Consider the following 115,343-nt stretch of genomic DNA (forward strand, 5'->3'; position numbering starts at 1 on the left):
CTTAATACAGCTTTTACGATAGTATCAGAAATTATACTTGCAGGACTTATTCCTTTATCTTTTGAATAAAGATGTATCAAAGCATTTCCAATTGTTGTTGCTTTTTCTTTATACGCTCCAGTTGATGAAGAATCTATTAAATGATTACCAGCTATTATACCCCAATCAGTTTTAATAGCTCCAGGTTCAATTATTATAACATCAATATTAAAATCTTTAACTTCTATTCTTAAGCAATCACTAAATCCTTCAACAGCAAATTTTGCTGCATGATACCAAGCTCCAAATGGAGTATGAGTTTTCCCAGCTATTGAGGATATATTAATAATTTTACCTTTATTTTTCTCTCTCATATGGGGTAGTACTAATTGAACCATTCTAGCTAAACCAAATAAATTAACTTCTAATTGATTTTTTGCTTCGCTTATTTGTACATCTTCAACTGCACCATAAGAGCCATAGCCTGCATTATTAACTAATATATCAACCCCACCAGATTCCTTATTAATTGAATCAACACAATTTACCATACTCTCTTCATTTGTAACATCAAGAGGTAGTATTTTAATTCCATACTCTTCTAAAGGTTTCAATTTATCTTCTCTTCTAGCTGCACCATAGACTATATAACCTTTATTTTTTAAATCAATTGCAGTTTGAAATCCAATACCACTACTAGCACCTGTAACTAAGACAACTTGATCACTCATATGATACTCCAATAAAAATTAATTTTCTTTACAATTATATAACAAGTATACTCAAAAAAATATAAATTTATTTATAGCTAATATGTTTTTGTTAAATAAATAACGATAATTTGAAATAAAAAAAGAACTCCTTGATATTTTATCTTTGAGGAGAGAGAGAGATAAGTATCTCTAGATTATATCAAGGAGAATAATATGTATTATTTAATAATATAATTATTTTATTACTTTTAAACTTTCATGGTCTATAGTTAATGCAACAACAATTAAGAAGATTATTCCTTTAACTAATTGTTGTGTTGCAGATACACTAAATACCATAGGTAAACTTTTTTCTAAAACGCTATAAGTTAATGTACCAATTACAATATTAGAAAATCTTGCTTTAGAACCACCATTAATTGGCATTCCGCCTAAAACAAGTGCTATTAGTATTTGAATTTCAAGCATACTACCAGCAGTTCCTGTAATTGATCCAACTTTTATAACATTTATAAAAGAAGCAAACCCTGTAATTGCACCAGCGATACAAAACACTGAAAACTTAATTAGGTTTGGCTTACAACCCGAAAAACGCGCTGCAATTTCACCTGCACCAATAGCTTTCAAATCATAACCAAATCTTGTAAATCTAATAAAGAAATAAGCTATGATAAGTACAATCAAAGTCATCAACACTTTAAACCAAGTTTCATTAAATGCCAAGACCTCAATTGAAGCTGGGATTGGGCCATTTGTTGTAATAAACTTACACAATCCTCTAAACAAGTACATTGTACAAATTGTTACAATAAATGATGCTATTTTAAATCTTACATGGAATAATCCATTAACAGCACCCATTAAAGCTCCAGCAATTATTGCCAATACAATTCCAAGAAAGATATTATATTTAGAAAATTCACAAAATACAATAGAGGAAAGACCTAAAATTGCACCTTGAGAGAAATCTAATCCACCAACTGTCATTATCATCCAAACACCAGTAGAAGCCAACATAAGTACATATACTTGGCTCAACATTAACTTCATGTTTCTTGGATTAATAATTCTTCCACCTGTCAAAATAGAGAAAATTGCAACTAATACAAAGAAACCAATTAATGGCATCAACGTTCTTAGGTGAACTTTTTGATTTTTTATTTCTGTCTTTTTAGTCATAATTTCTCCTTAAATCATCTTTTCAATTATGTCTTCTTCTGTTAATTTCTCATTTCTCAAGAAACTACCAGATAGTTCACCATTTTTCATAATTATTATTCGATCACTCATACCAATTAATTCAGGAAGTTCTTCAGATATCATAATTATTGATTTACCTGCTTGCTTTAAGTCATACATTAAATTATAGATATTAGCTTTAACTTTAACATCAATACCACGAGTAGGACTGTCTAATATTAAAATATCAGAATCTTTACCTAGCCATCTAGCTAAAACAACTTTCTGTTTATTTCCTCCAGATAATTCAGCAACGTCTTGATCAATACTTACCATTTTTACACTCATCAAATCAGCATATTTTTGAGCAAATTCATTAAGTTTTTTATCATTCAATATGCCATTATTAGCTAATGTATTTATAGATGGTAAAACAATATTAGATTTGATTGTATCTGCAACTACTACAGATTCATTATCTCTATCTTTAGAGCTATATGCTATATTTTTCTTAATTGCTTGACTTATACTCTTAATCTGAGTTCCATCACTTAAATATACATGCCCTTTTCTAGAATAAGATGCACCAAAGATTGCTTTTCCTAATTCATGCATACCACATTCAGATAAGCCACCGATACCTAAGATTTCACCTTTATGTAATTGAAGATTAATATTATTAATCTCCCCTTTTACACTTACATTTTCAACAGTTAATACAACTTCATCTGAAAGTTTATTATCATAATCAGTTCTATAATATTTTCCAGATAAGTCTCTACCAACCATCATTCTCTTCAAATCATCAGCATCAACTTCAGAACTTTTTACGGTCCCAACTAATTGACCATCTCTTAAACAAGAAACTCTATCACAATGATCTATTACTTCAACTAAGTCATGAGAAATAAAGATAACCGTAGTACCTTTCTTTTTCAAATCTTTCATTATTTTAAATAAATCATCTCTTCCAGATTGGCTAAGTGCTGTTGTTGTTTCATCAACAATTAGAATTTTTGGAGTAAAATATACAGCTTTAATAATCTCTACAATTTTTCTATCTTCAAAACTATAATGATCAATCATTGTAGAAGCTTTTATATTTTTATAACCATAAGAATTAAGTAGTTTTTGCGCAGCTTGATTCATTTTTTTAGTATTCTTAATAGGACCTTTCATGAATTTGTCTTCTTCACCTAAAAACAGGTTTTCAGCTACAGTTAACCCTGGTAAAGTTCCAATTTCTTGAACTATTATTGAAATACCTAAATTATTTGCATCAACTAAACATTTAACATTTATCTCATTATCTTCTAAGAAAAAAGCTCCACTAGTAATTGGATAAATACCACTGAGCATCGAACAGAAAGTCGATTTACCCGATCCATTTTCACCAATTAAACCATGAATTTCACCTTTTTCGAAGGAAAGAGAAACATCATTAACAGCATGTGTAATACCAAAAAATTTGTTAAGATTTACAGATTTTAATACAATTTCATTCATTATTATCTCCTACTTTACAACGCTGCCAATTCGGCCTCTATTAGTCAAAGTAACAATAATCAATAATACTGCACCTGTAATAAAGTCATTAATTGTAGTTGGTATATTCATAGCAACTAAACCATTAAAAATTAACTGAATAATAAATTCCCCAACTACTATTGCAGTAACAGGACAACCATATTTTTTAAAGGCTATCCCAAAAAATGTTCCCATCAATGGGGGAAAGTTTCTATCCATAGAAGACATTCCAGTAACAGCTAACATTCCTCGTCCATAAGTAACAGTTAATAAAGCCATAATACCAACAAAGAAATGCAATAACACAAAACCAATAAATTTATATCTTGATACGTTAATACCCATATTCTTAGCTACAAATTCATTGCTTCCTATTGCATTACAATAAGTTCCAATTCTTGTAAATCTTAAAATAAAAGCTAATAAGAAAAATGAACCAAAGGCTATAATATAATTAAAAGGAGCTTGCCCTATTGCTAATACTCTACTATCTGTTAATTTCCCTGGGAAACCAGAAGTATCGAGACCAACAACATAGTTTGCAACACTCTCCAAAATTAGCATTAAACCTACGGTAACAATAATTGAAGGAATTTTTAATTTTGAATATAAAACGCCATTGAAAACACCAACTAAAGCACCACATAATAGACAGCCTATAATTAGTCCCCAATAACCCATATATCTTGAAAGTAAAACACCTACTAAAGAAGATAAAACAACATTTGCCCCAATGCTCATGTCAAACATGCCCATTACAACAATGAAGTAAAATCCACATCCACCTACAGCATATTGGATACTTGTTTGTAAATAATCACCTAATAATTTTTTAGTTCCAAAATTATGTGGTGATAAAATTTTAAACACGCTCCAAAAAAATAAAACTAGAATTAATAGAACCAAAATTCCATAAAATCTGTTTCTTTTTAATTTGGCCAAAAATCCATCCATATAAACCTCAAATAGTAATTCTTAGATCCAAATATTTATGTAAAATCATATAAATATTCTTAAATAGAATGATTATGTGGGCTTAGCCCACATAATCAACATTGCTTAACGACGTGATTTTACATCTTCAATTGACAACTTAGAAGCTGTATCCATTAATTCTTGTAAACTCATATCTGCCATTGCTCTAATTTCCTCATCATTGTATGGGAGTTGGTCTACAAAGTATGTTGCATAGTCTTGATAATCTTCAGGAGATGCTACATACAAATAAGGGAATTTAATATCAGCAAATGAATTTGTAGGTGGAGTATATTTACCAGTGATAGTGTTATAAACTAACATGAAAGCAAATAATGGGTCACAATAGTGTCCACCAGATTCTGCTGCCATACCACCAGTTTGCAATTGTGTATCTAAATCAGCTAGGAAGTCTGTTGATACAACATCAATTTTACCTTTTAGACCTAAGGATTCAACTGCTGCTAAAGCACCGACTAATGTATCACCACCGCCACCAGCAACAATTAAGGCATCAATATCATTATTAGCATTAATAATAGCTTCAGCTGTAGCTCTACCAGTATCGCTAGTAGTTCCGCCATATTGAGGTTCTAATAAAACAACTTTATCATTTGGATGTTTGGCGTTCCATTCCTTTACACCAGCTTTATAACCTTCCCATCTTAATAGGAATGTTGCATCCCCAGCTTCCCAGCCTTCTAATGCTATTTTTCTATTACCTTTTTCACATAAGATTTTTACTAAATTTGCACCGTTTGCAACTTCATCTTCATGAACAGCACCTAAGAAATATTTTGATTGATTAGCTAAGGCATATTCATTTGGATTTGCTACAGGATCGATTACTCTAAAGAATTGAGCACAATAAACACCATTATCATCACAGGTGTTAATTACTGATGTCATTTCTGCAGAAGCTGAGTTACATATAATCATACCATCAACACCAGCTGCACATAGAGTTTCAGCAGAAGCTGTTACTTGTTCTGAGATATGACCTTGGTCAATATACTTAACTTGAACATCTAAAGCATCAGCTGCTTTATCTAAGATTCTTTTACATTGGCTACCTAAAGTATCAGTTGAACTCCAGATTGAAACACCAATTGTGATCTGATCATCACCACTTTCGCCTTGTCCATTAGCGAAAACAAACGAGTTTATTAATAATAGTGACATTAATAAAATTAAAACTTTTTTCATAGTTCCTCCTTTTTAATTTAAAGTGTGTTAACGTACACACACACCCCGTATTGACAATCTATACCAAGAAAAATTATTTGTCAAATTTTTTTTATCAAAAAAAAGTACTAATTTTTGTGAAAAAAAACATACCTCAAAGTTGCCTATTAATTTCAATTTATGTCAAAATATAAAAAAAAGTATAACACTTATTGGTATTATACTTTTCTTACAATAAATAATTTCAAAATAAAATATTTTATATTAGGACAATATATTTTTTCGTTAGTTACACTGTATAAATTTGTGCTATTACACAAATGTATAGAATTTATTTGCTATATGAAACTAATTGATATACTCCTAACATTTTAGCTTAAAAACTTATGTCATATCTATGGGTTTATATTAATAATAATTGTTTTTTTTATTCATTTTTATTACGAAATTGTCTTCTCATATAAGGCTAAAACATTTTCATAACAGATTTTTTTGACAATATCTTTTGTATATCTTTTTTCAAAAGCCTTAACAATTGATTGCATGTTACTAGAATCTTTTATCTCTAAGAGGGAATCAATGCCATCAAAATCTGAACCAAAACCTATTGAATTTTCCCCTCCAAGATCTAAAATATGATCTACGTGCTTAATTAAATCTTCTATGGTTGACTCTTTTGCACTAGCATTTATAAATTCTGTACAAAAATTCATTCCCATTACACATTCTTTTTCTATTAATTTTAGTATCAATTCATCATTAAGATTTCTGCCAACTGGTGTTATATTATATGAATTTGAGTGACTTGCAACAAAAGGTTTACTACATACATCTAATAAATCAGTTACTAGTTTATTTGAGCCATGAGAGACATCTACTATTATATTCAATTCTTCCATTTTCTTAACATATTCTATACCGTGTTTTGTTAAGCCATTATCATTATCAACTCTAAATAAATCTTCAATTGAGTTTAAATTATAACCATCTAAATTAGGAAATCCTACTTCATTTGGATAGTTCCAAACTAAAGTTATCATTCTAACTCCAAGATTATAAAATTCTTCTAACTGATTAAATGGGACGATAGTGCTATCTTCAATTGTTAACATAGTATTTATTTTATCAAAATCTATATCTGAATACTTATATACCCTATTTATATTATTATTTTCTGTTTCACTATTATATCTTTCTATAACTTTTTTTGCTACATCACTTGGATTTTTTTCTCTAGTACAATCTAAGAAGATAGCCATATTTTGTAATAAGTAATCAGCTCTTTTCATTTTCTCAACATCGATATGTAATTTGTTTTTAGCTAATGAAAAATCATTATTATATATCTCAACAATAGTGTCGCAATGCATATCTGCTATTTTCATAATTTAAGTCCTATTTATTTTGAATTTTATAAGTAGCAGGAGTTTGCCCATATAATCTTTTAAATTCCCTAGAAAATTGAGATACACTCTCATACCCAACATTTAGAGCAACCTCGCATGCTTTATAATTGTTATATTCTAGCATATCTTTAGCTTTTTTTAATCTGATTTTCTTTAAATATTGAATAGGAGTTTCCCCCGTAACTGATTTAAAAGCTTTATAAAAATTTGAGGGACTCATATAACATTCATTTGCTAAACTTTCCACACTTAGATGATTTTTAAAATCAGTGTGGATAATCTTTAGGGCTCTAGCTAATCTATCATAATCACTACCATTTAAACAAAGCGAATATAAGATACCTAAATTTTCTCCTTGAAGTACATAATAAAAGATTTCTTTAATAATTGAAGGACCAAGAATATATGCATCTGTTTCATTTTTTAAGGCTTCTAAAAGTCTTAAAGCTGCATTTTCAATTCTATCATCAATTTTTATTGGATTTGCTTTAAAAGTATTTACATTTACTATTGGAGATTTAATATTCATTTTTAAAATTATGTTTTGAAGCATTTCAATATCTAATTCAAGATGAAGTCCAAATACAGGATTTTCTTTAGTCGCCTCAGCTTCACATTCAAATTGTAAATGAGTTGGTAAAACTAAATAATAATTCTTACTATATTCAAAACGAGTATTTTTAATATATCCATGCTTTATTCCATTTAAAACAATTAAAATACCAGGATTATAATCTAATAATTGTCTATTAAGTGAATAATCATTTTTGAAAATTCTAACTCCATCTAGGATGGTATCATTAAAGCCCTCTTTTAAATGACTTTCCTTAATATAATTAATTGCATAGCTACGTTCCATAAATAAATCTCCTTACTCTCAATAATATAGGATAAAACAAGAAAAACAATCTTTTTTATTATATTTTCTTTCAGATTTAGAGGATTAGGCAATAAAATTTATTTTTTTAGGCATTCATAACTAAGTTAAAGAGCAGTAAATTATATACATAACAAATCTTTATAAACAAAGGAGTTATTATGAATAATTTTATTTATGATATTGGGACAAAAGTTTACTTTGGAAAAGATCAATTAGAACACTTAGGTCCTGAAATAAAAAAATACGGTAAGAGAGTATTATTAACTTATGGTGGAGGAAGTATAAAAAAAGTAGGTCTATATCAAAGAGTAGTTGAAGAATTAACTAAAGCTGGTCTTGAAATATTTGAACTAGCTAATATTGAACCTAATCCACGTGTAACTTCAGTAAATAAAGGTGCTGATATCTGTAAAAAAGAAGATATTGATGTTTTATTAGCTGTTGGTGGTGGCTCAGTAATTGACTGTACTAAAGTAATTGCAGCAGCAACTTATTATGATGGAGATGCTTGGGATATTATGTTAAATAAAGTTGATGTAAAAAAAGCACTCCCTATTTTTACAATATTAACTTTATCAGCAACTGGCTCAGAGATGAATCCAAACGAGGTAATTACAAACTTAGAAACTAACGATAAGATTGGTTTAGCATTCCCTCCTTTACGTCCAAAAGTATCTTTCTTAGATCCAACTTTAACCTATACAGTAAGTAAATATCAAACAGCCTGTGGTTCAGCAGATATATTAAACCATATATTAGAAGTATATTTTAATATGGATAATGATTTATATATGCTAGATACAGTAATGGAAGGATTAATGAAAACTGTAATTAAATATGCTCCTATTGCTTATCATAGTCCAGATAATTATGAAGCAAGAGCTAATTTAATGTGGGCTTCATCCTGGGCAATTAATGGCTTTGTAAGTGGTGGTAAAACTCATGATTGGACCTGTCACCCAATAGAACATGAATTATCAGCATATTATGATATCACTCATGGACTTGGTTTAGCTATTATAACTCCAAAATGGCTAGAATATGCACTAAATGAAACCACAGCTTCTAAATTTAAACAATTTGGTGTTAATGTATTTAACATTGATGAAAAATTAGATGCTATGGAAGTTGCTAAATTATCAATTGCAAAACTAAAACAATTCTTATACGAAGATCTACATCTTGATGATTCATTATCAAAATTAAATATTGGTGATGAAAAATTCGAAATCATGGCAAAGAAAGCTTGCCAATATGACTCAATCAAAGGATTTGTTACCCTATATCCTAAAGACGTAGAAAAGATTCTAGAGATGTGTAAATAACTTAACTATTTTGCAATTAAAATTCTGTTGTGTAATTTTTTGTTACACAGCAGTTTTTTTTATTAATTTCCATTATACTTTTTTTTACAGAATGAGAATCAATAAAAACTATTGATTAGAAAAAAAATATATTATATAAATGAAAATAAGTAAGAGGTCTTACCTCTTACCATACAGGAGTAAATTTTGAAAAAAGAACTTAAATTTAACAAAATTGGGAGCACTAAACTAACTAGCGAATTAAAAAATTCATTAGTACAGTATATTGCAGAATCTTCTAAAATTGGAGAATTAAAGTTGCCTAGTGAAGTAACTATTGCTAATGAACTTGGAGTTAGTAGAATAGCCTTAAGAGAAGTTTTAAAAGAACTTAGAAACGATGGAATTATATATTCAATCCATGGTAAAGGCACATACATTAATAAGAATTTTACAAATCTAAAATTTAGATTCACTCCTGCAAGAGAATTCTTAAAATCAATCCAAGCTTGTGGCTTTAAAGCTTCTGTAGAATTAATTGATTATCAAATAATTGATGCCGATAAATACAGTATAGAAAATCTAAATCTTGAAGATAATGATAAACTTCTAAGAATCCATAAAGTCTTTTATGCAGACGATAAACCTGTAATATTTTGTATAGACACAGTTCCATATAAATATTTTTCTGATATAAAAATAAGTGAAAGTGATGTTACTCAATCAACTTTTGACTTTTTAAAAGACAAAGCATTTATTGTAGTTGAAAATGACATTGTTGAAATAACAGCTACTCTTTCTTCTGCTATACCAACAAATTTTGAGAAATATAAAAAAGCCCTTGAACATAAACCTTTAATTCAAATGGCTTCTATTTATTACACACTAACCCAAGAGCCAATTATGAGCGTAAAAGCTTTCTTTGATACAGAACATATAAAATTAAGTCAACTTAGAAAGCAAAATGTATATGACGATTATTTATAGAAACTAAAAAAAGGATATATATATGCAAAAAATCAAAATTTCATTTTTCCTAAATGGAGATTTAATAGAAAAGAAATTAGACCCTGAATCTAGAGTCTTAGATCTTTTGAGAGAAAATCTTTGGATGACGGGAACAAAAGAAGGTTGTGGAGATGGAGATTGTGGAGCTTGTACCATTACCCTAGCTTATAGGGAAAACAATACTATAAAATATAAAGCAGTTAACTCTTGTCTAATGCCAGTTGGTAAAATACAAGGTACTCATATTATTACAATTGAAGGAATTGAAATGGAGAATGAAGATTTAAATCTCATTCAAACTGCAATGATTGAAAAACACGGCCTTCAATGTGGATTTTGCTCTCCTGGAATAAGTATGTCTATGTTTGCTCTTTTAGCAAATAGAGAAATTCCATCCTACAATGATTTGATTAATGCATTAAATGGAAATATCTGCAGATGTACAGGATATGAAGGTATTAGAGAAGCAGCAAAACAAGTACTCTCTTATTTAAATGAAAATCCTAATTACGATATTGTACCAAAAAAAATCCGATCTTGTGAGAAACAACTATTAGAAATGGATGCAAGTATAAGTGCTGGAGATTATTTATTACCTACAGATATTAAACAATTAGAAACTTTTATCAAAGAAAAACCTGAATCTATGATCATCTGTGGTTGTAGTGATATCTCAGCAAAACGTCATTTAACAAGAGAAAAACTATTTAATGTTATTGATGTTTCAAGAGTAAGAGAAATGACAAATATTGAATTAACTGAAGAAGGTTTAATTATTGGTGGGGCAACCTCATTAACTTCTATTATTAATTCAACAATAGTTCAAGAGAAAGCAAAAGTCTTTGCTGAAGGCTTAAAAGAAATTGCTGCAGTTCAGGTAAGAAATTTAGCAACCCTAGCAGGGAACATTGCTAATGCTTCTCCAATTGCTGATGGAGTTGTTTTATTAATGGCATACGAAGCAAAACTAATAATCCTAAATAGGAATGAAGAAAGAGAAGAATCAATAAGTAATTTCTATACAGGCTACAAACAAACAAAATTAAAGAGTGGAGATGTTATTACTAAAATAGTAATTCCAACCTCTTCATTTAAGAAAGAATATCATATGGAGAAAACAGCAAAAAGAAATGCTGTTGATATAGCAAGTGTAAATTCTTGTGCAAGCTATATAAAAGAAAATAATCAAATTCTAGATTTTAAAATTGCATTTGGTGGAATTGCTGAATATGTAGTTTTAGAAGATTTAGGAACATTAGAAACAAAAGAAAGCATTGAAATATTAGCAAGGGATATTTCATTAAAATATAGGCCATTGAGTGATGTTAGAGGATCTAAAGAGTATAGAGTAAAACTAATACAGAATCATATAATTAAGCATTTTGCTTTTATCAATGGGGAGATTTAGGGTATGAATAAAAGAGAAGAAAATTTAAAAGATTTAATAAAAGGAACTATGCCCTTTAACGGTGAATCTGATTGCTATATAAATTATCAATACATTTACCCTATTGTATCCCCTGAGCCTAAAGGCAAAATCTTAAAAATTGATTTTTCACCTTGCAAAGAACTTGACGGATATATCAGAGGCATTATAGCCTCTGATATACCTGGCAAAAATGCTCAAGGTGCAGTAAGAAGAGAAGAAGAACCATTATTAGCTGAAGATTATGTAAATTATTTAGGACAACCTGTTGGTTTTGTAATTGCAGAGTCTCAAAATGCAGCAATTGATGCCGCTAGAAAAGTAATTGTTGAAATTGAAGTTGATGATGATTATATAGTTGATTTAGATAAAGCAATTGAAGCAAACAACTTCTATGAAAAACCTATGGTTGTAGCTTGTGGAAACAGTCAAGAAGCACTTAAAACATCAAAATATGTAATTGAAGGTGAATTCTCTTCCGGGGGACAAGAACACGCATACCTTGAAACACAAAGAGCATATGCATCCTATGATACATTTAGACAAAATATAAAGATACAATGTGGGACTCAAGCTGTAAGTGATGTTCAACAAGTTGCTGCTTTAGTTTTAGGCAAAAAAGAAAGTCAAATTGAAGTTGATGTTTACAGAGTTGGTGGAGCCTTTGGTGGAAAAGAAAGAGGTGGTACTAGCTGGGCGGCAATGGCTGCACTAGGGCTTTATCTAACAAATAAACCTTGTGCTCTAGTATTAGATAGATCTGATGATTTAAAGATTACAGGCAAGCGTCACCCATACAAAACTTTTTATAAAGTTGGCTTTGATGATAATGGTGTTATAACTTCCTTTAATGTTGATTTATATGCAAACGGTGGATACTTTGAAGATTTCACAGTAGCAATTGTGGAAAGAGCAGTCTTAGGAATTTGTAATAGCTATTACTTTGAAAATGCTTGGATTAGAGGTTGTAGTTGTAAAACAAATTTACCACCTAATACTGCATTTAGAGGTTTTGGTGCACCTCAAGCTACCCTAGTAATGGAAGAAATTATTTATCAAATAGCATATAAACTTGGAAAAACAACTTTAGAAATACAAAAAATAAACTTCCTAAAAGACGGACAAAAAGCTCCATATGATATGATTATGGAAGAAGTTCGAGTCCCTCAAATCTTAGATCAATTATTAATTGATTGTAATTATGAAAAACTTTTAAAAGAAAAAGAAGTTTATAATAAATCTCATAAATATAGTAAAAAAGGGATAGGTATTGTTCCAATAAAATATGGAATAGGATTTACTGCAACCTTCTTAAATCAAGGAAATGCTTTAATTAATATATTTAGTGATGGATCTGTTTCAATATCACATGGTGGTATCGAAATGGGACAAGGGTTATTTACTAAAGTAGAATTAATAGTTGCAAAAACCTTAGGTGTTAAAGCTGATAGAGTTAAATGTGAATCAACTAATTCCCATAGAATTGGAACTGTAGCCTCAACTGCTGCATCAACAGGTACTGATATAAACGGAGCTGCAGCAAGACTAGCTGCCTTAGAAATTTTGGATAATTTAAAGATAGCAGCAAGCAATCTTTTTAAAGCAAAACTAGATTTAGCCCCTGCTCCAAATTATATAAGAATCGAAGAAGATCAAGTATATGACATTAGAAGTCAGCATGAAAAAATAAGCTTTGAAGAATTAGTTACTTTTTGCTATTTCAATAGAGTTAAATTAGGAGCTCAAGCTCATTATGCTACCCCAGGACTACAATACAATATGCAAACTGGTAAAGGAACTCCTTTTGCATATTTTACTAACGGAGTAGCTTTAGCCACAGTAACAATCGATACATTAACAGGTATATACAAAATAGATAAAGTCCATATTCGCCATGAAGGTGGAAATATCCTCAATTACGAAATTGATAGAGGTCAAGTTTTAGGCGGTTTTGTACAAGGAATGGGATATGTAACAATGGAAGAATTACCTCATGGTAAAAAAGGTGAACAACTCGCCTCTTCTTTTGCAACATATAAAGTTCCACTTATAGAAGACTTACCTGAAGATTTGACAATAGATTTAGTAAAAACTGATGACGAAATTTGCGGAGTATTGGGAAATAAAGGTGTTGGAGAGCCTCCTTTATTATATGGAATCTCAGTATTTAATGCTATTCGTGATGCTATAGCGAGTGCTACAAGTAAAAGAATTTATTTAAAACACCCAGCCACAGCAGAAACAGTTTTAATGACTTTAGATAATTAAGAAATTGTTTTATCCGGATTTATTCGGAAAGGAGAAAAATATGAAAAAAAGTGTTGTATTATTTTTAACTCTTATCTTAATGGGATCTTCAATGCTATTTGCAGCTGGACAAAAAGAAGCTGCTTCTAGTGAAGATAATGGTAAATTAAAAGTTGCCCTTTTATTACCTGGTAAAAAAGACGACGTTTCCTTTAACCAAGCTATGTATGAGAGTATGAAAGAAGTTGAGAGTGAATATGCAGATCAAATTGAAGTAACTTATGTAGAAGATGTTTATGAAGTTGCTGATATTGAACCAGCATTAATGGATTTTGCTTCTCGCGGTTATGACTTAATCTTTGGTCATGGTTTCCAATACATGGAACCAATCATTAAAGTTGCTGAATTATTCCCAGATACTATGTTCGCATTAGGTACAGGTTATAAAACAGCTCCTAACACTTGTGTTTATGATGTTCATTTAGCACAAGGTGGTTATTTAATGGGTTATTTAGCATCAATGATTTCTGAAACTGGTAAAGTTGGTGTTATCGGTGGTGCTGATGCTTCTGAAATTTACAGAGGTCATGAAGGATTTAAAATGGGAGCAAAAGCTGCAAACCCAAATGTAGAAATTCAAGAATTCTACACAGGGGACTGGAGAGATGCAGCTAAAGCTAAAGAAGGCGCTCTTGGTATGTACGACAGTGGCGTTGATGTAATCTGGCATAGTGGTGACGGTATTGGTCTTGGTGTTGTAAATGCAGCATTAGAAGCAAACAAATACTGTTTATCAAATATCACAAGCCAATATGTATTAGCAGAAAACAACGTTGTTAGTGGTATTAACTATAAATGGGATTTAGTAATTCGCCAAATTCTAGACGATGTATTAGCTGACAATTTCATGGGTCAAGAAAAATTCTATTGGATCAATGTTGAAAATGGTGGTTTATCAGTAGCTGATTATCATCAATTCAAAGATCAATTCGATCCAGAAGTATTTGCAAAAATGGATAAAGCAATTAGCGATATAAAAAGCGGTGCTATAGTTATCCCTGACTTTGAAAAATAATTATAAATCTTTTCAGGGAAGAATATTTCTTCCCTGAAATATCATTTACCCAATTAAAAAGCAATTACAGCTTAATTCTCTAGGAGAATACAGATAATAAAATGAATGCAATAGAAATGAAAGCCATCACAAAAAGATTTGGTTCATTAGTTGCAAACAATAAAATTGATTTTACTTTAAAAAAAGGCAGTATTCATGCATTACTTGGTGAAAACGGTGCAGGTAAAACTACATTGATGAACCAACTATTTGGTCTAAGTGTCGCCGATGAAGGCTCAATTTTAGTTGACAATGAACCCTTAAATCTAGAACACTCACCTCAAGAATCAATGAAAAGAGGAATATCTATGGTTCATCAACATTTTATGTTGATAAAAAATATGAGTGTTTGCGAAAATGTTATGTTAGCAAACGAGGATGAAAACTTTCCTCTTTTAAATCCAAAATCAACAAATGATAAAATTAAAGCATTATCTGATAAATATCATCTAGGAGTTAATCCAACATCTGTAATTGAAAATTTATCCGTTGGACAACAACAAAGAGTAGAAATACTTTCAGCTTTATATAAAAAAACAAATACTCTTATATTAGATGAACCCACAGCAGTTTTAACACCTGAAGAAGTTGAAGATTTATTTGTAATATTGAGAGAATTAAAAAAGAATGGTAAGTCCATAATAATTATTACCCATCATTTAAATGAAATTATGGATATTGCTGATGAAGTTACTGTACTAAGAAACGGAGATTTAATTGGATGTTATCCAATTAATGAAAATACTAGTACTCAAGAATTATCAAGATTAATGGTTGGTAGAGATGTTTCTTTTGATTTTGAAAAAGAAACTATAAAAGCCACTGAAAAAATAATCGAGGTAAAAAATTTATCTTATTCAAAAGATAATATTAAATATGTAGATGACATTAGTTTTGACATCAAAAAAGGTGAGATTTTTGCAATCGCTGGAGTTGATGGTAATGGTCAAAAAGAATTATGTGAAACACTTGTTGGTTTAAATAAAATGGATAGTGGATCAATAATTTTAAAAGATAAAGAAATAAGCAAAACTAATGTAAATTATAGAATCAAAAATGGAATTTCATACATCCCACAAGACAGACAAAAAAGTGGATTAGTAATGGATTGGTCCATAAGTGATAACTTAATTTTAAAAACTTATGAAAGAGAACCTATAGCCAATAAAATATTTGTTTCTAAAAAAGTTGCTAAAATTCAAGCTGATAGAATGATTAAAAAGTACAATATCAAAAGCCAAGATAATGAAGATAAGGCAAACCAATTATCTGGGGGTAATCAGCAAAAAGTTATTTTAGCAAGAGAAATGGATAGAGGTCCTGCCCTATTAATTGCATCCCATCCTACAAGAGGTTTAGATGTTGGTGCAATGGAATATGTAAGAAATCAAATGCTTGAATTAAGAAATACAGGGGGATCTGTATTGTTAATTTCAGCAGATTTAGAAGAAATATTTCAAATAGCAGACAGAATAGCTGTTATTTTCAAAGGTAAGTTTATGGGAATTTTAAAACCAGATTGCGGAATTGCAAAAATCGGTAGAATGATGGCTGGCCTAAATGAGGAGAAAAAAAGTGAATAAAATAAAAAACTTTTTACCTGCATTATTATCTATAATTTTTGCTTTTGCAGTAGGTGCTTTAATACTATTACTAAGTCATTTTAATCCAATTGAATCATATATCTCATTATTTAATGGAGCCTTTGGTTCAGCTTATGGAATCTCAGAAACTCTTGTTAAAATGATTCCAATATTAACAATTGCATTAGGTACTTCTGTTGCTTTTAGGGCACAACTTTGGAATATTGGTGGAAATGGGCAATATACTTTAGGTTGTATTGCTACAGTTGTAGTTTGTGTATATATGCCAGGTCCAACATGGTTAAAATTAGTTATGGCTTTTATACTTTCAATAATAGTTGGTATGATTTTTGGTGGCCTTTTAGGGCTTGCCAAAGCAAAACTAAATGCGAATGAAGTAATTACAACTTTGATGTTTGATTACATTATTGCATTGTTTTTAAGCTATCTAGTATATGGACCTTTAATGGATCCTGATGGACATAATTTCCCACAATCAAAATTAATAGCAAAAGATGTACTTTTTACAAAATTAATGAGAGGAACTAGAATACATACAGGTTTATTTTTAGCCTTAATTTTAGTAGTTCTCCTTTATTTCTTTTGGAAATCAAAAGAAGGTTTTAGAATTAAAATGATTGGAGCAAATCCAAATGTTGCTAAACTTAGTGGAATTTCAGTTAACCTACAAATAATGTTAACCATGGGAATCTCTTGTGCATTTGCTGCAATTGCAGGTTATATAGATGTATTAGGTATTCATGGTAGATTGCAAGATAATATTGCCGGATCCTTAGGTTCAGTTGCTATTGTTGTAGCACTTTTAGGAGATTTAAATCCTATTGGAATAGTATTTTCAGCATTCTTTTTCTCAGCATTAACTGTAGGAGGACAATGTATGCAAAGATATATTGGAGTTCCATATTCCTTAGTTACTATTATCCAAGCACTTGTAATTGTATTTGTAGTAGCTTCTAAAATAATCGTTGAAAACAGGAGGGAAAAATAATGAATAGCAGTTTTATAATAAGTCTTTTTGTTGGAACCTTAAGAACTAGTATCCCTATTATTTTAGCGGCTTTAGGTCAAGTATATGTACAAAAATCAGGAACCTTAGATTTATCTGTTGAAGGAACTATGATATTTTCTTGTTTAATGAGTTTTGTTGCAGCAGCATTAACAAAGAGTTTAACCTTTGCCTTAATTATTGGCGGAGTCTCAGGTATTTGTTATTCATTTTTAATGGCTGTTTTAACTGTTAGATTAAAATCAAATCAAGTAATTTCTGGTACAGCATTAACAATGTTAGCAACTGGACTTAGTTCATATTTATATAGAGTTGTTTTTGGTATTAGAGAATTACCACCTGTAATTGAAAACTTTAAGCCTATTAATTTTGGATTTTTAACTAAAATTCCATTTATAGGACCTATTCTTTTCAACCATAACTTTACTTTCTACTTTATGCTTCTTTTAGTTGCAATAACTTGGTTTGTTATGAATAAAACCTCTTATGGACTAAAAATAAAAGCTGTTGGAGAGTTCCCAAGAGCTGCAGACTCAAAAGGAATTCAAGTAAATAGAATCAGATTCCAAAGTATATTAATTGGAGGCTTATATTCAGGTTTTGCTGGAGCTTCTATGTCACTTGGATATATGAATACATATACTGACCAAATGATTGCTGGTAGAGGTTTTATAGCAATAGCTGTAGTAGTATTTGCAAGATGGTTACCTATTAGAGTTCTTTTTGCAGCACTACTCTTTGGATTTGCTAATACACTTCAAATGAGACTCCAATCTATTGGAGTTGCAGTTCCAATTCAATTATTACAAGCTCTTCCATACATACTAACGGTAGTAGTTTTATTGGGAGTTTCAAAATACGTAAAATTCCCATCATATTTTACTCAACCATATAGTAGAGAAAAAAAATAAGGAAAAACATATGAAAAGAACAACGAAATACATCTTTATATTAAGTATCTTTATACTTCTCTCAAGTTGTACAACCACACAAGTTTCATCAGCTAATTCTTATTGGGATAATTGTACATTTACTCGAGCTAGTAATAGATCTCAAAAATTTGTGGAGGCAATTAATGATCAAAACCCATTAATAATCTATTCCCTTTTTACTGAGGACTATAAAAATAAAATTAGCAAAGAAGAATTTGTTAGAAGATATAATGATGATTTAACATATCCATATATTTCACCACTTTACTGTTATATTAAATCAATTAATATACACTATTATGATGATAATGGATTAGTATCTTGCTCAGTAGCATCAAGATTGATTGGGGATTCTTTTACCTTTGATATTATATATGAAAATGGTGATTATTATTTTAAAGCCTTTGAGGATATAATTGATAATAGTTATAAAGAAAAATTCGCTAATAAAGTTGTTAAGTGGATTTAAAACATCTAACCAAAAGAAAAATATTCTTTATTAATCTTTTGGTTTTTTTATGCCCTTTAATTAACTAATTTTTCTATTTTATCACCATCAAGTTTATAAATTTTCTCTCTACTTATTTCTTTTGCTCCAATTAGATCAAAGAAATTAATACAATCTTCATCACCAGCAAAACAGGTCCATTCTATTGTATCAACATTATTTCTTAAGGCAATTTGGCATAATTTTTTAAACATTATCTTATCATAATCTTTATGCTTATATTCATCAGTTATATATATATCCTCTAAAAAGATTCCACTCTTTCCTTTATAAAGAGAGAAGTTAAAAAAATATATTGCAAAACCAATTTCTTTATTATTAATAGTTAAGAAAAAAACATTAACTAAATTTCTATCAAAAAGCCAATATTTTAATGTTTGTCGATCAATATCTAAGATATCTAGTTTATTTTTATCTTTTGCTAATTTAGATATAAAATCTATAATTAAATCTAAATCAGAATTAGTGGCAAATCTAAAACTATAATTTTCATCTACTTTAATGTCCAATATCAACTCCTTGAAATTTATTATTTTTATCATTTATTAATAAATATAAATACATAATAGCACAAGTTATTATAAAACAATACATTTCTTATAATTAAACAAAAAATGGAACTACCACTAATAAAAGCAATAGTTCCAAAAAAATTATTGTTAATCAATTTATAATTTTTAATTTTTATTCAAATGATTCACCTGATAAATAACGATAGAAAGCATTATTTACATAGAATTTTTGTAAATCAATTGTAGCATCAGTGAAAGTTCTCATTTCTGTTTTTAGTGCATCTTTATTTTCTTCTAAACAGAAAGGATGAATTGAATAACCACCTTCTTGTGCTACACAGTCATAAATTGCTTTATAAGCTGTATCATCATGCATATCTACTGTGCTATAAAGTGGTTGCCACCATGCACCTGAGATTAATTTAACATCACTACCATCTGCTTGGTTTTCACTATTCTTCTTAGAATATTGTTCAATAATACTATTAAACTTTAATAAATCTGCTTCATTATCAAATTCAAATTTTGCATCATATTCTAAAGCGTGAACTAAGTATAAATCATCACTATATTTTTCAATATAATAAGAATATGTTGGTTCAGGAATTGGACCCCATTCTAGTAAATATTGATAAATAGATACTTTTGGTTCAATTTGTAATTTTGCATCAATGCCTTCACTATTTAATAAAGCAACTAATTGTTTTAAATGTTTTTCTTCACTATGACCATATTTAATAGTTAAAGCAGGTAAGAAATTAGCATCTTCACCATCTTTCTTTAAATTATAACCAGTAGAAGCTTTTTCTCTAACTAATTCTTTACCAACGATATCTAAATTATCATCAGTATAGATATAATAAGAATCAAAAGCTGTAGCAATTCTATTCATAATATCTTCATCAGATACTTTTCCAATGTAATGTCTTGCAACACCATTTACTTGAGCAATATTCATTAATAAAGTTGCTGCAGTTTCATTAGATAATGCATTACCGCTTACAACATCTTTTAACAAAGATACATCAATTAAATGAGCATCTAATGCACAAGCAACATATTTTGCATCTAAGTCTCCAATACTTTTTAAACCATAAGCATCTAATCTAGATTGAGCTTTTTCATCAGAATAAGTTAAAGCTAATTCTTCGAAATCAGAAGCTTTTACTAATGCTGTAATAACATCACTTACTCCTGATAAATCTTTAGAACTAATAGCTTGTGCTTCTTTTACAAAATCGGCATTTGCAAATTGAGCAGCATCAAAAGATAAATCGTACTTAGTTGCTAAAAATAGTTGATCATCTTTTACTTCACTTTGAACAACTGTATTTGTCGTTGTACAAGAACTAAGGCCAATAGCAATTAAAAAAATTGCTAAAACGTAATTAATTTTTTTCATACTCATCTCCTACAGAATATTATTCTGCATCTCCTCTATAATATTTTTAATCAATTAAGATCTTAAAAATGCTTATTATCTCTTTCCCTTATCGTATACTTCTCCTAAAGCTCTTGGTGCCTTATTAGATTTTGAGAAGAATAATAATAACAATAAAGTTAATATGTATGGGAAGGTTAAAACCAAGTCACTATAACTGCTTGGGAACCCTAGCTTTTGTACAAAGAAATATCCAATACTTCTAGCAAAACCAAATATTAGACAGGCTAATAAAGTATTTGGGATTTTCCAGTTACCAAAAATATATGCTGCAATTGCTAAGTATCCATAACCTACATAAATACTTGGTGAGAAATTTGTTGAAATTGAATATGCAAAACACATACCACCAAGGCCTGACATGGCTCCACTTATTAAAATTGCAATAAATCTAATTTTAATAACACTTTTCCCAGCAGCGGCTACAGCCTGAGGATTATCTCCACAAGCCCTTAATCTCATACCAAATGGAGTTTTATATAGTAAATAAGCCATGAATAAAGCAATTACTACTATAATAAATTCAAAGACATATACATTGGTAAAAAAGGCTCCAAGTATTGGTATTTGACTTAAATAAGGAACAGTAACCCTAGGGAAAACAAATAACATAAATTTATTTGAAGATTGTCCAAAAATTGAAATATTTAATTGATTCGTTAAAAAAGCAGTTAAGGCAACTGATAGCATGTTTATTACAACACCACTTATAACTTGATTAGCTTGTAATTTTAAAACTATTAAAGCATAAAGCATTGCAAATAAAGCACCACCAACCATTGCTGCAAACAAAGATAAATATACTAATGAACTTTGTGAATTAACAAATGCATTGGTAAGTAAGGCAACAATAAAGCCTCCAAAGAAAGCTCCCATTCCAAGTAAACCTTCTAGAGCTAAGTTAATTACCCCGCTACCTTCACAAAAGATACCACCAATTGAAATTATGAACAGAGGCAATGTAAATGCCATACTCTCTATTATAATATTATTCATTTTTGCCTCCTTCTTTTAACAATTCAATTTTTATAGAATTAGCTTTGATTCTAAAATATCCACTACAAGCACTAAACAATAATAAGATACTTGTAATTAAAGCTGCAATTTCTCTTAATACACCTAATCTTGAAGAAAGATATGCAGTACCACAATCAAAAATCATTACTAAAATTGATGCAAAGAAACATCCAACAGGAGCCATATTACCTAACAAGGCTACAGCTATTGCATCAAAACCTAATTGAGGAACAACTCTAGGTTGAATGGAAGCATAACTACCTAAGTAGTAGGAAACCCCAGCTAAACCTGCCAAAGCTCCTGAAATTACCATGGTCTTTACAATTGTACTTCCAACTTTCATTCCACAATATCTAGAAGCCCTTTGATTTACACCAACAGCTTTTAATTCAAAACCAAATTTAGTTTTTTCTAGTAAAAATTTAATTACAAAAACAACTATAATTGCAAAAAGGAATATCGTGGTAATATTCATTCTCAGTCCAAAGCCTTCAACATCCATCAGTGTTAATCTAGCACTTTGATTAATTTCAACACTTTGTCTTGTAATAGGATCAACAAACTTTGTTTGAATAAAGAAACTTACAATATAGCTAACAATATAGTTAAACATAATCGCTACAACTACTTCATTCATATTAAATTTATATTTTAAGAACCCTATCAAGGCTCCCATTGCAGCTCCAACTCCGATACCAATTAAAACAACTAAGATCTTAGCTACTATTGAAGTAATATCACTGTATCCAACTAAAACTGTTGCAACAAATCCTGATAAAATCATCATTCCTGAAACACAGATATTAAATAATCCACACTTTAGAGCAATTGCAACTGATAGAGATGCAAAAATCATTGGAGCGGTATAATTCAACAAATTTAGTAAATCAGTAATTTGATTTTTTCTACCTGGATATTTTGCTTTTGGTAATAAGCCAGAACCTTGTAACAAACTTTGATATGCAACAAGAGGATTCTTATTTAATAGCAATAATAAAATGGCACCACCTAGTAAGCTTAATAGTAAACAAAAAAGAGAAATACGTAATACTTGATATTTTCCAGGTCCACAAATAGTGGCAAAACTTCTCTTAAAAATATTTTTATTATTTAACATTATTGTGAACCCCCATCATGTATTCGCCAACTTTTGATTTTGTCAATTTTTTAGCATCTTCAATTGTTTGGACTTCACCGTTATATATAACTAAAATAGTATCTGCAAGAGACATAATTTCATCTAATTCTAGTGAAATTAATAATATTGCTTTACCTCTATTTCTTAAATCAGCAATTCGAGAATGTATGATTTCAATTGCTCCAACATCAAGGCCTCTAGTAGGTTGAACAAATATAACTAAATCTCCATCACTATGGATTTCTCTAGCTACAATTGCTTTTTGTTGGTTACCTCCACTCATACTTCTTACGATTGTATTGTGTCCATCTTTACCACATCTAATATCAAAATTTTCTATTAATTCATCACTGATTTTATTAAATTCATCAAAATTTAAAACACCATTTTTTGAACAAAAGGGTTCTTTATAATACTGCTTTAAACAAAGGTTTTCTGATAGATTAAAATCTAACATTAACCCTACATTATGACGATCTTCAGGAATGTAAGAAATCCCAGATTCATTTCTTTCTCTAATTGATAAAGAATTAATTTCTTCATCTTTTAAGTAAATGCTACCACTTGAGATATCAATTAAACCTGCTATTGCATCAGCAATTTCAACTTGACCATTACCGGAGACCCCAGCAACTGCTAATATCTCTCCACTTCTAACATTAAAGGAAATATTTTTTAAAACTTGAATTCCATCATTATTAAAAGCATTTATATTATCTACTTTTAAAACATTTCTACCAAAAGGTTTTTCTTGTTTATTTATTTCCAAAGAAATATCATGACCGACCATTAATGCTGCCATTTCTTTAGTAGTTGTTGTAGCAACATCTAAAACATCTATTAATTTTCCTTTTCTTAAAATTACACATCTATCAGCAATTTTCTTAATCTCATCAAGTTTGTGGGTTATTATAATTATTGTTTTTCCACTATCTCTAAGTGATTTTATAATTTCTAATAAAGCTTCAATTTCTTGAGGAGTTAATACTGCTGTAGGTTCATCGAAAATTAATAACTCAGCGTTTCGATATAACATTTTTAGTATTTCTACTCTCTGTCTAGTAGAAACAGCTACATCTTGAATTAAGTCGGTAGGATTTACTTCTAGATGATATTTCTTTGATAATAAAGCAACTTCTTCATTTGCTTTTTTTAGATCAATTTTTGGAAAGATTCCAAATTTCTTTTTTAACGGTTCAATTCCTAAAATAATATTTTCCGCAATAGTTTGGTTATCAACTAATTTAAAATGTTGGTGAACCATCCCTATATGTAGTCTATTGGCATCTAAAGGTGATTCAATTTTTGCTTCTTCACCATTTATATAAATACTTCCTGAAGTCGGTTCATATAATCCAAAAAGAACACTCATTAATGTTGATTTTCCAGCCCCATTTTCACCCAATATTGCATAAATTTCTCCTTTTCTCACCTCAAGAGAAACATCATCATTTGCAACAATATTCGGGAAGGCTTTTGTGATATGTTTTAATTCAACAAAATTATTATTCATAAAGGTACCTCAAAAGGCTCATTACTCAAAAAGAGTAATGAACCATTTATTCAGATTAATTTACTTGAAATTCTTCAGGGGTAAATCCACCAAAGTTAGAAGCAGGAACAATTGTTCCATTTTTAACTAATGCATAAGCTTCATCTAATTTAGCAATAGTGTCAGCCTTTAATTGTTGACGACCATCAGCCTTTACGAAACCTGTTGAATCAGTATCAGCTTTTAATACTTCGTTTTTACCTACAAAAGTACCATCTTTAATTTTTTGTAAAGTTCTATCTACGTTAATACCCATAACTTTTAGAACACTAGTTAAAATGATATTGTCATCACCAACAACACCATCATCCCATTGGTCTACATCACAGCCAATAACTTTAACAGCGCCGTTTGATTCTTTAGCAGCAGTAAATACACCATTACCAGAACCACCAGCAGCTACGAATAAAATATCACAATCTTCATTAATTAATTGATTAGCTACAATCTTACCAGTTGCTTCATCAGCGAAAGAACCAACATAGTTACCACCAACATTAGCACCAGTTACATCAGTACCTGCTTGAGAAGCTAATTCAACACATTCAGCAGTTGTACCATATTTAGCATTAGCATATTTTACACCACATTCAAAACCATATTGATAGTTTACGTTTGAAGGATATGCAACACCATTGATTACAGCTACTTTATTTGTTTTTGTTTCTAAAGCTGCAGCCATACCTGCAAAGAAACCTGATTCTTGTTCAGCAAATTGCATTGCATAAACATTGTCTAAAACAACACTACCAGCTGGATTACTAGGATCTGTTGGGAAAGTATCAACTAAGATGAATTTAGTATCAGGGTTATCAATTGCTAATTCAGAAATACCTGCAAATTGGAAACCAGTACAAACTTCAACATCATATTCTGCAACAACATCTGCTGCAACTTTTAATGCTTTAGCTACATCACCACTTGGTTCTCTTAAAGGTTTTACAGTTGAACCTGGGTTCTTTTCAATAAAAGAAAGAATACCATTGTAGTTTTCTTCATTAAAAGATCCATCATCAACACCAGATGGAGTTGTAATAATGGCTACATTTAAACCATCATTTTGACTTGGTTTTTCTTCTGCACTACCATTAGCGAAAAGAAGAGATGAAACACTCATCACACAAATTGAGATTAACAACAATTTTTTCATAATTTTTCTCCTTAAATTATTTTAATTCCATTTATCAATTATATTTTTTAACAATTTAATAAATTGTGGTTTTACTTTCTCTCCAGCATCAATAACTTCTTGTTCATTAAGTATTGTTTCACTAATACCTGTAGCCATATTTGTTAAACAACTAATACCTAATAATTCCATTTGAAAATAACTAGCTACTATTGCTTCAAAAACTGTAGACATTCCAACTGCATCAGCGCCTAACAGCTTTGCAAGTTTTACTTCTGCAGAGGTCTCAAAACTTGGACCACTAGAAAAACTATAAACACCGCTTTTTATTGGGAGATTTATTTCTTTAGCACAGTCTTTAGCTATTTGTATCATTTTTGGGGAATAGGTTTTTGACATATCAAAGAATCTAGGGCCTAAAGAATCATAATTCTTTCCCCTTAGAGGATTTTCAGCTACAATTTTGATATGGTCTTCAATAATCATTAAATCACCTACATTCCATTCTTTATTTAAGCATCCACTAGCATTAGTCAAAATTAATTTTTTAATATTTAATTGATTAAATACGAAAATTGGATAACAAACCGTCTTTGAATCATATCCTTCATAATAATGAAATCTGCCTTGCATGCATACTACATTCCTATCACTAATTTTACCAATTACTAATCTACCATGATGTCCAGGCGCTGTAGATTTAGGAAAATGAGGAATATCTTTATAATCAATTATTATTGGATCTTCAATTTCACTAGCTAAGACACCTAGCCCACTACCTAATACTAAAGCAATTTCAATATCAAAATTAATTCTTTTTTTTATGTATGAAACACTTTCATTTATCTTCTCTAAGAAATCCTTTTCCATTATCTACCTCATATCCTCAATTTCTTTGCATTGTGTTTCATTTAATTCTTTTGGATTTAATCCATAAGATTCTAATTGTTTAGCAATAACAGTCATTTGAGCAGCTCTTTCTAATAAATCCATTTTATCAAAACCACCTAATAGATCTTTAGCCATTACTATAGCACCATGATTTTGCATAAGCATTACATCATAATCTTTACCATATTTAGCAACTTCTTTTGCTAATTGAGGGGTGCCCATAAGTTGATATGGTACGTTTATTATATTTCCCATAAAGTAATATGCTTCAGCTGTTAGTTTTGCTAATATTTTGCATTCTTCACTATCAATTGTACTAAAAGTAGAAGCATAAATTGGATGAGAATGTACAACAGCATTTATATCAGATCTATTAATCAATAAAGATCTATGAATTTCCATTTCTATACTTAATTTTAAATCAGGAGTATAGTTTGTACCATCAAAACCTACTATTGCTATTTTATCAGCTGTTAAACTACTTTTATCTAAAGCTGAAGGAGTTATACAAAATAATTCATCATTAATTCTACAACTTACGTTGCCACCAGAGACAGTAGTTAAACCTCTAGCAAACAATTTATTCATTGTTTGAGCTACTGCTGCCCTTTCTTCTAAATACATATCTTTTATATCTTTTTTACTCATAGTACTTCCTTAATTCATCAGGACTAAATTGCCCTTTATCTGTAATTACACCAGCACATAAACTAGGAGGAGTAATATCAAAAGCAGGATAATAACCTTTAACGCCTTCATAAGTAAATTTCTTATCTAGAGCATGTAAAACTAATTCAGGATCTCTTTCTTCTATTACTATAGAAGCTCTATCAGGATGAGCTAGATTTGGTTTTCCTGTTACATAGTATGGAATGTCAAAATAATTACATGCTAAAGCTATTTGGAAAGTACCAACTTTATTTACAATATGACCATCCATACAAATTACATCAGCAGCTGAGGTAAATACATCAATTTTTTTCTTTTCTAGAACATAGCCTGGCATATTATCTGTAATTACTGTTACATCAAATCCCATATCCTTTATACAACTTGCGGTTAATCTTCCACCTTGTAAGTATGGTCTAGTCTCTGGGCAATAGAATTTAATATCTTTGTTTTGTTCTCTAATAGATTTCAACATCATGCCAACAACAGTCTCTGCCCAACATTGAGTCATTACAGAACCTTTTTGAGGAAAATTATTTACCAAATATTTTCCCATAATTTGGCAAGAGGTATATATTTCATCATAATATTCAACAGTTGTATTAAATGCTGCTTCTACAGCAGATTTACCATGTAATTTAGCAACAATTGCTGCATCTTCACATTTCTCAACTATTTCTTTCATAAAAGCTGATGTTGTAGGTCTTGCTGTATATAAAGCAATACCAGCATCATGCATAAATTGAGTAAAATCAGTTTCAGTTAAATCTTTTGCTTGGTGTGCTGCTAAAGCCATTCCCATACCCGCAGCAAAATAAGGTCCCCAACTTTGAGTAACCATATCTGTTATAGCTTGAGCAACTTCAGAGTATGTTGTGCATTCAACAAATTTAACTTCCATAGGATAAATTCTCCTATCTAATATCCTTACTTTCCCATTCTCATACCAAGCAATATTCTTATATTTAAGAATAAAAGCCATCCCATCGTCCAATCTTTTCATAACACACCTTTTTTATTTTGTTTTTTATTGTTTTATTATATATAAACACGAATAAAACCAAAAGTCAATTATTATTTAATTATATTATTTCTTAATATTTCTTTACATTACAAGATATTAATGTTATTCTAGCAACAAAACTATAGATTTTGTTTTAAGGAATAATTATGCTTGCAAAAGAACGAAGGGATCAAATCAAAAGTATTTTAGATTCAGAAAAGACAGTTACAGTAAAAAAATTAGCTCAAGATTTAAATGTCACTATGGAAACTATCAGAAGTGATTTAGAATATTTGTCCAAGAAAAACGTTGGTATAATAAAAGTTCATGGAGGAGCTTATAAAATTGATACTTTTGATAAGACAATTCCTATAAAATTACGTGAACAAGTAATGGTCAAAGAGAAGCAATATCTTGGAAAAATGGCTAGCAGTTTCATTCAAGATGGAGATATATTAATGCTCGATTCTAGTTCTACTAGTTTCTGTATAGCAAAAGAATTAAATGCAAACAAAATCAAAGCTACAGTAATAACAAACTCTTTATCTATAATTAATATTTTATCAAATAGCCATCTAATAAAATTAATCTGTTTAGGTGGAAATCTCATAGATAAATCTAATGCTTTTTGTGGCACAATTACTATTAATAATTTAAAAAAGCTACATGCTGATAAGGCTTTTTTAAGTCCAACTTCTATATCAAAAAAATTTGGATTAAGCCACGATGATGAATTTGCTGCTCAAATTAGTAAAAAAATGATCGATAATAGTGACAATGTTTTCTTAGTTGTTGATCATACTAAATTTGGCAAATCTAGCCTAACTAAAATAGAAGATTTTGAAAAAATAAATTGTGTTATATCTAACAAAAAACCAGATAAAAGCTGGATTGATTTTTTCAAAGAAAACAAAATTATTTTAAAAACTTATAACTAAACTGAAATTTTCACATATTTACTAAAAAAATCGGAACTTAAATTATGAACATATACCTGTTCAGTTTTTGAGTTCTTTTTTTTATTAAAAGTTATTTTTCAACATATACATATAATCACAAACTTCTAACATAGAATATGCAAACTTACTACTTAAGAGTTTACTATCTTTCTAAAAATCAAACAAAAACAGCTACATATTTACTAAGTTTCCATAAAATTAATTAAAAAAAATAAATATTTTTTCTCTTTTTTATGATTTTTTTCATAAATTTATTGATTTAATTACTTATATTAAAAAGAATTATCTATAAAACTTATTACCATTTGTGCTTTTTAAGGAAATTGTTGACATAAGTTATAACTTACAGTATATTTAAAACATAAAGAAAACAAAATTTTTACTTAAGGAAAACAAGATCATGAAAAAACTATTAACAATTTTAACAATTAGCCTAATCGCAACTGCAGCGTTATTTGCAAAAACAGCTCAAGTTCAATTAGTTACAAGTGTTGCTGAAACACCAGTTACATATATACTAGCTTATGATGGTACAACAATTAATGATGGTGCTGATTATTCAATTACAGTAAAACCATTAACTGAAAATGACCAAACAAAAGACTTCACAGTTACTGCATCAAGCAATAAAAATAATGATTTAGCAATCAAAGTTACTGTTACACCTGAAACATTTAAAACAAAATTAAATGGAAATACAGTCTACGATTCAAAAATTCAACCAAAAGTTAATAAAATTGTTGAAGTTGACACTTTAACTGCTGGAAAACATACTAACTATTTAGTAAATAAATTCAATTTAAGTTGGACTGGAAATGCAAATCTTCCTGCTGGTGATTACACTAGTAATGTTAAAATTGAATATTCAATCAACTAATAAATTTTTCATAAAAATAGATATAAGAAAAGCAACTGAAACAACAGTTGCTTTTTTAATACTTAAAATTTTAAGTAGATATTATAATTCAATTTGAGTTTTAAAAGCCACTACAGCTTTACCGATTATTTGAGTTAAAACAGGTTTATGATTGTCTATTTTAACTTTAACCTGCATTTCCCCATCTCTCTTTATAGCTTCTCCTTGTAATATAGAGAAAGATAATTCGTTTTCTTTTTCGAGATTTTTAGTAATACCAAAATGTACAAGATAAATACCTAAAGGACCATTTGCATTACCTGTAACTGGATCTTCATTTATACCAATTGCTGGAGCAAACATTCTACCGTGTACTAAAACTTCTTCATCTGGATTTAATGTAAAAACATAAAAACCATTACAATTAACCTCTTTACTGATTTTAGATAACTCATCCATCAAAGGAGAAAGATCATGTAATTGTTGATTTGATTTAATACCAACCATTACCTTTGAATGTCCAGCGGAAGCTATTGCAATTGGACAATCAGCTCTTAAATCAGATTCTTTAATTCCAAGTGCAAAAGCTATTCTTTTTACTATATCGCTACTAAGGGGCTCTTTAACTTCTGGAGTTCCTTGAGTCATTACTATAGAGTAATCATTCTCTTCATTGATTATATCAACAGGCAATATTCCAGCTTTAGTTTTTTGTAAAATTCTTTTTGATGGGAGACTTTCTTCCACTGCTCTTACATAATGAGCTGCGATTGTAGCATGGCCACAAATAGGAACTTCAGTTGTTGGAGTAAAAAATCTAACTTCTACATCATAATCTTTAGACTTTGATTGAAATATAAAAGCTGTTTCTGAATTATTTAATTCTCTAGCTATTCTCTGCATTTGTTCTTCACTTAGTCCATCAGCATTAGGAACAACACCAGCAGGATTACCATGAAATTTTTCTCTTGTAAATGAATCTACTTGATACAATCTATATGTTTTCATAATGACTTTTACTCCTTATTATTTATTTATACATAATCAACAATAAATTAATAGCCATATTCATTAATAATATATTTAAATAAAGCAAAAAAATAAATCACAATTTAAAACATAATATATTATAGTTTTGCTTGACATAATATACTATTTGTACTATTTATATTAATATAGTTCATTTTTAGGAGTATTATTATGAATTTACAAGCTATCCAACAATTGCACAGAAACACTAATTTTGGAATGAGTGAATGTAAAAATGCATTAGTTTCTGCTAATGGAAATTATGAGAAAGCTTTATTAATTCTAAAAGAAAAAGGAAGAATTTCAGCTAAACAAAGAGTTTATCGATTAACCAGAAATGGCATTATAAGTCATTATGTTCATGATAATCTACAACTAGCTGTTTTAGTTGAAATACAATGTGAAACAGAAGTTGCTGCTTCAACTAAAGTCTTTAAAGACTTTGCTAAAGAGATAGCTATGCATATAGCAGCAGCACAACCAAAAGATATTACAACCCTTTTAAATCAACCATACTATAAAGAAGAAAATATATCTGTTGAAGAATTCATTTTTGAGTTTATAGCATTGCTTAGAGAGAATATAATTATAAAAAGATTTGTATGTTTTGAAATAGGAAAAAATTATGAATAAAAAAGCTGAAAAAATATTAAACACAACTATAATTCTATTCTTAAATAATGGAATAAAAAAAATAACAATGGATGAGATTGCAGAAAAGGCAAAAGTCTCAAAAGTTACTGTCTATAAATACTTTTCAGATAAAGATACTTTGTACTATGAAGTCGGCAAATATCTTTTAGCAAAACATATTGCTAAACTAAAAAATATTACTGAAACAAAAAATTCTCTTATAGAACAATTCTATAGTTTCATAGACGTATTAACCGCTTTTACAAATATGGGATATTTTAAGTTATGCAAAGAACTAACAACTTATAATATAAAGCTTTTAGAAGAATACAATGATTATCTATATTTTTATAAAGAAATTCTGTTGAAACTAATTGATATGGGAATTGAGCAAAAACTTATAAAACCAAATTTAGATAAACTTTTAATTTTCTATTACCTAGATATGGGAATTTCCTATTATCAAGAAAATTCTGATTATAGAAAAAATATGAATGAAAACAAAAATATTCAAAATGAATTAATGAGATTCCATGTTTCAAATATCTTCCTTGATGCTGATAAAATCCTAAATAAAAACTAAAATAAAGGAAACATTTCATGAATCAAAAAAACAATACTAACGATTTCAAAAAAATATCAGATTATTATAACAATTTAGCTATAGAAGGAACAAAAGAATCTGTTAAAAAAATAATGGAAAATATAAATTTAGAAATGGGTATAATAGAATCAAAAATTATTGATTATGCATTAGGTCTTATTAATAATACTGAAGGTATTAACACCTTAGAAAAATATTTATTTGAAGGGACTCAAATTCAAAGAAACTACTGCACATTATATTTTAACAGAAAAGAAGAATTCAAACTTGTTAGATTAGCTTATGATCAAGGCTTGATTGATGAAAGACAAGCTTTTTCTAGATAATGATAATTATTATTATTTATAACGAATAAAAAAAGCATTCTCATTTTGAGAATGCTTAATCACAAATAGAAAAAACTCTAACTTAATATTTCTTCTATAGTTATATATTCACCTACATGTCCAGCCATTTTTTCTGCATCTGTATTAACAGGAAGAGTTTTTTTACCTGGTCTCCAACCTGCAGGACATACTTCTCCAGTTTTTGTTGCATATTGCCAAGCTTTAACTTGTCTCAAAAATTCATTTACATTTCTTCCAACGGAGTCAGCTTGAACTTCTTGAGCAACACAAACACCTTCCGGAGTAAATAAGAATCGACCTCTTAAGGCAACACCTTCCTCTTCTATCAATACACCAAAAGCACGACTGACTTCTTGATTTGCATCAGCACCCATCATTAATTTTAAACCTTTTAGAATTGGTTCTGTTTCTGCAAATCTTTTATGAGAAAATTTTGAATCAACTGATACAGCAAGTATTTCCGTATTTAATTCTTTAAACTCATCATATTTAGAATTCATAGCTGCAATTTCTGTGGGACAAACAAATGTAAAATCAGCAGGATAAAAACAAATTACAGTCCACTTCCCCTTATAATCTTCACTTGAAACTGTAGTAAAGTGGCCAGTTTTTGCATCATAAGCATCCATCTTAAATTCAGGCATTTCTTGTCTTACCATTGTTGAACTCATAGCTTTTTTCTCCTCTATTACTTCTACTTTCGAGTCTTCTTTTTTCACTTTTTTAATAGGCTTTAAACCTGTATCACAACCCATAGAATCCTCCACGATTTAGAATTATAATTTATTAATTTCTTCTTCTACTTCTTGAGCTCCTTCAGCATAAAATTTTGCTTCATTTGGATCCAATTCATGTAAAAGTCTTAAAAATTCACCTGCGTGAACTCTTTCTTCATCAGCAATATCTTTTAAAACATCTATTGCAAGTTGATTATCTGTAGATTCTGCTAATTGCATATATAACTGAATTGCTTCATATTCAGCTGCAATCATAAATCTTATAGACCTTACTAATTCTTCATGTGTTAACTTTTTTTTCTCAGCTAATCCGGCAAACGGTGTACTAAAATCTGGCATATGATTTTCCTCCTTATATAACCATAATATCAACATTTTTGTTTCCTAATGAAACAAAGTTAATGACATAAGCCATTTATTATTAAAAAACACAATGAACCAAAAGTCAATGAAGAAAATTTAAAAGCCAGATTATTTTCCCAAATTTATAAATTATTTTTATTACTTAGTGTCATAAAAACTTAGGCAATTTATGTATATTATTAGAAATATAACTCTTATAATCTTTTTATATCGTAACTAAAACTATAATTCACATCTTGTAAATTAATATCTATTTTATTACATTCTAATCATAAAAAGTTTTATTCTTCTAGTAAAATCAATTATACACAAAAAAACCTCCAATCAAAAACAGAAAGGAGGCTTATTAAAATATATATAAATTCTGAAGATTGTATTCTTTGTAAATGGCACAATAGAAATGTAACTTTTTACTTTTTTAGTAATAGAAAGCTACATAGACTCTTTAGTATCACAAATGCGGTCAAATTCTTATTTTCAAAATTATCTTAAATATATTTATATTTCTAGTAAAAATATATCATTCTTTATTAATTTCTCTCCTTTAATTTAAGTCTAAAATATAAAAGATTTTTGTACAATTATGAATTTTATATTATTTTGTTAAAAGTTATGCAAAAAATTTTTGGAGCATATTGAGGATACTCATCTATTATAATATTAATAATTTCTTTTTTCAGACTATCTTCTCTTTGATATTTATTCAATGAAGGATATTTATTTTTGTAAAGTATTTCTAAATCATGTCCTTGATGTCTATTGAATTCGTCTGTAGTGAATAATTCCCAATCATTGAAAGTATTATAGCTTTTTTTATTTTCAGAGTTTAAATTTAATTCATATAAAATCTTATCAATTATTTTTTGAGCTTCAGCTTTAGTTAATTTTTTTAATTCTATATATGAAGATATATTACTAATTCCAAAAGCACTTATTGGACAAAAATGTTCTCTTATTAGAAGTAATCCTATTAACAACGGATCTAATAAATAATTTTCCATAGAATATCTATCATTTTCACCATTAACAATAATTTTACCTTCTGATTTATTTTTTAAATCCCAATCAATAATTCCATATATTTGATCATTTCCTGAATTAGACAGGCTTTTAACTATACTTTTTACTTCCGCACAATTTGAACTAGAGTTAATTTTAGCGGGAATAAAATGCGGCTCAGAAGGAAATTTTACTCCTTTTCTGATAAAAATATTTCTCAATAATTCATAATAATTAACATCATATTTACTTTCAACAAATACTTGCCTTCTTTTTTCTGTTGAAATTTTTAAATATGGAATATCTGATGTTAAAATTTCAATACCTTGTTGAATATTAATTTTTTTAGGAATACTTGCTTCTCTATTAATTTGAAATAAAGAAATACCTTCTGTTACAACAACTGTTGTAGGAGAATGTGTTGATATTATTACTGGTATTTCATTTTGTTCTATTACATTCTCTTGTAAAATTTTCATCATAATTTTTGACATCGATGGATGCAATGCTGCATCAGGCTCATCAATAAGCAATAGTTCAGGTTTACCAATTGCTTCAGTAGTATTATAAATTGCTAAAGCTAGTGACATTAGTACTTTCTCCCCGGTTGATAAATCCTGTGAACTAATTTTAAATCCTTGTTGTTTATCTTTTAAATAAAATTGAAAATTAGTATCCGTTCTTTCACCTTCGGGATTATTTACTTCATAAGGGATATTAGTTTTTTCTAAAATTTTATTAACAAAAATCCAGGGCGGTTCTCCATATTTATTAATAAACTCTTCTTCAGTTAAAAAGCTTCTTGCTTCTCCTCTGCCATTTGAAGTGCAATATTCATTGTAACGATTTTTTTCTAAATTGTTATAATAGTTTTTAAAAATTAACGCAAATTGTGCTGTAAAAAAATCTGAATTTTCTAAATCAGATGGACTAAACGCGTCAAAAAAATCTTCTTCTGTAATTTCAGTTAATAATTTATTAGTAGTTAAAACTTTTTTGACAAAAGATTGTTGTTTGTTTGAAAAATTTCTTATGATAGTTTCTTTATTCAATCTATTTGTATTTTTATATCTGTTTACAAAATTTAAATAATTTTGCCAAATTGGTTTAACAAAATTTGAAATTTCACTTGGATTACAAGTTTCGTTTATATTAGGATTAAGTCCATTAAATTTTATATATTTAATATTTGTTAACTGTTTCCTATTTACTAGTACTTGGCTAATTTCATTTTTTGAAATAGCTTCAAGTAAATGTGTTTTTCCAGAACCATTTTTTCCTGTAAAAACAGAGAAGAATGGCAATTCAAATTCACAAGGAGGTGTTATTGATTTATATTTGTTTAATATTTTGATATTTATTTTATTCATCTGTTCTTCCTTCCCAAAAATTAAAAAATCTTTTACCTATTATATCATAACAATTATTAGGATACTAGTAACAATTCTAGCCATTAAATTCATCAATTAACTGTTTTAAATCTTCAATTACTGTTATTATCTTTTGAAGTCTATTATTGGGACCTTTTGAGAATTTAGACATTGGTTAGATTTCTAGAATAAAAAAACAGTATAAATATTTTTCTACTGTGATAATTAATATTAAATTTAATTCGTTTTTTGTTATTTAACAAATTTACATTTATTAAAATCATCATAATTTTTATTAAAAAGAACATAACAATATTCTTTACCATCACCCTTTACACTTGGGTATCTTATACCATCGATATTTTCTTATTGTGACTTTTTATATAATATAAACACTATAAAATAAAATTAGAAATCAAATATGCATGGGATGAAATAGTAAATTCAGAACTAGGAAATAAACAATAAGCAAAAGTTGCGCCCATATCTTTATCTAAATTTATTAAATTAAAACTATCATTATTTTTTATTTGAATTATTTTTTTATTTTTTACTTTCCCCTTAGTATAACCAATTTCAGCTTTTGCAATTTTACTTGAACTAGTAATTAGATATAAATGACTTAGAACATTATTACTAAATCTATTTTCATTAGTATTATTAAAAGGAGGATTAAACATCTCTTGAGGAAATAATTTATAACAAGATTTTTCTACAGTTCTACACCTATAAAATCTTGTATCTGAAAGATTAGGTCATGAAAGAATAGGAACTACACTTTAAACATATTCACATCTATATCCAAATAAGCAAGAACAAGCTGCTAAAATAATACAAGAGAATCGCATGAAGTGTTATAGAAGTTGTACACTTTTAGTACTTTATACAAAAAAACTAATATGCAACTCTTTGTAATAAAAAGAGTTGCATACATTCAAGATTTTATTCCCACTCAATTGTTCCTGGTGGTTTACTGGTTATATCATAGAGTACTCTATTAACTCCAGCTACTTCATTACAAATTCTTGATGCTGCATTTTGTAATACTTCTGGTGGCATTCTATACCAGTCAGCAGTCATTGCATCTTCACTTGTTACTGCACGTAAGGAGCAAACTTCTCTATAAGTTCTCTCATCCCCTTGTACACCAACACTTTTTACAGGAAGTAAACAAGCTAAAGCTTGCCAAATATCATTATATAAACCGGCTTTGGTTATTTCTTCAATAAAGATTGCATCGACATCTCTTAAAGTGTCTAAGCGTTCTTTAGTAACTTCTCCAACACATCTAACTCCTAATCCAGGACCTGGGAATGGATGGCGATTTACCATATTTTCAGGAAGACCTAATTCTCTACCTAATTCCCTAACTTCATCTTTAAATAAACTTCTAAGAGGTTCTAATAAATCCCATTTTAAATCTTCAGGTAATCCACCAACGTTATGATGAGATTTAATTGTTGAGGAAGGACCACCAAAAGCACTTTGAGATTCAACTACATCAGGATATAAAGTACCTTGTGCTAAGAAAGAAATATCTCCAGCATGACGTGCTTCATTGTAGAAAGTATCAACAAATAGTTTACCAATTATCTTTCTCTTTGCTTCAGGTTCACTAACACCTTTTAATGCATCTAAGAAAGCTTTTTCAGCATCAGCATATTGTAGTCTTATTGAATAATTGTCTCTAAAGATTTTCTGAACATTTTCAGCTTCACCTTTTCTAAGTAATCCATTATTAACAAAAACACAAACTAATTGATCACCAATTGCTTTATGAATTAATACTGCAGCTACAGATGAATCAACACCGCCAGAAAGACCACAAAGAACTTGCTTATCTCCAACTTTTTCTCTGATATCTACAATTGCTTGTTCAACAAAAGAAGACATGCTCCAAGTCTTTTCACATTCACATACATCAATAACGAAATTTTCTATTAACTTTGTTCCTTCTACAGAATGAACTACTTCAGGATGGAATTGAACTCCATAAAATTTCTTTTCTTTATTTTCAACAGCAGTAATTGGACAGTTACTAGTAGAAGCTACTACTTCAAAGCCATTAGCTAATTTTGAAACTGAATCACCATGACTCATCCAAACTTGTGATTTATTACTTATATTATTTAATAAAACAGAATCTTTAATAATATCTATATTAGCAAGACCATATTCTTTTTTCTCTGGGCAAGTAACATCTCCACCATTTTGCTTCATCATTACTTGTAGACCATAGCAGATTCCCAAGATAGGTATATTCAAGCCAAAGATTCTACTATCAACTCTAGGGGAGCCTTCTGTAGATACAGAAGCTGGACCTCCTGAAAAAATAATTCCTTTAGGATTCAACTCTAAAATATCATCTATTTTACAGTTAAATGGTAAAATTTGAGAATAAACTCCAACTTCCCTAACTCTTCGCGCAATTAATTGACTATATTGTGCTCCAAAATCTAGCACAACAATAACATCAGATTTTTCCTGCTGCATCTCAACTCCTATACTTACACTTTTTAATATTTGTATTCTTATATTTTTTCATGATTTTTTCAACAAACATTAAAGAAATAAACACAAAAAATATAAAAAATGCGTCAGAAATTATCTAACGCACAAATCTATTTATCTTTAATAACTTAATAAGCCTTGAACTGGGGGATAAGCTTTTACTACAGCCCTCGAGAGAGCATAACCAGCTACTACTCCAATTCCAGATTGTACTATGTTTCCTGGGATTCCTGCTGCTGCAGCGGCAAATCCTAAACTCATAAATATTGCAGATAATAAGAAGTAACCTCCAGCAACAATTACAACACAAACAATCATAGCTAAAATAACTTTTAGTGCTGAAACTTTTACTCCATCACTAATTTCTTGAGCACTTCTTTTTACAATTAAAGCTACAAGTAAACCTTCAACGCCATGAACAACAAAAGAAATTGGAGCCCATTGAGGATATCCTGAAATAATATCGGCAATACAAGTTCCTAAGCCTCCTGCTATAAAAGCAGTAAGTGGACTAAATGTGAAAGCAATAAAACAAATTGCTAAATCACATAAATTTAGATAACCTTTTGTAGGAGTTGGCACCTTAACTATAATAGTAAAAACAACTACTACAGCAGTTAGAACAGCAATTAAAGAAGTTCTAAGGGCAGAATTTGACTTTTTTTTCTCCATATAAAATAACCTCAAAAATTTTTAAATTTGAGTAACAATAACACATAGATACTTAATATAGCAACTGTTTGGATAAAGAAATATCTATTATTTGTTAACTCATGATAATTTGTTCTCTTTGTCTTTAAACCATAGCCTCTAGCCTCTAAAGACATAGCTAAAGATGGGATTGTTTTTAAAGAAACAACTAAAGCACTAGTTAATGTTGGAAATAAATTCTTTAATTTTCTTTTTTTATTATCTGAAGATCTTCTCAAACTATGAGAGTCTGAAATTTGATTAAATGCATCAAAAATTGTAGGAATAGTTCTAAATACTAAAGATATAGTCAAACAACTTTTATAAGGAATAAAAAAGGCTTGTAGAGCTAAGATGAAATCATTCATTTTTGTAGTTAGAAATAACAGTGAACAAGCAAAAGTAATTGAAAAAAATCTTAGTGTTAAACTTAAACTTCTAAATAAGCCTTCATAAGTTAAAAAAGGAGATCCTTTAAAATATAATAAGGGTGTTCCTTCCCTTTCATATAAGGGTGCAAAAACGATTACTAAAATAATCATTGGTAATATAGCTTTAATAACTGAATTTGTATTTTTTAAACCAACTGAATAAAATGATAAAACTACTAATAGAATTGAAAAAGTTACTAAGCCGGAAAAGAATATTGGTAGAAAAACAAAGACACAAGCAATAATAGTAGCTATTACTTTTGCTCTTGGATCTACTTTATATAAAAAACCTCTTCCTTCACTATAAATAGTTGCACTACTCATAAACTTCCTCTACTAATCCATTTTTTGTTATATAAGTTCTATCTGAAATACTTTTTGCAAACTCATCATCGTGAGTTATGATAATTAATGCAGCACCTTTTTCACTTAGCTTATCAATAATATAATATGCATTATCGTAGCTCATAGCACCATCAATTTCATCCAATATAACAAAAGGTCTCTCCAATAAATAATATACAGCAGCTTGTAAGAACTTTCTTAATGCAAAACTCATAGTAGATGGAGTTTCCTCTTCATCTAAATTAAATAATTTTGCACATTTACTAACTTTATCTTTTATTTCTTTAGCACTTAATTTACCAGCATTTTCTAAACCATAAGCTAATTCACCATATACGGTTGGTAAAAAGATTTGTAAATCTGGGTTTTGAAATAAATAAGCTATCTTTGTTTGTAAAACAAATTGATTAGCATTTTCTGCATTTAAGAAGACACTACCATCAACAGGTTTATCAAGGCCGCAGAGGATTCTACTTAATGTTGATTTTCCGCTCCCATTTTCACCAACTAATCTTACTATTTCACCAGTTTTTATAGAGAAATTATCACAATGAAGCTTAAAACTAATACTTCTAGCACTTTCTCTAATTCTTTCAATATCTAAATTTTTAACAACTAATTCTTCTCTTTGAATATCCAAATGATTATCTCGATATTCATTTGATTCAATTAATCTTGAATTTTTAAGATATTTATCTATTTCTTGATGAGTAAAATGTTCTTTAAAATTTTCATCTTCAAATATTTGACCATTTTCTAGAACATAAATTTTATCGAATTTATTTTCAAATTGATTTAAATATCTAGCACTTAAAACTATAATAGTATTTTTATTTTCTTTTATTAAATTGGCTAAAAGTTCTCTATAATTTTTATCTAAATCATCAAAGGCTTCATCAAAAATAATTATTTTTGGATTAATAGCAAAAGTAATAGCTAAAAGTAATCTTTTTCTTTCCCCTCCTGATAATTCAGCAGGAGATACTTCTCTATATCTTTCAAGGCCCCAATCAGATATAGCTTTATTTACTTTTTCGATTATTATATTTCTATCAATTCCTAAAGTTTCAAATGGAAAAGCTATTTCATTTTCTACTGTAGTAGTTATAAACATTTCCATAGGATTTTGAGAGACATAACAAATCTTATCGACTAATTCATAAGGTTCATAATCAAATAAATTTTCACCAAAAAGTTTAATTTCACCTGATACATCACTTGGAATGAATTTCATCAATAAATTTGAAACTAATCTAGAAAAAGTAGTTTTACCTTCATCACTATTTGCTAAAATAAGAGTTTTTTCATTTTCTTCAATTGATAAATTTAAATCTGAAAAAACATTTTCAGATTTTTTATTTGTCCAACTCTTATATTTAAAACTTAATGATTTTATTTCTATTGCACTCATCTCTATTTCTTTAAAAGAGGCATTTTTTCATAAGCTAATCTTATTTCTTCTGAAATTTTATCAGGTAATTCTTTTTGTTCTTCTTTTGTTAAACCTTTTGCACTAAATGGAGGTAATACTTCTATTTGAACTTTATATCTATGGAAGCCTTTTTTATCTTCAAAACCAGCTCTAACACCTTGGACTACCAAAGGAACAATAGTACTTTGAGCTCTAATTGCCATTTTATAACTACCAGCTTTAAAAGTACCTAACTTTCCAGTTTTACTTCTTGTACCTTCTGGGAATATTATAACAGATTTTCCTTCTTTAAGCTCATTGGTACCATCTAAGATAGCTTTAATTGAAGATTTTGGACTTTTTCTATCTAATAAAATTGTACCAATACCTTTTGCTAAAGAACCTACGTAAGGAATTTTCAAAACTTCAATTTTTGCTATTGGAACAGATTTAATTTTTAATCTACCAACATATAAACAAATATCTAACAAACTTTGATGGTTTGAAATATAGCAAATATTTCCTTGGTTTTTAGGTAAGTTTTCTATGCCTTTAATTTCAACTTTATAATTCAATAGCCAAACAGCTAAACTAGCAATTTTTGGAGCCCAAGCCCAATATATTTTTCTTGATAATTTTTTATTTCCAAATAATCTAACTAGGTTAGCAGGAATTACACAAAATACAGTTGAAACAACAACTCCAACTGCAAACAATAAACCTGCAAATAAATAATGTATAAATTTCATATCTTAATCCATTCTTTTCCACTTAAAAATTAATAAACACATTATAAAAAATAATCCATATACGAGTTGAGAACAAGACTATTTATTTATAAATTTTGAAAAAAGCGTTTTTAAAAAACCTTTTTTCTCTTGATTAATAGTTTTATCAAGATCTTTTTTAACGCTAGGAGAATTACTCTTTTTAGGAACATTTTCCAATTTTGAAGGTCTTTGACCTTTTTGCATTGGTGCATTTGCAGCTTTTTTAACATTTGGTTTGCTTTGTAATTCTTCACTGCCATAGACATTTTTATAATATTCTAATCTTTCTTCTAATGATAAATGTCTTATTTCGTTATACTGCTTTTGATTTTTAACTTTTTTATAAGTTTTATCAGTTTTAACATTTTTGACATTTTTGTTTTTATTATAATTTGAAGTTTTCTTATTTTGAGGATTAGATTGAGTTCTATTAGATTTATAATTTTTAGAATTATTGTTTCTATTTTGAGAAGATCCTCTTACATTTCTTGATTTATTATTAGGTCTTCTAGAAGCATATTCTTTTTCACTTACTAAATCCCTAAAATTTAAATTTTTACTTTTATCTTCAATTTTTTCTAAATCGGATTCTTCAACCCATTTTACTGGAATTTTCATCTCGATATAATTTTCAATTGGTTCAAGACCATAAATATATTCTTCACAAGCTAAAGTAATTGCTTTACCAGATTTACCAGCTCTAGCTGTTCTTCCTATTCTATGAACATAACTTTCAAAATCCTCAGGGATATCATAGTTAATAACCAAAGCTAAATCATCAATTTGAAGGCCTCTAGCAGCAACATCGGTTGCAACTAGGAATTTAATATTTCCTTCTTTCATTCTTTTAATTGTATTTAATCTCTTTGATTGACTCATATCTCCCATAAGATATTTTGTATTATATCCATTGATTGTTAAACGCTTTGCAAGTTCTACAGCTTTTGCTTTTGTGTTAGTAAAAATTAAAGCATTATCGCTATTTTCTCTTTGCATTAAATAAAGAAATAATGAGAATTTCTCATCTTTTGATACGTGATATAATTCTTGATCAATTTTATCAACACAAATTTCTTCTGGTTCTACTTCAATTTCTACAGGATTATTCATATATTCCCAAGCTAAATTTCGAACTCTTAAACTTAATGTTGCAGAGAAAAGCATTGTCTGTCTCTTAGTTTTTTCTTTTAAGAGAGAGAACATCTTTTTAACATCAGGATAAAATCCCATATCAAACATTCTATCTGCTTCATCTAGAACAAAAATATCAAATTGCTTAAAATTAAGTTTCTTGCTTTTTTGAAAATCTAATAATCTACCAGGAGTCCCTACAAAAATATCAGAATCTTTTAATGCAGCTTCTTGCTTCTCATAGCCTACACCACCATAAAATACACCTATCTTTAAATTCAAACCTGAACATAAAACTATAGCATCCTGCTTTATTTGTACTGCTAACTCTCTTGTTGGAGCAACAATTAATGCTTTTTTTATTGGGGAATCTGTATTTCTTGATTGAGCAATTCTCTCTAATATTGTTAATAAATATACAGCAGTCTTTCCTGACCCTGTTTTAGATTGTACCATTAAATCTTTATTTTCTAAGCTTATTGGTAATACTTTTTCTTGTACTTTTGTGCATTCTTTAAATCCAGCACTCTCTATACCTTTTAAAACTTCTTTGTGAAAAGGTAATTGTGTAAATTCCATCTATATTTCACCTTAATTAGGATTTTTTTTCTTTAATCAAACAAAGGATAATATATATTAATTATTATTACAAGAATGCTGGATTTTATAATAAACTATCTATCGTGTTTCTCTTTTTCTCTAATTATTTCCATTAGCTTTAAAGTTCTCTTAAAATCTGAATCAAAACTAACTTCATCAAGGGTTTTTATTGGCATAGCAGCCATCGAAGTTGAAGAAATAAATACTTCATCAAATTGAGATTGTCTTATTTCTTTAAGCATTGGAGCTCTCATTACAACTTCAATTCCTAAATCTTCAGCTGCTTCTAAAATTCTAGTTCTAGTAATTCCTTCTAAAACTCTATCATTTTCAGCAGTATATAATTTATTATGTTTAAAACCATAAAAATTAGATCTAGTTCCTTCTAATAAATATCCTTGAGAATCAACTAAAATAGCTTCAAAAGCACCTTTGCTTCTAGCATCTTCTAAGGCTATATAGCTCAATAATAAATTGCTAGTTTTAAATTTAGGGAATAATCTTTCTCCTACATAAGTAGTTACACTAACACCTTCTGAGTAATAAGAGGTTGGATATTTTAATTTATCAGTATATGTAATAAATAATTGAGGATTATTTCCACCAATAATTAATATTCTCATGGTAGCTTCTTTAATATCATCAATTTTTATTAATTCAATTATACTTTTCTTTATTTCACTTCTTCTAAAAGGATGTCTTAATTTTATTCCAACACAAGATTTAAATAATCTAGTAATATGATCTTCTAAAAAAATAGCTCTACTATTAACAACTGATATTGATTCATATACTGAGAAACTAAATTGAACTTCCCTATATGTGACATTTACTAATGCATCTTCAACTTTTACTATTTCACCATTTTTAATAGCATGTTCTTTGAACATTATTATTACCTTCTTTACTATTGATATCTTAATAACTCTCTAGGTTTACTTCCATTTTGAGGGCCAAGGATTCCTTGTTCTTCCATTTCTTCAATAATCCTTGCAGCTCTGTTATACCCAATTTTAAGCCTTCTTTGCAAGAAGGAAGCGGAAGCTCCATTTCTTTCATAGGCAATTTGTAGGGCAGCATCCCATAATTCTTCATCATCATTTGAATTAACACTCTCAGATGGTTCATCATCATATGGATCTTCAAAATATGATTCATCAATATAATCAGGTTCTTCTTGTTGCTTAGCAAATTCTACAACTTTTTCTACTTCTTCATCAGATAAGAAAACACCTTGCATTCTCGTTACCGCTTTACCATTTGCACTAAATAGCATATCACCTTTTCCAAGTAAATCTTCAGCTCCAGAGTTACCAATTATGGTTCTAGAATCCTGAGTAGAAGTTACTGCAAAAGCAACTCTAGTTGGTAAGTTATTTTTTATAACACCAGTTATTACATCAACAGAAGGTCTTTGAGTTGCAAAAACCAAATGAATACCTACAGCTCTACTCATAGCTGTTAATCTAGCAACTTTTTCATCTAAATCTTTACCCGCTGTACTCATTAAGGATGCAAATTCATCTATTATTACTACAATGTATGGCATTTTTTCTTTTGCAATATTAGAATCTTTAATTTTCTTATTATAACTCTTAATATTTCTAACATTCATTTTTGCAAGCATTTTATTACGTCTATCCATTTCATCAATACAGAAATCTAAAGCTTTTAATGCTCTCTTTGGCTCTGTTATAACAGGAGTCAATAAATGAGGAATTCCATTATAAATTGTTAACTCAACTACCTTTGGATCAACCATAATTAATCTAACATCTCTAGGAGTTCTTGAATATAGGATTGAACAAATAAGAGAGTTTACACAAACACTCTTACCAGAGCCGGTAGATCCAGCAATTAACATATGAGGAGCAGTTGCAACATCAAAGGATTTACACTGTCCATATAAAGTTCTTCCCATAGCCATTGGAATTGCATAACTTGAATTATTATCACTTGTTAGTACTTCTTTAAAGCCGACTTTCTCTCTAACTGTATTAGGAATTTCAACACCAACTGCATTTTGTCCTGGAATAGGTGCTAAAATTCTAACCTTTTTAGCTGCTAAGTTCATAGCAATATTATCTCTTAAATTAGTTATTGCATTAACTTTAATCCCAGGAGCTGGAACTATTTCAAACATAGTTACAGAAGGCCCTTTTATAATATTTCTAAGTTCAACGTCATATTTAAATTGTGCTAAAGTTTCAATTAATAATCTTGCTTTATTTTTTGTATCATCGTCAATAATTTGTGCTGATTGAGGATATTCATAAAGAAGTGATAATGGCGGGAATTTATATGAAAATTTATTAGGATCTAAGAAAGAAGAGCAGGATAACCCTGCAATTGCAGATTCTAAATCTTCATCATCTTCATCAATATTTTTTACAGTTTCTTCTTTTTCATCAACTAATTTAGCATCACCTACAGGTTTTGCACTACTATAATAATTATTTACAGCAACTTGATTATCCTTAAGGCTTTGATATTTTGTAGGACTAGCATTATTCGAATTTAAATCAGAAGATTTTACTTGAATAGGTTTTTCCTCTTTTACTTGAGGAATTGTGACTTCTACTTCTTCTCCAAAATCAATATCTGAAAAATCATCTTCTTCATCATGCTTTGGTGTTATTGCACTTTTATTTATCTCATCAATAATGGATGCAGTAGTCTGTTTTTCTTCTACTTGCTCAACTATTTTATCAATATTATTATTTAAAGAATGTTGTTCTGTTGCTTTTATTAAATGACCACCTCTCATAATATTTTTTAATGGATCATTTAAATAATCATCATTCTTCTTTTTCTGGACAGCAGAATTATTTCTAATTTTACTGTTATAAATGCTAGAAACTTTTTCTTGAGCTTCTTTTATTTCTCTTTCTCTATATTCTTTAACTATTGGGCTTTCTTTTCTATCTTGTACATCTAAATTGCTTATAACAGGTTCACTACTATTATCTTGAACCCTTTGCTGTAATATAGATTGGAAAGATAAATTTTCTTTACTAGAAGAACTCTTTGATGGAGCTTTCTTAATTGGTTGAGGTTGATTTAATTTACTCATCTTCTCTTCAACATTACGTTTTGCTATCTTTAGAGTTTCTAAAGAAATTGTATGTCTTGGATCGATTTGTGAATCTAAATCATCTTCAATTTTATTCTTTGATTTATCAGTATTTCTTTGATATTTCTCAACATTAGTTGGCGTATTAATTTCACCAATATCATTATTTATTTCACTAGAATCTAGAAATGACAAATTTGGAACATCAATTGGTTTTGGAAATTCTACACCTAACTTACTCTCTTTTACATTAACTTCAGGCTTAACTTCTTCTTTTACTTCTTTTTGTTTTAATTTATCTTCTACAATATCTTTTACTTTCTTTAATTGCTTTTTTTCTCTTCTATTATTTAAAAAATTGCAGATTGGATTAGCAATTATTAATAAGATTAATTCAAAAATCAATGATATAAATATTCTAAAGGCAATCTCAGAAGATCCTAAATCATTGCTTAAAACTCTAGCTAAATATTTTGGCATTGGCAATTTATTAAAATGTAAACAAATTAAATAAACACTATAAGTAAAAAAGCCAAAAATTATAATTTTAAAATATGAATATGGTTTATTACGTCTATATATAAAGATCATAATTGATAAAACCATTAAGGCTATAGCTGGAGGTAAAACATATAAAAGATTTGATTTAATAAAGCTTAAATTATTTTTTGCAAAATCTGATATTATAGTAGCATAACCAACTAATTTAGGTGGCATTTGAATCAAAGAAATTACTGTGGAACCAATTAAAACTATTGATGCAACTAATAAAAGTATTGCTAAAAATAAGGAAAATTTCCCACCCTTTCTTCTACTACTTTGTTTTTTTCTCTCTCGTTTTGTTTTTTTATTTATATTATCTTTACTTTTCTTCTCTTTCACTTTTAAGTCCATTCTGTATAAAACTTGTAATCTATCATATCATATTTAAACAAAGACTTCGACAAAAAATTACATTTTAAGAAGAAATGTAACAAAAAAAAATATATGGCAAAAAAAAAGACCATATAATTATGGCCTTATTTATGATAAAACTATTTCTTAGTTAAAAGACATAGCATTCTTGGAGCATCAATAAATGGAATATCTAAATCAACAAATTTATAATGCCATTTACTATTACAGTCTTTTTCAAGAATTGTAATTTCAGCATCCAATGTATCTCTCTTTGCTTTATAAGCACAAATTGTTGAAGTAGGTTTTGTTATTTTATCTATATCATCAACAATATCAAAGAGCGGATGAAAAGCTCTAAAAGTAACTAAATCAAATTTTTTATCTACTTCTTTTAAATCTTTTGCAACAATCTCTACTCTATCATTTATCTTAAGAGCTATTACAGCATTCTTTAAAAAACTAACACGTCTACTCATTCTTTCAATTAAAGAAAATTTATTATTTTCAAAATAGATTGATAGTGGAATTCCAGGTAACCCTGCCCCAGAACCAACATCACAAATTATAGAATCATTATCTATTAGTTTTTCTATTTCTTTAACTGCAGATAAACTATCCATAATATGTTTTGTTATAATATCTTCCCCTTGAGCACCAACAAGTTTATAAGCTTTATTAAACAACTCAATTTCAGAAACATATCTAAGCATTTTATCAATCTGATTTTGACTCATTTCAATGTTTAATTGATCTAGGCAAGATTTCAATAGATTTTCATATTTCACTATTTATTACTTCTCCATTTTTTTACGTGTACCATCAAAACTGCAACATCAGTTGTTCTAAGTCCACTTATTCTACTTGCTTGTCCAATACTTCTTGGTCTAATTTGCTTACATTTTTCAATACCTTCAGCACTCATACCACTTACACTATCATAATCAAAATCATCAGCAATTCTAATAGATTCTAAAGAAGCAAATCTTTTTACTTCTTTTTCTTGTTTCTTAACATAACCTTCATACTTTACATCAAGTTGAGTTTGATATCTAATAGGTTCACTATAATTAGCTAATTCAGGGATTGCTTCTATCATAGAATCTATTTCAATCTCTGGCATCTTTAAAGCCTGTAAAGCATTCTTCTTATTATAAGAATGAGATTTTAATAAGTCTTTTACACTGTCTATTTGTTGAAGTTTTTCTTTTAATCTTTCAAGTTTTTCTTCACTTTGGAGTCCAACATTATAACCGAATTCAGTTAATCTTTGATCGCAAGAATCATGTCTCATATTAAGTCTATATTCTGCACGGGAGGTGAACATTCTATATGGTTCTTTAGTTCCTTTTGTAACTAAATCATCAATTAATACACCAGTATAACTTTCTGCTCTAGATAATACTAAGGAATCCTCACCTTTAAGCTTTTGTGCAGCATTAATACCAGCCATTAAGCCCTGACAAGCAGCTTCTTCATAACCACTTGTACCGTTGGTTTGACCTGCAACAAATAAACCACTAACTTTAATTGTTTCAAGAGAAGGAAGTAATTGTAATGGATCCATATAATCATACTCAACAGCATAAGCGGGTCTCATCACCTCTACATTTTCTAAACCTTTTAAAGTCCTCATAAATTCATTTTGAACAAATTCAGGAAGTGAAGAAGATAATCCATTTAAATACATCTCCTCACTTTCCGCACCTTCTGGTTCAATAAATATTTGATGTCTTTCTCTATCAGGGAATCTAACAACCTTATCTTCAATTGATGGACAATATCTAGGACCTTTTCCTACAATTTTTCCTCCATAAAGTGGAGAGAGATGCATATATTTTCTAATAATTGCATGAGTTTTTTCATTTGTCCAAGTTATATAACAAGGAATAGAAGGTCTTTCAATAGTATCATAATCGAAAGAGAATGGCATCATTGGATCATCACCTGGTTGAAGTTCAAGTTGAGAAAAGTCAATAGATGATCTTCTAACTCTAGCTGGAGTTCCAGTTTTCATTCTGCCTAAAGTAAAACCATGTTTTCTAAGAGCTGTTCCAAGTCCAATTGCTGCAACCTCACCAAGTCTACCACAAGGAGCATCATATTGACCTATAAAGATTTTACCTTCCATAAAGGTTCCTGTAGTTAATACTACAGTTTTAGAAGAAATTTTATGACCTCTTTCTGTAATTACACCATTGATTTCATTTTTATCATGATCAATCATTAGATCTACTACAGTATCCATAAAGATTTCTAAATTACTTTGCAATTCAAGAGTGTGCTTTGCTCTCATATGATAAGCAAATTTATCAGCTTGTGCTCTTGGAGATTGAACAGCTGGTCCACGTCTTCTATTAAGTATTCTATATTGAATCATAGTGCTATCGATTAAGTGAGCCATTTCCCCACCTAAAGCATCTACTTCTCTAACTATATTTCCTTTTGCTAATCCACCAATTGCTGGATTACAAGAAAGACGACCAATTGCGTCTATATTTTGAGTCACTAAAAGTGTTTTAAATCCTATTCTGCTAGTAGCAAGACAAGCTTCAATTCCTGCATGTCCACCACCAATTACTATTACATCATAATCCATAATATTCCCTTACTTTCCTACGCAAAATCCACCAAAAATCTTATCAAGTACATCATCGCTTGTGATTTCCCCTGTTAAACTACCTAATGCAGTTATTGCAGAATTCAATTCAAGAGCAATAATATCTAATCCCATATCAATGTCATTTAATTCAATAACTTTCTCGAGATCTTCTCTTGCTTCTTCTAAAAGACTATGTTGTCTACTAGATTCAATTACTAATGTAGAATCGTCAGAAATAGAAATTCCTGATGCTGTTTTTTCAATAATTGCATCAAATAAAGTATCTAAGCCCTCTCCTGTGATTGTACTAATCGATATTGCTTCAGCTCTGTGTTTTATATCTCTTTTTGTGAATGCTAAAATAGTTTTTGGATTATCAATAATACTTCTATCGATTATAGTATCTTCATCAACACCATCAACCAAATAAATTATAACATCACAGATATCAATCAATTCTTTTGTTCTTTTGATTCCTTCATTTTCAATTTCATCAGAACTATCTCTAAGTCCTGCTGTATCAAACAATCTAACAGGAATACCTCTTATAGCAGTTTGAGCTTCAATGTAATCTCTTGTTGTACCTTTAATATCAGATACAATTGCTCTTTTTTGTTTTAATAACAAATTAAAGAGAGAACTTTTACCTGCATTTGTACTACCTGCTAAAACAATTTTTACACCTTGAGAATATAATCTTCCGGTTTCATAAGTGTTAGATAATGAAATAATTGCATTTTTTGTTTGAGTAATTAAGTCGATAGGAAAATCAAAATCGTCAACTTCATCTTCAGCATAATCAAGTTGAACTTCTATAGTTGCCATAGCTTCTAATAGGTTTTGTTTTAATTGTTCTATTTTTTTATATAATGCACCCTCAAGTCTACCAAGAGCTAAGCCTCTTTCCATTTGACTTTGAGAAGTTACTAATTCATGAACTGCTTCTGCTTGAGTTAAATCCATTGCACCATTTAAGAAAGCTCTTAGAGTAAATTCTCCACCTTTTGCTTGTCTCATACCAATTCTACTTAACTCTTGCATGATTGCTGTAATTACAGCTAAAGAACCGTGAGTAGTAATCTCAACGGCTTCTTCTTTTGTATAACCGTGTCCTTCTAAATTTATAGAAAGAACAACTTCATCTATTTTATGATTATCTTCCCCAATGATATAGCCATGGAGTAAAGTAGCATTTTTACTATTTAACAAGCTTTTTGGTCTAGAAAAACAGGAAGATAGGGTTTTGATACAACCTTTTCCACTTATTCTAATTATAGCTAATGCACTTTGATTCCACCCTGTAGCTAGGGCATAGATAATGTCATCTGTATTATAAGTTTCCATAGCTCGGATTATATGATAGAGCGGTATAAAAAGACAAGATAACGAACTGTATTTCTCATCTATTTATACCGCCTTTGAAAATAAATTTATTATATTTAATTAATTAAAGTATTTTTTTACGTTATTGAAAGATATATCTTGAACAACTTTCTTTAAGAATTCGCTATCATTATAGATTTCGCCTTCTTCAACCCAGTTACCAATTATATTACACATAATTCTTCTAAAGTATTCGTGTCTTGGATAAGATAAGAAAGATCTACTATCTGTCAACATACCAACAAAGTTTGGAAGCATTGATAAATTAGCTAAAGTTTTCATTTGTTGTTCCATACCATCTTTATGATCAATAAACCACCAGCCTGATCCTAATTGTACTTTAGATCTAACTCCATCACCTTGAAAACAACCTAATAAAGTACCAAGAGCATAGAAATCTTTAGGATTTAAAGAATAAAGGATAGTCTTTGGAAGTTGGTTTGTTTTTTCAAGTTCATTTAAGAATTTTGAAGTAACATAAGCAACATTATTATCATGAGAAGAATCAAAACCTGTATCAGGTCCTAATTTATTAAACATTCTAGTATTGTTATCTCTAAGTGCAGATATATGAAGTTGCATTACAATATTTCTTTTGTGATAAGCTCTACCTAAATTTAATAAAACATAAGCACTGTAAGCTTCAGCTTCATAATCACTAATTTCTTCATTATTCATTCTCTTAACAAAAATGTTATTAACTTCTTCTTCACTTAAGAATACTGCAGGAGTATTTTCAAGACCATGGTCAGTAGCTTTACAACCATTTTCAATAAAGTAATCTAATCTCTTAATTAAAGCTTTAACTACATCTTGAACACTATTAATTTCAATTTCAGAAACAGCTGCTAATTTATTAATATAATCAACAAAAGTATCTTTTTTAATAATTATAGCTTTATCAGGTCTAAAAGAAGGAAGTACATTAGTATTTAAGTCCCCTCTATCATTAATCTTTTTATGATATTCTAATGAATCAATTGGATCATCTGTTGTTCCAACTGTATCAACATTAAATTTCTTCATAATACCATAAACATCTAAATCTTTATCACTTTTTAGTTTTTCATTAGTGATATCGTAAATTGTTTTTGCGTTTTTAGTATTTAATGGAAGCTTAATATCAAAATATCTTTGAAGTTCTAAGTGAGTCCAATGGTATAGTGGATTTCCAATTAAATTTTCCATTGTTTGAGCCCAAGCATAAAACTTATCATAAGGATCAGCATCTCCAGTTATTAATTTTTCATCAAAACCGAAGGTTCTCATTTGTCTCCATTTATAATGGTCTCCACCTAGCCAAACATCAACTATTGAATCAAATCTTTTATTTTCTTCAATTTCTTTTGGAATTAAATGACAATGATAGTCAAAAATTGGCATATCTTTAGCAGCTTCAAATAAGTCTTTTGCTGTCTTAGTTTGTAGTAAGAAATCACTACCCATAAATTCTTTCATAATTCTAATCTCCAACTTCTGAATTCTAATATTTTTTAGAAGAAAAAACTATCTCAAGTGAATTTTGTCTTGATTTTAATATATGTTCTTTCATTCTATTAGCAGCTAATTTATAATCTTCATCTAATAAAGCTTTTATTATTTGAATATGTTCATCATAAGTAATAGGAACTCTAAATACTTTTATACCTGAATAAACTCTAATTCTTTGATTTTGTACAGTGGTATTTTCTAAAGTTTTAATTAAATAAGGATTTTTACTAAAATGATATAGAAAACTATGGAAATCATCATCAATTTTAAATTCTACATTTGTTTTTCTATATTCACCTTCATATAAGGCTTTGAATTCTTTTAATTTATCCTTATCGATATACATACCATAATTTTCAATAATATATGGTTCTAATAGTAATCTGGTTTCAAAAATAGATGTAATTATATCTGGAGTTAAAGGACAAACAACAATACCTTTCTTTGGCATAATGCTAATTAATTGTTCTTGCTCTAATTTCATTAATGCTTCTCTAATAGGAGTTCTACTAACACTTAACTCTTGTGCAATCATCTCTTCATTTAAAAAAGCATTAGGAGCATATTCACAATTAATAATTTTTCTTTTTATATGATCATATGCTATTTCTTTTAAGGTTTGTTTTTTCTTTGCCATTCAATATTCCTTAGAAATAATATTAATTTTGAGTATAGTTTATTATTGACAAAAAAGCAATATCATATACAATGATGTATACAACAATGTATATTATGAGGGTAAGAAATGAAAACTATTAATGAAGTGACTAATACTGTTAAAAGAAAGGAATCTATTCTTCAATTTGGTGAAGGTAATTTTCTAAGAGCTTTTGTTGATTGGCAAATCGACAATGCAAATGAAAAAACTGACTTTAATTCTAATGTTGTAATTGTACAACCATTAGCAAAAGGTTTATCAGATATGATAAATGATCAAGAAGGTTTATATACAACAATTACTAGAGGAATCAGAAATGATGAAATTGTTGAAGATTACAGAAAAATAACAAGTGTTAGTAGATGTATTAATGTTTATGATGAATTTGATAAATATATTGAAATGAGCAAAAGTGAAGATTTAAGATTTGTAATTTCTAACACTACCGAAGCAGGTATCTCTTATAGTGAAAATTGCTCACTAAGTGATCAACCAGCAGCTTCTTTCCCTGCTAAAGTAACACAATTACTTTACTCAAGATTTAACCATTTCAACAAAGAAGGACATGGTTTAATTTTTATTCCTTGTGAATTAATTGAAAAGAATGGTGATAACTTAAAAGCTATTATTATTAGATATGCTAATGAATGGAAATTAGGTGATGATTTTATCTCTTGGGTTAATAGTGAATGTATTTTTGCAAACTCATTAGTTGATAGAATTGTAACAGGATATCCAAGAAATGAAGCAGATGCTATTTGTGAAAAAATTGGTTATAAAGATAATTTATTAGATACAGCAGAATTATTCCATCTTTGGGTAATTGAAGCTAAAAAAGAAAATCTAGAACAACTTAGAAAAGAATTCCCATTAGATAAAGCTGGCTTAAATGTAATCTTTACCGATGATATGTCTTTCTATAGAACTAGAAAAGTAAGAATCTTAAATGGAACTCACACACTAATGGTTCTAGCAGCTCACTTGTATGGTATTACAACTGTAGATGAAGCATTAAATGATGAAGTAGTATTCAAATTTATCAAAGAAGGTTTATTTGATGAAATCATTGAATCAATGGATGGAGATAAAGATATGCTTCTTGATTATGCAAAGGATGTATTAAATAGATTCAGAAATCCTTTCTTAAATCACCAAGTATTAGCTATATCCCTAAACTCTACTTCAAAATTCAAAACTAGAGATTTACCTTCACTATTATCATATGTAGAAAAATATAATAAAGCACCTCAAGCTTTAAGCTTCTCAATTGCTTCTTTAATTAGATTCTACAAAGGTCAAGGCATTGAAAACAGAAGTATGAAAGGCCTCTATAATGGTAAAGAATACTTAATTAAAGATGATGAATCAGTTTTAAGTTTCTTTGAAGATTTATATAAAACTTATGATGAAAGTAAAAAAGAAGATAGAAAAGTTATTGTAAATAAAGTTCTAAGCCAAACTTCATGGTGGGGCCTTGATTTAACTACCCTTCAAGATTTAGAAGCAAGTGTTTTAAAATATTATGATGAAATCTGTACTAAAGAAATGAAACAAGCTCTAACTGATTTTGTTAATAGGAATAACTAATGGATAAAAATTATATTCAAATTAGAGAAGAAGATAATGTTATAATTGCTCTCTCCCCTTTAAAAAAAGGAGAGACCATTAATATAAACAATGATGAATTTACCCTACTTGAAGATATTAATTTAGGTCATAAAATTGCAATTAAAGATATCAAAGCTGGTAGCAATATCATAAAATATGGTTACCCAATTGGAAAAGCAAAGGTAGATATAAAAAAAGCAACTCATGTTCATACTCAAAATGTTGTTACAAACTTAAGTGAACAAATTGAATATTCTTATGATAAAGAAAAAGCAATTAAGCTAAAAGAAGTTTGGGAAAATGAAAACAAAGTTGATGATGATATCTTTATAAATGCTTATGTAAGAGAAAATGGTGATATTGCAATCAGAAATGATATTTGGATTGTTCCAACTGTTGGTTGTGTAAACAAAATTGCATCAACATTAGAAGTATGGGCACAAGAAAAAATTAAAGATACAAACATTGATAAAGTATTAGCCCTTACCCATCCATATGGCTGCTCTCAAATGGGAGACGATCATGAAAATACTAAAAAGATTTTAGCTGATTTGGTTAAACATCCTCATGCAGGTGGTGTTTTAGTTATTGGTTTAGGTTGTGAAAATAATACTATAGATAAATTTAAAGAAGAAATCGGCACATATAATAGCGATAGAGTAAAATTCTTAATAGCTCAAGAAAGTGACGATGAAATTAGAGATGCTCAAAATCTTTTACTTCAATTAATTGATTATGCTAAAACTTCAAAAAGAGAAAAAGTAAGCATTAGTAAATTAAAAATTGGTATGAAATGTGGTGGCTCTGATGGATTGTCAGGAATTAGTGCAAATCCTCTTGTTGGTTTAGTTTGTGATAAATTAGCAGCTTATAAATCTAGTGTTATATTAACTGAAGTTCCAGAAATGTTTGGAGCAGAACAAATACTAATGGATAGATGTGTTAATGAAAAAGTTTTTGAAGATTGTGTTAATTTAATCAATAACTTTAAACAATATTATATTGATAATAATCAAGTAGTTTATGAAAACCCTTCTCCAGGTAATAAAGAAGGCGGTATTACAACTCTAGAAGATAAGTCCTTAGGCTGTGTTCAAAAAGGTGGTAAAGCTCCAATTGAAGGTGTATTAAACTATGGAGATTTAATTGATCAATCTGGCCTTCTATTATTAAACGGTCCAGGAAATGATATTGTTTCAACAACTAATATGAGTGCTAGTGGTGTAAATTTAATTCTATTTACTACCGGTAGAGGAACTCCTCTTGGATCTGTTGTTCCAACAGTAAAAATAGCTACTAACCATCAATTAGCCGAAAATAAAAAGAATTGGATTGATTTTGATGCTTCACAAATCTTAAATGAAGATAAAAACATAGTTAGAGATAGATTAATTGATTATATTATTACTTTAGCTAATGGAGATATCAAAACTAAAAATGAAACAAATAATTATAATGAAATTGCCATTTTCAAAAATGGAGTTACTTTATAATAAATAATACTTGTTACTCTTTTAAAATTTACTTGCCTTTTTCTAAGGCAAGTTTTTTTATATCTTGAAAAGCATTATAGATAACTATAATATCTATATGTTATGAAAAATATTGATAAAATAAAAGCAATAAAAAATAGAAGTATATTATATTCAAATATTAGAAGATTCTTTGATGATAAAGGATATTTAGAGGTTGAAACACCTTCTCTTTCTTCAACACTAATTCCTGAACCAACAATTGAGAACTTCTCAACTCAATTTACATCAGATTTTTTTACAAATAAAGAATTATATTTGATTCCTTCCCCAGAGATTTTCATGAAACGATTATTAAGTGAAGATTTTCCATCTATATATCAAATTTCTAAATGTTTTAGGAATAGTGAACAAATAGGAAGACAACATAATATTGAATTCTCTATGTTAGAATATTATTCAAAAGATATGAATGAACAAGATTCTATTGAATTAACTGATGAATTACTAAGAAAAACACATATAAAAGACACTCCTGACTGGGCACTACCACCATTTAGAAAAATGAGTGTAAATGAAGCTATGAAAAAATATTGTAATGTTGATTTAGATAAATGCCAAAAACAATCTGAGCTATATCAAAAAGCAATAGATTTAAATCTTAATTCAACTCAAAGAAATGAAAGTTGGGAATCAACTTTTAATAGGATATTTTTAACCTTCGTTGAACCCAATCTACCAAAAGATAAACCTTTGATTTTATATGATTATCCAAAACAAATTGATTGCTTAGCAACTGATTATAAAACTTCCCCTTATAAAAAAAGATGGGAAATGTATATCGGTGGTTTAGAAGTTGCAAATTGTTACGATGAATTAAGAGATTCAGAAAAAATCAAAGAGTACTATAGAAAAGAGTATGCAACAATAATAAAAGAAAGATCTAATACTAATAGAGTTATTGCTGATATTGATGATGATTATCACACCCTATTTGAAGATTTTCCTCAAACAAGTGGTGTTGCAATAGGATTAGATAGACTTTTAATGAGTCAAATGAATATTGATAATATCGAGGGGGTGATTCTTTTCCCCTTTTCTGATATGATACGATAGCTATTAAATTTAATTTCATAATACAGAGGTAAATAAGTATGATAAAAGCAGGTCAAATTGAAAGAGGTACCGCATTATTAATCAAAGGCCAACCTTTTGTTTGTATTGACAGAGAATTCGTTAATCCAGGTAAAGGTTCTGCATTTGTACGTTTAAAATTAAAAAATCCTGGAACAGGCCAAATTCTTTCAGAAACAATGAAATCACAAGATAACGCTGAAGAAATCGTTGTAGAAGATAGAGATTGCCAATATCTTTATAATGACGGTGAATCATTCCACTTAATGTTAACTGATACATATGATCAAATTGAAGTTCCTATGGCTAATTTCCCTGACTACGATGTTTTAATGAAAGATGGTGACACATACCGTTGTACATTCTGGGAAGACCAATTATTAGACATTCAAATCCCAAGTAAAGTTGTTTATGTTGTTGCTGAAGCTGAAGAAGCTATTAAAGGTGATACAGTTCAAGGTGCTACAAAATATGTTACAACTGAAACTGGCTTAAAAGTTAAATGCCCTATTTTCATTAAACAAGGTGAAAAAATTAGAGTTAACACTGAAACAAAAGAATACTTAGAAAGAGTAAACAGCTAATTTAATTTTTCTACTTAATTTAGAATACCTTAAAAGTAAATAATTGCTTAATAATTTACTTTCGAGGTATTTTTTTTACTAAAAAAACTAGGCTCCTTCATTTTTCAGAAATTGCCTAGCTAATAATAATAATTATAATTATTTTTTATTTTGAAATCTCAACAGGATCATCTTCTGGTTCACCTCTATGGACACCTTTCATTAAGAAGAAAGCAATACCCATATTTATTGCAGCGAATACAAACAAGCTTTGATGACCAAATAAATCTATACAAAAACCTGTTATTGGAGGCGAAATAATTGAAGCTAATTGGCTAAAGAAATAATATAGACCTGTATAAATTCCCATAGTCTTATAATCAGCCATTTGCCATAACATAGGGAAACTATTTGTAACAACAGTAACCCAGAAAATTCCAAATAAGAATAATAAAGCCCAGAACGTATATTGTCTAAAAGATTGAGAAGAATTGACTGTTAATTTATTATGTGCAAAAACACTTAATAAAATAATAACTAACATAAACAAAGCTCCACGAATTGTCTTTTTTCTACCATGCTTGTGAGCAAATTTACCAGAAGGAATTGCAAAAATAGCATAAGCAATACCAACCATACCAGCAGCTAAAGAAGCTGTACCTTGGCTAGTTTTTAAAACTTCAACACTATACAAACCTACAAAAGGTAAAACACCTTGATAAGCTATGAACCAGAACAATAGGGATAATAATATAAATAAAGCACTCTTATCTTTTTCTGAGAAAATAACTTTCAAGCTTTTCTTTATTGGTACTTTTTCATCATCACTATCTTCTTTATAATTTCCATTCTTTTCTTTAACGAATACAAATAATAAAATAACAGCAACAATAACTAAAATACTAGCTACTGGGAATGCCAAAATATTATCATAAGATTTATTATTAATAGTAAGAGGAATATCCATTAATCTAGCAAGACCAACAGTTCCAACAATGGTTGCAATACCACCCATAGTATTAATTACACCATTAGCCTCAGATCTAACTTCACCAGGAACCATATCAGGCATTAATGCAACAACAGGACCTCTTACAGCTTGTTTAAATAAGTTAAGTAGGAATACTGCTAAAATTAATAACCATAAAGCATACAATGCAGAGAATGGGATTAATCCAAAAGTTACAGCGCTTAATGGTAAAAGAACTATGATAAATGGCATTCTTCTTCCAATTGGAGTTCTTGTTCTATCGCTTAATGCACTAAAGATTGGAATCAAAAATATTGCTAAAATATTATCAAAAGTCATTATTGATCCAATAACGCCTTTAGATGCTATATATTTTGATAAAAATATTGGTACATATGTATCATATAAAGGATCCATCAACCCCATTGTAAAAAAACCTAATCCAATTAAAAAAGTCGTTAAATAATATCCCGACAAACCTTTTTTCTTTTCAACAGCCATAAATAACTCACCTCATTAAAAAGCATTGATTTATTTTAACATATATTTATTAGTTTAAGGTAAAGAATTTGTAAAATAACAAAAATCTAATATTCCTAATACACTTGTTTAAAATAAAAAATTATTATAAACCATAAATTATGGAAATTGAAGTTCAAAGTTTTGAAGACTTAAAGAAAAAATATAAATTAAGTAAAAATGAAGAAGCCTTTAAAGGAAATCAATATACCCTACCGGTTTCTATTACAAAACATTTTTTATCATTAATAAATCTAGAAGATGAGAAAGACCCATTACGTATACAAGTTTTCCCTAATGCATTAGAAGAGAATGAAGAAAACTTAGAAAATATAGATCCTTTAGAAGAAGTAAATAATACAAAGAGTTCAAGATTAATTCATAGATATGAAAGCAGGGTTGCTCTTTTAACAACAGATATTTGTCCAATGTATTGTAGACATTGCTTTAGAAGAAGATTTACTGGAAAGCTAGTTGGTCCAATTAGTAATGAAGAAATACAAGATGCAGCAGACTATATTCAAAAACATCCAAAAATTACTGAAATATTACTAACAGGCGGAGACTTATTAACCCTTTCTGATAAAAAGTTGGACTACCTTATTAAAACATTAAGAAATAAAAATCCAAAACTGATTATGAGGATTTGTACTAGAATGGTAATAACAGCTCCAAGCAGAGTAACTGATAATCTAATTTCAATATTTAAAAAATATGATAGTGCTCCTTTTTATCTATTAACTCAGGTAAATCATCCAAGAGAATTGGATGCAAAAGCAATTTCTGCTATTAACAAATTTGTTAATGCAGGGATCCCTGCTCTAAATCAAACAGTAATGTTAAAAGGAGTTAATGACGATTTTGATACAATGGAAGAATTATGCAATAAGTTATTATTTAATAGAGTAAAACCATATTATGTATTTCAGGGAGATTTAGTATCAGGTACAGCTCATTTAAGAGTAAATGCTAATAGAACAATTGAAATTGAAAGAGAAATGAGAAAAAGACTTTCTGGACTTGCAATGCCTTCCTTTATGATTGATTTACCTAAAGGTGGTGGAAAAGTTCCATTATCTGCTTGTTATTTAAAAGATTTTTCAAATAACACATATACATTTGAAACGGTAGATGGAGAAGAAAGGAAATATCCACATATAATAAATTGAGGTTGCATTTTAGCAACCTCATTTATTTTTAATATTTTTTACTATTCACTAAGTTTATTCAAAGCATCTTGAATTGCTTGCTCTCTAATAGCATCTCTCAACTTTGCATAATCTTCAGCAGTCAATACTTGTGTTTGACTAGAATCAAAATTAGGTATTGAGATTTCACTATCTGTTGCATCTGAAGAAGTTGAATCAACAATAGTCTCTTGTTCTGGAACTTGAGCTACTACATTAATGCTTTCAGTGTCACTCTTAGTTGTTGTATCTTCAACAATAGGAGTCTCTGTAGTATCAACAGTCGTTGTAGGTGTTGCTACCAAAGCCTTAACTTCTGGAGCCTTTGGTGCTGTTGGAGTAGTATCTACTATATTTGTTACAGCAGGTTCTTCTACAGGAGAAACAGGTTCTTCTACAGGAGCAGCAGGTTCCTCTATAGTAGCAACAGGTTCAACATTTGAGCTAGTATCTTCAAATGTATCTGAATTTTCTATAACAGTTGGAACTGGTTCATCATCAACAACAGGACTTTCCATAGTTCTAGAAAAAGGAGCTACAGTTGCTTCTACAGCTGGCTGTGAAGTACTTGATAAAGAAGAATCAACATTATTTGCAACTATAGTTGCTTCAATGTTATCTAAAATTATTGGAACTAAATCATTTATGATTTGAGTTCTATAATCATTGTATAATTGTTCAGCAGTAGTATCTGTTAATTGAGGGCTTTGAACTGTAACTGTTTGAACAAAATCTTCTTTATTAGCTTCTATTTCACTATAAATATCATTAACAACAATTGGAGTTAATGCATCTACTAATTGAGGTAGATAAGTATTAATATCAATATTATTTAAATTAGTTTGAATTTTATCATCAACCATTGTGGTTAAATCAGCTTTTAATCTAGCAGTTAAAGAATCTGATAAATCCTTAATTAATGAAGAAATTTTATCTTCAAGAGTTGGAACTAATTTTTCATCTGTATAATTTTGTACAGCAGTTGCAATTTCATTTTTATTTGATGCAACAATAGAACTTACAAAACTTTCATCATTCATTAAAGAAGTTTTAATTTGAGGAGAAACTTTTTCAGCTAAAACATCATAATTAATTTCTGGAGGAGGTAATCTAGTCGCAGGATCTTCAACTTCTAGAAGGGGCACGCCCTGACGTTGTTTTGCTTCTTCAATAATATAACTCGGTGTACTGGGCCTAGTATACCACAAAGCTCCAAAAGCAAAAATTGCAGCACAAATTGTAAACACCAATAAAGAAATGCGTGTCGATTTTTTCATAAAATATAGTCTCGAATCAAGTAAAAAACTTAAATCGAATGCCTCCTATCAAATTCCCTTAAAAAGGTATATATACTAATATTACTAATGAAATTATAGCAATATATGTCACATCAAACAAGTTTATAATAAACAAATTAGTTATTTGAAACATTAATATTCCAAATTTTTTAATTTTTTTATCTACTTTCCTTCTATAAATATATCACAATAGTTGTCTATTTGTCGATAAATTTCCTTAATTGAAGTTTGATTGTTCACAATAAAGACATTTTTAATTTCTTTCTTTAAGCATCGAACACTAATATTTTTTTGAGAAATTTCTCTCTCAATAAACCAAAGCAAACTTCTTTTATCACGTTTTTTTGAACGTTTATATCTTACAAACACTGAAGCTTTTACAAAAATCACTTGTTCACAAAGTTCTACTAAATCACCTTTCTGCAAAAGAGCTGCATTTATAATTATATTTTTATTACTTTTTGCAATCTCTTTTTTACAATATTCTTTTACATATGGATGTACTATATTTTCTAATAAACGCATTTTAGCTTTAGAAGAAAATACTATATTACCAAGTGCTCTTCTATCAACTTTATCATTAGATATAACACTATCACCAAAGGTTTCTTTAATTTTATCTTTATTGTTTTCTAGAGCATCATGACCTATTAAATCAGCATCAATTACATAAAAACCTTTTTCTTCTAAAGCTTTTGCAACTTGATTTTTACCTGCACAAGCTTTACCGGTAAGTCCAATTACTTTCATTAATGCATTTCTCCCCAACTATTTCCTATTTCAATACTAACTCTTAAAGGAATAGAAAGTTTATATGCATTTTCTAGAGTATTCTTTAATAATGACTGAACTACTTCAATTTCTTCTTTATAAACCTCTAGAATAACTTCATCATGAACTTGTAATAAAACCTTAGATTTTAAATTATTTTCTCTCAATGCTTTATCTACACCAATCATACCAATTTTCATAATTTCGGCTGCAGAACCTTGAATTATAGAATTAACAGCAACTCTTTCACTTGCAGCTTTTTCTAATCTATTTTTACTATTAATTTTTGGAATATTTCTTATATGTCCCATTAGTGTAGTTATTTTTTGAGTTTTACGAACTTGGGAGATTGTTTGATCAATGAACTTAGCAACATTAGAATATCTTGCAAAATAAGCTTTAATAAAGGAACTAGCTTCACTTCTACTTATTGATAGTTCTTTAGCTAATCTAAACGCACTCATTCCATACATAACGCCAAAATTAATTGTTTTAGCAACACGTCTTTCATCACTAGTTATTTCTTCAAGTTTCTTATCAAAAATTAATGATGCAGTAAATTTATGAACATCTTCACCACTAATAAAAGCATTTTGAAGAGATTTATCATTTGCTACATGAGCTAATACTACTAACTCAATTTGAGCATAGTCAGCACTCATCAATACACAACCGTCTTTAGGAACAAAAGCTTCTCGAATTTTTCTACCTTCATCACTTCTAATTGGTATGTTTTGCAAATTTGGATTAATGGAACTTAATCTACCTGTAGCAGTCCCAAATTGCAAAAATGAGGTATGAATCCTATGTGTTTCTTCATTTACTAAAGATGGGAATGTATCAACATATGTAGATTTTAATTTATTAATTGATCTATAATCCAATATTTTTTTAATAATAGGATCTTCATCAATTAAACTTTCTAAAACATCTGTTGCTGTTGAATAGCCTGTTTTAGTTTTCTTTTTTGCAGGCAGCCCTTTTTCTTTAAATAAAACTTCTTGAAGTTGTTTTGTTGAATTTAAGTTAAATTCATGTCCACTAGATTTATAGACTTCTTCTAAATTAGATTGAATCCTTTCTCCAAATATTTTCGATAAATTATTTAATTTTTCAATTGATACTTTTATTCCTTCTAATTCCATATTTGCTAATATTGTAATTAAAGGCAATTCAATATCATAAAGAACTTTTTTCAAAGAATCATTTAATGCTTTATTAAAGAATTTATACAATCTAAATGTAATATCACTGTCTTCAGCTGCATAAGCTACAGCAATAGATTTTTCTACATCACTAAATAATTTTCCCTTTTCAACAACATCTTTAAAAGATACACAAAGGTAATTTAAATATTTAAGAGCTAAACTATCCATTTTAAATGATGGAGAGTTACTTTCATATAACCAAGCAGCAATCATTGTATCAAAGACGATGTTTTTTAATTCAACACCAAATCTTTTCATTACTTTATAATCATATTTAATATTATGCCCTATAATTGCTATAGGCTTTTCTTCTAAATATTTTTTTAATATTGGTAAAATATCCTTTTCTTCGTGGATTCTTTTCCCTCCACAAACAACAGGGAAATAATAAGCTTCTTTGATTTTGCTGGAAAATGAGAACCCAACTAAATCAGCTTTTATTGGATCTTCGCTAGTTGTTTCAGTATCAAAAGCCATTAAATTAGTACTTTCACTAATTTCTTTAAGCTTTGATTCTAAATCACTTAAAGTATCTATAGGTTTTAATGTTGATGCGCCTAATAATTCATCATCAGCTAATACTTCAACTTCTTCATCAAAACTTTCATTATTAACTTCATGATTCTCAATTTCTTTAATTGTAGTTTTATCTGCAATTTTTTTAACTTGAGCGATTAAAGATTTTGATCTTATTTTTTCAAAATAGGGAACGATATTCTCTAGATTCATATTATTTAAATTAAAGTCTTCAACATCGAAAGAATCAAATAATGTATCATCAATTTTTAACTTAACTAAAGTTTTAGATAATTTAGCCAGGTCTTTTGATTCTAATAATTTAGATTTTATACCTTTACTTAAATGATCTATATTATCATAAATATTTTCTATCGTTTTATATTCATTTAATAACTTGACTGCACCTTTTGCCCCAATACCTTTAACACCAGGTACATTATCACTTTTATCCCCTAATAAAGTTAAGTAATCTACTATTTGTTCAGGTCGAACAGAAAATTCATTTTCAACTTCACTTGGACCAAATAATCGATATTCTTTTTGGCCTTTTTTTGGTGGACGTAAAGAATACACGTGATTATTAACTAATTGTAATAAATCTTTATCTGCTGTAAACATAATTGCATTAAGTTTATTAGAAACAGCTTTATCACACAAATATGCAATAATATCATCTGCTTCTAAACCAGGTTTTGCTATAGTTGGAATATTTATTTTTTCTAATAAATCAATAATCACTGGTATTTGATCTTTTAAATCCTGTGGAGCATCATCTCTGTTTGCCTTATATTCTTCATACAATTCATGTCTAAAAGTTGGTCCTTTTGAATCTAAAGCAACAACTAAATATGATGGATTATATTCTCTAATAACCATAAATAAAGTATTAAAAAAACCATATATTGCAGATATATTATTCCCATCCTTATCAAATAAAGGATTAGTTATAAAACCATAATAAGATCTAAATATTAATCCAAAGCCATCAATTATGTAAAATTCATTTCTTTCTTCTTCATCAACATCTAAGATATTTACGGCATTTTCTATTTCAATTTTATTATTTTCTTTTTTTTCTTCACCGAACGCTAAATCAATTGTTGTCATTTCATTTTTTTCTTGAAGGATTTTCCCTTCTTCAAAATCTTTATCACTAAATAAACTATCCATTATTCCTCCAATTCAATTGATAAAGTATCATAGGAAAGAGCCATATTATCATCTAAGATTTTACTATCCCTATCATGCTTTATTCCATGGGCAATATGAGTAAAGAGAGTTTTTTTGGCACCAATTTTTCTTGCCTCTTCAATAGCCTGTTCTAATGTAAAATGTGTTTTATGTGGCCAATGCTGTAAAGCATCTAAAACCAATAAATCTAAATTTTTCAAATATTTATAGCTTTCTTTATTTAGACTATTACAATCAGTTAAATAAGCCATATTAAATATTTTATATCCAAATATTTCTAATTTTCCATGATTTACTATTAAAGGAGTTATTTCAAATCCTGCAATATTATATTTTTCAAAAGGATTTAAAACATTAGCTGACAAATTAGGAATAATTGTATTATTGATTGTCCCTTTAAATATATAAGAAAAACGGAAAGTAATTTCTTCGATTGTTTTTTTATCGCCATATAAAGGTAAAGGGGTTTCTCTATTTGTAAAAGATCTTAAATCATCAATCCCATTTAAATGATCTGCATGAGTGTGAGTATATAATACTGCATCAAGATGACTTAAATCAGCTCTTAAAGCTTGAATCCTTAATTCTGGGCCTGTATCAATAATAATTTTTTTATCATTTCTTTCTAATAAAATACTACTTCTTAATCTATTATCTTTTGGATCTTTAGACAAACAAGTCTCACACTTGCAACCAATTGATGGCACACCATGACTTGTTCCAGTTCCTAAAAATATTATTTTATAAGACACAAAAATTTACTCTCCAAAAGTATTAACCAAATTACTTAAATCGTCAGTATTAATTTGGTCCTTAATATCATCTAATGATTGACCAGTTTTATCCATTATGTCCTTAGACAAAGATTCAACTTTCTCCAAACTATCTGAAGATGTTGAGAATCCGACATTCAAATATTCAGTACTAAAACTTGGAAAGAAAAAGAAAATTATAAAAAAAGTAACCACTGATAATAATATCGGTTTAATAAAAAAATCTTTAAATCCAAATCTTTTCATAATAATCTCTCCTAACTTCCTATTATATTACCATAGTTTTAAAGTAATAGAAATATAAAAAAACATAAACAGAATTATAGAAAAAAATAAAAAAACCACAAAATTTATAAATTTAAATACCATAAATTTGATAAATAAAAAAAATACACTTTCTATTTGCTAAAAAACAAAACAAAAAGTGTACTAATAAAGCAATTCGTCAAATCTAAAATAAAGTATTATTTTGAATTCTTTCCATTAAGTCAAAAATATTTTGTTCAATAGTAGAAATAATTTTTTTGAACTCATAATCACTTTTACCTGTTGGATCATCCAATCCCCAATCTTCTCTATGTTTTGAAGGAAGATATGGACAATTAACATTACAACCCATTGTAATAACTACATCAATTGGAGGCAAAGTTTCTATCAACTTAGATTTTTGAGTTTCTTCCATATCAATATTATAAATATCTTTAATCAGTCTAACCGCATCTTGGTTTATTTTATCTTTAACTTCTGTACCTGCAGAATAACTTTCAAAAACTTCACTACCATACTTTTTACCTAATGCTTCAGCAATCTGACTTCTACAAGAATTATGTACACATATAAAAGCTACTTTCAATTTATTCACTTACAAACCATCCTTTAGTATTATTTGCTATTTTTACAAGTGTTAGCATCACTGGTACTTCAACTAAAACTCCAACAATTGTTGCTAGAGCTACCGGACTTTTAGCACTAAATAATGCTATTGCTACAGCTACAGCTAATTCAAAGAAATTTGAGGCACCAATCATTGCGGCTGGAGCTGCTATATTATGAGGCAATTTCAAAGCTTTACTTGCAAAATATGCAATAAAAAATATTAAAAAAGTTTGAATAATTAATGGAACAGCAATCAAAATTATATGGAAAGGATTATTAATAATAACATCTCCTTGGAAAGAGAAAATTATAACTAATGTTAATAATAATCCAATTATTGTTACATTATTAAATTTTGGGATAAATACTTCATTAAAGAATTTTAAACCATGTTTTTTGGTTACATAAATTCTAGTTAATATACCCAAAGTTAAAGGGATAACAACGAATAACACAACTGATAAAATTAAAGTTCCCCAAGGTATTACTACCCCGCTAACACCTAGCAAAAAGGCTACTATAGGAGTAAAAGCAATTAATATAATAATATCATTTGTTGCAACTTGCACTACAGTATAAGCTGGATTTCCTTTTGTTAAATGGCTCCAAACAAAAACCATAGCTGTACAAGGAGCTGCTCCTAATAATACAGCACCAGATAAATAATCTGTAGCTAATTCATTTGGAATAAAATTCTTAAATATTACAAAAAAGAATAACCAAGCAATCCCAAACATAGTAAAGGGCTTTATAAGCCAATTAACTATCCAAGTTACATATAATCCTTTTGGATTTTTTCCAATATTTACAACACTCTTAAAATCTATTTTTAACATCATTGGATAAATCATTAACCAAATTAAAATAGAAATTGGAAGGGAGACATTGTAATATTCAAATTTATTTAAAAAGGTCGGTACCTGAGGAAGAAATTCTCCAATAAAAACTCCTAACACCATACATAAAACGACCCATATGCTTAAATATTTTTCAAAAAAACTTATTTCTTTCTTTCCCATTTTTTGCCTTCATTTTAAAATTATTTTACAAGACATTTACTTGTACATCGATGAATAGCTTTATTTTTATCTTCAACATTTGTTATCTCTCTTAGAATCTCAATTGCTTTATCACTTCCATCTTGAGATATTTTATAATAAATCCATTTGCCATCATGAGTGCTTTCAACAATACCCGATTCAACTAATATCTTCATATGATAAGAGAGAGAGGATTGCACAATATCAACATTCTCTTGTAGCTCACAAGCACATTTTTCACCTTCTCTTAACAACTCTAATATTTTTAACCTATTTACATCACAAAGAGCCTTAAACACTTTTGCATCATTACTAAACTTATCCATCATTTTCTCACATCGAAATATTTCGATATAACAATAGCAATATATATTTGAGAAATCAAGATAAAAAAAATTACATTAGAAAAAATTAACATTTTTCTAACATAATAAAAGACAAAAAAAGAGGGGATATACCCCTCTTCCTCTTAATTATATTAATTATACTAGATTAAAGAAATTAAAACTGAAATTCCAAATCTTCCATTTTCGAAATCTTGTGGAGCTAAGTCATTAACATCAAAACCATTTTCAACAATGTTATCAATGTTGAAACCTACTGAAGGAACAGTATAATTAGCTGAAAGTGTTAAACCACCTAATAAAATATCAGCATTTACTTTATATGTACAATTTGATTTCATAAATACATCAGCAAAATCAAAAGGTTCTAATCCAGCTTCATCAGCTGTTACATTACCAGAGTCATCAATAAACATAGTAAATTCAGGTCCTAAACCAACACCTAATCTAACTAAGTTCATTAAATCTAAACTTAAACCAGCTGTCATTAAATTTGAAACTTCAACACCATTTGATGTAGGTCCAATAAGAGCTGTATCAGCTGCTTCAATTAATAAGAACTTAACTCTTGCTTCAGCACCAAAACGATAATTATCAATATCCAATAAATCCTCTGTTGAAGATCCACCTACATTATCTGCAGTCATTTTATATTGTGCTGTAGCGCCAATGCTAAAATCTAATACTTCTGCACTTAAACTTACTGGTACAATTAAGCATAATGCTAAAATTAAACCCCAAACTTTTTTATTCATAATATAAACTCCTATAATAATAATTTCACTAAATAGTTATATACTCTTTGTTGTTTCACATAACATATAACTATAACATAGACTATATTGTTACAAAAAAGTTGCAAAAAAGCAAATAAAATTATTTTTAGTATAAATTATTTAATTTTGAATATAAGTAATAATAACTGATACTCTACAAGTGTTTAGTATCTTCAAGGAACGAAATGTTAACTGCATCGCTCGGCATTCTCCAATCTCCTCTTGGACTTAGCGTAACACTACCCACCTTTGGACCATCTGGTAATGTGGATCTTTTAAATTGTTGAGCAAAAAATCTCTTAACAAATACGTCTAACCATTTATCAATTATTTCTGTAGAAAAATCTTCTTTAAATGCCAAAATTGCTAATCTTCTAATTTTTGAAATTGAGAAAGAACATCTAACAAAATAATATAAGAAGAAATCATGTAAAATATATGGGCCAACAAATTCCTCTGTTTTTTGAGCTATTGTACCATCTCCACTTGGTGGTAACAATTCAGGACTAACAGGGGTATCAATTATGTCTAATAATACCTTTGAGGTATTTTCTTCTAATATACTTGCACTATAATTTACTAAATGTCTTACTAAGGTTTTAGGAACTGAAGAATTAACCCCATACATTGACATATGGTCTCCATTATATGTTGCCCAACCTAAAGCTAATTCAGATAAATCTCCAGTTCCAATAACTAAAGCATTATTTTTATTAGCATAGTCCATTAAAATCTGAGTTCTCTCTCTAGCTTGAGAATTTTCATAAACAACATTCTGTATAGTTTCATCATGTTCAAGATCTTTGAAATGTTGTTTTACTGCTTTTGTAATGTTTATTTCTTTAAAACTAACACCCATTGCATTAGCTAATTTTTCTGAATTTGATTTAGTTCTTTTTGTTGTACCAAAACAAGGCATTGAAATAGCTAAAATATTACTTAAATCAATATTGGCTTTTTTAAAAGCCCTTATTGTAACTAATAGTGCTAATGTAGAATCTAAGCCTCCAGAAAGGCCTAATACAGCATGTTCACAATGTGCAGCTTGTAATCTTCTAACTAAACCTAAAGCTTGAAGTGTTAAAATCTTTTCACATCTTTGTTTCATTAATGCATCACTTGCAGGAATGAATGGAGTTTTTGAAATTTTATACTCTGATAAATCGGTAACTTCCTGATTCAAATTAAAATTAATTGTTTTATAACCTTCAACATCTTTATAGAAAGTATTCATTTTTCTTCTATCTAAAGATAAATGTTGAACATCAACAATTGCTGTGTTTATCTCTCCACTCTTCTCTTCTTCATCTATCAAAACTTTTCCGTTAGAACAAATAAGATTATGAGCATTAAATACCAAATCAGTTGTAGATTCCCCACAACCTGCACCAGCATATAAATAAGCACAAATACACTTTGCACTTTGAATGGCAACTAAATCACGTCGATAATCACTTTTTGAAACGATATCATCAGTAGCTGAAGGATTTGCTATTATTGTAGCACCAGCTACACTATGAATAAGACTAGGACTATTAGGAACCCAAAGATCTTCACAAATTTCAACAGCAATTACTAAATTTTCAATATTTTCACAATTAAATAATAATCTAGTACCAAAATATGTTTTTTGATTAAATAATGTTATTTCAACATTTTCATCTTTAGGAGTTACAAACCATCTCTTTTCATAAAATTCTTGATAGTTTGGGATATTTACTTTAGGTACGATACCTAAGATTTTTCCGTTATTTATAACAGCTGCGCAATTATATAATTTATTATTATGAACATATAAAGTTCCAACAATTGCAACTATTTGAGAAACACGTTTTGTAGCAAGAGTAATTTCCTCAAGCATTTTCATAGATTTCTCTACAACCATTTGATTTAAAAACAAATCACCTACTGTATAAGATGTAATACTTAATTCAGGAAAAGTAATAACTTTTACACCCATCTCGGCTGCTTTTTTTATTCCTTCAATTATATTGTTCTTATTGTTTTCTAAATCAAGTGTATAATTGATTGGAGAATATGTTGCTACTTTTATTAATCCATCTCTCATAAATGCCTCTCAAAAATTTTTTCTAATTAGATATGCAACTCTATAATACCGCTTTTAAATTAATTCAAACAAGGTGGTATTATAACATATTTTAATTTTTGATATTAGGAATTTATTTAATTATCTAATTTTAAAAATTACCTTGAATCTTTTTAGGATCAACATACATTTCTACTTTTCCACATTTTGGACAAACAGCAATGCTTATTGTATTCAAAGTTATTCCGCAAATTCCTTCTTTTTGGATATATAAATCACTTTTTGTACCTTTCAATTGATAATCTTCTAACATTTCAACATCACATGTACTACATTTTTTCATAATATCTACCTCACACTTATAATTTAATAAATATTAATTATTATTTAAGCAACTTAATCACAGAAGTCATAATTTTTATTTTATTAATGGATAAAATTTATAAACAAAATAAACATTAAATTGATTTTTTAAAATATCATATGCTCCAGATAAAGAATATTTATCATTGAAGTTATATCCCAAATTAACTTCTAATTGCTTACTTGAATTTATAGTTTCATTATAAATTGGATAATCAAAATTAACTAAGAAATACATATTGGGTAAATAAAAACAAAAGAGACTTTTAATCCTTAATGTAAGCATTAAATCGCTAATATTTGTTTCTACTGTTGGAATTACTGAAAAAACACTATTTAGTGTTCCAAAAGATAAACCTAATCCACCATTAATATCTATTGATGAATTATTTTCATTGTATTTAATAATTAGATACTTCGAAGGTTTATAAGTTGAGTAATTGATTTTTGGATATTTAGATTTTTCTAATAAGGTCAATTTTTTAAGCTTTAGTCCATTATTAAAATTAAATAAAGTATCAAACAATTTAAAATCATATAATTCTATAGCACTCTGTCTCTGCTCATAAAGTTGATTATCAAACAAAGAAAAACCAAATGAAAAATTATAATTATCCATACCTAAATATAATTTAGAAACATTTTCACTAAAGATAGTATTTGATTCAAAATTATCAAAACTCACATTAAATTTTTCAAATCCATCATCTACTGTTGTTTCTCTATTATGAGTATTAAAGTAATCATATCTATCAATAATATCTTCTTTATCCATGTCTATATTATTATAAAGAATTTTTACTAATGGAGGACTTATTATTTTACTATCTACTATCAAACCTTGCTCTTTAAATAAATATATTAATCGGGCTGGCATAATAAGATTTGGAAAATAATAATCTTTATCAGCAGTATCTAATATTGTTGAAAAAATATCTCCTAAAAAAGAAGAACAATTATATGTGAAAAATTGATATCTTAAATCTTTATTTTTATTTTCATAAACCTTATCTAAAAAAATTGGAATATAAGATTTATCAATATTCGTTTTATATACAAATAAGCTACGGTTCTGCCCTATTGTATATCTTTCAGTAATTTCATGAAATTCTCTAATATCAACATAGCCAGTTAAACCTTTTGTTGCGCCTTTTATACTTTTAGCAAAATTTGAAAGCCTTTCATGATATGCATAATAATTAATTGCAAAAGAATCCGAAAAATCTTCACCATGTGCTAAAACAATAAAAGCATGAGCTCCTAAAGAGCCTAAATTATCGCTAGTGGGACTTGCAGCTACTAAATAAATTGTATCAAAATTTTTTTCTAAAATATAATCTTTTGAATAATTATATTCTTTATAATGAACATAATCTTTTTCCTCTACCGCAAATAACAAAGTATTAATAGATAAAAATAATATGAATAGTAATGCCCTTTTGTTTCTTGTTTTCAAATTAAAATTCCTATTATATTTTCTTTACATTATTTCTGCCACTATTCTTTGCTAAATACAAAGCCTTATCTGCTATATCAATTAAATAATTAGTTCCAATGTTTTCAGTAGGAAGAGAGAATGTATAACCTAAACTAATTGTAACAATTTTTTCTTTTGACTCTTTAAATTCAATACTTAATTTTCTAACTTCGTCTAAAATAAAATTAGCAATATCATTTAACTTATCTTCATCATGACCATAATAGAATGCAATAAATTCTTCACCACCATATCTAAAGATCTCAATATCTTTTTCTACTGAAATTTTTTCATACAATTTTGATAAAGATTTTAGACAAAGGTCTCCTTTTAGGTGTCCTTTGCTATCGTTATATAATTTAAAATGATCTATATCCATCATCATAACACCAGTAATTGGTAATGGATTATTCTTTTTTTCACTATTAGAGATCTTAATATACATTAATCTTCTATTTGGTAATCCAGTTAAAAAATCAATATGTTCATTTTCTTTAGATTCTCTTTGAATATCAAAACTCATTAATTTAATATGACGATAATTATTTCCTAATAAAAACCCTATTAAAGTAAAGCAAGTGGAATTTATTACATCCTCAATTGCAATATCAAAAGGTTTAATAACAAGACATACAACCACATAAGATAAATAAAATACTAATAATGTCCCATTAACTCTTATAAAACTATCGGGTATTAACAAGGGTAATAATGCGAGTAATACAACTATACTAGTTCCAGTTGAAGTTGGTCGCATAATAGCCCCAATGTATATAAAAAAGCAAAATACAAAAACAGCTACTAAATAATAAGTTAATAAATGTAAGTTAAAACTATTTGATTTTAAGATTGTGACGTAACAAACCAAACTTAATATTGCCCCAACTCCATATAAAACAGTTACTGACAAATCAGGTTTTGTATATTGAGAAATAATAACAAGAGATAAGAAAAGAATTATACAAGCTGGTAAGATAATCTTTAACAGCCTATCTAAGTCTTCTTTTACAGATTCTTGATTATTCTTCAACAATCTTTTTTCTAATTGAATATAATGAACTAATGATTTAAAAAGTTTAATAAGTATCCCCCTGACAATTAAACAAAAAGCTCATATAGAAGTATAACATTAATTAAATGCAAATTGTCTTAATCGTTATCTATATCGTTTTTAATTTTTATAAAATCCCTAATTTGAGAATACTCATTTTTTATGATTATGTCTATAATTTTATTTATGCAATGAATGTTTTATATCAAATATAAAACATTCTAATGCAATAATCATTATATTAAAGGCTTCTCGACTTTCCTAATTTGTTCAAATAATGAAGCAAATTTACCAGCTTTTTTATAAAAAACTGCTGGAGTTAAATATGGTGTTTCAACCTCATATTCACCACCTTTAAAGGCTTTACCACTAAAGATATGAATCCAATCATCCTCTGGTAAAATAACCTTTCTTGAGAAAGTCTCTTCTTTTATTTGTGGAGCAACAATTAATTCATCACCAAGCATATATTGGTCTTTAATATTATAATATTTTTCATCATCATAATGGAAAAATATTGGTCTTTGAACTGCAATACCACTTTCATGATTTATAATGTTTAAATTAGCTAAATAATCAAATAACATATTATGAATTTTTACTAAATAAGCAAAAGCTTTTATAGAAATCTCATCATCCATTAATTGGTGATTAACTTCAGGTCTGTTTCCTTCATGAGTTCTCATAAATAAGGTAAAAGTTGCCATTTCAGCCCATCTAATTAATAATTCTTTTGTTCTTTTTAAATTGAATAATGTGGTGTATCCACCTATATCACTATGATGTAATCCCATAGCACACATTGAAAGAGATAAGGCCGATGTAATTACACTAGGAAGTCCATCATCCTCACTAAAGTCTACATTCTGATCTCCAGCCCAAATTATTTTACAATATTTTTGGCTCATAGCATTACCTGCTCTCATAAAGAATACTATATCATCTCTATCTAGTTCATGACATGCTTGCCAATTTAATTTGGCCCAAAGACCGGGCCATCTATTATGCTCTACTAAAGCATCTCCATTTCTTAAATAACAATCAGTTGGTAAATATTCACCAAAGTCTGCCATCCAACCAGAGAGACCAAATTTAATTAAATTTTCTTTTATTACTTCTTTATACCAATCAAAGGCTTCAGGTATTGTAAAATCAATTATTCCACAATTAAATTCACCAAAATCAACAAAATAGTTTTCACCATTTTTATCTTTGGCTAAATAATCTTTTTTAATTGCTATTTCACAAAGAGAACCATCATGCACAACATATGGATTAATATATCCCATAACTTTTATATTATCTTTCTTTAAATCATCAATAATATTAGGTAAGTTTGGATACAATTTTTCATCCCATTTCCAGTCCCATCTTAATCGTTTACCAAATGAGGTTATATTAATGCCTTCCCAATCTTGAATCCAAATACTATTAAGATCTAAGTTCAAAGATTTAGCTTTATTTATACAACTAAGGGCATAATCACTACCCCCTTGAATTCCTAAAGATAAACCTTTCATTGCCCAAGTTGGGAATAAATCTTGATGTCCTAAATAATTTGATAGTTTTTTTACTACTTCTAAAATATTAGCTGCACTTCCAATAACAATTTCTTTAGGAGCTTGCCAAAAGGTTATCTCATGATAATCTTCATTTTCAAAATTAAAGTTACAATAAGCATAGGTATCACAATGCATAAAATATTTTCTACTAGATACATAAGTAGGTTGAGGATAAAATGTAGTATAATAATCCCCACCTCCTCTCATAGCTTGATCAGCTAATTTTGTTATCTCAGTATTCTTGTTTCTTCCCACTCCTTGTTCACTAGTAAAAATTGGATAGCTTTTACCTCGTAAATTGAAATATGAGAATTGTTCTCCAAGACCAAATACTGCTTCATTTTTTTCTGCTTTTACTTTAATTGTGATTCTATTATAGTTATCAGGAATAGAAATAAACTTAATTTTAATTAAACCATCTTTTTCTTCAAATTGAATTTTTGCATCTTCATTATCTTTACTATTGAAGCTTAAAACAACTTGGTTATTTTCAATTTTAGTATTAGTAATAGCAAAATCTTGTGATTTTTCGACCTTATCTTCAATAAAGAAATTTCCCAAATACATATCTATATCTGCATTTGCTTTTTGTAAACTTAGAAAATTATTATCTTCTATAAAAACCACATCTTCATTACAAACTCTAATTTTATTGTTAATATTTTTTACAGCAATCATATAATTTATCCTTTTACAGCTCCATTTGTCATTCCACCAATAATCTGATCATGCATAAAAATATAGACAATTATTGTAGGTAACATAGTAATTACTATTGCAGCTAACATACTAGTATAATCAACAACAAACTGTGATTTAAAATATCTTATTCCTAATTGTAATGTTCTAGCTCTTGCACTATTTGTTAATAACATTGCATAAGTAAATTCATTCCAACAATAAATAAACATTAAAACACCTGCTGTAGCTAAACCAGCTTTTGATAAAGGAAAAATTACTTTTGTAAATCTTTGTGCAAAAGTACATCCATCAATTACTGCAGCTTCTTCTAATTCTTTTGGAATAGTAGACATAAAGCCATGAATTAAATAAACGGATATTGGTAAATTAATTGCAGCATAAACAATAATCAAACCACCTAAATTATCAATCAAATGAATTTTATTGATTAATCTAAAATATGGAACCATTAAAGCAATTATTGGAATTAAAACTCCAGACATAATTACTGTTAATAACAAATTATTAAATTTAAATTTCTCTCTTGAAATTGCAAAAGCACCCATTGATGAAACAATCAAGTTTAATGCAGTTGCAAATACAGCAACAACTATTGAATTTAAAAATAGTCTTGGTAATCCACTCATTGATATAGCATTTAAATAGTTACCAAATTGCCATTTTGCGGGGAGTGAAAAAGCTGATGCAGTTTCAAATTCTAAATTAGTTTTAAAAGATGTTATGAACAACCAAATTAAAGGTAAAACAGTTATACATAAAAAGAATATTAAATAAAACCATTTTAGAAATGTACCAATAAATCCAAATTTTGTTTTTTCTCTTACTACTTTACTAGCCATTTACTTGCCCCCTAATTATCACTATTTTTTGTTAAGAAATGCCTAATAAGACCGATTGTTGCGCCTCCAAATATTACGAGAGTTGCACCAATAGCATTACCTTCACCATAACGAAGTGCTTGCATATCTGTATAAAGCATAATTCCCATAACAGATGTTACATGAGCAGGACCGCCTCCAGTCATTAAGAAGGTTGATTCAAAGTGTCTCATACCATAAGCAAGTGCTAATGTGATTGTAGTAATTAAAATAGGTTTTAACATTGGCAAGGTGATATGAAGCTCTTGTTGCAAAACACTAGCCCCATCCAATTCAGCAGCTTCATAATAAGATTCAGGTACACTTAGTCTAGAAGCTAGAATAACAATCATGAAGTACCCAATATAAAACACTTGTTGAAATATTACTGCAGCAAAAGCAGTATCCATATTTCCTAACCAGTTATTTGTTAAATGGCCTAGTCCCACAAATGTCAATAATGCATTTAAAACACCATTTTTTGCATTATAAATTGCAGTCCACATCATTGCTAAAGCTACCTGAGATATAACATTAGGTAGAAAATATACTGTTCTTAAAACTTTCCAGCCTTTAGGTCTTCTTGCTAGAATCATAGCCATAATACAAGCCATTGGAACTTGAATAAAACCTAAAACTATAGCCCAAACTATATTGTTTCTTAAAGATAATCTAAAATACTCATCACCAAATAAGTACTTATAGTTTCCAAATTTTATAAATTCAGGTGTAGTAAATCCATTCCACTTAGTTAAACTAGTTACAATTACATAGGTAAGTGGATATATAAAAAATGCGGTGAATAAAATTAATACTGGCAATAAAAATAGGAAAATCATTTTTCCGTTCTTATTATGCATATGTCCTCCAAATTAAATCACGGGCCTAGAAAAATCTAGGCCCAAACAAAATTTCAATTAACGAATTTTTGCTGCTATTTGAGCTACGAATTCTTCAGGAGTTGCATTACCAGAAGCCATCTTAGCTAAAGCTTGTCCAAATTCAGCCATTACATCAGTTGCAAAATTGAATTGGAAGTGAGTTTGTATAAATGAGGCATTATTTACTTGTTCATTAAATTGAGTTTGTAATCTATTACCTGTTACACCAGGAGTCTTAACTGCTAACATAGCGCCAGAAGCTTGAGAAACGCGTGCTGCATTTTCTGGAGTTGTTAACCATTTTAAGAATTTGATTACAGCTGCTTTTTTAGTAGCATCTTTTGTATTTGCAGCTACTAAGTTTGATTGTGGAAAACCAACTTGACCATTTGAATATTCAGATCCTGGGCCAGGACCAATTTCTGTTGCAGCAAATACTTCTGGAGCTTCAGATTGAACACGACCGATATACCACGGACCATTGATAAACATAGCTGTATTTCCAGCTAAATAATGACCACCTGCAACACCTGCATCGCCACCAATTGCATCAACAGTTGTATTTCCATCTTGATACATTCTATTTAAAATAGCTGCTGCTTCAACGAATACTGGATCTGTTGCAAAATCTTTTTCCCAAACATTTGGGCCACCAAATGCGTTTAGAATATGACAATACCATAACATAGAAGTCCATGCATTAGTTCCACCTGTCATTTGAGAAGTAGGAACATATCCTGCTGCTTTAATTTTATCACATGCATCCCAGAATTCATCGAAAGTCTTTGGAATTTCTGTTACACCTGCTTTTTTAAAGATATCCATATTATACCAAATAGGAGTATATCCCATTTCATAAGGTAAGGATTTAGTTTGTCCATTAATTGTAGCTGTTTCAATTGAACCTTCTACAAAGCTATTTTTCCAATCTCCTTTTAATTCATCACTGAAATCCATTAATACATCACTGTTATAGAACATAAATGATGTTTGGTCTGGGTTAAATGAAAAAACATCAGGTGCAGAACCTGAACCTAGCATTGTGTTAATTTTAGATCTATAAGCATCAGCGTCTGGGTTTTCTTCAATAATAACTTTGATTTTTCCTGCATTATCTGCATTAAATTCATCAACAAGTTCTTTAATAGGAGCAGCTTTTGTATCAGCACCAACCCATATTGTAGAAAATCTAATTTCAACCTCTTTGTCACTTGAGCCTTCAGCTTGGCCATTTGCAAATACAAAGGAAGGTACGGCTAATAGAATTGCTAACAATGCAATTAAAAAGTTTTTTTTCATAATAATCTCCTTTTATTATATTTCTTTCATAAAGAAAGTTAATCACAGCTATACTTACATGTCAACTTTTTTTTTACTTACTAAACAAGCAATTATAAATATTTTAGTGATTTTTTTTACACAAAAAAGGGATTATTTTAATAATTATATTATTCTACAAAAGAATATTTATAAAATATATTTCCTTACAATATATACAATTATAAAAATAATTTAAAAATAAAACAAATTTAGAGCAAAAAAATATTTTTTTTCTAAATTTAAAAAGGTATTTTTTTTAAAACTAAACAAATACTTAACATAAATTAACCTATTTGCAAGTCAATTTATAATAAATTTATTTTTTTACATCAAAAAAGTTATTATACAGTATATATATAAATTAATTTAATAATAAATATATCTTAATAAAAAAAATAATATATTGAGGTCCAAATAAACTTTGTATTTATCTAAACCTCAACATTAAAAACTCAATAACAAATTACTTTATCCATTGAATTCTTTTTTCATCAAAGCGATCAATGAATTTATTTTGATTTTCTTTTTTAGGATAACCTAAAGCTATTAATGCAAAAGGAATAACACCTTCCTTTAAATCTAAAATATCATTTAAAGCTTCAATTCTTTCCTCTTTAGGATAAACACCTAACCAGGTTGCACCTAAACCTTGTTCCACAGCTTCTAATAATAGGTTTTCAATACTAGCACCTAAATCTTGAGGAAAAAACTTCTCAGATTTTAAATCCTTAGTCTTTGCTAATACTACTATAGCAATAGAAGCACCTTTCTCAAATTTTTCATAATTACTAACTCTTACTAATTCTTTTAATACTGAGTCCTTTTCAATTACTACAAATTCCCAAGGTTGTTGGTTTTTTGCTGAAGGAGCTTGCATAGCAGCTTTTAAAACACTTAAAATTTTTTCTTCTTCAACTTTTTGATCTGAAAAACTTCTAACACTACGTCTTTCATTAATAATTTTCATTATTTAAATTCCTTAAATTAATTTTTCAATTTCAACAGGACTTAATAACTTTCCACTTGCTACAACTTTCTCATCAACTACTAAAGCGGGAGTACTCATAACACCATATTTAACAATTTCATGCATATCTGTTAAATGAGTTACTTCATCAGTTTTGTTCAAGTTTTTAACAGCTTCAATTGCGTTTTTCTCTAAAGCCTGACATTTTGGACAACCGGAGCCTAAAACTTTAATCCTTGCATTTGGATTATAAGGAGTTGCTTCAGTTTTTTCTTTTTTTGTAAAAATTCCCATAATATTCTCCATTTATTTATTCTTTTTTAGTTTTTGTTAAATTATAAAAAACTTCATTAATAGTTCTTATATTTTTCTCATCTAAACGATAATAATGAGATCTACCATCTACCCTTTCTTTTATTAAATGTACATCTTTTAATAATTTCATATCATAAGAAAGAGTTGGTTGAGTTACATTAAATTTCTTTTGCAATTCGCAAGCACATAACTCACCATTAGATAATAAATCGATGATTTCTAATCGTTTGGCATTTGATAATATTTTAAATACTTCACTTATTTCTTTATAATTCATAAAACCTCAATACATAGAAATGTTTCTATGTAATTTGTACCAAAATACATAGAGAGTTGTCAATGTTTTTTATGGTAATTTTTTCCCAGCAGCTAAATATAATTGATACCACTCATCTCTAGTCAAATCAAATTTAGTAGCTTGAGAGATTCTTTTTAGTCTTTCAAAATTAGTAGTTCCAACAATTACTTGCATCTTCATTGGAAGACGTAGTAACCATGCAACAACTATAGCTTCTTTTGAAACTTGATATTTATCCGCTAATTCAACAATTACTTTGTTTAATTCTACAAACTTGTCATTATCTAAAAAGATTCCTTCAAAAAATCCATATTGGAAAGGAGACCAAGCTTGGAGAGTAATATCATTTAAAATACTATATTCAAACATACCACCATCACGATTAACAGCATGTTTATTTTCGATATTAACATTTACAAAACTATCAATCATTGGACAATGAGTGATACTCATTTGCAATTGATTTACTACAAATTTATTATCACAATATGTATTTAATAAATTCATTTGATAAGCATCTTGATTACTTACTCCAAAAGATTTTACTTTATCACTTAATGATAATTCATTTATTATATCACTTACTTCATTCACATCCATTAAAGGATCTGGTCTATGAAATAAAAAGAAATCTAAATAATCAGTATTTAATCTTTTTAAACTACCATCAATTGCTTTCATTATATGTTCTTTAGAAAAATCATAACAAACACCAGGTCTAATAGCAGCTTTTGATTGAATAATCATTTTATCTCTATCAAGTTTTAAAGCTTTTACAGCCTTAGCAAATTTTTTCTCACTTTCCCCTCTACCATAAATATCGGCATGATCAAAAAAATCTATTCCATTTTCTAGTGCTGTTTCAATTAATCTCTCAACATCTTCATCATTTTTGTTATTAATTCTCATACAACCTAGAACAATTTTTGGAACTTCTCTTTGATAAGTTTTAATCTTCAATATATTTTGCCTCCTTATATATGAATATATTTTCATTATAATACATCTTTTAAATAAAAGCATATAACCAATCAAAATAATTGTTGTTATTTACAAATCAAAAAGATTCAACATATACTATGGGACATAGGCTTTAATTATGAATTACAAAAAAAGATTAGAAAACAATATTATTAATAACTATATTTTTATATTTCTCTCAAATTTAAACTTAACTCATGGTCTTTGGATGATTTATTTAGCCATGAAGGGAATGAGTTTAGCACAACTAGGATTACTTGAGGGTATTTTCCATATAACCTCTTTCTTAATGGAAGTACCAACTGGTTTAGTGGCAGATATATATGGAAGAAAAACTAGTAGAATTATTGGGAGAATATTAGCTTTTATTAGCATAATAATATTACTTTTAGCCAATAACTTTTTCATGTTTGCCTTCTCTTTTGTTTTTATCGCTTTATCATATAATTTAGAATCTGGTGCTGGAGAAGCTTTAATATATGATTCTCTTAAAGAAATAAATTTAGAAAAAGATTATATGAAAATATCTGGGAAACAAGAATTTTCATATCAAATGGCACAGGTTTTTGCTTTTATAATTGGTGGTTATTTAGCTACGATTGATTATAAATATGTTTTTATAATTACATTAATCTTCATAGCAATCACAATATTTCAAGCCTTTAGTTTTCAAGAACCTAATATAGAAAAAGATGATATAAAAAATAAAAAAGGTTTAGAAATTCTAAAACTCCAAATAAAACAGAGTTACACGGCTATAAAGGATAATAAAAAAATTGGTTTCTTTATTATTTTTACTCAAATAATCTTAACCTTTGGAACAAGTTTATTCTTCTATATGCAAAATTATCTAAAAAATAGTAATCACGATGAATTTTTTATTGGATTAATTTTTGCTATATCAGCAATATTTGAAGCTATTGCAAGCACTCAAACCTTTAGACTTGAAAAAAGGATTAAAGAAAAAGGAATATTACTAATTATGCCAATAATTTCAGTTATATGTATTTGGCTAATTGCTCTAACTCCTTATGCTTATGTTTTCTATATTTTAATGATGATTGTTGAAAGTTTTATATATGTTGCTATGAGTGATTATATTAATAAATTAATTCCAAGTAAAAACAGAGCAACAATTCTTTCCTTATCCAGTATGGTATTTAGTTTCTTTATGATTTTTATCTTCCCTTTAATTGGTAAGATTGGGGATTTATTCTCTCTAAACATAGCTTTTATATTCCTAGCGATTGTAGGAACTATTTTTGTAATATGTAATATAATCTTATTAACACGTATCAATAATAAGGCAAATTAATATTGGCATTCTTTATGTTCAATAAAGGCTTTCCATTGATCATAAATTTCTCTTAATTCACTATCTAAATAAGTCAAAGCTTTTTCTTCTAGTTCTTTTGGGACTTGATAAAATGCTTGAGAAATTGCTCCTGTTATTGCAGCAATTGTATCACTATCACCACCTAAGGAAACAGCAATTCTAATTGCATCTTCAAAAGAAGTAGATTCCAAAAAAGCTACAATAGCTTGGGGAACAGTATTTTGACAGGTTGCACTAAATTCATATTCGTCTCGAATTTCATCAATTGTGAAATTAAGATTATAATACTTTTCTTCAATCTTAGTTTTTATCTCATGCTTATGTAATCCACATCTAGATAAGAATATTGCAACTGCAGTTGCTTCTGCCCCTTTTAACCCTTCACTATGATTATGAGTAACATCTGTAACACATCCAGAGAGCATATAAATATCATCAATAGTTCTAGCAAAAAAACCGACAGGACTTATTCTCATAGCTGCACCGTTACCAAAACTATTATATGGTTGAGGATTAATTAAAAACAACCATTTATAAAACATACGACCAAATCCACTATTTGGATATTTCAAACCAAATTCTCTAAGATATTTAATAGTTTGTTGTTTTAAGATTTTACAGTACTCATCATTTTTAAACTTAGATGCCAAAGAAAATTTTAAAATCTTCTCACTTTCCATAATAGCTTTTGCTATTGCCAATGTTAAAATAGAATCATCAGTAGCTCTGCATTCATCATTAAATAATTGAAAATCTTTTTTCTTATAATTATTAAATTCAAAACGAGAACCAACAATATCACCAATTATCGCTCCAATCATAATACAAAGCCTCCTATCCTATATCTATTTTAAATCTTGTTAGTTTATAAAACAATAATAAAAAGAGGACCTTTAACAATATTTTCTAGCAGCTTATTTCATAAGTGATATATGTTATTATTTTTATTTTTTATTTAATTCTTTATACAACATGGAATTAAATAACTTCTAACATATTTTTAAATATTTTTTAATTAAAATTGTTGACATAAGTTACAAGTTGTAATATATTTAAACCATAAAGAAACTAAATAAACAAAAATAATTAAAAGGAAAACAAAATTATGAAAAAATTATTAACAATCCTAGCAGCAGCTATAATAGTATCAGTACCAGTATTCGCTACAGTACAATCTGAAAAATCAGCAGACGTTCAATTAGTAACAAAAATTGCAGAAACAGCAGTTTCATATGAATTAGCTTATGAAGGCACTGTTATTGCAGATCAAACAACAGATAAAGATATTGCAGTTGCACCAATAACAGCAGATGGTTCAACTGGTAATTTTACAGTTATAGCTTCAAGTAATCTAAATAACGATTTAACAGTAACAGTTAATGTAGTACCAGAATCATTTGTAACAACATTAAATGGTGGTACAGAAAATTTTGATTCAAAAATTACTCCAAAAGTAAACACTGATACTAAGATTAATATACTTACAGCTGGTAAACACGTTGACTTATTAGTAAATAAATTCAACTTAAGCTGGAAAGGTAATGCAGATCTTCCTGCTGGTGACTATGTTAGTAATGTAAAAATCACATACTCCATAAATTAATATATAAAAAAATAGGAAATCATTAAGAGAGTGGTAGCTAAATAGCTACCATTTTTTATACTTATTTAAAATTTATATATTAGCCTCTACCACGTAGTGTTTAATAAATTTAGCTAGGCTTGCTATCAAATCAATAATTGAAACAACTAATACAAAAACAAATATTCCTCTAAAACCTAATAATGATCTATAATCTAAATAAAGATTCTTGTTTTGAACAATAAATATTAATAGTCCAACACTAACGCCATCCATTAATAATTCTATAGCACTAGTATATTTTGTATTTCCCACAATAAACTTTATTACTAAAAGAATAATTTCTAAAGTCCAAACAATAGTTATAAAAATCAAGATCTCTTTAAAAACAGGTATATTTATATGATGCCCTAAAGTAATTTGACTTCTTTCAAAAGACCTTTCTAAAAAAGACATGAAATTAGGAAATACATTTATAAGAGCTAAGGCTACTATTGAAAAGAAAATTCCAAAGCCAAGTTCTAACTTTGATTCTTGCGCTACATCTACATCAACATTATCTAGATCACTAATAGACCAAGGTTTGTCCATCTCAAAATCGATTTCTTCAGTACATCTTGAAATTAAAATAAAGACTAATGTAAGAGCCCCAATTGCACTTAAACTAGAGGTAAAAACATTACCGAAAAACTTTAATATACTTTTTAAAAGATTAAAGTTCTCAAAATTGGTGAATAAATCAACAACAAATATAACCGCAAAAGCTATGGCCATCGCACCAATTAGAATTTTAATAAGTAAAAAATAAATATCAGTATAATCTTTTGCAATAATTATATTATCTTTTTTATATCTTGCTGCAACTTCTTTTGGTGATCCAAATTCATAAATAGTCTTTTCGATTTCTTCTTGAGTTGGATTACTACCATATGAAGATTCAATTTCATCCAAAAGTAAAGATTTTAATTCCCTTTTAATTTCTTCTTTAGAATCAGCTGGGAGCTGTTTACCTATTGCATAAATATATTTATCAATTAATTCCATTTATGTACCTCCAGACTCATAGCATATTGTTTATACTGCTATTAATTTCTTTCCACTCATCTATCAACTTAGCTAAAACCTCTTTTCCTAAATCACTAATTTGATAATATTTTCTTGCCCTATTTTCACTTGTATCCCAAAAACTACTTAATAGATTTTGTTTTTCCAATCTTCTTAATAATGGATAGAGAGTATTTTTATCAATTTTTATATTATTAGCTTGAAGATTTTGCACAAGAGAATAGCCATAGATTGGTTCTTTAACACTTAATAATACGCTTATTACTAAAGTACCTCTCTTTAACTCTCCAAATAAATTTTCTAAAAGTTTATCTTCATTATCCATCATCATTACTCCTACTAACACAATAGTGTGTATTATACACTATTGTCAAGAAAAAACTATATAAAAAAAACAGCAACAAAGGATTGGCAACTGTTTCACTTAACAAAATATAAGATATATTAATTATTATTCAACTATTTCATAATCAGATCTTTTTAAGACTTCAATTGTTTGGTCTATTTTGTCACTTTTTACTAATATATAATCTGTATCATAAGTTGAAATAGCAAAGATACTTATTCCCTCTTTTGCCAATATACTACTAATATTTGAAAGAATTCCTACCAATGAAAAATCTAATGGCCCTACAATTTTTAATATATTCCACCCCAAATCACTTATAATATTTTTTGGAACAAATTTTTCTTCGCAAACGATAGAAAATTCTTCATCAGTATTTGTAATTGAAAAAAAGCTATCAAAATTAATCCAAGCTGGGATTTTATCATATTTATCTAATTTACTTATTGCATATAAAGTTTTATCAATTTTAATTTTCAATTTATTACATCTCCCCTTAATATAAAAAATCCTATCATTTTATATAAATAAAACAATAGGATTTTTATTATATTCTGAATTTTACAAAATTGTTACACGTTTTGAAATATCTTCTTTAGGTTTTTCATCTGGTTCTGAATTGATTCCACCAAAAGGCATTTGAGCATTTAAAACAAAATTCTCTGGTAAATCAAACATTTCTCTAATCGCCTCATCAATTACAGGATTGTAATGCTGTAAAGATGCCCCAATATTTAATTCTCTTAATCCTGACCAAATAGATAATTCTAACATACCTACCGATTGCTTTGACCATTCAATGAATTTTGGTGCATATAGAGGGAATTGAATTTCTAAATTCTTAACTGTATTAACATCTACAAAGAATAAAACTGTACCATATCCATTTTTGAAACTATCAATTTTATCTCTTGCGACTTTGCCTTCAAAAACATCATAAATTTTGTCCCAAAGTTGGTCTTGTTTTTCTTTTGTAACTACTACAACTCTTGAACTCTTCATATTAAAAGCATCAGGAACTAATTCTGTTGCCTTTTCAACTAAGTCAAAAACTTTTCTTTCACTTACAGGAAGGTTTTTATTTATATCGTAATATGATCTTCTTTTTTCTAATGTTTCTAATATCTTCATTTTTTTCTCCAACTAAATATTTTTAATTGCTTTAAAGCAATCTATAAGTAATATATTTACTTTTTAAGTATGATTGTAACCAGTAAGTCTTTTCATATATAAAAGCAAATTGTTAAGCTCATCTTGATTTAAACTAGACATTACTGATAAAAGCATTTTTTCGTTTTTAGGATAAACTTTAGCTATTAAATCTAAACCCTTATCACTAAGTTTCAATATGTATCGTCTTTTATCATTCGAATCTTGAGTTTTATAAATCAAGCCACTATTCTCTAAATTTCTAATTACAACAGCAATAGTACCACTTGTGCTTAAAATCTTTTCTTGTACTTCACCTACTGTTAAATCACCTTTATGATAAAGTGCTTCTAACACAGCAAACTGAGAAGTAGAAATTCCATATTCTTTCACTATTGATATAGTGTTTCTATTAATTTCATTTAAAGCTCTGCTCATTGCTATAAAAGCTTTTAACTCTTGTTTTACCATATTTATTACCTTTATCTTCTTTGTGATTTAAAATTACTCTAATTAGAGATAATTGTCAATAGGTTAGACAACACTAACAATATTTTTTTTATTTTTTTTAAATGAAATATAAAATAAGAAGACCTAATAAAGCAGAAGATAAAGCACTTATAAAATTAACCAAGTTGTTATCTACCCATTTTAAGCCAGAAATGATTCGATTTTCTTTAAAATCTTCAACAGCTAATTCAGTTATTCTGTTTTCATCTTTCCAAGAAACATACTTTGCTTGAGCTAACTCTCCAAGTATACTATCTATTAAAGATCCAATAAAACCAAATATAGCTATTATAAAGAATATAATTAAACTTTTAATTTCAAAACCATCTTTTACTGATATAAAAAGTATATACCAAAGACTAATTATTCCAGAGCCTATAAAGGATGCTAAAAACCCCGCTTTAGTTACGCCCCCAGAGAGCCCTATTGTAACGGGTTGCCTTTTTATTATGTAATGAGGAATTTCATCACTTTGACTTCCTACTTCAGAAGCCCAAGTATCTGCATTTGCACAAGCAAAAGCTATTATTATTGATAAAAAGAAAATCTCATTTGAACTAAATTTATATAAAAAAGCAAAAGTTAAAGGAACTATTCCATTTGCAAGAACTTGAACATGATCCCTACAAGAACCTTTTGCAACTATATGTTGGTCAAAAACTTTATCACCACTTAACTTCGATAACAAAGAGGAAGTAATAAAAAATACAATCATTGTACTAAATGCTAAAAATGATCCAGCATAATACAATAATGCTCCTAAAATTAAAGCAGCAATAAATCCACTAAATGTTAATGCTTTTTTCCTGTAAGCAGGAAAAGCAATTATAAAACTTAAAATTAGTCCAATACCAAAAGCCATTTTTGCCCCTTTATATCATCTGTGTTATCAAATAAAATACTATACTAGTACTTAAAGGGAGTGTTAAATTATCAAATCCTAAAGGTGTTATTGCTTCAATTAAGGAAGCAAGTATTGCAATTAATAAACTAAAAGCAAATCCCTTACCTAAAGAAATATCATAATAAAAATTTAATATTAAAAAAGCTATAATTAAGGAAACAACTAATACTGTCAAACTACCTGGAATTGATTTCTCTTTATTTAAGAAAAATGGCTTTTTACCATATTTCTTTCCAATTATTGCAGCTAAGCCATCACCATAACCCATAATTAGAATACCCATTAAACCAATTTCTGGACGACCCATACTAAAAGTCCAAATAGCTAAAATAAATAAAGATATAGAATAATAAACTGTACCTAAATCTTTTACACCTTCTCTTCTTTCCATCGCAGTAAAAATATTTTTTTGATACGAAACATAATTAATTAAAATAAAACATGCTGGAATTAAGGCAACAATTGGTTCGTAGAAATAATACATAGCAATAAACCACCAGTTACATACTCCAATATGTATTATTTTTCTTGTACCTTCTGAACCAATTATTTTTTTCTTTTCTAATATTGTTGAGATACCAATAATTAAAAAAACAAACATAAAAGAAACTAAGTAACCCATTTTTACTCCAATATTTTTTTGTATTTTTCTTCAAATATATTATAATCAATTATAATATTACGTTTCGATAAACAATCATAATCATTTTCTCTTACTACATCTAGTATAGCATTATAATAAACAGCAGAACTTAATACCGCATCTATACTATCACTATCAAATCTTTTTACCACTTTATAGAAATTATTAAAATAGTCTTGAGCTATATTAGCTAAATATTCCCATAATAAAATAAATTCATCAGTGACTTTTTTATTTTTTATATCTTCAATGTTTACATTAAATTTATTTATTAAATCTAAAGGTAAATAAATTCTTCCATTATCAAAATCTTCACCAATATCCCTTAAGATATTTGTAAATTGCATTGCTTTACCCAAAGCTATCGCTTCATCAGCTAATTGTAAATAATTTTTTTCTGCAATTATTGGTAAAATCATTAAACCAACGGAGGAGGCAACATAATAACAGTAGTTATCTAAATCTTCAATTGTTTCAATTCCATTAAAATCAAGATCCATTTTTTGTCCACTTATCATATCATAAAATGGGGCTATATCCATATCGTATTTATTAAAGACATCTCTTAATACTCTAAAAATTGTATTATCAATATCAAGACCTTTATTAAAATCATCAAGTTCTCTCAGTAATGAATGCAATTTATTTCTATCTTTTTCAATATCAACAATATCGTCAGCATATCTACAATAAGCATAAACAGCAAAAACGGCTTTTCTTTTTTCAATAGGGAGTTTTACAAAAGCTTTATAATATGTTTTAGAGCTTTTTTTTATTAACTTTTCACAATATTTGTAATCTTTCTTTAATGAATTGGACTCCACACAACTCTCCTATATTTATAATAATACATGAAAAGTCTAATTAAACAACAAAATTATTTATCTATAAAAAACAAAAAAAGAATCCTGTGCAAACCAGTTTTAATTAGTTTTTCCCTAACTAATGATAACAAACAGGTTAAACACAATGATTCTCATAACAATTAATGATATTAGGAGTATACCATAATTAATAATAGCTTCCTAATTTTTTTTATAATTAATTTATATTATTAATGATTTCTAAACATTTTAAGTACATTCTTGGTATATGAAAAGGACCTTTATACATATTTCCTTTTAATGGAGTTGCTAAAGAATTATCCCTATGTAAATAGCCAAACCATTCATCATATTCATTATCAACAAAATTATTTTGAATATAATCATTTACCATTTTAAATTTTTCTAAATAAGATTCGTCCTTTGTTAAAGAATATGCTAGCAATTGAGCAATTGCAGCTTCACATTGAGGCCACCAGAATTTCATATCTTGATGATACTCTGATAAACTTTTATTCAATAAATCTCTATATTGAATTATTCCACCATATTCCTTATCCCAACCTTTTTCAAACATCCAATTAAGAATTTTTAAACCAAGTTGAATTAATTCTTGATCACCCCTACTTGAACCTTCATTCATTATAAACCAAGCACCTTCAATTGCATGACCAGGATTTAACATTCTACCTTCAAAATGATCTTTATTTATCTCACCATTTTCTAAACATTGTTCAATAACAGCTTGATAATCATCTCTAACGAAGTAAGTTTTAATTTCTAATAATAATTGATCAATATATTTATTTATATCTTCACTTTTATTTGGATATGATTTTCTTAATTCAGATAGAACATTAAGTAAAATCATAGGTCCACCAAAATCTCTTACTTTTCTAGTCATTTTAGGAACTAAAATATTAGACTTTTTTAAATCTTCAACAAATAAATATAATTGATATGCTTTTTCTATATATTCAGGATTATTAGTCACTCTTCCATACACACAATACCCCATAATAGTAAAAGCTTCACTAAAGTAATATCTTATTCTTTTTATTACAGGTTTCCCATCACTAGTTACTCTAAAGAACATTCTATTATCACTATCAAAACAGTGAGCTTCAATAAACTTTACTAAAGAAGTAGCTAATTCAAGATATCTTTCATCTTTATATTTTTCATAAGCAGTTGCATATATCCAAAGAGCTCTTGCTTGAAACCAAACACTTTTATCTGTATCTAGAATAGAGCCATCTCTATCTAAGGCAGTATAGAGTCCACCATTTTCTTTATCAAAACCATTATCAAGCCAAAAGTTTAGCTCATGGTTAATTAATTGATCTTCATAGAGATCATTTATTTGTTTTAAAAAAGCTTTTTCCATTTTCTTTTTACCTTCAAATTTTAAAACTATTTTTATAAATTAAATTTAATGGAACTAATTTCTTATCTGGAAGTTCCTTTTTATTTAAGATTGAATACAAATGTTCTGTAGCTAGGGCACCTAACTCTTGTCTTTGCTTATTCCAACAAGTCCAATCTCCAATATTTAACCAATCATCTTCCATAACTATTCCAAATTTATCCTTACCAAGTTCTAGTAAATTGTCTTTTAAATATTTATCAATTACTGGAACTTGCCAAATTCTATCTAACAAACAAAAGTCTACTTCATTTATAAGAAGTTTTTGTTCATCTGTTAAATCAGATTCTTTGTCTAAGGTTAAAGTGATTACCTCAATTGAGAATTTTTTAGCATAGGTTGATACAAATTTTCTTTTATCATCATAAGGTTCTGTATGATTTGAAGATTTAAAAAATAATATTTTCTTTATATTCTTTTTATTTATAGAATTAAAAATTTCAAATATTACATTCTCATAATCAAAACTCACCCAATTGGTATTAATTCCTTCAATTTCACGTCTACCAACAAATACTAAAGGGAAATTTCTTTTCGCCAAAGCTTTAATATCACTATCATCTCTTTCTACACCAATCATAATGGCGCCTGATGATAAGGTAACCCTAGAAGAAGATGCAATATTTTTTCTTGTATTTAAAAATAATACATCCAATCCTAATTTTTCACCTTGTAAATAAACACCAATATAGAAATCAAAATACTCTCTTTGAATTTCACAATCACTCATATTTTCATATGTAAAAACTGAAATTAGTGATAAATTATTGCTTTTTAAGTTTCTAGCCATATGATTAGGAACATATCCTAAACGATTAGAAACTTCTAAAATTTTCTTTTTAGTTTTTTCACTTACTCTGATATTTCCACCAACTTTTCCACTTAAGACTTTAGAAACAGTCGCATAAGAAACATCAGCCTCATTAGCTATGTCTTGAATAGTTACCCTTTTATTTGTTTTCAATCTAAAAAAGCTCCTTGTTGTTTTAGCTCTTTTCTTAATAAATTAGCATCTAAATCAGTTGGTAATACATTATTAATTATTGATAATGCAGCACTAACTCCACAAGCATGCCCTATTGCTCCACAGCTAGGAGAAACACGAAGGGAGGCTTGAGCTTCAAATGTACAGGAAATAATTCTTCCTGTCGCTAAGATATTTTTTATTTTATTGTTTAATAAACATCTATAAGGGATAGTATACCATACACCATATTTTAGGAAAGTACTATTTGTTGCAGCACCATCGCTAGAATGTATATCCACAGGATATCCACAAGCAGAAATTCCATCTTCAAACTTCTTCCCAGCTAAAATATCTTCAACATTAATAGTATAATTTCCAATTAAACGTCTTGAACTTCTAATTCCAATATTTGGACCAGTAGTAATTAATTTAGAATTCTTAAAACCAGGAACAGCTTTCTTTAAATATTTATAAAGTTGCCAAACTTGTTTTCTTCCTTCAACTTCAGCTTTACTAATTTCAATTGGATCAACTGGATTTAGATTATTTACTCTGCTCATATTAACAATTACTTCGTTTTTAGTATTTGTTTCAAAGAATAGCACTATATCTCTATCAAAAGATATTCCCCCATTCTTTATTCCCTCTTTCATAATATCTTGAAATCCAGAGCAAGATAATCTACTAGCTTGTTTTTCTATTCCTGCTTTTTCTTTCAAAAAAGGAAATAGCTCAACATTTTTATCCATGATATCTCTTATTAAAGAGATATCAACATCAGCTAGTTTCATATTCATACTCATTGGCTGATCTTTACCATCTAAATCTCTACCTTGTGTAAAAGGAACCCCTGCTTGGTACAATAAGTCCCCATCCCCACTTCCATCAATAAAGATTTTTGCAGAAACTTCAAAATGTTTACCACAGGATAAAACATCAACTTTTTTCAAAAGTGAATCTTCAACATATGCTTTTGTAATAACACTATGATATAACAAATCACAATTTGAATCATTTACCATAGTTTCTAATTCATACTTTAACCCTTCACTATCAAAAGGAGTAACAGTATATGTGTAACCTGTTGAATCTATTATATGTCCAACTGATAAACCTTTTTTTACTAGATTTTGGATTAGTTCATCAGTAATGCCTTTTATTACTTGTTCTTTTCCAGCATGGAAAGTCATCATTGGACCTGTTCCAGAACTGGTTAAAGCTCCACCTAAGCAACCTTTTTCTTCAATTAAAAGTGTTTTTATATTCATTCTCGAACATGCAATTGCAGCTATGGAACCTGAGATTCCACCACCTACAATAACCACATCATATTTCATAACCTCTCCTATTTTAGACCTGAATTTACCATCGCATTGGTTATTTTTTCTTGGAACAATAAATAAACTGCCATTATTGGAACAACTGATAGAGTTGTTGCTGCTAATTGTAAATGCCATTGTGGAAGACCATAACTGTCATTAAAATTAGCTAATGATAATGGAAGAGTAAATTTATCAATACTACTTATAAATACTAATGGTTCTAGATACATATTCCATACTGATAAAAAGGCAAGAATCCCTGCTGAAGCTATAATCGGCATAGAAATTGGTAACATAATCTTTTTAAATATTGCAAAAGTTCCAAGTCCATCTAAAGTTGCTGCTTCTTCTAATTCTTTTGGTACAGTAATATAATGTTGCCTAAACATAAAAGAAGAAAAAGCACCTTGTGAACAGAAAATTGGAATCAGTATTAATGGGAAAAAGCTATCAGTTAAATGAAGTGATGACATTTGAGTATATAAAGGTATAATTATAACCTCAATTGGCATCATAAGTGCCATAAGCAATAATATAAAAAAGAAGTTTCTTCCTTTAAAATTAATCCTTGCAAAGGCATATCCACTTAAAGATGAAAATAATATGTTTCCCACTGTACCAAAACCTGCAACAATAAGAGTATTTAAGAAATGTTTACCAAATGGTTGAACCTTAAATATTTCAATATAGTTTGAAAATTTCCAAGCTTTAGGTAATAGAGTTGGTTTTCCAAAAATATCTGCTGGATTATTCAATGAATTAACAAGCATCCACCAAAATGGATAAACAAAAAATATTGTTAATACTGTTACAAGAAGAATCCTAAAAAATATAGATACGATTTTATCAATTTTCATAATATGAAACTCTCCTTCTAACTTTCCATTGTAATAATGTCAAAACTAAAATTATTAAGAATAAAACGACTGATATAGCACTAGCATATCCAGTATTAAACATCTTAAATGCTTGGTGATAGATATAATAAACAATTACCATTGTAGAACCTTCTGGTCCGCCATCAGTCATTAATTTAATCGTATCGAAAACTCTCATAGATCCCGTAACTGTTACTATCATTACCATTAATACCGAAGGCATCAAAAGAGGTAATTTTATCTTGAAGAACATTGAAAGCTTTTTACAGCCATCAATCTTTGCAGCTTCAATTACATCTTGAGGTAAATTAAGTACGGCTCCTAAAAATATTAAAATATTCATCCCAACATTTTTTAAAACCCTAGTTATAATTACACTGAACATTGCCCATCTGACTTCATGTAACCAGTTTGGGCCTTGTATCCCAAATACTGATAAAAAGTAGTTTAATGGGCCATCTGTTCCACCTTGCAAAATATATTTAAAAACAATAGCCCAAGCTACACCACTTGTAACAACAGGTAAAAATACAATTGTTTTTAAATAAAATGTCTCAAATCTATTCTTTCCTAAATATAAAGCTAGAGTTAATGACAATATTAAGTTTATTGGCACAACACCTAAAGAAAATACAATTGTATTTACCAAAGTCTTACTAAACACAGAATCTTGAACTAAATTTTTATAATTCTCTAATCCAGCAAATAAAGATGTACCAAATAATAAGTTCTTTTCTTGAAAAGAAAAAATAAAAATTGATATCAAGGGCATCATTACAAAAAATAAAAACCCTAACATTTGTGGTGCAATAAAAAGATATCCAATCAAATTATGTTTCTCATGATTACTTTTTTTCAACTTCTCACTCCTATAATAAATGCCCTAGATTATATTAATTATTTAATGTATTTTTTATATACGGTTGCGACTTCATCTAATACAGATGCTACATCAGCATTTGCGTTCCATAATTTATCCCAAACCATTTTTGATTCAACTTCGATTTGTGGATATAAACGATGAGATGGCAATACCTTACCATTATTGATTGAGGTTGCAACTGTATCTTTCATTTGCTCTGGAGTAACAGCACTATTACTATTTAAGAAAGCATCAGAAGTTAATACAGATTTTCTTGCAGGTGGCCAAATACCAGCCATTCTTTCTACACAAGATTTGCTTGTCATATATGCAACTAATTCTGCAGCTAAACTACCGTTTTTACTCTTAGCATTAGCACAAATTGCAGCTTGTCCAATAACAGGAACTTCCCCTGCAGGACCTTCAGGAATTGTTACCATACCCCAATTAAAAGAAGCACCTTCTAATTTAGAAATACGTGAAACTTGAGCCATTGTCATAGCAGCATCGCCTGCAAAGAAATCACTTTGGTTTCCTGGAGGAACAACTGAACCATCTTTATAAACCATGTTATGGAATAAAGTTACAGCTTCTACACTTTCATCAGAATTAATTAAAATTTGATTATCATCAGTCCAAGCATCAGAACCATAAGATCTAATAATTGGTACTAAGTTATGTAAAATTCTTGCATCATAACCACCACCATCTGGAGTTTGATAAGCATAAACACCTGTAGCATCAGTTAATTCTTTACTTACTTTTCTAAAGTTTTCCCAAGTCCATTCTCCATCAGCTTTCATTTGTTCTGGAGTTTTTAGACCAGCTTCTTTAAATAAATCTTCATTATAGATAATAAAGAATGGAGATGTTGAAAATGGAACACCAAATACTTTTCCATCTTTTTCCCATAATGACATAGCAGCTGGAGATAAATCAGCAAAATCATATTCTTGTAATGCAGAAGATAAATCAGCTAACAAAGAAGATGATACAAATGTTGGAGCGGTTGTTTCTAACATCCAAAAAACATCTGGTGCATCATTACCTTGAAGTTCCATTGATAATTTTGTTGTATATTCACCAAAAGTTATGGTTTCAAATTCACAATCAATATCAATACCCTTCTTTTGAGCGAACTCATCTACAAAAGAACTTAATAAAGCAATTTGATCTTTATTACTTGTCCAAGTTGAAACCTTCATAGTAACTTTTTGGTTCAACGCTTGATCATTAGCAGTGTTTGTTTCACTGCTTCCACTAGCAAAAGTTAATGCACTAACAAAACAGAACAAACTAGCTAGTAAAATTAATCTCTTTTTCATTTCATTTCTCCCTTTAAATTTGATTAATCGTTTAATCAATGTTATCATTACTTATTCATTATGTCAATTTTAATAATTTATAATTTTATAATTTATTTTCCTTTGAAAAAAGGAATACAACGATTTGTGGCTTTAGAGTACTCTAAATAAGCATTTCCGTACTTTTTTATTAACCATTTTTCCTCTGTATTCTTCATTAAAAGTGTTAAAAAGATCCAAAAAAATATTGGAGCAAGTAAAAATAGATAATTATTTAAAAATAAAATTATGGCTGTACAAACGAACAAAAAAGCAGAATAAATTGGATTTCTAACATACCTATATATCCCAGTAGTTATTAATTTATTATCCTTAATTTTATCATCTATTCTTGAAATTATAACCGCAAAAATCCAAATAATAAGACCTTCTAAAGCAAGAAAAATTCCTAGAATTTGAAATACTATTTTTAATGAATTTACTTTAAATTGACTAAATACTCCCCTACTATCTAGATAAATTAAGATAGCAGTGATTAATAAAATTGATATAACATATAACGGGCCGACACCAAAAATAGGTAAATGATTTTTCTTTTTCAAAAAGTTTCTCCTAAAAATATAACCAAAGTTGTACTAAAATTTATTAAAAACAACTAGTTCTTCAATTTTTACTTTTTCTTTTGGCATTTCAGGATTAAGTGGCTTACCGATAGCAAGTACTGCCCTTATTGTTTTAGAAGAAGGAACATTTAAAATTTCTCTTATTTTATCATTAGCTATTTTATTTCTCAAAAAACCATCAGTCCAAACTGTAGCATAGCCTAATGCTGTAACACTTAATAATATATTCTCACAAGCTGCAGCATAGTTCTCTGATATAAAATTCATACCTCTAGTATTACTTGTTTTATCTTCAGTTAATAAAACCAATAAAAAAGGTGCCGTTTTTGTTCCGTTTGTATTAATTATATTACCTAAATCTTTAATTATTCTCTCATCAGTTATTGCTATATAACTTGTAGAATGAACTCTCATTGCAATGGGAGCTGCAATTGCAGAATTTGATATTTTATTTATTTCTTCTTGTGTTAATTTTTTATTATCGAATGCTCCACGATATGAATAGCGAGTATTAACTACATCAAAAAAATCCATAATTTTCTCCTTATTCTTTAGTTTTATTATTTAATGATATACTTAAATAAAAATTAATTAAATAAGGAAAATTATCTTAACCACAAATTTAATGGTTAAGATAAGTATATAAACTATAAGCTAAAAATCCTGCACAAGTTGCAAAGGCTTCTCCTGTTGCACATTTTCCACTCTCTTCATCTACACTTTCACAAGCAATAAAATTATCCATCTTCATTTTTCTCAAATTCTCTATAGCGCTTTTACCATAACCACATAATAAACTATTGCAAAGAGATAAAATCCAAGGATGAGGTGCATGAGCACACCCTATTTCACTTATACTACTTGTAGCAAATGATAATTTATAATCTTTAGATCTGATATGATTTACTGTATTGTTCCAAATCAAAGAGCTTTTATCACAGAAACCTAAAAAGTTTAATAATTGCAAACTTCCAGGTGGTTCATCATAGATACTCCAATGTCCATTTAAATCACTAGACCAAACAAACATATTATCTTTTACCAAAAAATCATAAATTGCTGTTTTAACTTTTTCAGCTTCAACAACTAATTTCTCATCTTTCAAATATTGAGATAAAATTATTAAAACTTTATAAACTAAAACATTATTATAAGTTAGATATTTTTCCTTAGTAAAATCATCAGTTGGCATTAAGAAAGTTTCATATAAGGCAATATCTTTATGTCTTTTTGTTTGCAATTTTTCTAGAATAAGATGTAATCCACTCTTTAAATAAGATTCTTCAAGAATTGAATTGTCCCCAGTTTTATTAATATATTTTTCTACGGCTAATACAGGAGCACAAAGTTCATCCAATTCAAAACCAGGTTCTAATAAAGATCCATCAATAAATCTACTATGCTCACCTATATTTTTTATTTGCTTTGTAAAAACATACTCTAAAACTTTTTTTGAAAGCTTTTCATCAATTAACAAAAAGGAAGGATAACTCCACAAAAGAGAATCTCTATCCCAATATGCTGCAGATACATAATATCTTGGAGAACGAGAAGTTGCTAAAACTAATTCTTCACTATCTAATGTTTTTCCAGCTGAAAAATAATAAGAGAAAAATAGATTAGTATTTAATATCATCTCTAAAAATGAATCATTATTTCTAATAATTTTACTCTCTAAAAAAGCAACATTTTCTTTCAATAATTCATCAAATTCAATTCTTTTAAGATGTTTTGCAGCAGTGGAAGCTGATACTTCTTCATATCCCACACCTAAGAAATAATCATAATTATAAACTTCAGCTACATCCAAAGTTCCATAACTATTATTAGTTTCCATAGGAGCTAAAGAGATTAATGGAAGTTTATTAAATTGTTGATAAACTTTAGCGTGATTCCAATTACTCTCTTTTTCAATTATCTCACTTTTTATTTCGTAACTTTCATTTACTACATGATAAGTTTTTGACCAATTTAAATTTAATGCTATTTCAAAATCAAAACTCTTATTACTTTTATTTTCAATAGAAACTCTAACTACCAAAGCTTTATGATCTTTAGGAGTTAAAAATATAATTGAAAGTTTAAAATCTTTATTCTCATACTCTGCCTTTGGAATCCAATAACAAACTCTAGTCCAACTTAATTTATTCTCTAAGTTTATTTCTTTATTATTAATCTTAATAGTTGGTTTTAATAAAGAAGTCCCATCAAGCTCTAGCATCCCTCTATATTCCATATTTAAAACAGTTAAATATGGAATTGATGCATCATTTTCGTTTATATTTGGTAGTGCTACATATTCATTAGCTGTTACTTGAATCATTAATTTTGCTCCTCAAGATATACAATAGAACCAACTTTAAAGGGTGGAACTTCAAATTCAATTACATTGCTTCTCTCCCCTTTATATTGTTTATAGTCTAAGGCTATTGGCAAATAACTATTATTTTCAGGATCTAATAAATATAATTTATTTACTGATTTTAGTACTTGAACTTTAAATTTAAGTTTTGAGGATAATAAAGGTTCCTCTTTCCCTAAATTCCAAAGATTATCATTATTCTCTAAATTCATTAGACTAATCAAGTGTTTATTCTTATTAGCTCTAATATTTACTGAGATATGATTTTTTTCAGCTGTAAGAGAATAATTACCTTCAACTATATATTCTTGATTATCCCAACCACAGTGAGTCATAGTAACATCCTTTAAACTCTTATCATAAATAATATCTTGATAAGAAACAAAGAAGTCTTGATATCTTTTAATTATATCTTTTTCAAAATCCCTCAATTTAGAATAATCACAATAATAACCTTGGGTAATTACACAACCTTCTTCACCTAAGAATAAATGTGTAGCACCTAAAGAATTTATATAAAAAGTTGTAAATAATGCACTATATAAAGCTCTCTCTCTATCTAATCTAAAACTAGCTATATATGCAGAAATTATAACAGGTTTATAACTCTCTTTTGCTTTATTTATTATTTCTCTTAAATTATAGAAACTTTCATATGGCGGCCAAACTTCAATATATACTGCACTTTGGGTATCTCCAATTTCTTTTGTTAATGGCCAAGCCCCAACATTATTAAATATTAATTTTGCCTCATCTAAATCAGTAGAAACTTGTTCTAAAAAGCTTAAAATTTCACTATCTAATTCTTTAACATCACCATTATAATCAAGAGCTCTTTTAGGATATCCATAAGTATCTAAATGAATTCCATCAAAACCAACTTGAGAAATACTCTTATTATATTCATTTATAATATGACTTCTCCAATTACAATCTTTAGAAATATTCATAAAATAAAAAGTATCTATAAAAGATAAAGGCTTATTTTCTATAGCATAATAAGCATCTTCTTTATGATTGTTGTAATACTCTTTTGTTGCAGCATATATTGGACCATAAGCCATAGCTTTCATACCATTATTTTGGCAGCTAATTATCTTATTTTTTATGACATTTAAATTATTAGCTTTTCCCATAGAATCATTATATTCAATTGTTTTTGCTACCATATCATCGTGATGATATGACCAATCATAAAATTGAACATAATTTATATGGTTATCCTTCATCCAAGATATATCGTAATCATTATCTTCTTTTTCAAAATCACTCAAAAATCCATATCTAATTATTTCTTGTTTAGAATCTATTGAAAAAACTGCTGTATAAAGCTTTTCATCATAATTAATAAAAACTCTATACCCCGCAATTACACTATCAAAAGGTCCTAAATTAATAGTATTTAACCCAGTACTTAATTCAATAGAAAAAGAACTTACTTTTTCATCAAATTTATAAATTTCGATTAAAACTTTTCTCTTATTATCACTATCAAGAAATAACTTAATATTATCTAAATTATTATAATTTGCTTTATCAAAATATAATTTATTAATCATCCTTTAACTGCTCCATCTGCTAATCCACTCATAAACTGTTTTTGGAAAATCAAGAAAATAACAACAACTGGTACTATTGCTATAGCGGCTGTTGCTGAAACTAAATGCCATTTTGCTCCTGCAAATTGTTGGAAGAAAACAGATAATGCTTGTGGTACATTATGCTTCTTATTACTTTGTAAGAAGAATACAGCTTGAGCATAGTTGTTCCAAATTCCAAATCCATTAAGTATTACAAAAGATGCTGTTGCAGGCTTTAATAATGGAAAAATTATTTTCCAAAATGCACTAATTCCTGTACATCCGTCAATTTCTGCAGCTTCATTTAATTCTTTAGGTAATTCTCTAATAAATGTAGTATAAATAAATACACAAGTTGGAAGAGATAAAGTTGATGTAACAAATATCATTCCCCAAAGAGTATCTACTCCATGTATTTTTCTCATTAAAGTATATAATGGAACAGTATTAATAATACCAGGAATCATCATACAACCAATTAAAACAGAAAATAATATATAATTAAATTTACTTGCCTTTCTAGCAATTGAATATCCTGCCATTCCCCCTGTAATAATAGATAAAACTAAAGATCCTAAAGTTATTATTAAAGAGTTAAGCATAGCTCTTAAAATATGTGATCTAGCAAATGCTTCTAAATAGTTTGAAAAATGAAAATCAGGAAGAAACATATTCCCTTCATAAAACAAAGTACTAGGATCATTTAAAGATAAAACAATTAAAACATAAAAGGGTAAAAGACAAGTTATACAAATTAAAATTATAAAAAGTGTTTTTAATATTTTTATGTAATTTACATTTTTCATATAATACCTAACTCCTAGATTTAGTAAGCTTAAATGAAATTAATACAGGTACTAAAATTAATAAGAATAAAATCATTGCAACTGCTGTTGAATAACCTGTTTTATTTCCATAACACATTCTCATGATATAAATACTTAAACTTTCGGTTGAATATCCTGGTCCACCTTCTGTTAAACTCATGATTATATCGAAGACTGATAAAGATCCAATAATATTTGTTACTACATTAATTCTGATTGAAGGAATTAATAAAGGCATTGTAATCTTACTAAATATTTGCAGAGTAGAAGCTCCATCTATTTTAGCTGATTCATACAACTCATTAGGTATAGCTTTAAGTCCTGCTAAATAAATAATCATAGTCATTCCAGCATATTGCCAAACATTTACTAAGATTAAAACAATTATTGTATGAGAATATTGTCCCATCCAATTCCATGCAATTTGATAATTAAAAAATTCTGCAGCTCTATATATAAACCCTCTTCCAGGTTGTAATAAGAAATACCAAATATATCCCATAATTAAAGGGCTAATAATTGCTGGAAGATATATAACTACTCTAACAAAAGCTTGAAATTTAAATTTATTCTTCATTATAAGTGCATAAATTAAACCAACAAGATTTAATAAAAAGGCACTTCCAATTGCAAATAATACAGTAGTCTTTATATCTCCTAGAGCTCTTGAATCACTAAAAAAATCTATATAGTTCTGTAATCCAACAAATGCGGCTTTTCCCATTCCATCCCAATCTGTAAAGCTTAATCTAATACCTTGTAAAAGAGGAAAGATAAAAAAAATTCCATACAACATTGCTGCAGGAATACTCATTAGTTGAATTCCATCAATTCTTTTTTTCATAATTATTCCTTAAAAGTTTGGTAGGGAATAAATCCCTACCAATTTTAATTTAGAAACCGTTGTCCCAAGCTTCTTGATAAGCTTTTGCAAATTCTTCAGGAGTATATGTTCCAGCAAATAAATCTTGAACCATTCTTCCGGCATCATCACCAGAGAATCCAGCAGGTTTTTCATTTGTAAAACCAATATTTACAGCTGAGTTTAATGTAGCTTTTACTTCATCTCTAAATCCTTTTGGAGCCCAAGAAGCATCTACATCTTTAAATGCACTAGGAGAACCTAAAGCTTCAGAATATTTTTTCATATTGTCAGCTGAGAATAAGAAAGTTAAGAACTTTTTAGCGCCTTCAATATTTGTTGAAGAAGCTGAGATACTATAACCACTATCTTCTGCAGAAAGAACTACTGGTTTTGAATTTGGCATATATGCAGGATATGGAGCAAAACCAATATTCATATCAGGATTAGCAGCTAAAATACCACCAAGAGCCCACATTCCATCGGAGAACATTGCAGCTTTACCACTTACAAAGGCTTCTGTTCTATTATCAGCAGTTGCAGTTAATACATCAGAGTTAATTAAACCTTTATCTTGTAGTTCAACTAATTTTCTTGCAAATTCAGCCATGGCACCATTAGGATCTCCAAAATTCAATTTATCACTTTCGTTATTTAACATAGCTAATTTACTTTCAATTGGACCTAAAGTTTGTTTTATATATCCATGAGGAACAAATTCAATCCAGTGACCTAAAGACCAAGCTTCTTTACCAGGAATAAATAATGGTGTTACATCAGGTCTTTTTTCTTTAATAACTTCTAAGTTTTTAACAAATTGATCCCAAGTTGTAGCTGGTTCTAATCCTAATTCATCATAGATATCTTTATTATAGAAAAGACCAGCCATAGTCATGTTTGTACAAACTCTGTATTGATTACCAGTTTTAATATCTGTACAGTTGTCTCTCATTGAAGGAACTAATCTATCCCACCAAGCTTCATCACTTAAATCAAGATATTTACCTTGATCCACATAAGCTTGTTCATATGTTGTCATAATATCAGGTACTTCGCCTGATGCAAATTTAACTTTGATAATATTACTTGCATCTTTTTGATATTCTTGAGATACAGTAAAACCATTATCTTGAGCGTTAAAGTCATTGATAATATCATTCATTAAATCAATGGTTTCAACTTTACCAGTAAAGAATGAAACTTCAGGGCTACCATTAGCAAATAAAGATCCACTAACTACTAATAAAATAGCAAGCACTGATATAATTCTTTTGTTCATAATTCTAACTCCTTTTCTTTGTGATAACTTATTATCATCCCAAAAAAACAAATACAAAATACCAAGTTTTTTCAATATAGGTTCAAGTTTTTTTGATTTATCACAAATCTTCATGTTTTTCTTGCTCAAGAGCTTTTACCCCTATAGTATAGGATATGAGGAAGAATTTATGAAAAAAAATTGGACAATTAAGAAAAAACTTTTGTTTAGTACAAGTATTCTTATTTTTATATCAGTTATGATTGTTACCATCATATCCTCAAGAAATTATAAAAAAGATATGATTGAGTTATCCTATAGTGATACAAAAACAACACTTTCTCAACTTGCAAACAATGTTGAAACATATTTGCAAGGAGTTCAAGAGCTTTGTATAATTCCTTATTATGATACTTCTTTAATAGAAGCTCTCTCTATGGAAACAGATAGCCCTTCCCAAATATTAAAAAGACAAAGAATTATTGAATCTTTCTTAACAAAAAATATTCTGCTTCCTCATGATGATATCCAAGATGCTTATATTTACACTGATGAAGAATTATTCTCTAGTAATAGAGATGATAATTATGTATCTAGTTCTGGTTTAAGTAAGGATATAATAGAAAAAGTCCAAAATAGTAAAATTCCTATAATAATTTATTCTAATAATGATGATTTTGAATTTATTGTTTTAAGCAACATTTTAGATTTAAAAGACAATAGTAAATCTATTGGTATTTTAAGAATTGATGCCAATTCTAAAGGTCTTGATAATGTTTGCTCAAATGTTATTGATGCCCAAAACAAAGCATTAATTATAACCAATGAAAATAATCAATTAATATATGCAAAAAGTAAATCATATTCTTTTGACTTTATAAAAACCCTTTATAATCAAATAACTAATAAAGAATTCAAAAATAATATTACTAGTGTTGATGGAGAAGAATTCTTAATTACAGATGTAAAAATTCCAATTACTTCTTGGAATATTTATGATGTTAGTAGCATAAAAGCTATGACAAAAAACATCAATCAAATCCAATTTAGATCAATTTTATTAGGCCTTTTATGTTCAACAATTGGAATACTCTTATCAACACAACTTGTAAAAAGATTATTAAAACCAATATATGATGTTACAGATTTGATGAAAGAAGTACAAAAAGAAGATTATAGTGTTAAAGCTAATGTAAACGGTGATGATGAAATTGCATACCTTGCTTCCTCTTTTAACGAAATGACAGAAAGAATTGATGTAACTATGAAGAAAAATATCCAACTTACTAAAGAAATTTACGAAGCTAAATATCTTGAAAAAGAAGCACAATATGTAGCTATGTGTAATCAAATCAAACCTCATTTCTTATTTAATAGTCTAAATACAATAAGTCTATTAATAAAAGTAAATAGAATCGATGAAGCAATTGATTATATTGAAAAACTAGCTTCCCTTTTAAATGCTTTAGTTCATGCTGATTCCGAGATTACACTTAGATCTGAAATTTTGATTTGTAAAAACTATTTAAGCATGCAATGCATTAGATATACTAATTTAAGCTATAAAATTGATATTAAAGAGGATCATTTGAATTATTTAATCCCTGCTTTAACCCTTCAACCAATTATCGAGAATGCTTTAATACATGGATTTGCAAGAAAAGAAGATTTATGTAAAATAAATATATACTCAAAAGATAATGAGGATAGTGTTTCTATTGTAATTGAAGATAATGGCGTTGGAATTGAAGATACAAAACTAAAAGCACTTAAAGAAAAAATTGATAATCCTGAATCTGCTCTTGATAATAATATTAAAAGAGTTGCTCTAATTAATATTGCTAGAAGAATCAAATTAAAATATGGAAACAATTATGGCTTAGATATTAATTCAGAACTAAATAAAGGCTCTACTTTTATTTTGACAATTCCCAAAAAAATAGGAGACAATGATGTTTAAAGCATTAATAGTTGATGATGAACCTTTAATGAGAGAATATTTAGGAAAAAACTTAAATAAGATTAACTCGGATTGGGTTGCTGAAGATACAGCTTCAGACGGTATTTATGCTATTCAACTTTTACAACATAAAGATTACGATGCTGTTATAACTGATATAAGAATGCCTGGAATGGATGGAATTGAGCTATCAAAATACCTATTTAAAAATAAAAGTGATATGCCAATAATCATAATTACAGGCTATGATGAATTTGAATATGCAAGAGCTGCAGTAAAACTAAATGTATTTGACTATCTTTTAAAACCTTTAAGAGATGAAGAATTGTCAGCTGCTTTATCTGCAATTTCTCTAAAGAATACCAATCAAGTAGAAAAACCAATTTTAAAAATCGATAACAATAAAAATAACTTAGTATCACAAATCCAAGAGTATTTACAACTTCATTTTAGAGAAGGCTTAAGCTTAACTATTCTAGCGGACATCTTTGAAATAACACCATCCTATCTAAGTACTATATTTCATAAAGAAATCGGGGAACCCTATTCGAAATATCTACTTAGAATGAGGATGGAAACAGCAAAGGCTTTGCTATCAAACCCAAATTCAAAAGTACAAGATGTTGCTCTTGATGTTGGATTCTCATCTTCAAAGCATTTTGGATCAGTATTTAAAGCCTACTATGGGATTAGCCCAGGAGAATTTAAAAATACAATTAACCAAAATTAATTAAAAATTTGAGTATCTAATTTTAATTTTTCTTTATATGGAAAATTCAAATCAAATTTATCAACTTCTTCTTTATCAACTTGATAATCTTTTGGTTCTATCAAGACTCCTTTTTGAAAGGATAAATAATCGCTCTCTAATTCTTTTACTAAAAAGAATGGAATTAGATCATTATTATTTATATCTTCATAAAAAATATTAAAAGAAAAGCCTAATTCAAAACCAAGTTTAGTATAAAATTTAGGATTCCCAGTAATTGCAACAGCTTTATATCCTAAGTCTTTTGCTTTATCCAAAGAATAAGTTATCAACATAGAACCAATTCCCTTAGCTTGGTATTCTGGTAAAACACTAACTGGTCCAAACATTAATACTTCTTTAAACGATTTATCTAAATCAATTATTTTGGTCTTACAATACATAATATGAGCAATAATTTTATCTAAATCACAAACAACTAAACTTAATCCTTTTATAAAATCTGGATTATTTCTAAACTTATGGAGCACATAATGTTCATCACAACCTGGTTTATAAACATTAAAGAAAGCTTCACGAGTTAGATTTTCCACATCATAATAATCATCTTTTTCTTCACATCTAATTTTATAATTATTAATCATCTTACTTCCTTTTTTCTAATGTTTTCGAGAATCTTCTGGCATTTTTCATTCCACCAATATCTTTAAACATTCTGCTTAGCTTCTCATTTTCAATTTGCTTATAATTCAAATTAGAATAACTAGTTTCTCTTTTCATTTTAAAATAATTATTAAGTCTTCTTTGATCTAAAGATCCATCATCTATAGCTTGCAATACAGCACAACCCATTTCATTAGTGTGAGTGCAATTCTTAAATTTACAATTTATTGCTAACTCTTCAATGTCGTTAAAAGAAAGAGATAAGTCATCATTATCAAGAGCTAATTCCCTCATACCCGGAGTATCAATAACTAAACTATAATTTAGTAAAACTAACATTTGAGAAACGGTAGTAGTGTGTTTACCTTTATCATCTTTCCCAATTTCTTTAGTTTCTAAAACTTCTTTATTTAAAAGTTTATTTATCAATGTTGATTTACCAACACCAGAAGAACCAATAAAAGCACCACACATACCTTTTTTTAAGATTGAATATATTTTCTTATCAATATCTTCATCATAAATTGATGTTGTAATTATTTCAGCCATGCCATCAAGACATTGAACTGATAACACCTTCTCATCAACACAATCACATAAATCGGCTTTAGTTAAAACTATTACCGGCAAGGCTCCGCTTTGATAAACTATTGATAAATATCTCTCAAGTCTATTTAAATTAAAATTATTATTTAAAGACATACAGATAAAAACATAATCTAAATTTGATGCAATAATCTGTGATTGATTATTATTTGTTACATCACTTCTAGTTAAACAACTTCTTCTATTTAATACTTTCTCTATTATTGAAAGACTCGGGTCAACTTCATTGACCATAACAAAATCCCCAACTGCTGGGTAATCTATTTGTCTATTATTATCATTATAAAATTTGCCAGAAAGTTTTGCTAAAGAATTTCTATTTTTTGTTACAACTCTATATATTCCTTTATATTTTGCAACAACTCTAGCTAATACTAAATTTGGGTATAATAAAGCTTCTTTAATGAAATAATCATTAAGAGTATATACTTCTAAAATATTCATTTTATCCTCCAAAATTGAATATATTATTGAATATTTTGGAGGTATGCGATCAATTTATCAGATACCTCCGATATTATACCGCATCCAAATTGTTAAATCTCTTCAAAAAGACTCCTATTAGTTTGATATGTATATTAAACATTATAATTTATATTATTTCAACAAATTTTTTTCTTTTATAAATATTGCGTTAAACATTTCACCACCAACAAATTTCTTTTCCATTTCTCCTTTTATTTCAACAAAGCCACAAGATTTCATTAATTTTCTAACTTCAGCTGGAGAAATTCCATGTGTTTCTTTTATTGGTTCTCTAATAAATATTTTACCACCATCTTTCATTACTTTATTTATTTTTTTTAAAATTGATTTTCTTTCTTTACTTGGGATATCATGATACATGTAATGAATTATCACTGTATCAAAACTATTTTCTTGAATATCTAAAGTTCTTATATCCCCAACAAAATAACAGAGATTATTATAATCTTTAAATCTTTTTTTGGAAAAGTTTATTGCATCAAAATCAATATCGATACAATTTAATTTAACATCTTTACCTAGTTTTTTTAGTAAAGGTTTTGTTATACACCCTATTCCACATCCAAATTCAAGCACATCTTTGGAATCAGATAAATCTAATTGATCAATATATTTGCTATATAAGCCTTTTATTAAAGTATTTCCAAAGAAATAATTTAAATTAATCTCTAATCTTGTCATCTATTTACTCCTTTTTTCAGCACAATTTCTTACATTAATTTCTTTTCCTTCTTTTAAATAATGAAAATTTTTATTTAACAATATTATACTTATTTCAATAATATTATCTTTAACTTATGCTGTACAAGAAGTTAATAACCAAATAATACGAATTTGTATAATTAATTGCTCATAAAAAAGTATTCATCTAATGAATTAACAAAAAATGAATACTTTATATTTATTAATTATCTCTTAATCTTTCTACAATACTATCTTTAACCAATGATTTATAAATAATTATAGGTGTTAACAAACAAACCAAAAGTACAACTACAATAGAAACTATCATTTGAATAGTTGGAAAGGTATATATAGCATAATCTGCTTGCTTTTTAAATAAAATAAAAATTGAATAGGTTATTATATTTCCAAAGATTCCAACTAAAAATATAGTTAAAAGCCCATAACCAAAGCCTTCTAAAACCAACATATTTTTTACTTGCTTGAAGGTCATCCCTATACTTTCCAACATAGCGAACTCTTTTTTTCTTGAAATGATTTCTGAGGCCATAACATTTATAAAATTTAGTATTCCAATCAAAGCTAAAATAAAAGCAACACCACCACCTAAAATATATAACATCAATTTACTATCCCTCATTTCAGCTTGTCTTTCAATTCTTGAAATTCTAGAAATATCATTATCGTTTTCAGTCATTTTTTTTATTGTATTAAGAGCTTTTTCACTCTCTCCTGCTTTTACATCCATATTAATTTTATAGATATACGGATTATCAACAAGACTATTAAGCACTTCTTGTGATACATATATATTTGGAGCCATAGCACCAGCAGCAAATTGAAAACCAAAAGGCAAAAAACCACCAATAGTAAATTTTCTTTCAATATTATTAGATAATATTGATATATCAACTTCCTTTACATCAGAATAGAGAGTAGGATTATTAGATCCAAAAAGAGCAATATCTCCTTTTTTAAAGGCTTTTAAATCAATAATAGAATCTGGATGTGATTGATTAAATTCTTCAATGTATCTCTCATCTATTGCAATTATATATCCCCAGAAATTATCACTAACAGTTTGATAGCTAAGATCTTCGTCTAGATTAAACCTATCATAAAACCAATCCATATGTTTTTTAAATATAATCGGATCATATTTCATAGACATTTTTTCAATACTTGTAGTTCTTAAATTTGTGATATCTATATCAGATTCCAAAGTCGAAATGAAGGAAGAATCAAACTTTTGCTTTTCGCTACTTCCATTCACCATTGCTCCAGGCTCTAAAGTATTATTACTCAAAATAAAATCATTTTTTACATAAGAATTGATATAATGTTTAATATCCATACTAGAAATCATAGTTGAAATAATTAAGAAAATTGTAAGTCCTAAAAACAAAGATAAAAAAACAATAGAAGCTCTTTTGGGATCTCTAAAAATGCTTCGAAAAGCCATTTTACTTAAATTACCAGTACGAGAATTACTTATTTGTTTTTTATTTACTTTAACACCAGTATAATTCATAGCCTCAATGGGAGAAATCTTCGATGTAATCTTTGCTGACTTTCTTACTCCTAAAATTATAGTTATATAAGAAAAAAAAGCTGTCCCAATAAAAATAAAAGGGTGAAAAGATATTTCCATTCCTGTCTCTAAATTCATCAAAGATAAAGCTTTTGGAACAATTATTAAAGAAAGTAAAGCTCCAATTAATAAACCAATAGGGATCCCAATTGCTGCTAAAATATTAGCTTGTCCTACTACAATTTTTTTTAATTGTTTTGAAGTGGTCCCAACTGTTTTTAAAAGACCATAATACTGAATATCCTTTGAAACAGAAATATAAAAGACATTATATATTAATAAATAGCCTGCAAACATTAAGAAAAAAATAACAGCTAGAAAAGAAATAATTGTCGATAATTTATTGCTTGATCCATTATCATATATAGGGACAACTCTGATTTGTTGTTTTTCATTAAGATTAATATCTTCTTTCAACATCTCATTATATTTATCTATATTTTTTGAATCGATGTATTTAATAGAAATTGCTCCAGAATTACTAACAGAATTTCCACTTTGTTTTGCAAGTTCCTTTGATACTAATATTGATCCAATATTTCCAGATCTAATATATGTATAATCGGTAAAATATCCTGCTAAAGTAAAATCTTTTGTTTGAAAAGCTCCTCTCTCCTCGCCTAAATAATAGCTTAAAGGAATTTTCATACCTATTTTAGGATTATCAATCCCCATATTATTTAAAATCCAAAGAGGAACCATTATCTCATTCTCAGATTTTGGGTATTCACCTTTTATATCATCATAGGAGGGAGTTCTAAAATTCTTCCATTCTTCTTGGTCAAACCAATGCAATGAAATACTCATAAATTTCATATTATCACTTAACTTTAAAATCCCAACATTATGTTGTAACCCAACTTCTTCTACATAAGGTAATTGCTTAATCTTTTCAATTTGATCTTCACTTGGAAGAGTTAAAGCAACATGAGCATTAGTTCCCATCAATCGAAGTTGTTGAATTTTCATTGATTTGTAATAACTAAGTCCAGTACTAAATACAAAAGAAAGCATCAAAGTTGTTAAAACGATTGCAATTATTATATATTTATTTCTTACTTTATTAGCATTTAAAGTATTTCTCATTAATTTATTGATAATGCTTTTATTATTATCCATCTATAACCCCCTATTTGATAATTTTTCCATCCTCAATATGGATGGTTCTATCAGCTAATTGGGCTATTTCTTTATTATGAGTAATCATTACAACTGTCTGATTAAATTTTTCACTGCTAGATTTTAATAAAGCCATTACATCATCACTGGTTTTACTATCTAAATTACCTGTAGGTTCATCAGCTAAAATAACAGCGGGTTTTGCAACTAAAGCTCTAGCAATTGCAACTCGTTGTTGTTGCCCTCCAGATAAATTATTGGGTAGATTTTTTAATTTTTCTGAAAGTCCCAACATTTCAATTATTTCTGAGATGAAAGATTTATCTATTTCTTTATTATCTAATTCCACTGGTAGAGTTATATTCTCATAAACATTTAAAACAGGAACTAGATTATAATTTTGAAAAACAAAACCTATATTTCTTCTACGAAATATAGCTTTATCTTGGTCTTTCATATTAGACAATTTTGATCCGCTAATTTCTATTATACCTTCACTAGGAGTATCTAATGCTCCTAACATATGTAAAAGAGTTGTTTTTCCACTACCAGAGGTTCCAACAATAGAAACAAATTCACCTTTGAATATTGATAAATCAATCCCATCTAAAGCCTTAACAATATTAGAAGTTTCTCCATAATATTTTTTTAAACCAATAGTTTTAAGAATCACATTATTTCTTTGAGCTATCATATTACACTCTCCTTATTTTTATTAATAAGTAAAGTGTAAAATTCAAATCTCTATTTTCTTTCAACTATTAATTATTTATAAGAAATTTTATATTTACTTTAGCTCCATTATCCTTTGAATTTGAAAGCTTAATTAAACCATTATGTTTTTTGATTAAAATATTACTAATATATAAACCAAGACCAAAATGAGATTTATCATTATCCGGATTATTTTTATAATATGAATTTAAAGCATTTTTTAAATCCTCGTCACTAAAGCCTTTACCATCATCTTCAATTTCAATTATTAAATAAGGATTATGAATATATATATTTACATCAATCATAGATTTTGCAAATCTAATAGAATTTGAGATTATATTTTCATATACTCTCATAATTATATTATTATCAATTAATAAATTCTTATCATCTTTCAACTCTGACTTAAAATTCAACTTCAAATTAGTATTTAATATTAACAAATCACTAGAACTTTTAAGTTGATTAATCAAATCCTTATAATCGACTCCTTTAAAATCAACTTGTATATCTTCTAATCTTTGAATCTCACTCATTTGATAAGTATAATTTTCTAATCTATCAATACTAGAAGACATTTTATCAAAGGTTGATAACATTTTTTCTTTAGAGATTTTATTCTCTGGTAAATACTGTTCAAGAAAATCTAAATAACCTTTTAAAACAGTTAAAGGAGTTCTTAAGTCATGTGAAAAAGCAGCATTTAAACGCTTTCTTTCTTCCATGGCTCGCCACATTTCTAAGTTATTCTCTTCAAGTGACTTACGCATAGTCTCAAAAGAATTACATAGTTGCCCCATTTCATCTTTACTATCATAAATAATATGAAAATCTAAATTTGTTTCTGATATTTTTTTTGAAGCATCATTTAACAAT

107 protein-coding genes (2 of these 107 cut by a window edge) are annotated in these 115,343 nt (G+C 28.3%); 23 read left to right on the plus strand and 84 right to left on the minus strand.

Features of this window, described 5'->3' with window-relative positions; all coding sequences use genetic code 11:
- The 7 genes from ACZ5RS_RS00280 to ACZ5RS_RS00310 all read right to left on the minus strand — a co-directional run.
- Window positions 1–710 carry the 5' portion of an oxidoreductase gene (locus ACZ5RS_RS00280; RefSeq protein WP_464636848.1) on the minus strand. Its footprint begins 121 nt before the window's first position, so the window shows 710 of its 831 coding nt (coding positions 1–710); it begins with the start codon at window positions 708–710; the stop codon falls past the left edge of the window.
- A 216-nt stretch (window positions 711–926) separates the two neighbouring features.
- On the minus strand, window positions 927–1,871 hold the full coding sequence (locus tag ACZ5RS_RS00285; protein WP_464636849.1) for an ABC transporter permease: 945 nt from the start codon (window positions 1,869–1,871) through the stop codon (window positions 927–929).
- A 9-nt stretch (window positions 1,872–1,880) separates the two neighbouring features.
- Complete coding sequence (locus ACZ5RS_RS00290) at window positions 1,881–3,377, minus strand: sugar ABC transporter ATP-binding protein (RefSeq protein ID WP_464636851.1); 1,497 nt, start codon at window positions 3,375–3,377, stop codon at window positions 1,881–1,883.
- Window positions 3,378–3,386: 9 nt separating this feature from the next.
- The gene (locus tag ACZ5RS_RS00295; protein WP_464636852.1) at window positions 3,387–4,352 is read right to left on the minus strand and encodes an ABC transporter permease; all 966 of its coding nucleotides are present in this window, start codon (window positions 4,350–4,352) and stop codon (window positions 3,387–3,389) included.
- A 105-nt stretch (window positions 4,353–4,457) separates the two neighbouring features.
- Window positions 4,458–5,579 carry a sugar ABC transporter substrate-binding protein gene (locus tag ACZ5RS_RS00300; RefSeq protein WP_464636854.1) on the minus strand — a complete coding sequence of 374 codons (1,122 nt, stop codon included), beginning with the start codon at window positions 5,577–5,579 and terminating at the stop codon, window positions 4,458–4,460.
- A gap of 419 nt (window positions 5,580–5,998) precedes the next feature.
- On the minus strand, window positions 5,999–6,943 hold the full coding sequence (locus tag ACZ5RS_RS00305; RefSeq protein WP_464636856.1) for a dipeptidase: 945 nt from the start codon (window positions 6,941–6,943) through the stop codon (window positions 5,999–6,001).
- A gap of 10 nt (window positions 6,944–6,953) precedes the next feature.
- Window positions 6,954–7,823 carry an AraC family transcriptional regulator gene (locus tag ACZ5RS_RS00310; protein WP_464636858.1) on the minus strand — a complete coding sequence of 290 codons (870 nt, stop codon included), beginning with the start codon at window positions 7,821–7,823 and terminating at the stop codon, window positions 6,954–6,956.
- Window positions 7,824–8,002: 179 nt separating this feature from the next.
- Between ACZ5RS_RS00310 and ACZ5RS_RS00315 the strand changes: the two genes are divergently transcribed.
- The 9 genes from ACZ5RS_RS00315 to ACZ5RS_RS00355 all read left to right on the plus strand — a co-directional run bounded on the left by ACZ5RS_RS00315 (window position 8,003) and on the right by ACZ5RS_RS00355 (window position 18,954).
- Window positions 8,003–9,169, plus strand: coding sequence for an iron-containing alcohol dehydrogenase (locus tag ACZ5RS_RS00315; protein WP_464636859.1), 1,167 nt, complete (start codon window positions 8,003–8,005; stop codon window positions 9,167–9,169).
- A gap of 186 nt (window positions 9,170–9,355) precedes the next feature.
- Window positions 9,356–10,135 (plus strand): GntR family transcriptional regulator, encoded by a 780-nt coding sequence (locus tag ACZ5RS_RS00320; protein WP_464636861.1) that lies wholly within the window; start codon window positions 9,356–9,358, stop codon window positions 10,133–10,135.
- A 22-nt stretch (window positions 10,136–10,157) separates the two neighbouring features.
- Window positions 10,158–11,564: an FAD binding domain-containing protein gene (locus ACZ5RS_RS00325; RefSeq protein WP_464636863.1), complete on the plus strand. Its 1,407-nt coding sequence runs from the start codon at window positions 10,158–10,160 to the stop codon at window positions 11,562–11,564.
- Window positions 11,565–11,567: 3 nt separating this feature from the next.
- Window positions 11,568–13,850 (plus strand): molybdopterin cofactor-binding domain-containing protein, encoded by a 2,283-nt coding sequence (locus tag ACZ5RS_RS00330; RefSeq protein ID WP_464636864.1) that lies wholly within the window; start codon window positions 11,568–11,570, stop codon window positions 13,848–13,850.
- Window positions 13,851–13,890: 40 nt separating this feature from the next.
- The gene (locus ACZ5RS_RS00335; RefSeq protein WP_464636866.1) at window positions 13,891–14,904 is read left to right on the plus strand and encodes a BMP family protein; all 1,014 of its coding nucleotides are present in this window, start codon (window positions 13,891–13,893) and stop codon (window positions 14,902–14,904) included.
- A gap of 101 nt (window positions 14,905–15,005) precedes the next feature.
- Window positions 15,006–16,526 carry an ABC transporter ATP-binding protein gene (locus ACZ5RS_RS00340; protein WP_464636868.1) on the plus strand — a complete coding sequence of 507 codons (1,521 nt, stop codon included), beginning with the start codon at window positions 15,006–15,008 and terminating at the stop codon, window positions 16,524–16,526.
- Window positions 16,519–17,535, plus strand: a complete 1,017-nt coding sequence (locus ACZ5RS_RS00345) for an ABC transporter permease (protein ID WP_464636869.1) — start codon at window positions 16,519–16,521, stop codon at window positions 17,533–17,535. Before ACZ5RS_RS00340 ends, ACZ5RS_RS00345 begins: the two co-directional genes overlap by 8 nt.
- Complete coding sequence (locus ACZ5RS_RS00350; RefSeq protein WP_464636871.1) at window positions 17,535–18,464, plus strand: ABC transporter permease; 930 nt, start codon at window positions 17,535–17,537, stop codon at window positions 18,462–18,464. Before ACZ5RS_RS00345 ends, ACZ5RS_RS00350 begins: the two co-directional genes overlap by 1 nt.
- A 10-nt stretch (window positions 18,465–18,474) precedes the next feature.
- A complete protein-coding gene (locus tag ACZ5RS_RS00355; RefSeq protein ID WP_464636873.1) occupies window positions 18,475–18,954 on the plus strand; it encodes a hypothetical protein in 480 nt (159 codons plus the stop codon).
- 56 nt (window positions 18,955–19,010) lie between these two features.
- Here ACZ5RS_RS00355 and ACZ5RS_RS00360 read toward each other — a convergent pair whose 3' ends face one another.
- The 9 genes from ACZ5RS_RS00360 to ACZ5RS_RS00400 form a co-directional block, all read right to left on the minus strand.
- A complete protein-coding gene (locus tag ACZ5RS_RS00360) occupies window positions 19,011–19,502 on the minus strand; it encodes a GNAT family N-acetyltransferase (protein WP_464636874.1) in 492 nt (163 codons plus the stop codon).
- Window positions 19,503–19,677: 175 nt separating this feature from the next.
- Window positions 19,678–20,907: a hypothetical protein gene (locus ACZ5RS_RS00365; RefSeq protein WP_464636876.1), complete on the minus strand. Its 1,230-nt coding sequence runs from the start codon at window positions 20,905–20,907 to the stop codon at window positions 19,678–19,680.
- A gap of 75 nt (window positions 20,908–20,982) precedes the next feature.
- Window positions 20,983–21,942 (minus strand): ABC transporter permease, encoded by a 960-nt coding sequence (locus ACZ5RS_RS00370; protein WP_464636877.1) that lies wholly within the window; start codon window positions 21,940–21,942, stop codon window positions 20,983–20,985.
- Window positions 21,935–23,080, minus strand: a complete 1,146-nt coding sequence (locus tag ACZ5RS_RS00375) for an ABC transporter permease (protein WP_464636879.1) — start codon at window positions 23,078–23,080, stop codon at window positions 21,935–21,937. The genes ACZ5RS_RS00370 and ACZ5RS_RS00375 overlap by 8 nt, the downstream gene beginning before the upstream one ends.
- Window positions 23,070–24,614 carry an ABC transporter ATP-binding protein gene (locus ACZ5RS_RS00380; protein WP_464636881.1) on the minus strand — a complete coding sequence of 515 codons (1,545 nt, stop codon included), beginning with the start codon at window positions 24,612–24,614 and terminating at the stop codon, window positions 23,070–23,072. The genes ACZ5RS_RS00375 and ACZ5RS_RS00380 overlap by 11 nt, the downstream gene beginning before the upstream one ends.
- A 55-nt stretch (window positions 24,615–24,669) precedes the next feature.
- Complete coding sequence (locus ACZ5RS_RS00385) at window positions 24,670–25,803, minus strand: BMP family lipoprotein (protein WP_464636882.1); 1,134 nt, start codon at window positions 25,801–25,803, stop codon at window positions 24,670–24,672.
- Window positions 25,804–25,824: 21 nt separating this feature from the next.
- On the minus strand, window positions 25,825–26,652 hold the full coding sequence (locus ACZ5RS_RS00390; RefSeq protein WP_464636883.1) for a purine-nucleoside phosphorylase: 828 nt from the start codon (window positions 26,650–26,652) through the stop codon (window positions 25,825–25,827).
- A gap of 3 nt (window positions 26,653–26,655) precedes the next feature.
- Window positions 26,656–27,321, minus strand: coding sequence for a class II aldolase/adducin family protein (locus ACZ5RS_RS00395; RefSeq protein WP_464636885.1), 666 nt, complete (start codon window positions 27,319–27,321; stop codon window positions 26,656–26,658).
- Complete coding sequence (locus ACZ5RS_RS00400) at window positions 27,314–28,345, minus strand: s-methyl-5-thioribose-1-phosphate isomerase (protein WP_464636887.1); 1,032 nt, start codon at window positions 28,343–28,345, stop codon at window positions 27,314–27,316. The genes ACZ5RS_RS00395 and ACZ5RS_RS00400 overlap by 8 nt, the downstream gene beginning before the upstream one ends.
- A gap of 167 nt (window positions 28,346–28,512) precedes the next feature.
- Between ACZ5RS_RS00400 and ACZ5RS_RS00405 the strand changes: the two genes are divergently transcribed.
- Both ACZ5RS_RS00405 and ACZ5RS_RS00410 read left to right on the plus strand, forming a co-directional pair.
- Window positions 28,513–29,283, plus strand: coding sequence for a DeoR/GlpR family DNA-binding transcription regulator (locus tag ACZ5RS_RS00405; protein ID WP_464636888.1), 771 nt, complete (start codon window positions 28,513–28,515; stop codon window positions 29,281–29,283).
- A 421-nt stretch (window positions 29,284–29,704) separates the two neighbouring features.
- Complete coding sequence (locus tag ACZ5RS_RS00410; protein ID WP_464636890.1) at window positions 29,705–30,181, plus strand: hypothetical protein; 477 nt, start codon at window positions 29,705–29,707, stop codon at window positions 30,179–30,181.
- 81 nt (window positions 30,182–30,262) lie between these two features.
- Here ACZ5RS_RS00410 and ACZ5RS_RS00415 read toward each other — a convergent pair whose 3' ends face one another.
- Window positions 30,263–31,168: a PhzF family isomerase gene (locus ACZ5RS_RS00415; RefSeq protein ID WP_464636892.1), complete on the minus strand. Its 906-nt coding sequence runs from the start codon at window positions 31,166–31,168 to the stop codon at window positions 30,263–30,265.
- A 192-nt stretch (window positions 31,169–31,360) separates the two neighbouring features.
- Here ACZ5RS_RS00415 and ACZ5RS_RS00420 point away from each other — a divergent pair, with 192 nt between their 5' ends.
- From ACZ5RS_RS00420 to ACZ5RS_RS00430, 3 genes are read left to right on the plus strand one after another with little or no spacing between them, the layout of a single operon-like run.
- On the plus strand, window positions 31,361–31,822 hold the full coding sequence (locus tag ACZ5RS_RS00420; protein WP_464636893.1) for a hypothetical protein: 462 nt from the start codon (window positions 31,361–31,363) through the stop codon (window positions 31,820–31,822).
- Window positions 31,815–32,405 (plus strand): TetR/AcrR family transcriptional regulator, encoded by a 591-nt coding sequence (locus ACZ5RS_RS00425; RefSeq protein WP_464636895.1) that lies wholly within the window; start codon window positions 31,815–31,817, stop codon window positions 32,403–32,405. The genes ACZ5RS_RS00420 and ACZ5RS_RS00425 overlap by 8 nt, the downstream gene beginning before the upstream one ends.
- A gap of 17 nt (window positions 32,406–32,422) precedes the next feature.
- Entirely contained in the window at window positions 32,423–32,752 is a 330-nt protein-coding gene (locus ACZ5RS_RS00430) for a hypothetical protein (protein WP_464636896.1), read from the plus strand.
- Between the two features lie 77 nt (window positions 32,753–32,829).
- Here ACZ5RS_RS00430 and ACZ5RS_RS00435 read toward each other — a convergent pair whose 3' ends face one another.
- The 17 genes from ACZ5RS_RS00435 to ACZ5RS_RS00515 all read right to left on the minus strand — a co-directional run bounded on the left by ACZ5RS_RS00435 (window position 32,830) and on the right by ACZ5RS_RS00515 (window position 54,211).
- Complete coding sequence (locus ACZ5RS_RS00435) at window positions 32,830–33,528, minus strand: peroxiredoxin (protein ID WP_464636643.1); 699 nt, start codon at window positions 33,526–33,528, stop codon at window positions 32,830–32,832.
- Between the two features lie 21 nt (window positions 33,529–33,549).
- Window positions 33,550–33,849: a ferritin family protein gene (locus ACZ5RS_RS00440; RefSeq protein WP_464636897.1), complete on the minus strand. Its 300-nt coding sequence runs from the start codon at window positions 33,847–33,849 to the stop codon at window positions 33,550–33,552.
- Between the two features lie 614 nt (window positions 33,850–34,463).
- A complete protein-coding gene (locus ACZ5RS_RS00445) occupies window positions 34,464–36,242 on the minus strand; it encodes an ATP-binding protein (protein ID WP_464636898.1) in 1,779 nt (592 codons plus the stop codon).
- 395 nt (window positions 36,243–36,637) lie between these two features.
- Window positions 36,638–36,922, minus strand: a complete 285-nt coding sequence (locus ACZ5RS_RS00450; RefSeq protein ID WP_464636899.1) for a hypothetical protein — start codon at window positions 36,920–36,922, stop codon at window positions 36,638–36,640.
- 262 nt (window positions 36,923–37,184) lie between these two features.
- Window positions 37,185–38,735 carry a glutamine-hydrolyzing GMP synthase gene (gene guaA / locus ACZ5RS_RS00455; protein WP_464636900.1) on the minus strand — a complete coding sequence of 517 codons (1,551 nt, stop codon included), beginning with the start codon at window positions 38,733–38,735 and terminating at the stop codon, window positions 37,185–37,187.
- Between the two features lie 138 nt (window positions 38,736–38,873).
- Window positions 38,874–39,425: an ECF transporter S component gene (locus tag ACZ5RS_RS00460; protein ID WP_464636901.1), complete on the minus strand. Its 552-nt coding sequence runs from the start codon at window positions 39,423–39,425 to the stop codon at window positions 38,874–38,876.
- An 11-nt stretch (window positions 39,426–39,436) separates the two neighbouring features.
- Entirely contained in the window at window positions 39,437–40,198 is a 762-nt protein-coding gene (locus ACZ5RS_RS00465) for an energy-coupling factor transporter transmembrane component T family protein (RefSeq protein ID WP_464636902.1), read from the minus strand.
- A complete protein-coding gene (locus ACZ5RS_RS00470) occupies window positions 40,191–41,630 on the minus strand; it encodes an ATP-binding cassette domain-containing protein (RefSeq protein ID WP_464636903.1) in 1,440 nt (479 codons plus the stop codon). Before ACZ5RS_RS00470 ends, ACZ5RS_RS00465 begins: the two co-directional genes overlap by 8 nt.
- A 2-nt stretch (window positions 41,631–41,632) precedes the next feature.
- Window positions 41,633–42,379: a lysophospholipid acyltransferase family protein gene (locus tag ACZ5RS_RS00475; protein WP_464636904.1), complete on the minus strand. Its 747-nt coding sequence runs from the start codon at window positions 42,377–42,379 to the stop codon at window positions 41,633–41,635.
- A gap of 78 nt (window positions 42,380–42,457) precedes the next feature.
- Window positions 42,458–44,110, minus strand: coding sequence for a DEAD/DEAH box helicase (locus tag ACZ5RS_RS00480; RefSeq protein ID WP_464636905.1), 1,653 nt, complete (start codon window positions 44,108–44,110; stop codon window positions 42,458–42,460).
- Window positions 44,111–44,205: 95 nt separating this feature from the next.
- Window positions 44,206–45,021, minus strand: a complete 816-nt coding sequence (locus tag ACZ5RS_RS00485) for an aminotransferase class IV (protein WP_464636906.1) — start codon at window positions 45,019–45,021, stop codon at window positions 44,206–44,208.
- 17 nt (window positions 45,022–45,038) lie between these two features.
- Window positions 45,039–48,086 carry a DNA translocase FtsK gene (locus tag ACZ5RS_RS00490; RefSeq protein WP_464636907.1) on the minus strand — a complete coding sequence of 1,016 codons (3,048 nt, stop codon included), beginning with the start codon at window positions 48,084–48,086 and terminating at the stop codon, window positions 45,039–45,041.
- Window positions 48,087–48,238: 152 nt separating this feature from the next.
- Window positions 48,239–48,835 carry a 16S rRNA (guanine(527)-N(7))-methyltransferase RsmG gene (gene rsmG, locus ACZ5RS_RS00495; RefSeq protein WP_464636908.1) on the minus strand — a complete coding sequence of 199 codons (597 nt, stop codon included), beginning with the start codon at window positions 48,833–48,835 and terminating at the stop codon, window positions 48,239–48,241.
- 50 nt (window positions 48,836–48,885) lie between these two features.
- A complete protein-coding gene (mnmG, locus tag ACZ5RS_RS00500; RefSeq protein WP_464636909.1) occupies window positions 48,886–50,697 on the minus strand; it encodes a tRNA uridine-5-carboxymethylaminomethyl(34) synthesis enzyme MnmG in 1,812 nt (603 codons plus the stop codon).
- Between the two features lie 9 nt (window positions 50,698–50,706).
- Window positions 50,707–52,044 (minus strand): tRNA uridine-5-carboxymethylaminomethyl(34) synthesis GTPase MnmE, encoded by a 1,338-nt coding sequence (mnmE, locus tag ACZ5RS_RS00505; RefSeq protein ID WP_464636910.1) that lies wholly within the window; start codon window positions 52,042–52,044, stop codon window positions 50,707–50,709.
- 99 nt (window positions 52,045–52,143) lie between these two features.
- Window positions 52,144–53,541: a glucuronate isomerase gene (gene uxaC / locus ACZ5RS_RS00510; RefSeq protein ID WP_464636911.1), complete on the minus strand. Its 1,398-nt coding sequence runs from the start codon at window positions 53,539–53,541 to the stop codon at window positions 52,144–52,146.
- 25 nt (window positions 53,542–53,566) lie between these two features.
- On the minus strand, window positions 53,567–54,211 hold the full coding sequence (locus ACZ5RS_RS00515) for a GntR family transcriptional regulator (protein ID WP_464636912.1): 645 nt from the start codon (window positions 54,209–54,211) through the stop codon (window positions 53,567–53,569).
- Between the two features lie 108 nt (window positions 54,212–54,319).
- Here ACZ5RS_RS00515 and ACZ5RS_RS00520 point away from each other — a divergent pair, with 108 nt between their 5' ends.
- The 4 genes from ACZ5RS_RS00520 to efp all read left to right on the plus strand — a co-directional run bounded on the left by ACZ5RS_RS00520 (window position 54,320) and on the right by efp (window position 59,030).
- The gene (locus tag ACZ5RS_RS00520) at window positions 54,320–55,819 is read left to right on the plus strand and encodes a tagaturonate reductase (RefSeq protein WP_464636913.1); all 1,500 of its coding nucleotides are present in this window, start codon (window positions 54,320–54,322) and stop codon (window positions 55,817–55,819) included.
- Complete coding sequence (locus ACZ5RS_RS00525) at window positions 55,819–57,333, plus strand: UxaA family hydrolase (RefSeq protein WP_464636914.1); 1,515 nt, start codon at window positions 55,819–55,821, stop codon at window positions 57,331–57,333. Before ACZ5RS_RS00520 ends, ACZ5RS_RS00525 begins: the two co-directional genes overlap by 1 nt.
- A gap of 102 nt (window positions 57,334–57,435) precedes the next feature.
- Window positions 57,436–58,428, plus strand: coding sequence for an amino acid--tRNA ligase-related protein (locus ACZ5RS_RS00530; RefSeq protein ID WP_464636915.1), 993 nt, complete (start codon window positions 57,436–57,438; stop codon window positions 58,426–58,428).
- Between the two features lie 38 nt (window positions 58,429–58,466).
- Window positions 58,467–59,030: an elongation factor P gene (gene efp, locus ACZ5RS_RS00535; RefSeq protein ID WP_464636916.1), complete on the plus strand. Its 564-nt coding sequence runs from the start codon at window positions 58,467–58,469 to the stop codon at window positions 59,028–59,030.
- Between the two features lie 145 nt (window positions 59,031–59,175).
- Here the strand turns inward: efp and ACZ5RS_RS00540 are convergent, their stop codons facing one another.
- Window positions 59,176–60,480 (minus strand): MFS transporter, encoded by a 1,305-nt coding sequence (locus ACZ5RS_RS00540; protein ID WP_464636917.1) that lies wholly within the window; start codon window positions 60,478–60,480, stop codon window positions 59,176–59,178.
- 140 nt (window positions 60,481–60,620) lie between these two features.
- Here ACZ5RS_RS00540 and ACZ5RS_RS00545 point away from each other — a divergent pair, with 140 nt between their 5' ends.
- On the plus strand, window positions 60,621–61,667 hold the full coding sequence (locus ACZ5RS_RS00545) for a KamA family radical SAM protein (RefSeq protein WP_464636918.1): 1,047 nt from the start codon (window positions 60,621–60,623) through the stop codon (window positions 61,665–61,667).
- A 41-nt stretch (window positions 61,668–61,708) separates the two neighbouring features.
- Here the strand turns inward: ACZ5RS_RS00545 and ACZ5RS_RS00550 are convergent, their stop codons facing one another.
- The 21 genes from ACZ5RS_RS00550 to ACZ5RS_RS00650 form a co-directional block, all read right to left on the minus strand.
- Window positions 61,709–62,962 (minus strand): hypothetical protein, encoded by a 1,254-nt coding sequence (locus ACZ5RS_RS00550; RefSeq protein ID WP_464636919.1) that lies wholly within the window; start codon window positions 62,960–62,962, stop codon window positions 61,709–61,711.
- A gap of 183 nt (window positions 62,963–63,145) precedes the next feature.
- The gene (coaE, locus tag ACZ5RS_RS00555; protein ID WP_464636920.1) at window positions 63,146–63,733 is read right to left on the minus strand and encodes a dephospho-CoA kinase; all 588 of its coding nucleotides are present in this window, start codon (window positions 63,731–63,733) and stop codon (window positions 63,146–63,148) included.
- Entirely contained in the window at window positions 63,733–66,651 is a 2,919-nt protein-coding gene (gene polA, locus ACZ5RS_RS00560) for a DNA polymerase I (RefSeq protein ID WP_464636921.1), read from the minus strand. The genes coaE and polA overlap by 1 nt, the downstream gene beginning before the upstream one ends.
- On the minus strand, window positions 66,651–67,424 hold the full coding sequence (locus ACZ5RS_RS00565; protein ID WP_464636922.1) for an MBL fold metallo-hydrolase: 774 nt from the start codon (window positions 67,422–67,424) through the stop codon (window positions 66,651–66,653). Before ACZ5RS_RS00565 ends, polA begins: the two co-directional genes overlap by 1 nt.
- Before the next feature lie 6 nt (window positions 67,425–67,430).
- The gene (locus tag ACZ5RS_RS00570; protein WP_464636923.1) at window positions 67,431–67,691 is read right to left on the minus strand and encodes a hypothetical protein; all 261 of its coding nucleotides are present in this window, start codon (window positions 67,689–67,691) and stop codon (window positions 67,431–67,433) included.
- 205 nt (window positions 67,692–67,896) lie between these two features.
- Window positions 67,897–68,307 carry an arsenate reductase ArsC gene (locus tag ACZ5RS_RS00575; protein WP_464636924.1) on the minus strand — a complete coding sequence of 137 codons (411 nt, stop codon included), beginning with the start codon at window positions 68,305–68,307 and terminating at the stop codon, window positions 67,897–67,899.
- Window positions 68,300–69,340: an ACR3 family arsenite efflux transporter gene (gene arsB / locus ACZ5RS_RS00580; RefSeq protein WP_464636925.1), complete on the minus strand. Its 1,041-nt coding sequence runs from the start codon at window positions 69,338–69,340 to the stop codon at window positions 68,300–68,302. Before arsB ends, ACZ5RS_RS00575 begins: the two co-directional genes overlap by 8 nt.
- A 20-nt stretch (window positions 69,341–69,360) precedes the next feature.
- Window positions 69,361–69,690 carry an ArsR/SmtB family transcription factor gene (locus ACZ5RS_RS00585; protein WP_464636926.1) on the minus strand — a complete coding sequence of 110 codons (330 nt, stop codon included), beginning with the start codon at window positions 69,688–69,690 and terminating at the stop codon, window positions 69,361–69,363.
- Between the two features lie 158 nt (window positions 69,691–69,848).
- Entirely contained in the window at window positions 69,849–70,460 is a 612-nt protein-coding gene (locus tag ACZ5RS_RS00590) for a hypothetical protein (RefSeq protein WP_464636927.1), read from the minus strand.
- A gap of 175 nt (window positions 70,461–70,635) precedes the next feature.
- Window positions 70,636–72,549, minus strand: a complete 1,914-nt coding sequence (locus ACZ5RS_RS00595; RefSeq protein WP_464636928.1) for an NAD(+) synthase — start codon at window positions 72,547–72,549, stop codon at window positions 70,636–70,638.
- A 130-nt stretch (window positions 72,550–72,679) separates the two neighbouring features.
- Entirely contained in the window at window positions 72,680–72,871 is a 192-nt protein-coding gene (locus ACZ5RS_RS00600) for a hypothetical protein (RefSeq protein WP_464636929.1), read from the minus strand.
- A 75-nt stretch (window positions 72,872–72,946) separates the two neighbouring features.
- Window positions 72,947–74,347, minus strand: coding sequence for a lipoprotein N-acyltransferase Lnb domain-containing protein (locus ACZ5RS_RS00605; RefSeq protein ID WP_464636930.1), 1,401 nt, complete (start codon window positions 74,345–74,347; stop codon window positions 72,947–72,949).
- A gap of 13 nt (window positions 74,348–74,360) precedes the next feature.
- Complete coding sequence (locus tag ACZ5RS_RS00610; RefSeq protein ID WP_464636931.1) at window positions 74,361–75,398, minus strand: GGDEF domain-containing protein; 1,038 nt, start codon at window positions 75,396–75,398, stop codon at window positions 74,361–74,363.
- A gap of 257 nt (window positions 75,399–75,655) precedes the next feature.
- Window positions 75,656–77,659 (minus strand): alpha-glucosidase, encoded by a 2,004-nt coding sequence (locus tag ACZ5RS_RS00615; protein WP_464636932.1) that lies wholly within the window; start codon window positions 77,657–77,659, stop codon window positions 75,656–75,658.
- A gap of 5 nt (window positions 77,660–77,664) precedes the next feature.
- Window positions 77,665–78,522: a carbohydrate ABC transporter permease gene (locus tag ACZ5RS_RS00620; RefSeq protein ID WP_464636933.1), complete on the minus strand. Its 858-nt coding sequence runs from the start codon at window positions 78,520–78,522 to the stop codon at window positions 77,665–77,667.
- A gap of 11 nt (window positions 78,523–78,533) precedes the next feature.
- A complete protein-coding gene (locus tag ACZ5RS_RS00625) occupies window positions 78,534–79,400 on the minus strand; it encodes a carbohydrate ABC transporter permease (protein WP_464636934.1) in 867 nt (288 codons plus the stop codon).
- Between the two features lie 57 nt (window positions 79,401–79,457).
- On the minus strand, window positions 79,458–80,720 hold the full coding sequence (locus ACZ5RS_RS00630; protein WP_464636935.1) for an ABC transporter substrate-binding protein: 1,263 nt from the start codon (window positions 80,718–80,720) through the stop codon (window positions 79,458–79,460).
- A 484-nt stretch (window positions 80,721–81,204) separates the two neighbouring features.
- Window positions 81,205–81,708, minus strand: a complete 504-nt coding sequence (locus ACZ5RS_RS00635; RefSeq protein WP_464636936.1) for a nitroreductase family protein — start codon at window positions 81,706–81,708, stop codon at window positions 81,205–81,207.
- 12 nt (window positions 81,709–81,720) lie between these two features.
- Window positions 81,721–82,002, minus strand: a complete 282-nt coding sequence (locus ACZ5RS_RS00640; RefSeq protein WP_464636937.1) for a thioredoxin family protein — start codon at window positions 82,000–82,002, stop codon at window positions 81,721–81,723.
- A gap of 16 nt (window positions 82,003–82,018) precedes the next feature.
- Complete coding sequence (locus ACZ5RS_RS00645) at window positions 82,019–82,300, minus strand: ArsR/SmtB family transcription factor (protein ID WP_464636938.1); 282 nt, start codon at window positions 82,298–82,300, stop codon at window positions 82,019–82,021.
- Between the two features lie 69 nt (window positions 82,301–82,369).
- The gene (locus ACZ5RS_RS00650) at window positions 82,370–83,281 is read right to left on the minus strand and encodes an aldo/keto reductase (RefSeq protein WP_464636939.1); all 912 of its coding nucleotides are present in this window, start codon (window positions 83,279–83,281) and stop codon (window positions 82,370–82,372) included.
- Window positions 83,282–83,420: 139 nt separating this feature from the next.
- On the opposite strand from ACZ5RS_RS00650, the gene ACZ5RS_RS00655 reads away from it, so the two are divergent.
- Window positions 83,421–84,617, plus strand: coding sequence for an MFS transporter (locus ACZ5RS_RS00655; protein WP_464636940.1), 1,197 nt, complete (start codon window positions 83,421–83,423; stop codon window positions 84,615–84,617).
- Here the strand turns inward: ACZ5RS_RS00655 and ACZ5RS_RS00660 are convergent.
- Entirely contained in the window at window positions 84,614–85,459 is an 846-nt protein-coding gene (locus tag ACZ5RS_RS00660) for an ADP-ribosylglycohydrolase family protein (protein WP_464636941.1), read from the minus strand. The genes ACZ5RS_RS00655 and ACZ5RS_RS00660 overlap by 4 nt on opposite strands.
- Window positions 85,460–85,743: 284 nt before the next feature.
- Between ACZ5RS_RS00660 and ACZ5RS_RS00665 the strand changes: the two genes are divergently transcribed.
- Complete coding sequence (locus tag ACZ5RS_RS00665; RefSeq protein WP_464636942.1) at window positions 85,744–86,241, plus strand: hypothetical protein; 498 nt, start codon at window positions 85,744–85,746, stop codon at window positions 86,239–86,241.
- Window positions 86,242–86,313: 72 nt separating this feature from the next.
- On the opposite strand, the gene ACZ5RS_RS00670 is transcribed toward ACZ5RS_RS00665, so the two are convergent.
- The 21 genes from ACZ5RS_RS00670 to ACZ5RS_RS00770 all read right to left on the minus strand — a co-directional run bounded on the left by ACZ5RS_RS00670 (window position 86,314) and on the right by ACZ5RS_RS00770 (window position 106,082).
- The gene (locus ACZ5RS_RS00670; RefSeq protein WP_464636943.1) at window positions 86,314–87,264 is read right to left on the minus strand and encodes an HAAS signaling domain-containing protein; all 951 of its coding nucleotides are present in this window, start codon (window positions 87,262–87,264) and stop codon (window positions 86,314–86,316) included.
- A gap of 16 nt (window positions 87,265–87,280) precedes the next feature.
- Complete coding sequence (locus ACZ5RS_RS00675) at window positions 87,281–87,613, minus strand: PadR family transcriptional regulator (RefSeq protein WP_464636944.1); 333 nt, start codon at window positions 87,611–87,613, stop codon at window positions 87,281–87,283.
- Between the two features lie 123 nt (window positions 87,614–87,736).
- Complete coding sequence (locus ACZ5RS_RS00680) at window positions 87,737–88,111, minus strand: ACT domain-containing protein (RefSeq protein ID WP_464636945.1); 375 nt, start codon at window positions 88,109–88,111, stop codon at window positions 87,737–87,739.
- An 81-nt stretch (window positions 88,112–88,192) separates the two neighbouring features.
- On the minus strand, window positions 88,193–88,762 hold the full coding sequence (locus ACZ5RS_RS00685; protein ID WP_464636946.1) for a nitroreductase family protein: 570 nt from the start codon (window positions 88,760–88,762) through the stop codon (window positions 88,193–88,195).
- 63 nt (window positions 88,763–88,825) lie between these two features.
- The gene (locus tag ACZ5RS_RS00690) at window positions 88,826–89,251 is read right to left on the minus strand and encodes a MarR family winged helix-turn-helix transcriptional regulator (RefSeq protein ID WP_464636947.1); all 426 of its coding nucleotides are present in this window, start codon (window positions 89,249–89,251) and stop codon (window positions 88,826–88,828) included.
- A 97-nt stretch (window positions 89,252–89,348) separates the two neighbouring features.
- Entirely contained in the window at window positions 89,349–90,152 is an 804-nt protein-coding gene (locus tag ACZ5RS_RS00695) for a DUF92 domain-containing protein (protein WP_464636948.1), read from the minus strand.
- Between the two features lie 10 nt (window positions 90,153–90,162).
- Complete coding sequence (locus tag ACZ5RS_RS00700; RefSeq protein WP_464636949.1) at window positions 90,163–90,816, minus strand: diacylglycerol/polyprenol kinase family protein; 654 nt, start codon at window positions 90,814–90,816, stop codon at window positions 90,163–90,165.
- A 2-nt stretch (window positions 90,817–90,818) separates the two neighbouring features.
- A complete protein-coding gene (locus ACZ5RS_RS00705) occupies window positions 90,819–91,661 on the minus strand; it encodes a phytoene/squalene synthase family protein (protein ID WP_464636950.1) in 843 nt (280 codons plus the stop codon).
- 217 nt (window positions 91,662–91,878) lie between these two features.
- Complete coding sequence (locus tag ACZ5RS_RS00710; RefSeq protein ID WP_464636951.1) at window positions 91,879–93,048, minus strand: AGE family epimerase/isomerase; 1,170 nt, start codon at window positions 93,046–93,048, stop codon at window positions 91,879–91,881.
- Between the two features lie 13 nt (window positions 93,049–93,061).
- Window positions 93,062–94,051, minus strand: a complete 990-nt coding sequence (locus ACZ5RS_RS00715; RefSeq protein WP_464636952.1) for a LacI family DNA-binding transcriptional regulator — start codon at window positions 94,049–94,051, stop codon at window positions 93,062–93,064.
- Entirely contained in the window at window positions 94,048–95,391 is a 1,344-nt protein-coding gene (locus ACZ5RS_RS00720) for an FAD-dependent oxidoreductase (RefSeq protein WP_464636953.1), read from the minus strand. Before ACZ5RS_RS00720 ends, ACZ5RS_RS00715 begins: the two co-directional genes overlap by 4 nt.
- 8 nt (window positions 95,392–95,399) lie before the next feature.
- Window positions 95,400–96,233, minus strand: coding sequence for a carbohydrate ABC transporter permease (locus tag ACZ5RS_RS00725; protein WP_464636954.1), 834 nt, complete (start codon window positions 96,231–96,233; stop codon window positions 95,400–95,402).
- The gene (locus ACZ5RS_RS00730; RefSeq protein ID WP_464636955.1) at window positions 96,223–97,113 is read right to left on the minus strand and encodes a carbohydrate ABC transporter permease; all 891 of its coding nucleotides are present in this window, start codon (window positions 97,111–97,113) and stop codon (window positions 96,223–96,225) included. The genes ACZ5RS_RS00725 and ACZ5RS_RS00730 overlap by 11 nt, the downstream gene beginning before the upstream one ends.
- 38 nt (window positions 97,114–97,151) lie before the next feature.
- Window positions 97,152–98,441 carry an ABC transporter substrate-binding protein gene (locus ACZ5RS_RS00735; RefSeq protein ID WP_464636956.1) on the minus strand — a complete coding sequence of 430 codons (1,290 nt, stop codon included), beginning with the start codon at window positions 98,439–98,441 and terminating at the stop codon, window positions 97,152–97,154.
- Between the two features lie 92 nt (window positions 98,442–98,533).
- Window positions 98,534–99,022 carry a methyltransferase family protein gene (locus tag ACZ5RS_RS00740; RefSeq protein WP_464636957.1) on the minus strand — a complete coding sequence of 163 codons (489 nt, stop codon included), beginning with the start codon at window positions 99,020–99,022 and terminating at the stop codon, window positions 98,534–98,536.
- Window positions 99,023–99,055: 33 nt separating this feature from the next.
- The gene (locus tag ACZ5RS_RS00745) at window positions 99,056–99,577 is read right to left on the minus strand and encodes a nitroreductase family protein (protein WP_464636958.1); all 522 of its coding nucleotides are present in this window, start codon (window positions 99,575–99,577) and stop codon (window positions 99,056–99,058) included.
- A gap of 88 nt (window positions 99,578–99,665) precedes the next feature.
- The gene (locus tag ACZ5RS_RS00750; RefSeq protein ID WP_464636959.1) at window positions 99,666–101,366 is read right to left on the minus strand and encodes a glycoside hydrolase family 125 protein; all 1,701 of its coding nucleotides are present in this window, start codon (window positions 101,364–101,366) and stop codon (window positions 99,666–99,668) included.
- Window positions 101,366–102,964: a glycoside hydrolase family 66 protein gene (locus ACZ5RS_RS00755; protein WP_464636960.1), complete on the minus strand. Its 1,599-nt coding sequence runs from the start codon at window positions 102,962–102,964 to the stop codon at window positions 101,366–101,368. The genes ACZ5RS_RS00750 and ACZ5RS_RS00755 overlap by 1 nt, the downstream gene beginning before the upstream one ends.
- Window positions 102,961–103,791 carry a carbohydrate ABC transporter permease gene (locus ACZ5RS_RS00760; RefSeq protein WP_464636961.1) on the minus strand — a complete coding sequence of 277 codons (831 nt, stop codon included), beginning with the start codon at window positions 103,789–103,791 and terminating at the stop codon, window positions 102,961–102,963. Before ACZ5RS_RS00760 ends, ACZ5RS_RS00755 begins: the two co-directional genes overlap by 4 nt.
- A gap of 7 nt (window positions 103,792–103,798) precedes the next feature.
- The gene (locus tag ACZ5RS_RS00765) at window positions 103,799–104,656 is read right to left on the minus strand and encodes a carbohydrate ABC transporter permease (protein WP_464636962.1); all 858 of its coding nucleotides are present in this window, start codon (window positions 104,654–104,656) and stop codon (window positions 103,799–103,801) included.
- A gap of 49 nt (window positions 104,657–104,705) precedes the next feature.
- Window positions 104,706–106,082: an ABC transporter substrate-binding protein gene (locus tag ACZ5RS_RS00770; protein WP_464636963.1), complete on the minus strand. Its 1,377-nt coding sequence runs from the start codon at window positions 106,080–106,082 to the stop codon at window positions 104,706–104,708.
- A 40-nt stretch (window positions 106,083–106,122) separates the two neighbouring features.
- Here ACZ5RS_RS00770 and ACZ5RS_RS00775 point away from each other — a divergent pair, with 40 nt between their 5' ends.
- Window positions 106,123–107,892 carry a sensor histidine kinase gene (locus ACZ5RS_RS00775; protein ID WP_464636964.1) on the plus strand — a complete coding sequence of 590 codons (1,770 nt, stop codon included), beginning with the start codon at window positions 106,123–106,125 and terminating at the stop codon, window positions 107,890–107,892.
- The gene (locus ACZ5RS_RS00780) at window positions 107,885–108,622 is read left to right on the plus strand and encodes a response regulator transcription factor (RefSeq protein ID WP_464636965.1); all 738 of its coding nucleotides are present in this window, start codon (window positions 107,885–107,887) and stop codon (window positions 108,620–108,622) included. The genes ACZ5RS_RS00775 and ACZ5RS_RS00780 overlap by 8 nt, the downstream gene beginning before the upstream one ends.
- Here the strand turns inward: ACZ5RS_RS00780 and ACZ5RS_RS00785 are convergent.
- From ACZ5RS_RS00785 to ACZ5RS_RS00810, 6 genes are all read right to left on the minus strand, one after another.
- Window positions 108,619–109,245, minus strand: a complete 627-nt coding sequence (locus ACZ5RS_RS00785) for a GNAT family N-acetyltransferase (RefSeq protein WP_464636966.1) — start codon at window positions 109,243–109,245, stop codon at window positions 108,619–108,621. The two genes, ACZ5RS_RS00780 and ACZ5RS_RS00785, sit on opposite strands and share 4 nt — an antisense overlap.
- Before the next feature lies 1 nt (window position 109,246).
- Window positions 109,247–110,314, minus strand: a complete 1,068-nt coding sequence (gene rsgA, locus ACZ5RS_RS00790) for a ribosome small subunit-dependent GTPase A (protein ID WP_464636967.1) — start codon at window positions 110,312–110,314, stop codon at window positions 109,247–109,249.
- A 153-nt stretch (window positions 110,315–110,467) separates the two neighbouring features.
- Window positions 110,468–111,037 (minus strand): class I SAM-dependent methyltransferase, encoded by a 570-nt coding sequence (locus tag ACZ5RS_RS00795; RefSeq protein WP_464636968.1) that lies wholly within the window; start codon window positions 111,035–111,037, stop codon window positions 110,468–110,470.
- A 223-nt stretch (window positions 111,038–111,260) separates the two neighbouring features.
- On the minus strand, window positions 111,261–113,750 hold the full coding sequence (locus ACZ5RS_RS00800; protein WP_464636969.1) for an ABC transporter permease: 2,490 nt from the start codon (window positions 113,748–113,750) through the stop codon (window positions 111,261–111,263).
- A 10-nt stretch (window positions 113,751–113,760) separates the two neighbouring features.
- Complete coding sequence (locus ACZ5RS_RS00805; RefSeq protein ID WP_464636970.1) at window positions 113,761–114,444, minus strand: ABC transporter ATP-binding protein; 684 nt, start codon at window positions 114,442–114,444, stop codon at window positions 113,761–113,763.
- Between the two features lie 67 nt (window positions 114,445–114,511).
- On the minus strand, window positions 114,512–115,343 hold the 3' portion of the coding sequence (locus ACZ5RS_RS00810; protein WP_464636971.1) for a HAMP domain-containing sensor histidine kinase. The gene runs 359 nt beyond the window's last position; only the last 832 of its 1,191 coding nucleotides appear in the window; its start codon lies beyond the right edge, outside the window; its stop codon occupies window positions 114,512–114,514.

The organism is Pleomorphochaeta caudata (assembly GCF_055395745.1).

Coding starts and splice junctions, on each gene's coding strand:
- ACZ5RS_RS00285 (WP_464636849.1), bottom strand. CDS start 1,871: ATGACTAAAAAGACAGAAATAAAAAATCAAAAAGTTCACCTAAGAACG.
- ACZ5RS_RS00290 (WP_464636851.1), bottom strand. CDS start 3,377: ATGAATGAAATTGTATTAAAATCTGTAAATCTTAACAAATTTTTTGGT.
- ACZ5RS_RS00295 (WP_464636852.1), bottom strand. CDS start 4,352: ATGGATGGATTTTTGGCCAAATTAAAAAGAAACAGATTTTATGGAATT.
- ACZ5RS_RS00300 (WP_464636854.1), bottom strand. CDS start 5,579: ATGAAAAAAGTTTTAATTTTATTAATGTCACTATTATTAATAAACTCG.
- ACZ5RS_RS00305 (WP_464636856.1), bottom strand. CDS start 6,943: ATGAAAATAGCAGATATGCATTGCGACACTATTGTTGAGATATATAAT.
- ACZ5RS_RS00310 (WP_464636858.1), bottom strand. CDS start 7,823: ATGGAACGTAGCTATGCAATTAATTATATTAAGGAAAGTCATTTAAAA.
- ACZ5RS_RS00315 (WP_464636859.1), top strand. CDS start 8,003: ATGAATAATTTTATTTATGATATTGGGACAAAAGTTTACTTTGGAAAA.
- ACZ5RS_RS00325 (WP_464636863.1), top strand. CDS start 10,158: ATGCAAAAAATCAAAATTTCATTTTTCCTAAATGGAGATTTAATAGAA.
- ACZ5RS_RS00330 (WP_464636864.1), top strand. CDS start 11,568: ATGAATAAAAGAGAAGAAAATTTAAAAGATTTAATAAAAGGAACTATG.
- ACZ5RS_RS00335 (WP_464636866.1), top strand. CDS start 13,891: ATGAAAAAAAGTGTTGTATTATTTTTAACTCTTATCTTAATGGGATCT.
- ACZ5RS_RS00340 (WP_464636868.1), top strand. CDS start 15,006: ATGAATGCAATAGAAATGAAAGCCATCACAAAAAGATTTGGTTCATTA.
- ACZ5RS_RS00350 (WP_464636871.1), top strand. CDS start 17,535: ATGAATAGCAGTTTTATAATAAGTCTTTTTGTTGGAACCTTAAGAACT.
- ACZ5RS_RS00355 (WP_464636873.1), top strand. CDS start 18,475: ATGAAAAGAACAACGAAATACATCTTTATATTAAGTATCTTTATACTT.
- ACZ5RS_RS00365 (WP_464636876.1), bottom strand. CDS start 20,907: ATGAAAAAAATTAATTACGTTTTAGCAATTTTTTTAATTGCTATTGGC.
- ACZ5RS_RS00370 (WP_464636877.1), bottom strand. CDS start 21,942: ATGAATAATATTATAATAGAGAGTATGGCATTTACATTGCCTCTGTTC.
- ACZ5RS_RS00375 (WP_464636879.1), bottom strand. CDS start 23,080: ATGTTAAATAATAAAAATATTTTTAAGAGAAGTTTTGCCACTATTTGT.
- ACZ5RS_RS00380 (WP_464636881.1), bottom strand. CDS start 24,614: ATGAATAATAATTTTGTTGAATTAAAACATATCACAAAAGCCTTCCCG.
- ACZ5RS_RS00385 (WP_464636882.1), bottom strand. CDS start 25,803: ATGAAAAAATTGTTGTTAATCTCAATTTGTGTGATGAGTGTTTCATCT.
- ACZ5RS_RS00390 (WP_464636883.1), bottom strand. CDS start 26,652: ATGGAAAAGGATTTCTTAGAGAAGATAAATGAAAGTGTTTCATACATA.
- ACZ5RS_RS00395 (WP_464636885.1), bottom strand. CDS start 27,321: ATGAGTAAAAAAGATATAAAAGATATGTATTTAGAAGAAAGGGCAGCA.
- ACZ5RS_RS00400 (WP_464636887.1), bottom strand. CDS start 28,345: ATGAAAAGATTGGACGATGGGATGGCTTTTATTCTTAAATATAAGAAT.
- ACZ5RS_RS00405 (WP_464636888.1), top strand. CDS start 28,513: ATGCTTGCAAAAGAACGAAGGGATCAAATCAAAAGTATTTTAGATTCA.
- ACZ5RS_RS00410 (WP_464636890.1), top strand. CDS start 29,705: ATGAAAAAACTATTAACAATTTTAACAATTAGCCTAATCGCAACTGCA.
- ACZ5RS_RS00415 (WP_464636892.1), bottom strand. CDS start 31,168: ATGAAAACATATAGATTGTATCAAGTAGATTCATTTACAAGAGAAAAA.
- ACZ5RS_RS00420 (WP_464636893.1), top strand. CDS start 31,361: ATGAATTTACAAGCTATCCAACAATTGCACAGAAACACTAATTTTGGA.
- ACZ5RS_RS00425 (WP_464636895.1), top strand. CDS start 31,815: ATGAATAAAAAAGCTGAAAAAATATTAAACACAACTATAATTCTATTC.
- ACZ5RS_RS00430 (WP_464636896.1), top strand. CDS start 32,423: ATGAATCAAAAAAACAATACTAACGATTTCAAAAAAATATCAGATTAT.
- ACZ5RS_RS00435 (WP_464636643.1), bottom strand. CDS start 33,528: ATGGGTTGTGATACAGGTTTAAAGCCTATTAAAAAAGTGAAAAAAGAA.
- ACZ5RS_RS00440 (WP_464636897.1), bottom strand. CDS start 33,849: ATGCCAGATTTTAGTACACCGTTTGCCGGATTAGCTGAGAAAAAAAAG.
- ACZ5RS_RS00445 (WP_464636898.1), bottom strand. CDS start 36,242: ATGAATAAAATAAATATCAAAATATTAAACAAATATAAATCAATAACA.
- ACZ5RS_RS00450 (WP_464636899.1), bottom strand. CDS start 36,922: ATGTTTAATCCTCCTTTTAATAATACTAATGAAAATAGATTTAGTAAT.
- guaA (WP_464636900.1), bottom strand. CDS start 38,735: ATGCAGCAGGAAAAATCTGATGTTATTGTTGTGCTAGATTTTGGAGCA.
- ACZ5RS_RS00460 (WP_464636901.1), bottom strand. CDS start 39,425: ATGGAGAAAAAAAAGTCAAATTCTGCCCTTAGAACTTCTTTAATTGCT.
- ACZ5RS_RS00465 (WP_464636902.1), bottom strand. CDS start 40,198: ATGAGTAGTGCAACTATTTATAGTGAAGGAAGAGGTTTTTTATATAAA.
- ACZ5RS_RS00470 (WP_464636903.1), bottom strand. CDS start 41,630: ATGAGTGCAATAGAAATAAAATCATTAAGTTTTAAATATAAGAGTTGG.
- ACZ5RS_RS00475 (WP_464636904.1), bottom strand. CDS start 42,379: ATGAAATTTATACATTATTTATTTGCAGGTTTATTGTTTGCAGTTGGA.
- ACZ5RS_RS00480 (WP_464636905.1), bottom strand. CDS start 44,110: ATGGAATTTACACAATTACCTTTTCACAAAGAAGTTTTAAAAGGTATA.
- ACZ5RS_RS00485 (WP_464636906.1), bottom strand. CDS start 45,021: ATGTTCAAAGAACATGCTATTAAAAATGGTGAAATAGTAAAAGTTGAA.
- rsmG (WP_464636908.1), bottom strand. CDS start 48,835: ATGAGTCAAAATCAGATTGATAAAATGCTTAGATATGTTTCTGAAATT.
- mnmG (WP_464636909.1), bottom strand. CDS start 50,697: ATGGATTATGATGTAATAGTAATTGGTGGTGGACATGCAGGAATTGAA.
- mnmE (WP_464636910.1), bottom strand. CDS start 52,044: ATGGAAACTTATAATACAGATGACATTATCTATGCCCTAGCTACAGGG.
- uxaC (WP_464636911.1), bottom strand. CDS start 53,541: ATGAAAGAATTTATGGGTAGTGATTTCTTACTACAAACTAAGACAGCA.
- ACZ5RS_RS00515 (WP_464636912.1), bottom strand. CDS start 54,211: ATGGCAAAGAAAAAACAAACCTTAAAAGAAATAGCATATGATCATATA.
- ACZ5RS_RS00520 (WP_464636913.1), top strand. CDS start 54,320: ATGAAAACTATTAATGAAGTGACTAATACTGTTAAAAGAAAGGAATCT.
- ACZ5RS_RS00525 (WP_464636914.1), top strand. CDS start 55,819: ATGGATAAAAATTATATTCAAATTAGAGAAGAAGATAATGTTATAATT.
- ACZ5RS_RS00530 (WP_464636915.1), top strand. CDS start 57,436: ATGAAAAATATTGATAAAATAAAAGCAATAAAAAATAGAAGTATATTA.
- efp (WP_464636916.1), top strand. CDS start 58,467: ATGATAAAAGCAGGTCAAATTGAAAGAGGTACCGCATTATTAATCAAA.
- ACZ5RS_RS00540 (WP_464636917.1), bottom strand. CDS start 60,480: ATGGCTGTTGAAAAGAAAAAAGGTTTGTCGGGATATTATTTAACGACT.
- ACZ5RS_RS00545 (WP_464636918.1), top strand. CDS start 60,621: ATGGAAATTGAAGTTCAAAGTTTTGAAGACTTAAAGAAAAAATATAAA.
- ACZ5RS_RS00550 (WP_464636919.1), bottom strand. CDS start 62,962: ATGAAAAAATCGACACGCATTTCTTTATTGGTGTTTACAATTTGTGCT.
- coaE (WP_464636920.1), bottom strand. CDS start 63,733: ATGAAAGTAATTGGACTTACCGGTAAAGCTTGTGCAGGTAAAAATCAA.
- polA (WP_464636921.1), bottom strand. CDS start 66,651: ATGGATAGTTTATTTAGTGATAAAGATTTTGAAGAAGGGAAAATCCTT.
- ACZ5RS_RS00570 (WP_464636923.1), bottom strand. CDS start 67,691: ATGAAAAGATTTGGATTTAAAGATTTTTTTATTAAACCGATATTATTA.
- arsB (WP_464636925.1), bottom strand. CDS start 69,340: ATGGGAAAGAAAGAAATAAGTTTTTTTGAAAAATATTTAAGCATATGG.
- ACZ5RS_RS00585 (WP_464636926.1), bottom strand. CDS start 69,690: ATGATGGATAAGTTTAGTAATGATGCAAAAGTGTTTAAGGCTCTTTGT.
- ACZ5RS_RS00590 (WP_464636927.1), bottom strand. CDS start 70,460: ATGAATAAAAAAGTTTGGGGTTTAATTTTAGCATTATGCTTAATTGTA.
- ACZ5RS_RS00595 (WP_464636928.1), bottom strand. CDS start 72,549: ATGAGAGATGGATTAATAAAAGTAGCAACATATTCTCCAATCAATTAT.
- ACZ5RS_RS00600 (WP_464636929.1), bottom strand. CDS start 72,871: ATGAAAAAATGTAGTACATGTGATGTTGAAATGTTAGAAGATTATCAA.
- ACZ5RS_RS00615 (WP_464636932.1), bottom strand. CDS start 77,659: ATGATTGCTGTAAAAAATATTAACAATAAAATTAGAGTTTGTAATGAA.
- ACZ5RS_RS00620 (WP_464636933.1), bottom strand. CDS start 78,522: ATGGCTAGTAAAGTAGTAAGAGAAAAAACAAAATTTGGATTTATTGGT.
- ACZ5RS_RS00625 (WP_464636934.1), bottom strand. CDS start 79,400: ATGCATAATAAGAACGGAAAAATGATTTTCCTATTTTTATTGCCAGTA.
- ACZ5RS_RS00630 (WP_464636935.1), bottom strand. CDS start 80,720: ATGAAAAAAAACTTTTTAATTGCATTGTTAGCAATTCTATTAGCCGTA.
- ACZ5RS_RS00635 (WP_464636936.1), bottom strand. CDS start 81,708: ATGAAAATTATTAATGAAAGACGTAGTGTTAGAAGTTTTTCAGATCAA.
- ACZ5RS_RS00640 (WP_464636937.1), bottom strand. CDS start 82,002: ATGGGAATTTTTACAAAAAAAGAAAAAACTGAAGCAACTCCTTATAAT.
- ACZ5RS_RS00645 (WP_464636938.1), bottom strand. CDS start 82,300: ATGAATTATAAAGAAATAAGTGAAGTATTTAAAATATTATCAAATGCC.
- ACZ5RS_RS00655 (WP_464636940.1), top strand. CDS start 83,421: ATGAATTACAAAAAAAGATTAGAAAACAATATTATTAATAACTATATT.
- ACZ5RS_RS00660 (WP_464636941.1), bottom strand. CDS start 85,459: ATGATTGGAGCGATAATTGGTGATATTGTTGGTTCTCGTTTTGAATTT.
- ACZ5RS_RS00665 (WP_464636942.1), top strand. CDS start 85,744: ATGAAAAAATTATTAACAATCCTAGCAGCAGCTATAATAGTATCAGTA.
- ACZ5RS_RS00670 (WP_464636943.1), bottom strand. CDS start 87,264: ATGGAATTAATTGATAAATATATTTATGCAATAGGTAAACAGCTCCCA.
- ACZ5RS_RS00675 (WP_464636944.1), bottom strand. CDS start 87,613: ATGATGGATAATGAAGATAAACTTTTAGAAAATTTATTTGGAGAGTTA.
- ACZ5RS_RS00685 (WP_464636946.1), bottom strand. CDS start 88,762: ATGAAGATATTAGAAACATTAGAAAAAAGAAGATCATATTACGATATA.
- ACZ5RS_RS00690 (WP_464636947.1), bottom strand. CDS start 89,251: ATGGTAAAACAAGAGTTAAAAGCTTTTATAGCAATGAGCAGAGCTTTA.
- ACZ5RS_RS00695 (WP_464636948.1), bottom strand. CDS start 90,152: ATGGCTTTTGGTATTGGACTAATTTTAAGTTTTATAATTGCTTTTCCT.
- ACZ5RS_RS00700 (WP_464636949.1), bottom strand. CDS start 90,816: ATGGGTTACTTAGTTTCTTTTATGTTTGTTTTTTTAATTATTGGTATC.
- ACZ5RS_RS00710 (WP_464636951.1), bottom strand. CDS start 93,048: ATGGAAAAAGCTTTTTTAAAACAAATAAATGATCTCTATGAAGATCAA.
- ACZ5RS_RS00720 (WP_464636953.1), bottom strand. CDS start 95,391: ATGAAATATGATGTGGTTATTGTAGGTGGTGGAATCTCAGGTTCCATA.
- ACZ5RS_RS00725 (WP_464636954.1), bottom strand. CDS start 96,233: ATGAAAATTGATAAAATCGTATCTATATTTTTTAGGATTCTTCTTGTA.
- ACZ5RS_RS00735 (WP_464636956.1), bottom strand. CDS start 98,441: ATGAAAAAGAGATTAATTTTACTAGCTAGTTTGTTCTGTTTTGTTAGT.
- ACZ5RS_RS00745 (WP_464636958.1), bottom strand. CDS start 99,577: ATGGATTTTTTTGATGTAGTTAATACTCGCTATTCATATCGTGGAGCA.
- ACZ5RS_RS00750 (WP_464636959.1), bottom strand. CDS start 101,366: ATGATTCAAGTAACAGCTAATGAATATGTAGCACTACCAAATATAAAC.
- ACZ5RS_RS00755 (WP_464636960.1), bottom strand. CDS start 102,964: ATGATTAATAAATTATATTTTGATAAAGCAAATTATAATAATTTAGAT.
- ACZ5RS_RS00760 (WP_464636961.1), bottom strand. CDS start 103,791: ATGAAAAATGTAAATTACATAAAAATATTAAAAACACTTTTTATAATT.
- ACZ5RS_RS00765 (WP_464636962.1), bottom strand. CDS start 104,656: ATGAAAAAAAGAATTGATGGAATTCAACTAATGAGTATTCCTGCAGCA.
- ACZ5RS_RS00775 (WP_464636964.1), top strand. CDS start 106,123: ATGAAAAAAAATTGGACAATTAAGAAAAAACTTTTGTTTAGTACAAGT.
- ACZ5RS_RS00780 (WP_464636965.1), top strand. CDS start 107,885: ATGTTTAAAGCATTAATAGTTGATGATGAACCTTTAATGAGAGAATAT.
- ACZ5RS_RS00785 (WP_464636966.1), bottom strand. CDS start 109,245: ATGATTAATAATTATAAAATTAGATGTGAAGAAAAAGATGATTATTAT.
- rsgA (WP_464636967.1), bottom strand. CDS start 110,314: ATGAATATTTTAGAAGTATATACTCTTAATGATTATTTCATTAAAGAA.
- ACZ5RS_RS00795 (WP_464636968.1), bottom strand. CDS start 111,037: ATGACAAGATTAGAGATTAATTTAAATTATTTCTTTGGAAATACTTTA.
- ACZ5RS_RS00800 (WP_464636969.1), bottom strand. CDS start 113,750: ATGGATAATAATAAAAGCATTATCAATAAATTAATGAGAAATACTTTA.
- ACZ5RS_RS00805 (WP_464636970.1), bottom strand. CDS start 114,444: ATGATAGCTCAAAGAAATAATGTGATTCTTAAAACTATTGGTTTAAAA.